This window comes from Janthinobacterium lyxosi (assembly GCF_051380665.1).
Lineage (GTDB): Bacteria > Pseudomonadota > Gammaproteobacteria > Burkholderiales > Burkholderiaceae_D > Janthinobacterium.
In genome coordinates this window covers 56,181-170,191 of the sequence record NZ_JBNYXM010000009.1, presented here as the reverse complement: position 1 = coordinate 170,191, position 114,011 = coordinate 56,181, and the positions used below count along the sequence as shown (strand labels likewise).

Here is a 114,011-nt window from a genome sequence, read left to right as displayed (position 1 = left end):
GCCAGGCTTTTGCGCGCCGGGCGGAAGGCGTCCAGCAGACCCAGCGACAGGCCCAGCAAGCCTTGCGTGGGAGCGCTACCCGTGAAAATGCGCGCCATGGTGTCGGTGACGCGCACGGTCAGCCCCCGGTCTGCCTGGCGCAGGCTGGCGTAGCGTTCCAGCGCTGCGGGGCTGCAGTCCTGCGCCAGTACGCGGGCCAGCACGGCGGCATCGCGCAAACCCAGGTTCAGGCCTTGCCCTGCCACCGGGTGCAGGGTTTGCGCCGCATTGCCGATGGCGACCGTGCGCGCCGTGCCGCCCGCCTGTGCGTTCAGGCCCAGCGGATAGGCCAGGCGCGCCGTCGTGTGGGTAAAACGTCCCAGGCGGCTGCCGAAGGCGGCGCCCAGGCGCGCCAGGAAGGCTGCGTCGTCCAGGGCCAGCAACTGTTCGGCGCGCATCGGCGGCACGCACCACACCAGCGCGTAGCCGTCGTCCTGCGGCAGCAGGGCCAGCGGGCCTTCGTCGGTGAAGCGCTCATACGCGCGATGGGCGATGGGGGTGCTGCTGCGCACATGGGCAATGATGGCGCTTTGAGCATAATCGCGGCTGACGGCACGCTCTGGCTGCTGGCCGAACAGGCCGCCCTCGGCCTGCACCAGCAGGCTGGCGCGCAAGCTCGACGCGGCGCCGGCCTGTTCGATCTGCACGCTGACGCCATCGGCGTCCTCCGCACTGCCGGTGACCAGCGCCGGGCGCAAGCTGGCCACGCCCAGGCGCTCGCACACGTCGGCCAGCGCGCTGACGACGGCGCCGTAACGCGCCACATAGCCGAGCGCCTCGACGCCATGTTCGCTGCGGTCCATCAGGCTGCGCCCGAAGTGGCCGCGGCGCGAGACGTGAATCTGATGAATTGGTGTCGCTGCCACGGGCCAGGCGCCCGCTTCCTCGAGAATCTGGCGGCTGCCGTGCGACAGGGCGATGGTGCGCGGGTCGCGCCTGGCTTGTTCTATGGATTTGGCGTCGAGCAGGGCGATGCCGGCGGCACGTGTGCCCCGCTGCACCAGCAGGGCGGCCAGCGCCATGCCGACGGGGCCGGCGCCACAGATGGCGAGATCGAAAGTGGACGGTGTATGCATGCGGCGGCGTTAATCCTGTGACATCAGTTGTTCGATTTCAGCGACGCTTTTGGGCGCCGTGCTGAAGACTTCATGGCCTTGCGGCGTGACCAGCACATCGTCTTCGATGCGGATGCCGGTATGCCAGAACTGCTCCGGCACGCCCGCGCCGGGGCGCACATAAATGCCCGGTTCCACCGTCAGCACCATGCCCGGTGCCAAAGCGCGCCATGGCTTGCCGGGTACGGCGGTGTCGCGGTAGGCGCCCACGTCGTGCACGTCCATGCCCAGCCAGTGGCTGGTGCCGTGCATGTAGAAGGGCATATACGCCTTGTCGGCGATGACGTCCTGCACGCTGCCGCTTTTTTGCCGCTCCAGCAAGTTCAAATCCAGCATGCCCTGCGCCAGCACCTGCACGGCCGCCTCGTGGATGGCGCTGTGCGGCAAGCCGGGGCGCACCATGTCCAGCGCCGCCTGCTGCGCCGCCAGCACCAGTTCATACAGCGCCCGCTGCGGGCCGCTGAAGCGGCCGTTGACGGGCCAGGTGCGTGTAATGTCGGAGGCGTAGCCATCGAGTTCGCAGCCGGCGTCGATCAGCACCAGCTGGCCGTCTTGCAGGGCGGCGTTGTTGGCGCTGTAATGCAGGATGCAGGCGTTGTCGCCACTGGCCACGATGGAGGAATACGCGGGAAACTGCGCACCGCTGCGGCGAAATTCGTACAGCAGTTCCGCTTCCAGCGCGTATTCGTGCATGCCGGGCCGCGTGGCGCGCATGGCGCGCACGTGGGCCGCGCTGGAAATGGCGGCCGCACGGCGCATCAGGTCTTGTTCTTGCGGGTCTTTCAGCAGGCGCATGGCGTCGAGCATGCCGTTGATGTCGTGCGCGCTCGCGGGGGCCGTGACGCCGCTGCGGGCCTTTTGCCGCACATTGTGCAGCCAGACCTTCACTTGCGCATCGAGGCTGCCGCCCAGCGCATAGTAAATGGCGGGGACATCGGCCAGCAGGCGCGTCATTTCCACGTCAAGTTCCTCGATGGGGAAGGCGCTGTCAAAGCCGAACGTGGCGCGCGCCGCCTCGGGGCCATGGCGGAAACCGTCCCAGATTTCGCGCTCCGTGTTCTTGGCGCGGCAAAACAGGATGGCGCGCGCGGGCGCCGTGGCGCTGGCGGCCACCAGGGCCACGGCGCTGTCGGGTTCCGTGAAACCACTGAGGTAGTAAAAATAGCTGTCGTGGCGATACGGATAATCGCAATCGCTGTTGCGCGGCACTTCGGGCGCCGTGGCGAGGATGGCCACGCTGCCCGGCAGCATCTGCGCCAGCAGCGCCGCGCGCCGTGCCGCGTAATTGGCCATCATGTTGTGCTGGCCTTGGCTGTCACGCCATTGAGCGCGTCGAGCTGCGCCGGCGTGCCTACATTCGTCCACTCGCCCGGATAGACTTCGCCGCCCACGCGGCCCTGGTCTGCGTACTGGCGCAGTAAATCGCCCAGTTTGGCGTGGCTGCCGGGCGCGATGCCGTCGAACATCTCGGGACGGTACACGCCGATATTGGCGAAAGTCCACTTGGTTTCGTCCGTATTGTTGATCGCGAACAAGGTCAGGCCGAAGTCGCCTTTTGGATGGAATTCGGGATTGGGCGCCAGGTAAGCCCAGGCGATGTCGCGCTGGTCGGCCGGATACGGCGTGCCCAGCACGTCCTTGTCGGCCAGCACGTCGAGTACCTGCCTGAAGTCGAAATACGGGCAATAGATGTCGCCGGAAATGGCGAGAAATGGTTCCTCGCCCAGCAAGTGGCGTGCCTGGGCGATGCCGCCCGCCGTTTCCAGCGGCGTGGTCTCGGGCGAATACGCGATGCGCGCGCCATACGCGCTGCCATCGCCCAGGGTTTCCTCGATCTGCTGGCCCAGGTGGGAATGGTTGATGACGATGTCCGTGATGCCGGCGCGCACCAGGTTCAGCACATGCCAGACGATCAGTGGACGGCCGCGCACTTTCAGCAGCGGTTTGGGACAGGTATCGGTAAGCGGACGCATCCGTTCACCGCGGCCTGCGGCAAAGATCATGGCTTTCATGGTGGAACTCGTTTTCTGTGCAATAAGTGAAAGGCGGGGCCATGGCCCCGCTGCGGACGGGTCAGGTGCGCTGATTAAAAGGTATAGCCGACTTGCGGCGTTTTATTTTCCAGCGCATCGAGCAGACGCACCAGCGGCTTGAGTTCTGTATAGCGGTTGGCCGTCTTGCGCACATAGTCGAGCACGGTTGACAGGTCGCCCATGTACAGATCCTTGCCATCGCGGTAATTCAGGCGCGCGAACAGGCCGAGAATTTTCAGGTGGCGCTGCAGGGCCGTGAATTCGAAATCGCGGTAGAAGGCGTCGATGTCGGGATTGACTGGCAAGCCCAGTTGCTTGGCGCGCTGCCAGTAGCGGATCACCCAGTCGAGCACCAGTTCTTCATCCCATTGAATATACGCGTCGCGCAGCAGCGAAGCGATGTCGTAGGTGACGGGACCGAAGACGGCGTCCTGGAAGTCGAGGATGCCGGGATTCGGAATCGAACCATCGTTGATGTGCATCAAATTGCGCGAATGGTAGTCACGGTGCATGAAAACTTGCTGCTGCGATAAGATATTCGCCGTGATGGCTTCGAAGACCTTGTCCAGCTGGGTTTGTTGCACATCCGTCAAGGTGGCACCCAGATGCTTGCCAATAAACCATTCCGGGAACAGATTCATTTCGCGCAGGATGAAGGCGCGGTCGAATTCGGGTAGCACGTCGGGCTGGCTGGCCAGCTGGATTTTCATCAGCGATTCGAGCGCTTCGGCGTACAGCACACTGGCGTTGTCGTGGTTCAGGGCGTCAAGATACGTGGTCGTGCCCAGGTCGGAGAGCAGCAGGAAGCCGTTGTCCAGGTCCTGCGCGATGATCTCGGGCACGGACACGCCCGCGCCTTTCAGCAAGCCGGCCACCTTGACAAAGGCGGGCACGTTTTCGCGCTCAGGCGGCGCATCCATGGCAATCAGTGTACTCCCTGGCAATGTTGTATTGCCTGGCAGCATATCGAGACGGTAGTAGCGGCGGAAGCTGGCATCGCTGGAAGCGGGGCGGGCGGAATCGGGCGCGACGAGGTTAAGCGAGGTCAACCAGGCTTTCAACAGGGGCAGGCGAGCGTCGGCCGGGGCCGGCGCGGTGGAGGAATTGGAAGAGAATGACATTAAGCGGCCTGTGGAATCGGGTTGATGATGCAGATTCCCATATAATAAGGGATTCAAATTAAAAAATCGCCTCTCAATGGTGCTTGCCCCTTCCAATTCATGAGCTGGTTTTCGGCCTCCCCCCCTTCGCAGCGCTGGGCTTTCGCCATCAGCGCGCTCGTTGCCGCCACGACGGTGCCTGTCCACGCCCAGAAAGCACCGCGTCCGGTTCATGTGGAAGATCCCGACGCGCCCACCGTCATGACGGCAAACAGCATGAACGGACGGCCCGAAAGGAAGATCAATCTCGATCAAAATGTCGTGATTGAGCGCGGGAAAACCACAAAAATGACGGCCGATACAGCTTGTTACAAACAAGTTGAAGATCAGTTCGACGCCGAGGGCCATATCAAGATGTGGCGTTTCGGCGATTACTACACGGGTGACGTCTTGAAGCTGAACATGGAAACCGGCAAGGGTTTCCTGCTCAACCCGACGTATCGCTTCGAAGTGGGCGGCGGCCGGGGCAAGGCCGAGCGCGTCGACTTCATCAACCCCGACGAAGCCACTGTCATCGACGGCACGTACAGTACCTGCGAAGGACCGAATCCGGACTGGTACCTGAAATCGAGTACCTTGAACCTCGATACGGGCCGCGACGTGGGCACCGGTAGCAAGACCATCATCTATTTCAAGGACGTGCCGATCCTGGGCACGCCGGGCATCTCGTTTTCGCTGTCGGGCGCGCGCCGCTCGGGCTGGCTGGCGCCCACGCCGGGCTTTGCCTCAAAGAACGGTTTCGAGCTGCTGATGCCGTATTACGTGAACATCGCGCCGAACCGCGACTTGACACTGTTCCCGCGCTACATACAGCGGCGCGGCATCCAGCTCGGTGCGACGGGTCGCTACATGGGCGAGACGGATGCCGGCCTGTACCAGGGCGAAACGTCGTTTGAGTTCTTGCCTAACGACAAGCAGACCAAGACCAACCGCTACATGATCAAGTCCAAGCACGAGCAGGCGCTGGCCAAGGACTGGAGTTACAGCTGGGATCTGCGCGAGGCGTCCGACAATAATTACCCGAACGATTTTTCGAAAACCGTCGCCACCGCCACCGAGCGCCAGTTGCTGCGCGAATTGCGCACCGATTACCGCACCGAGGACTGGAGTCTGACGGCGCGCGTGCAGAATTACCAGGTGCTGCAGGATCCCGATCCCACGGTGACAGTACCGCGCCCGTATGACCGCTTGCCGGCGGTGAACTTCCACGCTGGCAAATACGACGTCTGGGGCGGCTTCGACTGGACCTTCGACGCGGAAGCGACGCGCTTCGCCCACCCGACCGAGGTGCAAGGGTCGCGCCTCGTGGCCGTGCCGCAGGTGAGTTTCCCCATTGTGCGTCCTGGCTACTTCGTCACGCCCAAGCTGACGCTCAATGCCAGCGCGTATCAGCTTGATAACGACGCCAGGACCAAGGCGCAGTTTCCGGATACCTCGTTTACGCGCGCCGTGCCGACTTTCTCGGTCGACAGCGGCCTGGTGTTTGAACGCGACACGAATCTGTTTGGCGCCAAGGGCGGCACGCAAACCCTGGAGCCGCGCCTGTTCTATGTCTACACGCCGTACCGCGACCAGTCGCAGTTTCCGAAATTCGATACGGCCGCCGGCACGTTCAACCTGACACAGATCTTCACGGAAAACCGTTTTGTCGGCAGCGACCGCATCGGCGATGCCAACCAGGTCACGGCCGCCCTGGTATCGCGTTTCCTGCAGTCCGATGGCACGGAACGCATGCGCCTGACCTTCGGCCAGCGTTTCTACTTTGCCGACCAGCGCGTGCAACTCGATTCGAGCACGCCTGTCAACCAGTCGCGTTCGGATATCCTGCTGGCAGCAACGGGCCGCGTGTCCGAGACTTGGACCGTCGACAGCCTGGTGCAGTACAATCCCAGCGACCGCCAGCTGATGAACTACAACTACACCTTGCAATATCAGCCCGGTGCCAAGAAAGTATTGAATTTTGGCAATCGTTTCCAGCGTGGAGATGCTGGTTGGCGCAATGTTGAAGTGTCGACCCAATGGCCGTTGACGGACCGCCTGTATGGCGTGGGACGCATCAGTTACTCCGTGAAGGATCGCAGCATGCTGGAAAGCCTGGTCGGCCTGGAATACAAAGGCGACTGCTGGGTGTTCCGCATGGGGGCGCAGCGTTTCGTGACGACGAACAAGACTGTCTCGACACCGATTTTCTTCCAGCTGGAATTGACTGGGCTGTCGAATGGCCTGGGGCTGGGCGCGAATGGGCTGGAAACATTTACCAAAACCATCCCTGGCTACCAGGCACTGAGCCAGCCACTCCGTTAAGATAGGCACCGTTGCCGCCGCCGGTGTTCCCGGCGCTGGCACAACCGGTTTTTTTATTCACCTGAACTCATGAGCGCTCTACACATTATGCGTAATGCCAGTATGCACCAACTCAAAATTGCAACGGTTTTGTTGTGCGCCATTTCCGGCGCCACGACCAGTAGTGTCTGGGCGCAACAGGCTGCGCCAGCGCCTGCGGCCAAGCCCGCTGCCGCTGCACCCGCACCGGTCAAGGGCTTCACGCCGCCGGCCTCGAGCAGTGGCCAGACCATCGACTCCATCGCCGTCGTCGTCAATGACGATGTGATTACGCGCAATGAAGTGGCGGCCCGCATCAAGAGCGTGGAGCAGCGCATGAAGGCGCAGAACGTGCCTTTGCCCGATCCTGCCGACCTGCGTCGTCAATTGCTGGAGCGCATGATTGTTGAACGCGCACAGATGCAGCTGGCCAAGGAAATGGGCGTGCGCGTGGATGACCTGACCCTGGACCGCGCGATTGGCCGTATTGCTGAACAGCAAAAAATGACGGTGCAAGAGCTGCGCAACCAGATGGAAAAAGAAGGCACGCCGTTTGCGACCTTCCGCGAAGAAATCCGCGATGAAATCATCATGCAGCGCCTGCGCGAGCATGAAGTCGACGCCAAGATCCAGATTTCCGATTCCGAAGTGGATAACTTCCTGGAAGCGGAAAAAGCGGCGGCCAGCGAGCAAGTCGAGCTGAACCTGGCGCAGATTCTCGTGCGCATTCCGGAAAACTCCAGCCCTGAACAGATCGCCGCACGCCGCGCGCGCGCCGAAGAAGTCAGCCGCCAGCTGCGCACGGGCGCTGATTTCGCCAAGATGGCTGCCACCTATTCCGACGCCAGCGATGCACTGAGCGGCGGCGATATCGGCTGGCGCCATAGCGACCGTTTGCCGCCCCTGTTCACGGAACAGTTGGTGAAATTGAAGCCGGGCCAGATCACGCCCATCATCAAGAGCAACACCGGTTTCCACATCCTGAAGCTGGTGGACCGCCGCAGCGCGGCCGAAGCGCAAGCCGTCGCTGCTGTGCAGCAAACGCATGCCCGCCATATCTTGCTGAAAATTACGCCGACCTTGTCGGCGGCCGAAGCCAAGCGCAAATTGTCGGAATTAAAAGAGCGTCTCGATAACAAGGCCGCCAAGTTCGAAGACCTGGCCCGTTTGTTCTCGAACGACGGTTCGGCGGCCAAGGGCGGCGACCTGGGCTGGCTGTATCCGGGCGACACCGTACCGGAATTTGAAACGGCGATGAATGCGCTGAAACCGGGCGAAGTGAGCGAGCCGATCGAATCGAGCTTTGGCTTCCACCTGATCGAAGTGCTGGAACGCAAGAGCGACGACGTCTCGAAAGAGAAGCAGCGCAGCGCCGCGCGCAACGCCTTGCGCGAACGCAAGCTGGAAGAAGCGACGGAAAACTGGGCGCGCGAAGTACGCGACCGTGCCTACGTCGAATTCCGCGCGGACGACCAGTAATGCTGCCGACTATTTGTGCATGAGTAACTTGCCTGTATCACGCCGCCCGGCCATCGCCATTACCTGTGGCGAACCGGCCGGTGTCGGCCCGGAAATTTCGATCCGCGCCGCCTGGGCCATGCGGCATGAAGTCAACTGCATCCTGCTGGGCGACGCCGCCTTCCTGGCGCTGACGGCCAGCCTGATCGACCCGGACATCCGCCTGGCGGCGCTATCGCTGCAAGCCGTGCGCAACAGCGGCCTGCCCCAGTTCGGCCCCGGCCGCCTGGCCGTGATCGATATTCCGACTGTCAATAATGTCATTCCTGGCGTACTCGACAAGGAAAACGGGCGCTCCGTGCTCGCTACCCTGGACGCGGCCGTGGAAGGTGTCCAGGCCGGCTGGTTTGGCGCCATGGTCACGGCGCCCTTGCAAAAGAGCACGATCAACGACGCCGGCGTGGCCTTTTCCGGCCATACGGAATACCTGGCAGAAAAAACCAATACACCGCAGGTGGTGATGATGCTGGCCGGCGAACCCGGCCAAGGCGAACCGACCCTGCGCGTGGCGCTGGCCACCACGCACTTGCCATTGAAGGACGTGTCCGCTGCCATCAGCATGGACAGTCTGGCCGTCACCCTGGATATTCTCCAGCTTGATTTGCAACAGAAATTCGGCATCGCCGCGCCGCGCATCCTGGTGACCGGCCTGAACCCGCATGCGGGCGAGGGCGGCTACCTGGGGCGCGAGGAAATCGATGTCATCACCCCGGCGATCGCCGCGGCGCAAGCGCGCGGCATCGATGCGCGCGGGCCGTACCCGGCCGACACCTTGTTCCAGCACAAGTATCTGGCCGACGCCGATTGCGTGCTGGCCATGTACCACGACCAGGGATTGCCCGTGCTGAAGTATGCCACCTTCGGGCGCGGCATCAATATCACCTTGGGCTTGCCGCTGATACGCACCTCGGTCGACCACGGCACGGCGCTGGACCTGGCCGCGCAAGGGCTGGGGCTGGCCGATTGCCACAGCATGGAGCAGGCCCTGCAAACGGCGCTCGACATGCTGCGCGCCAGCAGCCGCGCCTGATACCCACCGGTTTTACCCCGCTACACCGCCTCTAGAATAGAAAACAGAATATGAAACACGTTGCCCGCAAACGCTTTGGCCAGAACTTCCTGCATGACCGCTTCGTCCTGGACGACATCACGGCCGCCATCGCGCCGCAGGCGGACGATGCCATGGTCGAGATCGGCCCCGGCCTGGGCGCCATGACGGAGCAGTTGCTGCGCCACCTGAAGCAGATGCATGTGGTTGAACTGGACCGCGACCTGATCGTGCGCCTGGAAAAGACTTTCAATCCTGCCAAATTGACAATCCACTCGGGCGACGCGCTGAAGTTTGATTTTGCGCAAATTCCCGTGCCGGCCGGCCAGAAGTTGCGCATCGTGGGCAACTTGCCGTACAACATTTCGAGCCCCCTGCTGTTCCACCTGGCGGACTTCGCGCCACTGGTGAAAGACCAGCATTTCATGCTGCAAAAGGAAGTCGTCGAACGCATGGTGGCCGAGCCGGGCAGCAAAGCGTATGGCCGCCTGTCCGTGATGCTGCAATGGCGCTATACCATGTCGCTGCTGTTCATCGTGCCGCCGACGGCGTTTGATCCGCCGCCGAAAGTGGAATCGGCCATCGTGCGCATGATCCCCGTGGCCGAGCGCCTGGCCTGCGACCAGGCTACCCTGGAAGCGGTGGTCATGAAGGCCTTCTCGCAGCGCCGCAAGGTGATTCGCAACTGCCTGGCCGGCATGTTTACCGAAGAGCAGATCAAGGCGGCCGGCATCGACCCGACCAAGCGGCCGGAAACCGTGGGCCTGGAGCAGTATGTTGCCTTGTCGAACTTGTTGAAGGCCCCGGCTTAACTTAAAACCATTGGTCGACCTGCTGCAGATCCTGTCTCAGGGCTGAAAAGCAGTCGTCCACATGGTGGTTGCGGCTGATTTCATTGCGCCGCATCAAGGCGATCTTGCGCTTGCAGGTGGGCTGGCGCAGCGGTGCCACGTGCAGATCCTCGTCGTTGAGGAAAGTCGTGTACAGGCTGGGCATGATGCCCACTGCGATGCCGGCGCGCACCACGCCATACAGTGACTCGCTGTGTATCATCTGGTACAGGCTCGACGGGCTCAAGCCATGCTGGCGCAGCGCGCTCGAGGCGAACTCCCAGATGCTGCCCTTGGTAAACACGACGATTTCCTGCCCCGCCAGTTGCTCCCAGCGCACTTCTTTCAGCGGCGCCAGCGCATGGCGTCCGGCCGTCACCAGCACCAGCTCGTCTTCGAACAGGCCCACGCTTTCCAGCGACACGGAACCTGGCACTTCGATGCCCACGCAAAAGTCCAGCTGGCCTGAATGCAGGGCGTGCAGCAAGCCATCGTTGGGCATGTCGGACAGGACGATTTCCACTTCATCGCCATGTTGCTCGCTGTAGCGCGCCACCACGACGGCCGTCATCGCCATGGCCGACGGGATCGCGCCGATGCGGATGCGGTGCCGGCCGCTGCCGATGGCGCGCTGGATATCGGCAAAGGTATTGCTTGCCGTATTCAATAAATGCGTGGCGTAATCGAGCGCCAGCTTGCCTTCGCGCGTCAATTCCAGCTGGTGGGTTGTGCGGTTAAACAACTTTTTCCCCAGCTGATTTTCCAGCAGCTTGATCGACGCGCTGAGCGCCGGCTGGGTCACGCACAATTCCTGTGCAGCCTTGCTGAAGCTGTTTACCCGGGCTAAGGTGGAAAACGCTTGTAAATGTCGTAAGGAAATCTTCTTGCTCAGTTCATGCATGGACGTTGCTTATTAGAAAAAGTAATGGATTTATAAAAATAAACAAATTTTCTTATCCCGCAATTTACCATATTCTGGACTGGTCTTTACTTGCCTTGAAAGCAATAATATTCAGGAGAAGAGCCTGGAATGCGGCGTCGCCAGTCGCGGCTGCGCGCCATGCAAGGGACGCATCAATAAAATAATTCCAAAAAAACTCAGGGTTTATTCTTTTTAGGGTGGCGGCGATGAACAAATGGATGACGGGAACGATGGTAGTGGGTGGCTTGCTGGCGGCGCAGGGCGCCGCGCAGGCGCAAAGCAGCGTGCAAGTGTATGGCTTGCTGTCGGCCGGTATCGGCTATGTGTCAGATGAAGGTAACGGCAGCCGCACGCATGCGCTGAGCGGCACGAATCAGAATCCCCGCATCGGTTTCCGCGGCCAGGAAGACTTGGGCGACGGCACCAAGGCCATCTTCGTGCTGGAAAACGGTTTTAACGTCATGACGGGCACGGCCGCGCAAAGCGGCCGCCTGTTCGGCCGCCAGTCGTACGTGGGTTTGTCCAGCAATGACAAGGGCACCCTGACCCTGGGCCGCCAGTATGAAGCCGTGAAGGACCTGCTGGGTCCGGTGGTCATCGCCAGTAACGGCGTGCATATCGGCGATAATGACAATGGCTACAACAACTTGCGCGTGCAAAATGCCGTCAAGTACGTCAGCCCGAACATCAGCAATCTGTCATTCACGGGCTTGTACGGTTTCAGCGAGAATCCGCAAGACTCCAACCGCAACCGCGTCTACAGCATGGGTGCCGGCTACAAAGTCGATGCCTTCAGCTGGGCCGTCGCCTATACCAAGATGGACCACCCGAACAGCCCGGACGCGCCGAATGGCGCCATCGGCAACGACTACAACAGTTCCTTGTTGATCTTCAACAAAAGCGCCGTCAAGGGCGCTGGCGTGAACAGCCAGGCCATTGCCGGCACGGGAGGCTTTTATAATGTGGGCAGGACCAAGTTTGGTGCGCTGTACACCAACGTGCGCTACCACTATCTGGATCAAAGCAGTCTGACCTTGCAAAACGTGGATCTGAACGTGAACCACAAGCTGACGGAAGCGCTGAACCTGGGCGCGTCGTATTTCTTTACTATCGGAAAATATGACGTGATCAACAAGACGCCGAAATGGCATCAGGTCAACTTCCAGGCCGATTACTTCCTGTCCAAGCGCACCGATGTCGCCATCACCTGGAGCTACCAGAAAGCGGCCGGCGATGCGACGTTCGCCCGCGTGTTCGGCTTTGGCGCCTCGGGCGGCAAGACGCAAAGCGTGCTGATCGTCGGCATGCGACATTATTTCTGAGTCTGATTCATCTTTACAGGCGCTGTCCTGCAGCGCCGCCCCCTGAAAGGAAGCATCTTGAAAAAGCACCTCATGTTGGCGTTGAGCCTAGGCTTGCTGGCCAACGCCGCCCACGCGGAAAAACGCGAGCTGGTCATTTCGGCCTATCCGATTGCCCAGCCCTTGTTCATGAAGTATGTGTACGAGCCGTTCAAGGCCAAATGCGCTTGCGATATCAAGGTGGAAACGGGGAATAACGCGGACCGCATCGCCAAGCTGGTGGTGCACAGCAAGAACCCGGTGATCGACTTGGTGCTGCTGTCCGATTCCGGCATGCTGGAAGCGGCGCAAAAGGGCGTGATCCAGCCCATGGATTACTCCAGGCTGAGCAATTACAAGGCCCTGTACGACGTGGCGAAAAACCCCATCGGCGGCAACTACGCCGTCGGCTACACCCTGTATTCGGTGGGCCTGGTGTACCGCAGCGACAAGATTGCCCCGCTGACGTCCTGGAAGGACCTGTGGCGCCCCGAACTGAAAGGCCGCGTGGCCTTCCCCGACGTGAGTACCACGCAGGGCCCGCTGATGTTGCGCATGGCCGATGCGGCCTGGGGCGGCAAGACGGACGACTATGCCACCGGCTTTGCCAAGATCGTCGGCATGAAGGGCAACGTCGTCACGTTCTCGAAAAACAGCGCGCAGCTGGCTGCCCTGTTCGCGCAAGATGAAATCTGGGCCGCGCCCGTGGCGCGTTTTACGTGGTCGCAAATGCTCAAGACGGGCCTGCCACTGAAGTGGAGCATCCCGGCCGAAGGCCAGGCGGCCGGCATGAACGTGATGGGCATCGTTGCCGGTTCGAAGAATGCGGACCTGGCGTACCAGCTGATGGATTTCTGGCTGTCCAAGGAAGTGCAGACGCAACTGGCGACCAACCTGGTCGACTCGCCCGTCAACAAGGATGTGCGCCTGTCGGTGGCAGCCGCGCAATTCAATACCTATGGCGCGGACCAGATCAGTTCGCTCAAGTTCGTCAAGCCGGAAACCATCCTCAAGCAGCGCAGTAACTGGATGACGCAGTGGAACAAGGCCATGAGCAAATAGTGGTGACGAGGAGAAAACACCATGTTTGCTGATCCAAAAAAGCGCCTGGGACTGCTGCTGGTCCTGCCGGCGCTGATCTTTATCGTCGTCTGCTTCCTGCTGCCCGTGCTGGCCTTGCTGGTCGACGCCTTCCGCGTCGGCGACGGCATGCAGTGGGGCGTCGACCGTTTCATTGAATTCTTCTCGCAGGAATTCAACCGCACCATCTTTTGGCGCACCCTGCGCATCGCCGCACTGGTGACTCTGGCGGCCATCATTCTCGGCTACCCGGCCGCGCAAGCCGTGGCGCGCGTGTCGCCAAAGTGGCGCGGGCTGGTGGTGGGCATGATGATCTTGCCGCTGATGGTCTCGCCGATTGCGCGTACCTACGCCTGGATCGTGTTGCTGGGCCGCAATGGTGCCCTCAACGCGGCGCTGGTCAACATGGGTTTCACGGACGAGCCGCTGCGCCTGCTGTTCAGCGAGTTCGCCGTGTTTGTCGGCCTGCTGCAATTGCTGCTGCCGCTGATGCTGATGTCGCTGGCGGGCGCGCTGGAAAACCTGCCGCGCGACGTGGAACCGGCCGCCGCCACCCTGGGCGCCAATCCATGGCAAGTGTTTTGCAAGGTCACCCTGCCGCTGACGCAGGAAGGCCTGGTGGTCGGCGGCACGCTGGTGTTTACGGGTTGCGTGACGGCCTATGTGACGCCGGCCCTCTTGGGTGGCACCAAGGTGCTGATGCTGGAAACCCTGCTGTACCAGAAGGTCAGCGTGGAGAGCGATTTTGGCGCGGCCAATGTCATCGCCGTCATCCTCGTCTGCATGACCCTGCTGGTCAACGCCGGCCTTAAACGTATTTCCTCGAGCCGGAGCTCCGTATGAAAGAAAGCCTGTTTTCACGTGCCGTTTTATGGCTGGTATTCCTGTTCCTGCTGGGGCCTTTCGCCATCGTCGTGCTGGCCGGTTTTAGCGGCGGCGAAACCCTGGCGTTCCCGCCCGAGTCGTACTCGCTGCGCTGGATCCTCGAAGTATGGGCGGCACCCGAGTTCCGCCGCGCCTTCCAGACCAGCCTGGAGATCGGCCTGATCGCCACCGTCATCGCGCTGTTGCTGGGCATTCCCGTCGCGTACGCGTTTTCGCGCATGCCGCCGCCCGGCATCGGCGTTATCCGCCAGATCCTGACGTCGCCGCTGATCATTCCCGCCATCCTGGTCGGCCTGGGCTTGCTGCACCACCTGGTCCTGACCATCAACGCGCCCGTGTACGTGGGCCTGTTGATCGGCCATATCGCGCTGCTGATCCCGTACTCGGTGCGCGTGGTGTACGCCAGCCTGGTGAATTTGCGCGTGGATATCGAGGATGCCGCCATCACGCTGGGCGCGTCGCGCCTGCGCGCATTCTTCATGATCGTGCTGCCGAATATCCGCAACGCCGTGATCGCCGCCTTCTTCCTCGCCTTCGTCACCTCGTTCAACCAGGTGCCCGTGTCGCTGTTCCTGACGGGACCGGGCATCAGCACCTTGCCCATCGAGATGCTGGGGCATATGGAAAACAGTTTCGATCCGTCGATCGCTGCCCTGTCGACCTTGCTGGTCTTGTTCACCATGGCCTTCGTGATGGTGACCGAGAAGGTGCTGGGCATTTCTAAATACATGTAAGAGGCAACATACGATGAGTTATCTGGAATTGCACAAGCTGAACCTCGGCTACGCCAAGAATACGACGTCCGTGAAAGACCTGGACTTGCACGTCGAGCAGGGCGAACTGATTTCCCTGCTGGGCCCCAGCGGCTGCGGCAAGACCACCACCATGCGCGCGATCGCCGGCCTGATGCCGCTGCAGTCGGGCCGCATCGTGCTCGACGGCCGCGAAATCGGCAAGCTGGCGCCGAACAAGCGCAATATCGGCATGGTGTTCCAGTCGTATGCGCTGTTCCCGCACCTGAACGTGTACGACAACATCGCCTTCGGCCTGCGCCTGCGCAAGGTCGCGCCGGCCCTGTTGAAAACCAAGGTGGAAGCCGTGATCGCGGCCGTGGGACTGACGGGGTTCGAGACGCGCTTGCCGGCCCAGATGTCGGGTGGCCAGCAGCAACGCGTGGCGCTGGCGCGCGCCATCGTCGTCGAACCGGCCCTGCTGCTGCTGGACGAACCGCTGTCGAACCTGGATGCCAAGCTGCGCGTGCAGATGCGCGCCGAGCTGCGCCGCATCCAGCGCGAACTGGGCATCACCATGCTGTACGTGACGCATGACCAGGAAGAAGCGCTGGCTTTGTCCGACCGTATCGTCGTCATGAACGGCGGCCGCATCGAGCAATTGGCCGCGCCGGAAGCCGTCTTCAATACGCCGTCGACGCGTTTTGTCGCCAACTTCATGGGCTTCGAGAACCTGTTCGATTACCGCGAAGGCGCGCTGCACCACGCGGGCGCCAGCCTGCCGTACACGTCCCCCGTCGCTGCCGGCACCACGCTGCTGGGCTGGCGTCCGGACAAGGTGCGCGTCTGCGCGCCGGACGACGCAGCTGGCCAATACCCGGGCAGCGTGCTGGCACGGGGCTTCCTGGGCGACACCGTCGAATACCTGCTGCAAACGCCGCTGGGCCAGGTCAAGGGCATTTGCGCGGCCGGTGGCGCCGCCTGGCGCGAAGGCTCGGCCGTGTCCTTCGTGCTGCCATCCGACAGCGCCCTGTGTTTGGCTGCTTGATGTTTTAACGTGAGAGCATCATGGACAAAACCTTGAAAAAAATCTGGCTCGATACCGATCCCGGTTTCGACGACTGGCTGACGATGTTGCTGCTGGATAGCAATCCCGACATCGAGTGGCTGGGCGTGAGCGTGGTGGCGGGCAATGCGCCTGTCGATATCACCTACGACAACGCCTTGCGCATCAAGGCCCATGATGGCTTGACGGTGCCCATTTATCGGGGTTGCGAAGAACCGCTGGCCGGCGTCATCGAGACGGCGCAACGCATCCTCGGCGACAGCGGCATGCCGACGACAGGCGAAATTTTGCCGCCTGGCGCCGCCAGCGACGCGGCAGGCCATGCCGTCGACGCGCTGATCGCCGCCGTGCGCGCCCACGCTGGCCAGATCACCATCATGGCCATCGCGCCGATGACCAACCTGGCGACCGCACTGACCCGTGCCCCCGATATCGCCGGCAAGATCGTCGAAATCATCCTGATGGGCGGCTCGACCGACCAGGGCAACCACACGGCGGCGGCCGAATTCAATATCTACGCCGACCCGGAAGCGGCCGCCCAGGTCTTCAAGTCCGGCATTGCGCTGCGCATGTTCGGTTTGAACCTGTGCCGCCAATTGCTGGTGACGAATGCGGAAGTGGAACGCCTGCGCGCCATCGGCACGCCGCGCGCGCAGCGTCTGGCCGGCTACCTGGAAGCGTATGTGCGCATCCGCAGCAGCGACGGTTCCGTGCCCATGCCCATGTACGACCCGGTGGTGGCCCTGTACCTGGAAGCGCCGCAGCTGTTCCAGTTCCAGCCGGCCCACGTGGCCATCGAATTGACGGGCGAACTGACGCGTGGCATGACGGTGTGCGAATTCCGCGTACCGCGCCGCGCCGCCATCAACACGCAGGTGGCGATGCTGGCCGATGGCCCGGCCGCCATCGAGCGCCTGATGCGCCGCCTGGCCGCCATTCTGGTCTGACCCACTTCACTACGAAACGAGCTTCATGTCTAATTCCCCCCTGAGCATCGAACAGTTTTTACGCTCCATGCCGAAAGTGGAGCTGCATTGCCACCTGTTTGGCACGGTGCGCCAGGCAACTTTCCGTGCGCTGGCGGCCAAGACGGGCAATGTCGTCACTCCCGAGGAAATCGACGCGTTCTATACGCGCGGCGACAAGCCCGTCGGCGTGCTGCGCGTGCTGCGCGCGCTCGATGCGCACCTGATCGTCTCGCCGACTGACCTGTACTGCCTCGCCTACGAATACCTGGAAGACGTGCATGGCCACGGCGTGCGCTATGCGGAGTTCTTCTGGAACCCGACCGGCACCGTGCGCGTCTCGGGCATCCGCTATGACGCGGCGCAAGACGCCATCGTGGCCGCCATCCGCGACGCGCAGCGCGACTTTGGCGTGATCGGCCGCCTGATCCCCAGCATCGACCGCGAAGCCGCTCCCGCGGAAGCCGTGCAGATGGTGGAATGGATGAAGGCGCACCGCGCGCCGGAAGTGATCGGCATCGGCATCGACTACCGCGAAAACGACCGTCCGCCGGAACTCTTCATCGAAGCCTACCGCGCCGCCCGTGAGGCAGGTTTCAAGTGCACGGCGCACGCGGGTGAATTCGGCATGCCGTGGATGAACGTGGCGACGGCGATTGACGAATTGCAGGTGGACCGCGTCGACCATGGCTACACGATCGTCGATAATCCTCAACTGGCGCAGCGCTGCGTGGAGCGGGGACTGGTGTTTACCGTGGTGCCGACCAATTCGTATTATCTGCGCACCCTGGCGCCCGAACGCTGGGCCCTCGATCACCCGATCCGCGCCATGGCCAAGCTGGGCTTGAAACTGCATCCGAACACGGACGACCCGACCCTGCACCACGTGACGCCGACAGGCGCCTGGATGATGATGCGCGAATTCGGTTTCGGCCTGGACGACATGCGCGGCTTCATGTTGAATGGCCTCGATGCGGCCTGGATAGCCGAGTCCACGCGGCGCGATTGGCGCGTGGAGTTTACGCGCGAGTTCGATGCGCTGCGTGCCAGGATCGCCGACGCGTCCTAAGCCGAGACGGGCGGCGGCAGTAGCAGAGAAGGAAACGCCCGCTGCGGACACGCCTGCCGCTCGCACACCTTGCAACCCGTGCCGATGGGCGTGGCGCTGCTGGGATCATGCAAATCGAGTCCCTTTGAGTAAATCAGCCGGTGCGCCTGCGAGATGTCGCAGCCCAGCGCCACGGCAAAGGTCTTGCCGGGCGCCCGGAAGCCGGGCGAGGCCGTGCTGACCTGGCGCGCGATCCACAGATAGGTGCAGCCGTCTGGCATGCTGGCCACTTGCGTCAGCACCTGGCCCGGATGGCTGAAGGCGTCGTACACGATCCACAGGGGGCAGGTGCCGCCCACCCTTGAAAAGTGAAAGTCCGTGGCCGACTGGCGCTTTGAGACATTGCCCGCGCGGTCGACGCGTACAAAGAAAAATGGCAATCCCGCAGCCTCGGGGCGCTGCATGGTGCTCAGGCGGTGGCACACGGCTTCGAAACCCACGCCGAACTGGTGCGCCAGGCGCTCGATATCGTAGGCGCGCGTTTCCGCCGCCTGCAGGAAGCGTTGATACGGCATCAACAGGGCGCCCGCGAAATAATTGGAAAACGCCAGGCGCGCGCTCGTTTGCGCGGCCGCGCCGGAGAGTCCCGCCGCCAGCACCAGGGCGTCGATCAGGTCGCTGTGCTCGAGCAGGCTGATTTGCGCCGCCATCTGGAAGGCGCGCTGACCGCCCGTCAGGGTGTCGGGCAGCCACAGGATGTGTTGCTGGGCGTCAAAGCGGTGCTTGCGCACCATGCCCGCGTCGCCATCGGACAGTTGCACCTGGATGCCGTGGCGCGCCAGCAAGCGGCTTTGCAGCGCGTCGAGCGTACGCAGGGCGGGATCGAATTCACCGGCCACGAGCTCTGCGGCCCGGTCCAGTTCATCGATATAGTTTTGCCGCCGGTTCAGGTATTCGCGCACTTCCTCGTCCGTGGAGGGCGCGGCCGAGCTGGCGCCGCGGCTGCCGTCATCGAGGCGCGCGGCCAGGGTATCGGCCCGCTCCGCCATCACCCGGTAACGCCGCTGCAGCAGCAGGATGGAGCGCGCCAGTTCCGGCATGTTTTCCACCAGCATCTTGAGCTCGGCCATCGAGGTGGGCGGCGCGTCGGGCAATTCGCCGAACACGTCGCGCACGTCGGCCACCAGGCTGGCGCTGTCGTGTTCGGAGAAAATTTGGGGATCCACTCCCAGCACTGTGCCGATGCGCAACAGAATCGGCACCGTCAGCGGACGCTGGTTGCGCTCCATCTGGTTCAGGTAGCTGGGCGAGATGCCCAGGGCCTTGGCCAGCGCCACCTGCGTCATGCGCCGTTCCTCGCGCAGGCGCTGCAGGCGCACGCCCATGAAAACCTTCGCCATCGCGTTTCCTCTTCCCCAGTTTGTGGAATCTGCAAATTTACAATATTTGCAGATTAACAGATTCAGCTTTGCATTATCTCGCATTTTCACGCCTTGTTTGCGGCGGAGATTGTGCGAATAATGCAAACAGACCACTACCCACACCAGGAGACACCGAGTGACCACGCAAAACGCTGCTACTATTAATGTTCCGACTGTTCCACTGCTGATCAATGGCGAGTGGGTTGAATCCCAAACCACCGTCTGGCGCGATGTCGTCAACCCTGCCACGCAGGAAGTATTGGCGCGTGTGCCGTTCGCCACGCCGGACGAAGTCAATGCCGCCATCGCCTCCGCCCAGCGCGCCTTCAAGACCTGGCGCAAGACGCCCATCGGCGCGCGCGCACGCATTTTCCTGAAATTGCAGCAGCTGATCCGCGAAAATATGGCCGATCTGGCCGCCACGCTCACCATGGAACAGGGCAAGACCCTGCTCGACGCGGAAGGCGACGTCTTCCGCGGCCTGGAAGTGGTGGAGCACGCCGCCAACATCGGCACCCTGCAGATGGGCGAATATGCGCAAAATGTGGCCGGCGGCGTCGATACCTACAGCGTGATGCAGCCGTTGGGCGTGTGCGCCGGCATTACTCCATTCAACTTCCCCGCCATGATCCCCCTGTGGATGTTCCCGATGGCAATTGCCTGCGGCAATACCTTCGTGCTGAAACCATCGGAGCAAGATCCGCTCGTGACGGAGAAGCTCGTGCGCCTGGCCTTGCAGGCAGGCATTCCTGCTGGCGTGCTGAACGTCATTCACGGCGGCGAAGACGTGGTCAATGCCCTGTGCGACCACCCGGACATCAAGGCCATCTCGTTTGTCGGTTCCAGCAAGGTGGGCACGCATGTGTATCAACGTGCCAGCCTGAACGGCAAGCGCGCGCAATGCATGATGGGCGCCAAGAACCATGCCGTCGTCTTGCCAGACGCCAATAAAGAACAGACCCTGAACCAGTTGCTGGGTGCGGGCTTCGGCGCGGCCGGCCAGCGCTGCATGGCCGCATCGGTGGCCGTGCTGGTGGGCGAGGCGCGCGAGTGGCTGCCGGAACTGGCCGCCAAGGCGCAGACCCTGACGGTCGGCGCGGGCAAGGACAATCCCGACCTGGGTCCTGTCATTTCCTGTGCGGCGAAAGAGCGCGTCTTCAGCCTGGTCGCCAAGGGCATCGAGCAGGGCGCCGTGCTGACCCTGGATGGCCGCGACGTCAAGGTCGATGGCTATCCGAACGGCAACTTCGTCGGTCCGACGATCTTGTCCGGCGTGAAACCCGGCATGGTCGTGTATGACCAGGAAATCTTTGGCCCCGTCTTGATCGTCGTCGAAGTCGATACCCTGGACGAAGCCATCGCCCTGGTGAACGCGAATCCGAACGGCAACGGCACGGCGCTGTTCACGCAAAGCGGCGCGGCCGCACGCTATTTCCAGGAAGAAATCGACGTGGGCCAGGTCGGCATCAACGTGCCCATTCCCGTGCCCGTCCCGCTGTTCAGCTTCACGGGTTCGCGCGGCTCGAAACTGGGCGATCTGGGTCCGTTCGGCAAGCAGGTCGTGCTGTTCTACACGCAGACGCAAACCATCACCCAGCGCTGGTTCACGGATGCGGCCTCGGTGGGCAAGGTCAACACCACCATCAGCCTCAAATAAGGAGCCGGCATGGACTTTGAACTGAGCGACGAGCAGCGCGAGTTCCAGCAGGCGGCGCGCGCGTTTGCCGAAGGCGAACTGGCGCCGCACGCGGCGCACTGGGATGCGGAATCGATTTTCCCAGTGGAAACCATCGCCAAGGCGGGCGAGATGGGCTTTTGCGGCCTGTACACGCCGCAGCGCTGGGGCGGCCTGGGCTTGAGCCGCCAGGATGCGGCCATCGTCTTCGAGGAGCTGGCCGGCGGTTGCACCTCGACCACGGCCTACATCACCATCCACAACATGGCCACCTGGATGCTGTCGCGCTGGGGTCAGGAAGCCCTGTGCGACGAGTGGGTGCCGGCCCTGGCAGCCGGCCAGAAGCTGGCCAGCTATTGCCTGACGGAACCGCAGTCCGGTTCCGACGCAGCGTCCTTGCGCACCAAAGCCGTCAGGGATGGCGATTTCTACGTGCTCGACGGTACGAAAGCGTTTATCTCCGGCGCGGGCCAGACGGACATGCTGATCGTCATGGCGCGCACGGGCGGCGAGGGTGCTGCCGGGATTTCTGCCTTTGCCGTGCCGGCGAATCTGCCCGGCATCGTGTATGGCAAGAAAGAGGAAAAGATGGGCTGGAACAGCCAGCCCACGCGCATCATCAGCTTTGACCAGGTGAAAGTGCCTGTCGGCAACTTGCTGGGCGCGGAAGGCGAAGGCTTTGCCATCGCCATGAAGGGCATCGATGGCGGGCGCATCAACATTGCCGTGTGCTCGGTGGGCACGGCGCAAGCGGCCCTCACGCGGGCGCAGGCGTACATGAAGGAGCGCACGCAGTTCGGCCGCGAGCTGGCGCAATTCCAGGCCTTGCAATTCAAGCTGGCCGACATGCTGACGGAACTGGTGGCGGCGCGCCAGATGGTGCGCCTGGCGGCCTGGAAACTGGATCAGGAAAGCCCGGACGCCACGGCGTATTGCGCCATGGCCAAACGTTTCGCTACGGATGTGGGCTTCAATGTGGCCAACGATGCGCTGCAGCTGCACGGCGGCTACGGCTACATCCGCGAGTATCCGCTCGAGCGCCACGTGCGCGACACGCGGGTGCACCAGATCCTGGAAGGGACGAATGAAATCATGCGCCTGATCGTCGCGCGAGCGATTTTGAAAGACGGCGCCACGGAGACCTTACGATGAGCAAAGTGTATACCAACCTGCTGCTGGAACGCCGTGGCCATACGGCCCTGGTGACCCTCGACAACCCGCCCGCCCACACGTGGACCCTGGCCAGCCTGAACGCGCTGACGCAACTGGTGGCCGACCTGAATGCCGACCCGGACGTGTATGCGCTGGTGATCACGGGCGGTGGCGCCAAGTTCTTCTCGGCCGGCGCCGACCTGAAAGTGTTTGCCGATGGTAACAAGGACACGGCGTTTGCCATGGCCGCCGCTTTTGGCGAGGCCTTCGAAGCGCTGTCTGCGTTTCGCGGCGTCAGCATCGCCGCCATCAATGGCTATGCCATGGGCGGCGGGCTCGAATGCGCGCTCGCTTGCGACATCCGCATTGCCGAGGAGCATGCGCAGATGGCCTTGCCGGAAGCGTCCGTCGGCTTGTTGCCGTGCGCGGGCGGCACGCAGCACTTGCCGTGGCTGGTGGGCGAAGGCTGGGCCAAGCGCATGATTTTATGTGGCGAGCGCGTCGATGCGGCCAAGGCCCTGGCCATCGGCTTGGTCGAGGAAGTCGTGCCAACGGGCAAGGCCGCCGCCACGGCGCTGGCCCTGGCCGCCAAGGTGGCGCGCCAGAGCCCCAGCAGCGTGACGGCGTGCAAGACCCTGATCCAGGGTGCGCGCAGCCATCCATTGGTCAATTCCTTGCCCGATGAACGCACCCTGTTCCTGGGCTTGTTCGATACGCAAGACCAGAAAGAGGGCGTGCAAGCGTTCCTGGAAAAACGTCCGGCGGAGTGGCGCAATGGCTGAAACCTTGGGTGAAATCGTGGCTGAAACCTTGCTTGAAACCGTGAAAATCGAGGAACGCGACTGTCCCGGCGGCATGAAGCTGGGTGTCATCACCCTCGACGCGCCGAAATCGCTGCATGCCTTGACCCTGGACATGATCCGCGCCATCGATGGGGCCTTGGTGCGCTGGGCCGGTGACGACGCCATCGCCTGCGTGGTGCTGCAATCGTCGACCGACAAGGCCTTTTGCGCAGGCGGCGATGTGCGCAGCCTGCGTTCGGCCGTGGCCGAGCAGCCGGGCATCGTGCCGAACCCGCAGGCGCTGGCTTTCTTTGCCGAGGAATACCGGCTCGACCACCGCATCCATACCTATGCAAAGCCGCTGCTGGTGTGGGGCGGCGGCATCGTCATGGGCGGCGGCCTGGGCTTGATGGCGGGCGCCAGCCATCGCGTGGTGACGGAAAGCACGCGCATCGCCATGCCGGAAATTACGATTGGCCTGTTCCCCGACGTGGGCGGCAGCTGGTTCCTGGGCCGCATGCCGGGGCGCTGCGGCCTGTTCCTGGGCTTGACGGGCGCGCCGATGAACGCGGCCGATGCCCTGTTCACGGGCTTGGGCGACTATTTTCTGCACCAGGAGGAGCGCGCCATGGTGCTCGATGCGCTGGCGCTGGCACAATGGCAAGCCAGCCCGCAGGCCAATCACCAGCAGTTGACCCGCTTGCTGCGCGGCTTCTCGGCGCCCACGTCCATGCTGCCCGTCTCCGAAGTGCGCGCCAACTTCGACGCCATCGCCGCGCTGACGCAAGCGCCCACCTTGCCTGAAGTGGTGGTGGCCATCGCCGCGTATGACGGTGATTCGGCCTGGCTGCAAAAGGCTGCCCACTCGCTGGACAAGGGCGCACCCAGCTCGGCCGCCCTGGTATGGGCCATGCGCGAGCGCACTCTTCACATGAGTTTGGCGCAAGTGTTTCAGCTGGAATTGATTGTCGCCGTGCAATGTTGCGCCCATGCGGACTTCAGCGAAGGCGTACGCGCCTTGCTGATCGACAAGGACAACGCGCCGCAATGGCAGCCGGCCAGCCTGGCCGACGTCAGCGCAACGTATCTCAATGAATATTTTGCCGCGCCGTGGAGCACGCATCCGCTGGCCGACCTACCCATTTAAACATTTAAGTAGTGCATAAAAATGCTCAGGGCTAGGCGCCTTGCCGAAGGCAGTACGACCAGTACGACTAGGCAAGGCAACAACGCCATGGGATTTTTTAGGCGCTACAGGAGACATTGTATGCAACATATCGCTTTCATCGGCCTGGGCAACATGGGCGCGCCGATGGCCCGCAACCTGGTGGCCGCCGGCTTCCATGTGTCCGTATTCGACCTGGCGCCGGCGGCCGTGGCCTCGCTGGTTGAGGCGGGCGCCACGGCGGCCGCATCGGCCAGCGCGGCCGTGCAGACGGCAGACGCCGTCATCACCATGTTGCCTGCCAACAAGCACGTGCAGGAACTGTACCTGGCGGCTGGCGGCGTGCTGGACTCGGCCAAGCCTGGCGCCCTGTTCATCGATTGCAGCACCATCGCTGCCGATGTGGCGCGCCAGGTGGCGCAGGCAGCCAGCGAGCGGGGTTTTGCTATGCTCGATGCGCCCGTCTCGGGCGGCACGGCGGGCGCGGCGGCCGGCACCTTGACCTTCATCGTCGGTGGCAGCGAAGCGGCCTTGCAGCAGGCGCGGCCCCTGCTGGAAAAGATGGGCAAGAACATCTTCCATGCGGGCGAGGCGGGCGCGGGGCAGGTAGCGAAAATTTGCAACAACATGCTGCTGGGCATCTTGATGGCCGGTACGGCCGAGGCGCTGAACCTGGGCGTGGCGCATGGCCTGGACCCGAAAGTGTTGTCCGACATCATGGCCAAGAGTTCGGGCCGCAACTGGACCCTGGAAGTGTACAACCCGTGGCCCGGCGTCATGGAGGGCACGCCCGCGTCGCGCAATTACACTGGCGGCTTCGGCACCGCGCTGATGCTGAAAGACCTGGGCCTGGCGCAGCAGTCGGCCTTGTCAGCAAACGCGCCCACGCCACTGGGCGGCCTGGTGCGCCAGCTGTACCAGATGCATGCGCAAGCCGGTTATGCGCAGCAGGATTTCTCCAGCATCGTGCAAATGCTGCAGCCCGGGTTGAGCAAACCCGTTTGAGAAATTTTGGGCAAAAAAAAGCCCGCTGGTAAAAGCGGGCTAAATCCAATTCTTGGAAGAGTTGGAGGAGACAGATGCATTATGCTGCATCGCCACATATAACTCCAATTTATATTTTGAATATCAATTATTGATTTCAGTGATATCTCTTCCCGGTAGCCGCATGGCGGCTACCGTTCCTGCAACTCAGACCGGATTACAGGCGATCTTCACCGACGTCACATTCGCTTCGCCCATGGTGCCGCCGCCGGTGCCCGGCTGTACCTTGCACTCCAGACCCTTAGGCTGGGCGGAGACGCTGATGGCATAGGTGCTGCCATAGTCGACAGAGCCGGCCATGGTAAAGGTCGTGGCGTCCTTGGCCACCGTTGTTATTGCACTACCGTTAATCAGCACCAGGCCGTCCACCGTCAGGCCGGAAACCGTGCCGCCCACTGTATATCTGTTTTGCGAGCAAGTAACAGCGGCACTGATGTTGATGTAATGGCCAGCCGAACCGGAGCCGCCACTGATGCCGCAAGTCATGTGGGCAGGCTGGGTTTGCACGGTGATGTTGTAGTCGGTGCCATAGTCGATGCGTTTGATAAATGTGAACGCGGTCTTTCCGGATGGAACCGGGAGGGTGTCGCCGCCGTTGGCCAGGACCAGGCCGTCGGTGTTCAAGTTGCTGATGGTGCCACTGACATCATACGAGGCCTTGCCGCCGCAAGCGGCCAGTCCCAGGGTCAGCAGCAGCGCGGCGAGTGGGCGCAGGCAGGATAACTTCATGTATTTCTCCAAAAAATAGGTGACGGATCGCAAGGATTACTGCGGTGTGCAGTCAAGTGTGGCCGCGGTCGTAGCGGCAGAGCCCATCGTGCCGACCGTATCGCTGCCGTCGGCACTCTTTGAACCCTGGAAGCGGCACGTCAGGCCCGTTGGCTGAGTCAGTATGGAAATGCCGTATGCGGCGCCGTCAGCTACCTTTTCGAATGTGTAGGAGGTGACGCCAGCCAGTGGGCTGGTGCCGTTAGGGCCCATCACCAGGCGCAAGCCGCCAGCGGTCAGGCCCGTGATCGTGCCGCTCAGCGGGTAGGTATTGGTCTGGCAGCTCACTAAGGCAGTGCTCACGGAATAGCTCGATGCCTTGCCGCTGCCGTTGGTAATACTGCAAACGGCGCCCTTTGGTTGCTGCACAATGGTGATGTCGTAGCGGTCATCGGTCTTGATCAGTTTGGTGAAAACAAACTGGCCCTGGCCCGCAGGAACCGGCAAGCGTTCCCCATCATTCAAGAGAATCAGGCCATCCTTGGCCAGGCCGCTGACTGTGCCTTGCAGATACAGGTTGCCGCCGCTGCCGCCGCAGGCTGCCAGTGTGACGGCGCAAGCCGCCGCCAGCATCGAGCGCAGGTACAAATTTTTCATACATTCTCCAAAACGAATTAGGTTGGGTAGCGCAACGCGGACGCTGGCGCCGCATTGGAATGGCGCCTATTTTAGTCTATCTGGCAAGCTGGATGATCTTGCCTTGTATCACCCTGTAACAATTTTTCGCCGGGAAGCGCTGGCCCGGCCCCATTTCATAGGGGCGCAGCCATGCCGGCGGCGGCGATCAGTGCGACAATAGATGCAGGCTGCGCATCGTGGCGCGGCATCCACCGTGAGTCCCATGTCCCTTGCCCCTGTAAAACCCGCCGTGCCGCCCAAGGCCATCCTGTTCGACCTCGACGATACCTTGTGGCCCATCGCGCCCGTGATTGCCGCCGCCGAAACCCTGCTGCACGACTGGCTGGCCACGCATGCGCCCAAGGTCGCGCAGCAGTTTTCCATCGAGGTGCTGCGCCAGCACCGTCTGGCCATGCTCAAGGAACAACCGCATTTCCATGGCAACCTGATCGAGTTGCGCCGCGCCGGTTTGCTGGCCGCCTTCGAGGCTGCCGGCGAGGATGCCTCCCTGGTCGAGCAGGCCATCGTGCAATTCCTGGCCGCGCGCAACCGCGTCCAGCCGTATGACGACGTCTTGCCTGGCCTGGCCTGGATGCGCCAGCGCATGCTGGTCGGCTCCATCTCGAATGGCAATGCGGACCTTGACATTATCGGCCTGGCGCAGCATTTCAAGGTGTCCATCGCCGCCAGCGAGTTTGGCGTGGCCAAGCCCGATGCCAGCATCTTCCTGGCCGCTTGCGCCGCGCTGGACGTGGCGCCCCATGAAGCCGTGTATGTGGGGGACGACCTGTATTTCGACGTGACGGGAGCGCAAGGGGCGGGCATGCGCGCCGTCTGGATGAACCGCAAGGGCAGCGACGCCCACCTGGCCGCCGGCGTGCAGCCCGACGCCATCTGCGCCAACTTTGACGAGTTGCTGCTGTGGCTGCAGCAGCAACTGGAAGATTGATCGCCGCCGGACGGGCGAACGTGCATAATGGGTGCTTCGGTCGCTTTCGTTGCCGCGTGCCTAAAGAATACTTGCTTAAAAAATACTTGCTTAAATAAAACACCATGCAACTCGATACACGTGCCCAAACACTGCTGAAAGCCCTGGTCGAGCGATATATCGCCGACGGCCTGCCGGTCGGTTCGCGCGCCTTGTCGAAAATCTCCGGCCTGGAGCTGTCGCCGGCCACGATCCGCAACATCATGGCTGACCTGGAAGAACTCGGTTATGTCTCCAGTCCGCATACCTCGGCCGGACGCATTCCCACGCCGCGCGGCTACCGCATTTTTGTCGACACCTTGCTGACCGTCCGGCATCTGGATGAGCACATGGTGGAGTCGCGCATGCGCCTGCAGACGCCGCAGCCGCAGAAAACCATCGCCAACGCGGCGCAGATGCTGTCGTCGCTGTCGCAGTTTGCCGGCGTTGTGCTCAGTCCGCGCCGGGAATCCGTGTTCCAGCAAATTGAATTCCTGCGCCTGTCCGAAAAGCGCATCCTGCTCGTCATCGTTGCCCCGGGCGGCGACGTGCAGAACCGCCTGCTGTTGACGGAGGCCGACTACACGCCGGCGCAACTGGTGCAATCGGCCAATTACATCAACCAGAATTATGGCGGTCTGTCGTTCGATGCCGTGCGCGTGCGCCTGCAGGGCGAATTGCGCCAGCTGCGCGACGACATGGGCAGCCTGATGCAGGCGGCCGTGGAAGCGGGCAGCGAAGCGATGGCCGATCATAGCGATGACATGGTGATTTCCGGCGAACGCAACTTGCTCAGCGTGAGTGATCTGTCATCGAACATGCATTCACTGCGCCAGATGTTTGACATGTTCGAGCAAAAAACGGGCTTGATGCAGCTGCTCGACGTGTCGAGCAAGGCGACGGGCGTGCAGATTTTCATCGGCGGTGAATCGAACCTGGTGCCGATGGATGAGATGAGCGTGGTGACGGCGCCGTATGAGGTCAACGGCAAGATCGTGGGAACGTTGGGGGTGATCGGACCGACGCGCATGGCGTACGAGCGCGTCATTCCGATCGTCGATATCACGGCCAAGTTGCTGTCAAGCGCGCTCAGCCATCATTGATGCTGCTCAATGCTGCGCCAGCCGCCCCATGGGAGCGGCCGGCAAGCGTCAGGCGGTTTTGTGCGGGCAAGCCGTCTTGATGCAGTTGCCGTAGATGGCCAAGGCGTGTTCGGCAATTTTGAAGCCACGCTCTTCAGCCACTTTTTGCTGGCGGATTTCGATCTCTTCGTCGAAGAATTCTTCGACCCGGCCACAGTCGAGGCACACCAGGTGATCGTGGTGGGAACCTTCGTTGAGCTCGAAAATAGCCTTGCCGGTTTCAAAATGGTTGCGGTTGAGCAAACCTGCTTGTTCAAATTGCGTCAGGACACGGTAGACAGTTGCCAAACCGACATCCATATTGTCGGCCAGCAGAATTTTATAGACGTCTTCTGCTGTCAGGTGGCGTACCGGGCTACTCTGGAAGATATCGAGTATCTTCAGGCGTGGCAGGGTGGCTTTCAGGCCGCTTGCCTTGAGATCACTAGGATTGTTACTCATGTTTGTTGCTCGTATGTGGGTCAGGTGCTTTATCATATAGCGTTTTGTCGGGGAGTGCCAAAATATGCATTTTTTGGCAGGCCGGTCACTCCTGGCGTTTTGTTCATCCAATTGAGGTCATTTATGCGCGTAACACCGGCTGTATTGCCATCTCTCTGGCACCGTATTTCATTTCGAGCACCAGTCGTGGCAGGCATGGTCTGTGTCGCGCTCGCCATGTCCGGCTGCGCCAGCCGTGGCATCCTTGGCGAAAAGCCGGCCGCCAGCCAAAAAGAAGGCAAGGAGCTGGTCCCCGAGCTGGGCGCACAAACGACCACCGTTACGCCGCTGCAAAAATTCATGTGGTTTTTCTCGCCGTATCGTCCTGACATTCAACAAGGCAACTTTGTCTCCGAAGAGATGCTGGCCCAGTTGAAAGTGGGCATGACGCGCGACCAGGTGCGTTTCGTCCTCGGCACCTCCCTGCTGACCGATATCTTCCATGCCGACCGCTGGGATTACCCATTCCGCCTGGCACGGGGCAGTGGCGAAACCACCAGCAGCCGCGTGGTCGTGTACTTTGGCAAGGATGGCAAAGTTGAACGTTTCGAAGGCGGCAACTTGCCGACGGAGAAAGAATACATCGACCGTATCGCCGGTCCGTCGCCGTTCGTCAAGGTCGCCAAGGCCGATGTGCCTGCCGCCGTCGTGCCATCGCCCGTGGCGCCGAGCGCCGTGCCCGTGCCAGCCGATGCCGCCCCCGCTATTCCTGTGAGCAAGCCTGACGTTGCACCGGCACCTGCAACGATCCCTGCCGCCGAAGCTGCACCGACTGCCGAACCCACCAAATAAGTTGCTGTAAGAGAATAAAATGACTGAACTGAAAATTGCCATCGCTGGCGCCAGCGGCCGCATGGGCCATATCCTGATCGAAGCGGTCAGCAATGCGCCTGACGCCGTGCTCGCTGGCGCGCTCGACCGTGTAGGTTCGCCCTCCATCGGCCAGGATGCTGCCGCCTTTCTCGGCAAGCCTGCCGGCGTCCTGATCGAGTCAAGCCTGGCCACCGGCCTGGCCGGCGCCGATTACCTGATCGACTTCACGCGTCCCGAAGGCACCTTGCAGCACTTGGCGTATTGCGCCGAGCACGGCATCAAGATGATCATCGGCACCACCGGTTTCGATGATGCGGGCAAGGCTGCCATTGCCGCCGCCGCCGAAAAGACGGCCATCATGTTCGCGCCGAACATGAGCGTGGGCGTGAATGTCACCATGAAGTTGCTGGAACTGGCCGCGAAAAGCCTGTCCGAAGGCTACGACATTGAAATTATCGAAGCGCATCACCGCCACAAGGTCGACGCGCCATCGGGCACCGCCCTGCAAATGGGTGAAGTGGTGGCCGGCGCCCTGGGCCGCGACCTGAAGGAATGCGCCGTGTACGGCCGCGAAGGCGTGACGGGCGAACGCGATCCGTCGACCATCGGCTTTGCCACCATCCGCGGCGGCGATATCGTGGGCGACCATACGGTGCTGTTTGCCGGCATCGGCGAGCGTATCGAGATCAGCCACAAGTCGAGCAGCCGCGTCACCTATGCCCACGGCGCCCTGCGCGCTGCGCGTTTCCTGGCCGACAAGCCGACCGGCCTGTTCGACATGCAGGATGTGCTGTCGCTGAAGAACTGAGGAACACTATGGCCACTGCCATCCTGAATGGAAAAGACATCACCGACGCAGCGAGCTTTCACGCGCAATGCGTGCCAGCCTTCGGTTTCCCTGAATTCTACGGCAACAGCATGGATGCCTGGGTCGATTGCCTCAGCTACCTGCGCGACGAAGACGGCATGAGCAAGTTTCGTTTGAAGCCGAACGAAGTGCTGGAAATCGTCGTGCAAGACGCGGAGGCAATGAAGGCGCAGGCGCCGGACTTGCTGGAAGAAATCACGTTCTGTATCGCCGGCATCAATGAGCGTTACGAAGACTATGGCGAAAAGCCGGCGCTGAAACTGGTGCTGAAATAACGCTGAAGACATAAAAAACGCCGGACAGTTTTGCAACTGCCCGGCGTTTTTCTTTAGACGACCTTGCGTTCGCGCAAGCCGTCGATCTGGCCGCTATCGAGCCCCAACCACTGCTGCAGCACTTCCTGCGTATGCTGGCCCAGCAACGGTGGCGGCAAGCGGTATTGCACCGGCGAGCCGGACAGGCGCACGGGATTGGCCACCAGCGCCACCGTGCCTGCCGTCGGATGCGGCATTTCCACTTTCAAGCCACGCGCCACTACTTGCGGGTCGGCAAAGACCTGGTCGATGCGGTTGACGGGGCCGCACGGCACGGCTTGCGCCTCGAAGGCGCTGATCCACTCGGCCGTTGTGCGCATGACCGTGGTCTGGCGCATCAAGGGAATCAAGATCGCCCGGTGCGCCACGCGCTGCGGATTGGTCATGAAACGCTCGTCCTGCGCCCATTCCGGGTGGCCGGCGACGGCGCAAAAGCGCGAAAACTGCCCGTCGTTGCCGATCGCCAAAATCATGTCGCCATCGGCCGTGGGAAAGTCTTGATATGGAACAATGTTCGGATGTGCATTGCCCATGCGCTGGGGCACCTTGCCGCCGCACAGGTAATTGGCTGCCTGGTTGCCCAGCGCCGCTACTTGCACGTCCAGCAAGGCCAGGTCGATATGCTGGCCCAGGCCCGAGCGCTCGCGTTCGGCCAGCGCCGCCTGCACGGCGATGGTGGCGTACAGGCCCGTCATGATGTCCGTTTGCGCCACGCCCACTTTTTGCGGCCCGGCGCCCGGCTGGCCATCGGGCACGCCCGTGATGCTCATCAAGCCGCCCATGCCCTGGATCAAAAAGTCATAGCCGGCGCGCGCCGCATACGGCCCGTCCTGGCCGAAGCCCGTGATGGAGCAGTAGACGAGGCGCGGGTTGAGCGCCAAGAGGCTGGCCGCATCGAGGCCATATTGCTTCAAGCCGCCCAGCTTGAAATTTTCCAGCAGCACGTCCGCCTCTTGCGCCAGCTGGCGCACGAGGGCTTGCCCTTCAGGGGCGGCCAGGTCGATGCACAGCGAGCGCTTGTTGCGGTTGGCGCACTGGAAGTAGGCGGCCTCGGCGGTATCGCGGCCGTCTTCATCTTTCAGATAGGGAGGACCCCAGGAGCGCGTATCGTCGCCGCGGCCCGGTTGTTCAACCTTGACCACGTCGGCGCCCAGGTCGGCCAGCAATTGCCCGGCCCACGGACCAGCCAGCACGCGCGACAGGTCCAGCACGCGCAAGCCGACCAATGGCGCGGGCCGCAGGGTGGCGGCGAAGGTGGAAGCCAAGGCGTCCATTAGTTGAAGGCGGCGATGCCGGTGATGGCGCGGCCGATGATCAGCGCGTGCACGTCGTGCGTGCCTTCATAGGTGTTGACCACTTCCAGGTTGACCAGGTGGCGGATGACGCCGAACTCGTCGGAAATGCCGTTGCCGCCCATCATGTCGCGCGCCACGCGGGCAATATCGAGCGCCTTGCCGCAGCTGTTGCGTTTCATGATCGAGGTGATTTCCACGGCAGGCGAACCCTCATCCTTCATGCGGCCCAGGCGCAAGCAGCCTTGCAAGCCCATGGTGATTTCCGTCAGCATGTCCGCCAGTTTCTTTTGCACTAGCTGGTTCGCAGCCAATGGGCGGCCGAATTGCTGGCGGTCCATGGTGTACTGGCGTGCCTTCAGGTAGCAGTCTTCCGCCGCGCCCAGCGCGCCCCAGGCGATGCCGTAGCGGGCGCTGTTCAGGCATGTAAATGGACCCTTCAAGCCGCGCACGTCGGGGAAGGCATTTTCTTCCGGGCAAAATACTTCATCCATGACGATTTCACCGGTGATGCTGGTGCGTAAGCCCACCTTGCCGTGGATTTCCGGCGCCGACAGGCCTTTCCAGCCTTTTTCCAGCACGAAACCGCGGATCGCGCCTTCATCATCCTTGGCCCAGACGACGAACACGTCGGCGATAGGGCTGTTGGTGATCCACATCTTGGCGCCCGACAGGCTGTAGCCGCCTGGCACCTTGCGCGCGCGCGTGACCATGCTGCCCGGGTCGGAGCCGTGGTTTGGTTCCGTCAGGCCGAAGCAGCCGATGAATTCGCCCGTCGCCAGTTTCGGCAGGTATTTCTGTTTGGTTTCTTCGTTGCCGAAGGCATTGATCGGCACCATCACCAGCGACGATTGCACGCTCATCATCGAGCGGTAACCCGAATCGACGCGCTCGACTTCGCGCGCGGCCAAGCCGTAGCAAACGTAGTTCAGGCCGGCGCCGCCGTATTCTTCGGGTATCGTCGTGCCCAGCAAGCCCAGCTCGCCCATTTCGCGGAAGATGGCGGCGTCCGTGCGGCCATGGCGGAACGATTCGAGCACGCGTGGCACCAGGCTGCCTTGGCAATAGTCGCGGGCCGCTTCCAGCACGGCGCGTTCGTCGCCCGTCAGTTGTTCTTCCAGCAGCAGGGGGGAATTCCAGTCGAATACGGTTTTGCTCATCACAGGCCTCGCAGGTGAGCGCCGGTGATCGGCGCAAGATTGAATATGGCTCATGGTAGGTTTTTGCCTAGCCTTGCGCAAACGATTTTTTCGCACCCAGACATGCGCGTTACGCATATCTTGCGGCATACTAGGGTCTTTAACCGGCCGGCTACCCCCATGTCACGCAAAATTCCCATGCTGCAAGCTTTAAATTGTTTCGAGGCGGCCGCGCGCCACCAGAGCTACACACATGCAGCGCTTGAATTGTCGTTGACGCAAAGCGCCGTGTCGCGGCAGATATCTTCCTTGGAAACCTTTCTTGGTGTGCAACTATTCCAGCGCACGCGCCATGGCGTATTGCTGACCAGCGCCGGCGCCGCGTATGCGCGGCAGATCGCGGCGCGCCTCGATGGCCTGGAGCGCGACACGCTCGACACCATGGCGCGCCAGGGCGGTGGCGGCGCCCTGCAGCTCGCGTCCGTGCCCACCTTTGCCACGCGCTGGCTGATGCCGCGGCTGGCCAGTTTTGCCAGAGAACAGCCGGACATCGTCGTGCATATCGATGCGTATACAAAGCCGTTCATGTTTGCCGATACGGAATATGACTGCGCCCTGTATGCGGGTACGCCCGAGCAATTGGCACGCTGGCCCGGCACGCGCGCCACCTTGCTGATGCATGAAGAAATCGTGCCCGTCGCCAGCCCGCGCCTGCTGGCGGCGCGCAGCCATTGGCGGCCGCAGGATTTGCTGGAACTGACCTTGTTGCAACAAAGTACGCGCCCGGGCGCCTGGCGCCAGTGGTTTGACGCCATGCAGGTCGAGGGGGAGGGGCGCGATGGAGCGCACTACGGCGCCCGCTACGAACTGTTTTCCATGCTGGCCATGGCGGCCGTGCAAGGGCAAGGCGCGGTCTTGCTGCCGCGCATGCTGGTCGAAGCGGAACTGGCGCGTGGCGAACTGCGCATCGTATGTGAACGCCCACTGCGCGGGCAGCGTGCGTATTACCTGATTACGCCCGAAACGGCGCATGAAAAGACGGCCTTGCAACAATTCCGTGCATGGCTGCAAGGCGAGGCTGCCGCTTAAAGCAACTTAACGTACCTTGGCCGTATCGAAATGGGGATTGTCGATGAAGCCGATCTGGTTGCCGAACGGGTCGAGCAATTCCACAGTGCGGATGCCGTCGCCCACATCCGTGATCGGATGGTGCAGGCTGCCCCCCAGCGCGATGACGCGCTCGACTTCTTGTTCGATGCCGTCCACGCCCCAGTACGTCACGCTGCCCTGCGTGCCCGGTTCACCGCCCGGCATCAGCCCAAGCTCGAAGCCGCCGATGGCAAAACCCACATAAAACGGCTGGTCGAAATACGGCGCCGTGTTGAATACCTGGCTGTACCAGGCCTTGGCCTTGTCCAGGTCGGGGACGGGATAGGTGACGGTGCGCAAGCCCTTGATCATGTTCTGCTCCTGATGAATGAAGAATGACGCCATCATGCCACCGGCGCGCGGCGCGCGATTGGAAAAATGGAAGGTGCTCAAGCGCGCCGGCCCGTCAGCCACGCCTCGGGCGAACTGCGGGCGAAATCCTGGAAGTCGTGGATCAAGTGCGACTGGTCGAAATAGCCGTATTGCAAGGCGACTTGCGCCCAGTCCGGCTGTCCCGCCAGGCTTTGCATGCCGGCGCTGGCAGCGCGAAAACGGCAGATACGGGCAAATAATTTCGGGCTGATGCCGACTTGCTGGCGAAATTGCAGCGCCAGGTGCTGGCGCGACACGCCCAGTTGCTGCGCCAGGCCATCCACGCGCACCTGGCCGGATGCTGCTTCGATGGCCGCGATGGCGTATTCGGCCGCGCCGGCCTGGCGCAGTGGCGGCGCGGTGCGCAGGCGCAACAGCAGATAATCCTGCAAGATGGCGATGCGTTGCAGGTTGGACAAGGGCGCGCTCCACAGGGCGTCGCCCAGGCGCGCCGCCAGTTCGCGGCCCCACAATTGCTGCAATCCCGTGCGGCCATCGCTGAGTTCGCACAAGGGCAGCTGGAAGAAACGGGCCGCCTTGCCCGGCTTGAAGCGGGCCGCCACCGTCTGCACTAGCCCCTGGCTGACGACGGCAACCGGCACCGTCATCATGCCGACGGCAAAGCTGGCATCTTGCTGGTCCTGGCACAGGATGTCGATGCAATTGTCGGGCAAGACCTGGTGCGTCAGGGGCGTGGCGCCCGTTTGCACGCGGCACGTCCAGACGCAGTCCAGCCAGGGCCGCAGGGCGGGGATGGGCATATATTCCTGGTAGACGATCATGGCCGGACTTGAAGTAAAGAACAAGATTGCGTATATATTACACAGCATAATTGCGCGCCTGCCAAAATATGCCAGCCCGGGCCGCCAGCGCGCCGCGCTATCGGGTGGCGACAACCAGTATAATGCTCGGTTCATATCCACTATTGGCCGCACATCATGCAAGATAAATATAGTCCCGCCGACGTCGAACAAGCCGCCCAATCGCACTGGAAGGCGATCGACGCCTACAAAGCCGTCGAACACGACCCGCGTTTCCCAAAAGGCAAGTATTTTGCCTGCTCGATGCTGCCTTACCCTTCGGGCAAGCTGCACATGGGTCACGTGCGCAACTATACGATCAATGACGTGATGTACCGCTACCTGCGCATGAACGGCTATAACGTGCTCATGCCGATGGGCTGGGATGCGTTCGGCATGCCGGCGGAAAACGCGGCCATGGCCAATAATGTGCCGCCCGCGCAATGGACGTATTCGAATATCGCCCACATGAAGCAGCAGATGGAATCGATGGGCCTGGCCATCGACTGGTCGCGCGAAATGACCGCCTGCAAGCCCGAATACTACAAGTGGAACCAGTGGATGTTCCTGAAGATGCTGGAAAAAGGCATCATCTACAAGAAGACCGGTAGCGTGAACTGGGACCCGATCGACCAGACCGTGCTGGCCAACGAGCAAGTCGTCGACGGCCGCGGCTGGCGTTCCGGCGCGCTGATCGAAAAGCGCGAAATCCCCATGTACTACGCGCGCATCACCGATTACGCGGAAGAATTGCTGGCCTATGTGGACGACAAGCTGCCGGGCTGGCCCGAGCGCGTGCGCACCATGCAGACCAACTGGATCGGCAAGTCGACGGGCGTGCGCTTCGCTTTCCCGCATGAAATCAAGGACGCGAATGGCGCCCTGATCGGCGACGGCAAGCTGTATGTGTTTACCACGCGCCCGGACACCGTCATGGGCGTGACCTTCTGCGCCGTGGCCTCCGAGCACCCGCTGGCCATCCACGCCGCGCAAACGAATTCTGCATTGGCCGCTTTTAATGCCGAGTGCAAGCTGGGCTCCGTGATCGAAGCGGACATGGCAACGATGGAGAAGAAGGGCATGCCGACGGGCCTGTTCGTCACCCATCCATTGACGGGCGCGCAAGTGGAAGTGTGGGTCGGCAACTACGTGCTGATCACTTACGGCGATGGCGCCGTGATGGGCGTGCCGGCGCACGACGAGCGCGATTTTGGCTTTGCCAAGAAATACAATCTGCCGATCAAGCAAGTGATCGACGTCAAGGGCCAGGAATTTTCGACGGACGCCTGGCAGGAATCGTACGGCAGCAAGGACGGCGTCTGTGTCGCCTCCGGCAAATACGACGGCCTGCATTTCGCTTCCGCCGTCGATGCGGTGGCGGCCGACCTGGCGGAGCTGGGCCTGGGCGAGAAGAAAACCACCTTCCGCCTGCGCGACTGGGGCATCTCGCGCCAGCGCTACTGGGGCACGCCGATCCCGATGATCCATTGCGCCGATTGCGGCGTGGTGCCGGTGCCGGAAAAAGACTTGCCGGTGGTGTTGCCGGAAGACTGCGTGCCGGATGGCACGGGCAATCCGCTGAACAAATATGAAGCCTTTTTGCAGTGCGATTGCCCGCAGTGCGGCAAGCCGGCGCGCCGCGAGACGGACACCATGGACACCTTCGTCGATTCGTCGTGGTACTACATGCGCTATACCTCGCCAGGCTCGAACGACGCCATGGTCGACGCGCGCAACGATTACTGGATGCCGATGGACCAGTACATCGGCGGCATCGAACACGCCGTCATGCACTTGCTGTACGCGCGCTTCTGGACCAAGATCATGCGCGATTTCGGCCTGGTCAAGTTCGACGAGCCTTTTGTGAACCTGCTGACGCAAGGCATGGTGCTCAACGAAACCTACTTCCGCAAGGATGCCGTGGGCAAAACCACCTGGTTCAATCCGGACGACGTGCGCCTGTCCCTGGATGACAAGGGCCGTCCGCAAAGCGCCATCCTGGTGGCCGACGGCCAGCCGGTGGAAATCGGCGGCACGGAAAAAATGTCGAAGTCGAAGAACAACGGCATCGATCCGCAAGCGCAGATCGAGCAGTACGGTGCCGATACGGCCCGTTTGTTCACCATGTTCGCCTCGCCGCCGGAACAGACGCTGGAATGGTCGGGCAGCGGCGTCGAAGGCGCGAACCGCTTCCTGCGCCGCGTGTGGAACTTTGGCTACGCCCAGTCGGCCACGATTCAAGCCGCGCTGGCTGGCGGCGCGGTAACGGCCACGGGCGATGCGCAGAAAAACCTGCGCCGCGAATTGCACAAGCTGCTGCAGCAAGCTGATTACGACTTGAAGCGCGTCCAGTACAACACCGTGGTGTCGGCCTGCATGAAGATGCTCAACACCCTGGAATCGGCCAAGCTCGATGACAGCGCGCAGTCGAAAGCGCTGATCGCCGAAGGTTTTTCCATCTTCCTGCGCCTGCTCAATCCTGTCGCGCCGCACATCACCCACGTGCTGTGGCAGGAACTGGGCTACGCCGGTGCGCATGGCGACCTGCTCAACGCACCGTGGCCGCAAGTCGACCCGCAAGCGCTGGAGCAGTCCGAGATCGAGATGATGATCCAGGTGAACGGCAAGCTGCGCGGCTCGATCACGGTGTCCAAGGATGCGGACAAGGCCAGTATCGAAGCGGCCGCGCTGGCGTGCGAAAGTGTGCAGAAGTACGTCGAGACCACGCCGAAGAAGATCATCGTCGTGCCAGGCAAGTTAATCAGCATCGTGGTGTAATCATGACGACTTCCTCTTCCGTATCGCTGTTGGGCCGCCGTGCCGTGCTGGCTTTGGGCCTGACTGTCCTGCTGTCGGCCTGCGGCTTTCATTTGCGCGGTTCGAACGGCAGTTTCATGCTGCCGTTCGCGACGATGTACATCGGCTTGCCCGACACGTCGCCGCTGGCGATTGGCCTGAAGCGCTATATCCGCGCCATTGGCAGCACGGAGGTGGTCAACACCAAGGATGGCGCCGACGCTGTCCTTGAGGTGCTCACCGACCCGGAGAGGAATCGTACCAAGACCATTTTGTCGCTGAACAAAAATGGCCGCGTGCAAGAGTACCAACTCGGCTATTCGATCAATTTCCGCGTGGTGGACAAGGCCGGCAACCAGTTGCTGGCACCGACAACCATCAGCCTGGTGCGTCCGATTACCTTCGACGAATCGCAGGTGCTGGCCAAGGAAACCGAGGAAGCTGCGCTGTACCGCGACATGCGCAACGACCTGGTGCAGCAGATCATGCGTCGCCTGGCCGCCATCAAGCCGGTGCTGCCGGCCATGTCGGTGGCGCCCGTGACGCCGGTCGCGCCGGCAGCCCCGCAGCAGTAACGGGGACGCCATGCAATTGCGGATAGACGCGCTCGATGGGCATGTGGCCAAGCCGCTGGCGCAGCTGTATGTGATCACCAGCGATGAACACTTGCTGGCGCTGGAAGCGGCCGACAAGATCCGCCGCGCGGCGCGCGCGCAGGGTTACTCCGAGCGCGACGTGCTGACGGTGGAGCGCAGCTTCAAATGGGGCGAACTGCTGGCGGCGAACCAGGAGCTGTCGCTGTTCGGCGATAAAAAACTGATCGAGCTGCGCATCCCTACCGGCAAGCCGGGCAAGGATGGCGGCGCGGCGCTGCAAAGCTATGCGAAGAACCTCAGCCCCGACAACCTGACCTTGATCACCTTGCCCAAGCTGGATTGGGCCACGCAAAAGGCGGCCTGGGTCGCCAGCTTGCAGCAGGCGGCCGTGTATATCGAGATTCCGAATGTGGAGCGGGCGCAGTTGCCGGCCTGGATATCCCAGCGCCTGGCCGCGCAGGGGCAAAGTGCCGAACGGGCCAGCATCGACTTCATCGCCGAACGGGTGGAAGGTAACTTGCTGGCGGCGCACCAGGAAATCCAGAAACTGGGCTTGCTGCATGCAGCGGGCAAGCTGACGTACGAACAAGTGCAGGACGCGGTGCTGAATGTGGCCCGCTACGATGTCTTCAAGCTGTCCGAAGCCATGCTGGCCGGCGACCCGGCGCGCCTGGTGCGCATGCTCGAAGGCTTGAAAGGCGAGGGCGAGGCGCTGCCGCTGGTCTTGTGGGCCGTCTCCGAAGAAATCCGCACGCTGTTAAAATTGAAGGCCGGCATGGCGCAAGGGCGTCCATTGGGTGCGCTGCTGAAGGAATACCGTATCTGGGGACCGCGCGAGCGGATGATGGAACCGGCCCTGCGGCGCATTTCGCTACCCGTGCTGGAAGCGGCGCTGCAGCAGGCGGCGCAGGTGGACAAGATGATCAAGGGCTTGCGCGCCAGGGGCTACGCGGGCGATGCCTGGGATGCCATGCTGCAGCTGGGCCTGAAGATAGCCCGAGGCTAGTTTTTTACTATATGGATACGAGCATGGACATCACAGAATATATGCAGGACGTGGGCACGCGCGCACGCGCCGCTTCGCGCGCCATGGCGCGTGCCGACAGCGCCACGCGCAACCGCGCCTTGAGCCTGATCGCCGCCGCCATCGTGCGCGATGCCGATCTGTTGCGCGCGGCCAACCAGCGCGACCTCGATGCGGCAGCTGCCGCCGGCCTGGCACCGGCCATGCTGGACCGTCTGACCCTGTCCGACGCCGCCATTGCCACCATGGTCGAAGGCTTGACGCAGATCGTCGCGCTGGCCGACCCGATCGGCGAAATCTCGAACATGAAGTTCCGTCCGACGGGCATCCAGGTGGGACAGATGCGCGTGCCGCTGGGCGTCATCGGCATCATCTATGAAGCGCGCCCGAACGTGACGGTGGACGCGGCCGGCCTGTGCATCAAGAGCGGCAACGCGACGATTTTGCGCGGCGGCTCGGAAGCCATCCATTGCAACCGCGCGCTGGCCAAGCTGGTGGCGGAGGGTTTGCTGGGAGCAGGCCTGCCAGCTGATGCCGTGCAAGTCATCGACACCACCGACCGCGCCGCCGTCGGCGCCCTCATCACCATGCCACAGTACGTGGACGTTATCGTGCCGCGCGGCGGCAAGGGCCTGATCGCGCGCCTGATGGACGAGGCCACCGTGCCGATGATCAAGCACCTCGATGGCATCTGCCATGTCTACATCGACGCCAAGGCCGATATCAGGAAGGCGATCGAGATCGGCTTCAACGCGAAGTGCCACCGCTACGGCACCTGCAACACCATGGAAACCTTGCTGGTGTCGCGCGCCATCGCCGCTACCGTGCTGCCGCAGCTGGCCGAACTGTACCTGACCAAGCAGGTGGAATTGCGCGCCGATCCGGAAAGCCATGCGATCCTGGCCGCTGCTGCGTATCCGCATCTGGTGCCCGCGACCGAGGAAGACTGGCGCACCGAATACCTGGCGGCCATCCTGTCGGTGAAGGTGGTTGACGGCATCGACGAAGCGATGGACCACATCAACCAGTATTCGTCGAAGCACACGGAAGCTATCATCACGGAAGACTACAGCGATGCGCTGCGCTTCCTGCGCGAAGTCGATTCCGCCTCGGTGATGGTGAACGCATCGACGCGTTTTGCCGATGGTTTTGAATATGGCCTGGGTGCCGAGATCGGCATCTCGAACGACAAGCTGCATGCGCGCGGCCCGGTGGGACTGGAAGGCTTGACCTCGCTCAAGTACGTGGTCTTTGGCCACGGTGAAGTACGTAAATAGTCTCTTTCGCGGGCTGCCCACAAGGCGGCCCGTGCTCTCATTTTTCTCCACCTCTGACACTGGGAACCCCATGCTCTTTCTCTGGACCAAAGCCTTCCACATTATCTTCGTCATGTCCTGGTTTGCCGGCCTGTTTTATTTGCCGCGCATCTTCGTGAACCTGGCGATGGAGACGGAAACGGTGGCCACCGAGCGACTCTTGCTGATGGCGCGCAAGCTGTACCGCTTCATGTCCCTGCTGGCGCTGCCGGCGATGGTGCTGGGGCTGGCGTTGATGTGGATGCTGTACGGTGGAGGTGAAGGCCGCATGAAGATACCGGGTTGGATGCACGCCAAGCTGACGTTCGTGGTGCTGCTGCTCGGCTACCACCACGCCTGCGGTGCCCTCCTGCGCAAGTTTGAAAAAGGTCTCAACAAGCGTAGCCACACCTGGTTCCGCTGGTTTAATGAAGTGCCGGTGGTGATGCTGCTGGCCGTCGTCGTGCTGGTCGTGGTCAAGCCTTTCTAAGGGAGTCGAGATGAGTGCAAGTCAGAGCAAAGTCGTGCAGTATTTCTTCGCGCCCCACTCGCCATGGACTTACCTGGGGCACGCGCGCCTGATGGCCATCGCCGCGAAGACGGGCGCACAGATCGACATTCGCCCCTTTGACCTGGGCAAGGTCTTCAGTGTCTCGGGCGGCCTGCCGCTGGCCAAGCGCGCACCGCAGCGCCAGGCGTATCGCCTGGCCGAACTGGCGCGCTGGTCGGCCTTTTTGCAAGTGCCATTGACCTTGCAGCCAAAGTTCTTCCCCGTGTCGCCGGAAGCCTCGGCCAAGCTGATTATCGCCACACGCCTGGCGCACGGAGTGGAGGCGTCGCTGAACCTGGCGCACGCCATCATGCGCGGCCTGTGGGCCGAAGAGCGCAACATCGGCGACGAGGAAACCCTGGTGCAGATCGCGCTCGATGCCGGTTTCGATGGCCGCCAGTTGCTGAAGACGTCGGAAACGGCCAGCGTGCAGGCCGAATACGACGCCAACACGGAGGCGGCTACAGCCGCCAGCGTCTTCGGCTCGCCGTGGTACATCGTCGATGGCGAAGGATACTGGGGCCAGGACCGCCTCGATTTTGTCGAGCGCGCGCTGGCAGGGTAGTCAAGCAAAAGCAGTTTTTTTGAATGTAGTATTTTTTAAACGTAGTAAAACAGCGTCTGTAATTTAGCGGGCGTTCAACACAATGGAATAAGGGTACACCAACCATGGCTTCATATTTTTGCCCCTGCCCGCGCGGCATGGAAGCGGCGCTGGCCGAGGAACTGGGCGAGATCGCCCAGGATAGTTCGACCATGAAGGTCCACAACCAGGTGCCGGGCGGCGTACACTGCTCGGGCGACCTGCTGGACTCCTACCGCATCAACCTGCATTCGCGCATTGCTTCGCGCGTGCTGATGCGCATGGCCCATTCCGGCTACAAGACGGAAAACGATATTTATGACCTGACCCTGGCGCAATCCTGGGAAGACTGGTTCGGCGTGCACCACACGATCCGTGTCGACGTTACGGCCGTGAAGTCGCCGCTGCGTAGCCTGGAATTTACCACCCTGAAGATCAAGGATGCGATCTGCGACCGCTTCCGCGACCAGTTCAACGAGCGTCCATCGGTCAATACCAAGACGCCGGACATGCGCATCGTCGGCTTCCTCGACGCGAACACGTTTACCGTCTACCTCGATACTTCGGGCGAAGCCCTGTTCAAGCGCGGCTGGCGCGAAGAGACGGGCGACGCGCCGCTGCGCGAAAACCTGGCCGCGGGTCTGCTGCGCGTGTCGGGCTGGAAGCCGGGCATGGTGCTGTTCGATCCGATGTGTGGTTCTGGTACCATCCTGGCCGAAGCGGCGCAGATGCTGCAAGGCATTCCGCCGGGTGCTACGCGCCAGTTCGCCTTTGAAAACTTCCACGACTTCGATCCGGCGCCGTGGAATGCCATGAAAAACGCCATCAAGGTCAATCCGCTGCCTGCCGAGCCGACTATTTTCGGCAGCGACATCTCGGGCGACATGGTGGCCATGACGCGCCATAACCTGCGTTGCGCCGGCGTGCGCTTCGAGGTGCCCTTGAAACAGATCGAGGCGCAGGAAGTCAAGCCGCCAAGCGACGTGCCGGGCATCATGCTGACCAATCCGCCGTACGGCGAGCGTATCGGCGTGCGCGGCGACAGCACCATCCCGGAAGATGAATTGTCGACGTCCTTCTATTCTGCCATGGGCACGACCCTGAAGCAGCGTTTCGCCGGCTGGACCGTGTTCCTCTTCACGGCCGACCTGGGCCTGCCGAAGCTGCTGCGTCTGAAGGAAGCGCGCAAGACCCCTTTCTTCAACGGCGCGCTGGAATGCCGTTTGTTCCGCTTCGATATGGTGGCGGGCTACAACCGCCGTGAAGAAGCCAAGCCAAAGCCACAGCAGTAAGCGTTCACCGCAAGACACCCGCAGTAACCCCGCGCGCGGATCAATGCCGGTCCGCGCGCCACTTTGGATCCACCATGTTTCCCACCCCTCCGGCCAATGTGCCGCCCGACCCGGTCACGCCCGTTCCGCCTCCTACGCCGAGCCACATGGCACCGTTGAGTCGCGGTGCGCTGGCCATGATGCTGGCCGGGCTGTCGATGCTGGGGCCTTTGTCGATCGACACCTATCTGCCTGCGTTTGGCGCGATCCAGGGTTCGCTGCAGGCGTCGCCGCTGGAAGTGCAGCAGTCGCTGACGTTCTACATGCTGGCCTTTGCCGGCATGGTGTTGTGGCATGGCGCTATCTCGGATACCTTCGGCCGGCGCAACGTTATTCTCGTATCCTTGCTGATGTTTGCCATCGGCTCGCTCGGCTGCGCTTCGGCGCACACGGTGCACTATCTGTGGTTCTTCCGCATCATGCAGGGTGTTTCGGCCGGCGCCGGCGTGGTGATCAGCCGCGCCATCATCCGTGACCTGTATGCCGATGCGGCGGCGGCGCGGCTGCTGTCGCTGGTGACGATGATCTTTTCCATCGCCCCGGCCGTGGCGCCGATTCTGGGTGGCTGGATCGTCATCTGGTTCGACTGGCGCTCGATTTTCCTGTTCCTCGCCTTTTACACGGTGATCCTGCTGGCCTTCTGCTACTGGCGCTTGCCCGAAACCCTGCCGATGGAAAAGCGCCAGCCTTTCAATCCCCGTTTCCTGGCCTCGAGCTATGGCCAGATCCTGCGCTCGCCCCTGTTCCACATCAAGGCCGGCATCGTCGCCCTCAATTTCGCGGGCCTGTTCCTGTTCATCACGGCCGCGCCGGAAATGCTACCCAAGCAGCTGGGCCTGGGGCCATCGCAATTTGCCTGGCTGTTCATCCCGTGCGTGAGCGGGATTTTCATGGGCGCCCTGGCGGCCAACCGCATCGCCGGCAAGGTCACGTTCGCGCGCCAGATCGGCATCGGCTTTGCTTTTCTGCTGTGCGCCGCCAGCGTCAATGTCGTGTATCACCTGTTCCTGCCGCCATCCTTGCCATGGTCGGTGCTGCCCCTGTTCTTCTACACCTTCGGCATGTCGCTGGTGGGGCCGGGCGCGACCCTGCTGGCGCTCGATCTGTTCCCGCATATCCGCGGCACTGTCGCCTCGTGCCAGTCGTTTGCCAGCACCATGCTCGGTGCCGTGGTGGCCGGCGTAATCTCGCCGCTGCTGTCCGGTTCCGTGCTGTGGCTGGCATCGGGCCAGCTGGCGTTTACGGCCCTGGCGCTGGCGCTGTGGCTGATATCGCGGCGCTTCCGCCACCGTTTGCTGGGTTCCTTCAAGGCATAAGTTTCCATGACAGAACGCTAGATTTATTTCAACTTAATTTTCTATATTGCAAGTAATATCCGGCGCTTATGATAAGATGACTTCTTTCCCGGCATCCTCTCAGGCAATAGATTTTTTGGTTACAGGAGTGGAGGATTCCTCTGAACGTGGCCGCGCTTCGCTGCTGAGCGCTCATCCTTTTCGAACCGGCAATGCCTGATACGATGCATCAATCTGATCAAGATATTCGCAATCGCCTGCTGATTGCCCGCCTGCCGGCCATGCCGCAGATTCTCATCAAGCTGATCGCCCACCTGCAGGCCGACGATGCCGGCATGCCGGAGCTGGCCGCCCTGATCGCCAAGGATGCCGGCATGACCAGCAAGATTCTCGGCGTGGCCAACAGCTCGGCTTACCATCGCCAGAGCAAGGTCGTCAGCCTGGAGCAATCGCTCGTGTCGCTGGGCACGGACATGATCAAGACCCTGGTCATCAGCGAATCCGTCTTCCAGACCTTCAACAGCTTTCCCCATTCCGGCAGCACGGATTTGCGCGCTTTCTGGAAAAGCTCGCTGTCGGCCGCCGTCATGGCGCGCGCGCTGGCCAAGGCCATGGCCTATCCGCACGTCGAGGAAGCGTATCTGGCAGGCTTGCTGCACAACGTGGGCCGTCTGGCCTTGCTGGCCACGGCGCCGAAGGAATACGCGTTCAATTTCACGGCGCGCGACGATGCCGCCCTGTGCGCGGTGGAGCAGCGCACCTTGCAGATCACGCATGCCGAAGCGGGCGCCTGGCTGATCGAACGCTGGCATCTCGATTCCTTCCTGGCCGACAGCGTGCTGTATCACCACGAACCGCTGGCGCGCCTGGAGGCCAGCCATCCTTTGATCCGCATCGTGCGTCTGGCGCACCTGCTGTGCTGCCATGCCGACGATGCGGAATCGATCACGCAGGCGGCAAGCCTGTGCGCGCTGGATGTCGAGGTACTGGAAGACCTGGCCGGCAGCGTCGCGCGCCAGGTGGAGCAGGCCGCGCAGCACCTGGGCATCGACCTGGCTGGGGCGGACGATATCGTCACCCCGCCCGCGTATGCTCCGCCATCCGTCGATCCGGTGCAGCAGCGCCTGTCCGACGAAGTGCGTAACATGGTGCTGGTATCCGAAGTGGGCCAGACCTTTGCCCGGCAGCAGGGCGAGAGCAGCCTGCTCGAAGCCATCACGCGCTCGGCGCGCATCCTGTTCGACTTTGACACCGCCGTCATCCTGCTGCAAAACCCCACCGGCCATGCGTTGATCGGCGTGGCGGCGGGAGAACATCAGCAACGCCTGGCCGGTTTCTCGATCCCGCTGGCCAAGGGCGGCCCGCTGGCCGCCTCGGCGCTGGAGTGCAAGCAGGCGTTCTTAAAGCGCGACATGCCGGCGCTGGGCATCGTCGAGGAGCAGCTGTTCCGCATTCTCGGCACAGACAGCCTGGTCTGCATACCGCTGGTGGCGGGCCAGCGCAGCCTTGGGGTACTGATCGGCGGCGTGGCGGCGTGGCAAATTGCCGCCTGCCAGAAGCGCGAGGGTTTTCTGCGCGCGTATGCCAACCAGGCCGCTACGGCGCTGGAAACGGCCATCAGTGCGCGCGGCCTGGCTCGACGCCAGCTCGATCACGTGGCCGAGGAATACCGCGCCGCGTCGCGCCGCGTCGTGCATGAAGTGAATAACCCGCTGTCCATCATCAAAAACTATCTGAGCGTACTCGATCACAAGCTGGAGAAACAGGAGCCGGTCAGCGGCGAGATGGCTATCCTGAACGAGGAAATCGACCGTGTCGGGCAGTTGATCGGCGGCCTGGCCGATTTGCAGCCCGTGGACGCGGGCGGCGTCACCGATTGCGCGCGCGTGGTCGACGATGTGCTGCGATTGTTCCGCGCCACCGACTTCCTGCCGCCGAAGATCGAGGTGGTCACGCGCATGCAGGACGCGCCATGCGAGGTGGAGGCCGATGCCGACATGCTCAAGCAAATCCTGCTCAACCTGCTGAAAAACGCCGTCGAAGCGCTGCCCGATGGCGGACGCATCGAAGTGGCGAACCGGGGCCACGTCAACCGCGACCGTCGCCTGTATCTGGAGCTGTGCGTCAGCGATAATGGCGCCGGCCTGGCGCCGGAGGTGCTGGCCAATCTGTTTTCTCCCGTGCGCAGCAACAAGGACGGGGCGCATCACGGCCTGGGCTTGTCCATCGTGCATGACCTGGTTACCCGCCTGCATGGCGTGATTGGCTGCCGCAGCAGCAAGTCCGGCACGTCGTTTGAAATTTTACTGCCCATTCCCGTGCCGACGAGCGCTGCAGCCGCGCTGCCCGCACTTGGCAATACCGCCTTGTCTTCGTAACGACCATGAACTCCTCCGCCATTCCATTTGACCTGGAAAACAGCCCGCGCATCCTGCTCGTCGATGACGAGCCCCGCCTGCTCGCCTCCCTCCACGAATTGCTGAAGGACCGCGGCTACCAGCTGTACACGGCTACCTGCGGCAGCGAGGCGCTGGCGCAGTTGTCGAAACTGCGCTTCGACCTGATCCTGCTCGATTTGCGCCTGCCCGACATGAGCGGCCATGAAATCATGGACCATATCAACCGGCGCGGCATCGAGGGCGACGTGATCGTCATGAGCGGCGACGTCGGCATTGAGGCTGCCATCGGCGCCCTGAAACGTGGCGCCTACGATTATTTGCGCAAGCCCTACAGCCGCGAGGAGCTGCTCAAGACGGTGGAGAACGCGCTGCAAAAGTGCAAGCTGGCGCTGGAGAACGAGCGCATCGCGCTGCAGCTGGAAAACTCGGAAAAGATGTACCGCTACCTGGTCGACAGCTCGCCCGACATCATCTACACCTTGAACCACGAAGGCCGTATTACCTTCATCAACGACAGGGTGCACCAGTTGCTGGGCTTCAGCCGCGAAGAGCTGATCGGCAGTCATTACTCGATCCTCGTGCACGATGAAGACCAGGAACGGGCGCGCTATGCCTTCAATGAGCGCCGCCTCGACGAGCGCGCCTCGCGCAATGTGGAACTGCGCCTGAAGTGCCATAGCGGCAGCGGCAGCGACCGTACCTTCAACAACACGCTGATGACGATTCCGCTCAATTCGATCGGCATGCACAGCCACGATCAGGAAGCGAAAAAGCAGGAATACTTCGGCACCTATGGCGTGGCGCGCGACATCACCGACCGCAAGCGCGCCGAGGAAGTCATTTCTTACCAGGCTTATCACGACATCCTGACGGACCTGCCGAACCGCATGCTGTTCAAGGATCGCCTGGGGCTGGCCGTGATTCAGGCGCGGCGCAAGCTGACGGAACTGGCCGTGATGTTCATCGATCTCGATCGCTTCAAGCTGGTCAACGACACCCTGGGCCACGTCAAGGGCGACGAGTTGCTGCAGCAGGTGGCGCTGCGCCTGAAGGATTGTCTGCGCCGCGGCGATACGCTGGCGCGCCAAGGCGGCGACGAATTCACCATCGTGCTGCCGGAGCTGCGCGACCGCCAGGATGCGCGCCTGATCGCCGACAAATTCCTCGAATGCCTGCACCAGCCCTTCGATCTCGATGGCAACCAGGTGCATATTTCGGCCTCCATCGGCATCGCCATCTACCCGGGCGACGGCGAGACCATCGACGAGCTGCTGCGCCATGCCGACATCGCCATGTACCAGGTCAAGGCGCTGGGCAAGAATGGCCACAGTTTTTATCACGAGTCCATGCTCGATGTGTCGCACCAGAAGATCGCGCTCGAGCAAAGCCTGCGCAAGGCGCTGGAGCTGAACCAGCTGGAGATGTATTACCAGCCGCAGGTGGATGTGATGACTGGCCGCATCGTTGGCGCCGAAGGCCTGATGCGCTGGAACCACCCGCAGCGCGGCTTGCTGACGGCCGGCGAATTCCTGCCGTTTGCCGAGGAAAACGGCTTGATGCTGCCGATCTCGGACTGGATGCTGGGCGCCCTGTGTCGCGACCTGGTGCAGTGGGACGCGGCCGGCGGCGAAGCCGTGCGCCTGTCGCTGAATCTGTCGCCGCAATACCTGGACCGGGGCGACTTTTTCGAGAAGATGCGCGGTGCGCTGACGCGCTATGGCATCGCGCCGGAAAAGATCGAAGTGGAAATCACGGAAAACATCTGCATCCGCAATCCGCAATATGCGATTGAGCAGTTGAACAAGCTGTGCCAGCTGGGCGTGTCGGTCGCCATCGACGATTTCGGCACCGGCTATTCTTCGCTTTCATATCTGCACCGCTTCCCCATCCACACCATCAAGATCGACCAGTCGTTCGTGAAGGAAATCCACGACGAGCACGGACACTATCCCGTCATCCTGGCCATCATCTCGATCGCGCGCGGACTGGGCCTGCACCTGATCGCCGAGGGCGTGGAAACGGAAGGCCAGGCGCGCTATCTGCAGGACAAAGGCTGCACCACGATGCAGGGCTATCTGTACCACCGGCCCATTTCGCTGGGCAGCTTCATCGGCGTGCTGCAGGAGCAGAATCGCCTGCTCGCCGATGTCGCACCGGGGGCACCGCTGCCGCTGGCCATCGAGGCCTGATCCATGCCGCTTGCCGATCCCCGCTACACGGCCGACTACCTGCGCCTGAAAGGACTGGCCGAGAAGGGCAATGCGAATGCCCAGCACAGCCTGGGTTTCATGTATTTCAATGGCCAGGGTATCGAGCAAAGCTATGCGCTGGCATTGCACTGGTATGGCCTGGCTGCCGCGCAGGGACTCGAGCACGCGCAATACAACCTGGGTGTCATGTGCCAGAAGGGGCAGGGCGTGGCGCAGGATTTTGTGCAGGCCGCGCACTGGTACCAGCAGGCGGCCGAGCAAGGTTACGCGGCGGCGCAGTACAACCTGGGCTGGCTGTATGCCAAGGGCCAGGGACTCGCGCAAGATAGCGGGCTAGCCATGCTGTGGTTCAGCCGCGCGGCCGAGCAGGGCGACGCGGGCGCGCAAAACAATCTGGGCATGATGTATGACAATGGCAAGGGCGTGCCGCAGGATTTCGTGCAAGCCATCGCCTGGTATCGCAAGGCGGCCGAACAGGGCTATGCGCGCGCCCAGTTCAACCTGGGCCTGCGCTACGACAATGGCCAGGGCGTGCGGCAGGACCGTCAGCAGGCGACCGCCTGGATGCGCAAGGCGGCCGAGCAAGGCTATGCGCCGGCCCAGTTCAACCTGGCGCTGCGCTATGAAAACGGCGACGTGCTGCCGCAGGATAGCGGGCAGGCGATCACCTGGTACCGGCGCGCGGCCGAGCAGGGCCACGCCAGTTCGCAGTTCAATCTGGGTCTGATCTATGACAATGGCCAGGGCGTGCCCTGCGATAAGCAGGCGGCACTTGACTGGTATGTCAGGGCGGCAGGGCAGGGGCACGCGGCGGCCCAGCACAACCTGGGCCTGCACCATGAACATGGCGCGCAGGACTATACCCAGGCGCAGGTGTTCTATCGCCAGGCGGCCGGGCAAGGCTTTCCCGCCGCGCAATATCAGCTGGGACACCTGCATGAGCATGGACAGGGCACGCCAGTCGATGCGCAGGAAGCCATCTTCTGGTACCGCAAGGCGGCCGACCAGGGACATGTGCGGGCGCAGTTCGACCTGGGCCTGCGCTACGAACATGGCCAGGGCGTGCCGCAGGATCTGTCGCTGGCGCTGGAGTGGTACCGCCGCGCTGCCGAGCAGGATTACGCACCAGCGCAATACATGCAGGGCGTTTTGCACGACCGCGATGATGGCCCGGCGCCCGACAGCCAGCTGGCCTGCACCTGTTATTGCCGTGCCGCCGCGCAGGGGCACAGCCTGGCCCAGTTTGCGCTGGGGCTGCGGCATGACAATGGCCAGGACGTGCCGCAGGACTATGCTGCCGCCTGGGACTGGTATGCGCTGGCCGCGCGCCAGGGCCATGCACGGGCACAAATGAATCTGGGCTTGATGGCGGCCAGCGGCCAGGGTGGCCCGCTCGATTTGCAGCAGGCCTACATCTGGCTGTCAATGGCGGCGGCGGCCGGCGTGGCCGGCGCGGAAAAATCCTTGCGCCAGACAGCGGCGCGCATGCGCGAGACAGATCTGGCGCGGGTGCGCGAACATCTGGCGGCGATAGCAGGCTAAGCCATACCGTCCGCGTTAGCGTGCGCGGATACAACAGCAGGTGCTGTATAGTCCTTTCCCTTCGCCATCTGTGGCGCCCCTTGTTTCCTCCGGACGCAAAAAATTGCTGCAGTATTTGCAGTTTTGATGTGCTAAGGTTCCAGAAGAAGGTGGTCTGTCTATTCTTTAGAAAAGGAAAACCATGCGCCTGAACCCTTTCCCTGGCCGTCTGTCCGCCATCCTGTGTGCCTTGGCGTTGCTGTCGTCCGGCGCAGGCACCGCCGGTCCCCTGGATGCCCTCAGCAACCAGGATACCAGCAATGGCTTGAAAGCCGCGCTGGAAGCCGGCTCGGCCGCCGCCGTTGCCAAGTTGGGCATCGAAAATGGCTTCCTGAACAACGACAAGGTCAAGATCAAGTTGCCCGGCATCCTGGAGCAAGCCAAGCCTTTGTTGAAAATGACGGGGCGCGGCCAGCAATTGGACGATCTGGTGGTGGCGATGAACCGTGCCGCCGAGTCTGCCGTACCCATGGCCAAGCCTTTGCTGCTCGGTGCGGTGAAGTCGATGAGCGTGACCGATGCGAAAAATATCCTGTCCGGTGGCGACACGTCGGTGACGGACTTTTTCCGCCAGAAAACATCAGCGCCGCTGGCCGTCAAATTCCTGCCCATCGTGAAATCCGTCACCGACCGTTCCGGCCTGGCCAGCAAATACAATAGCACCATGAGCCAGATCGGCAAGACGGGACTGGTGCCGCAGCAACAATCGACGGTGGAAGGCTATGTTACGGACCGGGCGCTTGACGGCCTGTACCTGATGATAGGCGAGGAAGAAAAAGCCATCCGCAGTAATCCGCTCGCTTACGGCAGCAAGATTATCGGCAAAGTATTTGGCAGTTTGAAGTGAGTATTGAAGCGCGCTGCGAAACCGCAGGCAGCGTTTGCGCCGCACTGACAGGTGTAGCGCTAGGGAAACAAGTTAAGCATTTGCTACAAGAAAACAATGTTAAAATTCTGCGACATACATTCCTGGGGCATGGTTAAGCAACGATCAATTGCCCGGAAGTGCCGAGTTTTAGTGGCGAACTGATGCGTGGCATTGCGAGATGCCCGTCGGTTGGCCTTTTTTCGTTTTATTCACGTTTCCCCAAGCTCATTGATTTTCTGAAGATATAGTCAGAAATTCCAGGTGCAGGATATTTTAGGTAGCCGGATTTGTTAAGCGTACTCAGAAAATCAATCAAATATACCTGGTGTGGCTGCTTGGTGCTTGGCGCGCCTTCGGCGATTGCCGCGACGCCGAATCATGGCGGTCAATCCGGGTATATCAATATGCCCAGCGCCGTGGTGGAAACAGACGGTACCTTCAGCGTCGGCTACAGCTACGACAGCCCGTATGGCCAGTTATGGGCCACGGCGAATATCCTGCCTTTCCTGCAAATGACGGGACGTTATGTGTCGATAACGGGCATTGCTGGTTTTACCAACGTGCCAGGGGATTATGGCAGTGGCTATGGCCGTTACAAGGATAAAGTCGTCGACGGTAAATTGCGCCTGTGGACGGAAACGCAGTGGATGCCATCTGTCGCAGTCGGCATGACGGATCTGTTCGGTACCGAGCTGTTCAAGGGGCAATATGTTGTTGCCACCAAGACTTTTGGCGCCAGCAAGAATATCGAAGCGAGCCTGGGCTATGCGCACAAGCGTCCGGACGGCGTGTTTGCCGGCGCGCGCTGGACCCCGACCGCACTGCCGCGCTGGTCGGTGGTGGCTGAGTACGATAGCACCAACTATCTGCGCGACTTCCGTGCCAGCGAAACGACTGCCGGCAAGCGCCGCAAGGGCGCCTCCGTGGGCCTGGAATACCGCTGGGGCTGGCTTGCCCTGCAAGCGGCACGCAACCGCGACCAGTTCAGTGTGAATGCTTTTGTCAGCATTCCGTTTGGCGAGCGCGAGTTTGTTCCCAAGGTGTATGAACCAGCGTATTTCGTGGACGACAAGAACCCTCCGCCGTTGCCGAGCAAGGAAGAATGGCACCGCGACGCCGTGTACGGCGCCGATCTGGTGAAGGCGCTGGTGAAGCAGGACTACAAGAATATCCGTGTCGAGCAAGAGGGCAATGTCCTCAGCCTGAGCCTGACCAACAGCCGTATTTCGAACATGGGCCGCGCTGTTGGCCGTGCCGCGCGCACTGCCGTCGCCTTCACGCCGAAGGGCGTGACGACCCTGCGCATCACGTACACCAAGCTGGACCAGCCAATCGCCACCTACGAATTCTTTGATTTGCCAAAACTGAACGACTATTTGGCAGGCAAGATCGATCGCAAGGCTTTTCTCGACGTCGTGCTGCTGCGCTATCCTGAAAAAAGCGATGTCATCCGGGACGATCAGCAAGGCTGGCTGCAGGAATTCCTCGACAAGCCGGCGCCCGTCGTGGCCGCTGCACCGGCTGCCGCGCCGGTACCTGCCATTGCGTCAACTGCGCCTGCCGTGTCCGCGCCAGCTCCCGCCAAGGCTGTCAACGTCCTCAAGGACGATGGCAAGCTGGCCGTCGGTATCGGCGTCGATGGCGACGTGGTGCAGATCAAATCGCTGGACCGGGAGGCGAACCGCTTCAAGGTCGCCCCCAAGGTGGGCTTCTTCTTCAATGATCCGAGCGGCGCCTTCCGCTATTCGATCTCGGCCGTGGCCAACTATGATCGCCGCCTGGGCGACGGCCTGTACCTGAATAGCGCCGCCAGCCTGCAGTTGCTGGAAACGGTATCGGGCGTCAAGCAGCCATCGAACAGCAACTTGCCACACGTGCGTACCGATATCGCGGAATATTTGCGCGGCGGGCGTTTCTCGCTGAGCCGTGTCTTGCTGAACAAATACAACAATCCTGCCGAGCGCGTATATACCCGCATGTCGGCCGGCCTGTATGAAGACATGTTCCGCGGTGTGGGCGGCCAGGTGCTGTACCTGCCGAAGGATAGCCGCTGGGCGGCCGACGTGGCTGTCGATGCCTTGCAACAGCGTGGCTACAAGGGCTTGCTCGACTCGCGCGATTACAAGACGGTGACGGCGATCGGCTCCCTGCATTACCGCTTGCCGCACGACATTACCGTCACGGCGCGCGCTGGCCGCTTCCTGGCCAAAGACACGGGCGTGCGCATGGAATTCAAGCGCCGCTTCCAGTCCGGTATCGAAGTCGGCGCCTGGTACACGCATACGAACGGCAACGATATCACCAGTCCTGGCACGCCATCGAAGCCGTACCAGGACCGTGGCATCTTCCTGTCCGTGCCGCTGAACAGTATGTTGCCAATGGACACGCAATCGACGGCCGGCTTTGCCATTGCGCCATGGACGCGCGACGTGGGCCAGATGGTGGCTTCGCCTGGCGACCTGTACGACATGTTCGAGCGCCCGCGCGCTGACATGCACAGCTACGATGGCCTGGGTAACTTTGCCGAGCGCCCGGACGAACGGCACCTGCCTGCCGTCAATCCGCCAGACCGGCCGTTTGTCAGCCCATGGCCCGCCATGCGCGCGCGCCTGGAACAATCCGCATCTGCTACGCCTAGCGCCCCTGAATGGCTCAAGGCGACGGCGGTAGTCGGGGGCGTGGTGCTGGCATCAGCCCTCAGCGACAAGCCTGTCGACCGTTTCGTGAAGAAACATGAAGATTCCAAGGTCTACCGCAACTGGGACAAGCTGGGCAAAGCCATGCCATACGCGGCAGTGGGAGCGGCTGCGGCCGCCTTCGCCCTGGGCGATGAGCGCATGCAAAATACGGGACTCATTTCCCTGCAATCGGTTGCCGCGGCCACGGGCGTGGCGGTGGCTGGCAAATATGCGTTTGGCCGCGCCCGTCCAGAGGAAGACCTTGGAGCGTGGAGCCGTGTCGGCAGCGGCAGTTCCCGTTCGAATTCATCCTTCCCTTCCGCGCATGCCGCCATCGGCTTTGCCGCCGTGACGCCATTTGCCAAGGAATACGATGCGCCCTGGTTGTATAGCGTGGCCGCCGTGGGTTCCGCCGGCCGCGTATTTGGCCGCAAGCACTGGGTGTCCGACACGGTCGCCGGCGGCATCGTCGGCTACGCCATGGGCAGCTGGCTGTGGCACGCGCAGCGCGACCAGAGCAAATCGGGTTTGTCGATCAATCCCGGCCCGAAAGAAATCAGCGTGACCTGGCAGGGCAAGTATTAAGCGCGCATGGCGCCCCCTTTACTCATACAACATCATTCATCCAGACAAAGACCAGCATGAAAAAGCAACTTCGTACTTCCTCGCCGTTCGTGAAACACATGATTTTCTCGGCTTGCCTGATGGGAATGGGTTCCGCCTTTGCACAAGACCTTGGGACAAGTGACACGCCCAAAATGCAATCGATGGAGACTGGCAGCGGCCTGCCGGCCATACGTAGTGGCCGCAGTGAACAGCGGCAGGCGCAGAACCCGCCCGCCAGCCGTCCGGCCAAACGCTCTGTTGCCGAAGCCGGTGCATTTGAGGTCTATGCGGAAGGCGTGACCGGACAAAAATTGAATATGTTTGGCAAGGATTTGTTCAGCGACGTGCCATCCACCTTCGCTCCCTTCGATGGCGCGCAAGTGAACCAGGATTATGTCATTGGCACGGGTGACGAGTTGCAGGTGCGTGGCTGGGGCATGGTCGATATCGACGTCAGCGCCACGGTCGACCGCAGCGGCGCGATCTTCATTCCCCGCGTCGGCTCCGTCAAGGTCAGCGGCGTGCAGTACAAGGATTTGCAGGGCTACCTGAAGAAAGCTGTCGGCAAGATTTACACCAACTTTGAATTGACGGCCAGCATCGCCCAGACGCGCGCCGTGCAAGTGTATGTGGTCGGCCACGCCGTGCGTCCCGGCACCTATACCCTGAGCGCCATGAGCACGCTGTTGAACGCCCTGTTCACCTCGGGTGGCCCGGACGCCACGGGTAGCATGCGCAACATCCAATTGAAGCGTGGCGCACAAACCGTCAGCACCTTCGACTTGTACGACATGCTGGCCAAGGGCGACAAGAGCCGCGATGTAACCCTGCGCGATGGCGATGTCATCTATATTCCGGAAGTCGGTCCCTTGGTGGCCTTGACCGGGAACGTAAAACAGCCCGCTATTTTCGAATTGAAAGGCAATGCCAGCCTGGCCGATGTATTGAGCTGGGCCGGCGGCTTTGATTCGGCAGCGGAAACGAAGCAAGTGATCGTTGAAAAGAACGTCGACAATCAATACAAGACGGTGGTGGAACTGATCGCCGACAAAACCGTCACCAGCACCCAGCTGGCGAATATCCCGGTGAAACCGACCGATGTGCTGCGCGTGTTTGCGCCGGGCGCCGTGCCGGTGCAGGCACAAATCCAGAACGAGTACGTGCGCGTGGCCGGCGAAGCCAGACAAAGCGGCATCTTTCTGCTGAAGAAAGGCGAGACCTTGCGCGAGTTGATCGCCCGTGTCGGCGGCGCCAATGAAAATGGCTATCTGTACGCCACCCAATTGAATCGCGAATCGGTACGCCGTGCCCAGCAAGCCAAGTTGAATGAAGTGGCGGACCGTTTCGAACGCGACCTGGAGTCGAATGCTACCCAGCGCATGGCCGCCTCTGGCGACAAGGAAAATGCGGCAAAAACCGCCGCCGAGGTGGAGCAGCAGCGCCGTATCGTGCAGAAACTGCGCACCATCAAGGCTGAGGGCCGCATCGTCCTCGATTTGCCTGGTGTTGAGACGCAAATCAAGAACTTACCCGACTTGCCCTTGCAGGATGGCGATACCATTCTGATCCCGCGCCGTCCAGGCACGGTGGATGTGCTTGGCTCGGTATTCCAGCAAAACGCCTTTGTCTACCGCCCACAACGCACGGTGAACGATTATGTCCAGCAAGCTGGCGGCATCACCGTCACGGCGGATAAATCGGAAATGTATGTGATACGCGCGGACGGTACTGCACAGAGTGGGCAAAGTGCTGGCTGGTTCAGCGGCCTTGGCGGCACGGCATTGAATCCGGGTGATACCGTGGTGGTGCCGGAAAAAATCGACCGCAGCACGTTTATGCAGAGTTTGAAGGAATGGACCACGATCTTTTATCAGTTTGGTCTGGGCGCTGCGGGGTTGAAGGTGTTGAAGAATTAAGTGCTTTTTAAAAAGAACAATCAACCCATCATAAGAGAGAAAGTAATGCAGAGCAATTTGAAAAGGGATGTTGATAATTCGCCTTTGTCGCTAGGAAAATCCGATGCGATACATTTTCTTGATTTACTAATTATTGCAGCGCGTTACAAATATTTAATTATTTTATGTCCGTTATTTTTTGCTGCAATCTTCTTTACTGCAGGATTTCTATTGCCTGCAAAATATACATCCAAGGCAATGGTTATGCTACCTCAACAGCAAAGCTCTGGAGCTGCGGCCCTTCTGGGGCAAATTAGTGGTATGGGTGCTGTTGCTAGTAACTTGAGTGGTTTAAAAAATCCAAATGATTTATATGTCGGATTATTACAGAGCCAGACGATTGCAGATAAATTAATCGAACGATTCGATTTGAAAGCGCGTTATAACGTTAGAACTTTTGACGATGCCAGAAAAAAACTCGAGAAGAAAAGCGATATCAATAATGGCAAGGGGGGATTGATAACAGTTCTCACACAAGACACGGATCCAAAATTTTCTGCTCAGTTGGCAAATGCATATGTGGAAGAGCTAATTCGTTTGACGAGCACATTGAATTTTTCAGAAGCATCTCAACGCCGGGCTTTCCTTGAGAAAGAGTTGACTGATGCAAAGATCAAGTTGGCTGATGCTGAGCAAAGGCTAAAAAACAGTCAGGAAAAAAGTGGAATGATACAACTCGGTGCGCAAGTCCAGGGTTTACTTACTGGTGTTGCTCAGTTGAAAGGAATGATTGCAGCAAAAGAGGTCCAGTTAAATACCATGCGTAGCTTCGCCACAGCGCAAAATCCAGAGTCGCGCCGGATGGAAGAGGAAATTCGTGGCCTTAAGAACCAACTCAGCAAGTTGGAACAGGGATCATCACGTAATGGCAACGGTGTTTCTGTCGTAACGGAAAAAATTCCTGAAGTCGGGTTGGAATACATCAGACATGTTCGGGATGTTAAGTATTACGAATCAATATTTGAAATACTGGCAAAGCAATTTGAAATTGCAAAGCTGGATGAAGCCAGAGATTCTGTTGCAGTGCAGGTAGTCGATGTTGCTGTCGCAGCGGAAAAAAAGAATGGTATGTCTCTGGCATTGTTAATTTTGGCAGGCATATTTTCCGGTTTCCTCTTCGCTGTATTTTTCATATTTGCCAAGGAAAGCATTGCGGAATCGCGGACTAAAAATTTGGCGAAGTGGCTAGAGTTGAAAAGTAAATTATCTTGATTTTCATTTTTCTGAGTATAATCGTACTCAAAAAATAATATCTTTCGCTATGCTAAAAACTGGAGCATAAACTACCTTGTTTTTTATATGTGCATTAATTGTCGGAATACTGGACATGGCTATCGTCGGATATGCTGGATCACGCCTTGGTGAAATAGCTATCATGGTCTGCTTATTTCCGGCGGTCTTTCAAAGTTTGCTGGTAAAAAAGAATTTTATTTATTTTATTTTAATTATTTTGTTGCTTTTGACTTCCGCATCTATAGGGAAAGAAAATATATTTTGGACCTTTAAGATATGCATTTTCCTGGCTTATGCGTCGGCGATGCGGTTTATTATTACTAGAAATATCCTGGCCGGTATGTTTGGTATGTTGTGCGGATGGAACTTGTATGCCTTTTTCATGGTATTGACGGGTTCTTCATTTCTGGCAAAATATGTCTTGCCTCATCTATGTCTTTTTATAATAGCCGCTTTTTTTTATGATGCGATAAAGAGCGTATTGTATAGAAATATAGCATGTCTTTTTTCCGTTATGGCATTTTTTGTTGCCATTAGTTCCAATAGTAGGGGCCAAATACTATTGACAATAGTTGCCGGAATATTTTGTTTCTTATATTTTATGCGAGTAAGAATTAAATATTTAATATTTGGAATATTTATGTTCCCATTGATTTATATAGCAGTGGGACTTTATAATTACTTGCATCTTGCATCATTATTGCAAGGTGCGGATGGATTGGCTCAGGTAAATGCCGGAGATCTGGAGCGATCTACAACTATTTTCTATTCTATTTCAATGCTGCCACAAAACTTATTTGGGCAAAATATTGATAATATAAAAATTGGCATGGGATCATATTTGAACTTGCTTATAGATGCCGAGATTCAAACAATTTCGGCGCACAATATTTTAAGCGACTCTTTATTATATATAGGTATAGTAGGTGGTGCGTTGATGCTTTTTATCTATAAGAGATTTTTGCAATTAGCAAATCGTGCTCTGAGCCAGATAAAAAGAACAAAACTGGCTGCTACAGGACTGTCGGCCCTGGTTGCCGTTGGCTATATAATATCTACGTCACCTGTTGCCGGTTTGGAACGCGTGGAAATATTGTATTGTATAACATTATTTTGGTATGCTTTTTTTGAAGTTAAAAATAATATTTCCGAAAAATAAAAATGAAGATTTTATATTTAATCAATTCACTTAATATAGGTGGCGCTGAAGTTTTACTTCTTAATATTACAGAGAATTTGAAGCTAAAAGGCCATGAGGTTACGATTTTATGTCTTGAAGATGGCCATGATCATATAAAAGAAAAAGCAAAAGAAAAAAATATAACGTGGATAACTTTAGAGGGGAAAAGGTACTTTTCTCTCTTTGAAATGCTGGCATATGTAAGAGCGAATGGGCCGTATGACATATGTCATACTCATTTGTATCCTGCATTTTTATATGGCGTAATTTTAAAGCTTTTTTCGTCAGTAAAGGTGCTATTGCACTCTGAACATAATACGACAAATAATCGTCGTAAATGGTGGTTCAAGCCAATTGATCGTTTCTTATATCGCTGCGTTAATTCTGTAGTATCAATCAGCGAGGGTGTTTCAAAAGAACTTGTCAAGTGGCTACCTGAATTAGATTCTAGGATAACGGTTATTTTTAATTGTATAAATTTTTCGGAAAAAAAAGAAGTTTATTCTTTAGATGAAAATTTAAAACTGTTGTGTGTTGGACGTCTAGTAGAAGATAAAAATATTTTCTTACAATTGAATGCTTTGAAATATGCTGAAAAAACATGTATAGATTATGTTGGGAATGGCCACTTATTGCAGGAGCTGAACGACTATGCATACAAGCAAAACGTAAATCACAAAGTTCGTTTTTTAGGCCCTATAAAGAATTTAGAAACCATCTATAAAAATTACGATGCGCTGGTACACTCCTCAAAAATTGAAGGCTTTGGCCTTGTTGTCGCAGAGGCAATTTCTGCAGGATTACCTGTCATCGTAGGAAATATATCTGGCGTACGAGAGGTTGCGGGAGACCTTGGGATATACTTTGACGTGAATGATGAGAAATCATTGGTCGATAAAATTAATATATTTAAAGAGATGTCTGCCGAACAAAGAGCCGCTCTTGGTGCACTTTTGATCGAACGATCTCAGCTTTTTTCTATTGATAGTTATGTGAACCAGTTGACTACTTTATATCAGGAGTTGATCGAAGCAAAATGAAAGGATAAACTTGGTTTATACTAAGTCCGCATTTTTTGCCTTGGCAGGAAGAGTTATTTCAGCCGGGGCACAATTTCTTCTAACTGTCATCATTACCCGTTTTTCTGGTACAGAAGAAGCTGGAATATTTTTTTCCATCTATGTATGGATACTTCTGGCTTCTGCCATGGGACAGTGTGGTTTATCCATGGTGGCCTTGCGGTTGAGTGAGGTAGCAAGAGAAAATCAGGGACTAAAAATAAGAAGCATTCTGATAGTGACGATCGTTTCCGCTTTTATTCTGGGTGGAGGAAGTTTATTTTTCGCAAATTTCTTTATTGATATATTTTCTAAATCCAATGTTTCAATTGTTTTTTTGATGTTATGGGTTGCAGGATTCTCCATAAATCAAATTAATGCAGATATTTACAGAGGTCTAAATAATCAGATTGCTGCTGCTCTGCTGGGATCCATAGGCCTTATTGCCATGTTGTTAGCCGTAACAATAGTCCTTTTAAGTGGCGGTGCTTTTAATAATATTTTTATTGCCATCTCCATTTGCTGGTCCGTCATAGGAGTGGGAGGTATTTTCTTTACACTCAGAACTATCAAGGATCATAATATATTTAATCCTGGGAGAAATACGGTCTCGGCGAGCAGGGTTTATGAGGTGATGAGAGAGGCAGCCAAGTCCATGCTTGCTTCTATTTTTGCATTCATAGCTACACAAGCTGATCAATTAATTCTATCGAGTTTGTATAGCGCTCCTACTTATGCCATATATGCTGCCGGAGTAAAATGTGCACAAGTTTTTGGAATTGTTGCGAATATGCTTAATTCCTATATTGGGCCAATACTTCTTGCATCAATAAAATCAGGGAAAGATAATATTCAGGAAGTAATTCAAAAAAATAATAGACACGTATCTCTATTAATTATTCCCTTGGTAATGTTATTTGTTTTTTTATCAAAAATAATTGTCGAATTTTTATTCGGTAAAAATTACACAGATGCTTCCGTTATATTTTCGTTTTTCATCGTAGCCAGCGCATTCAATATTTGTACCGGACCTAAAGGCTTCTTATTATGGCTGCTTGGTCATGAGCGTACAGTTATAAAAATAATGACGTTTTTTGCCGCTCTTATTTCTATATTCTGTTGTATCGCGGTAGGTAACGTATCTATGACAATGATTGCATTGATTATTTCTATTTTTCAGATTTTTCAATATATTGTTGAAGGTTATTTTCTTAAGACAATAACAAAATTGAATATATTTAAATTTTAAAAGGATTTTTATGCGTGTTTCAGTAATCATCGCTACATATAATGCGGAGTCAACCGTTAAAAAATGTATAGAGAGTATTTTTTCTCAAAGTTATAGCGATATTGAAGTAGTAGTAATGGATGGCGGTTCTTCGGACCGAACAGTGGAATATGTGAATTCTTTTCAGTCACCGAAAGTTATCATTCGTTCTGAACGTGACAAAGGAATATATGATGCATGGAATAAAGGTATCGAGGGAGCGACAGGTGATTGGCTTGTATTTATCGGGGCGGACGATTATCTCGCTTCTTCTGAAGCCATTAAAAACGCACTTGAATTAATTTCGGCTGATAAATCTGACCAGCAACAAGCTATCTATTATGGCCGTCTGCTGGTTCTAGATGAGGCAGGCGTGGCGTTCGATGGCATTGGCTCAGAGTGGCGGGACCCATGGTCATTTGCTGGGCGTCATAAGTGGTGTCAATTTCCTATTCCAATCATGGCTGCGTTCTATCATAAATCCTGTTTCTTAAAGAATAGATTTGATATAAATTATAAAATCATGGCGGATATCAATTTTGTGTTGTCCGTCGCACGGAAACGTGCTCCTAAGTATATTGGCGACATTAATATTACGGAAATGGGATTCGGCGGAATTAGCACCAATCCAAAACGTAGTTTGTTGTTGTTACGTGAGGCGATTGCCGTTCGAAAATATCATGGTTTAAGTATTTTTAATGCTCAGTTCGCAATATTGAGTGTAAAGCTATTTTTGAAGTATGCGATCACAACTGTTTTTGGACCGAAAACGGGTATAAGACTAGTTGGGTTGATGCATAAAATAAAAAGAATGAAGCTGAAAAGTATCGATGCGAATAAAAATCATCCGGTAGCAAAGGAATTAAAATGAAGATTGGGTTGTTTCTTCAGCTTTTTCGTGCAATAAAAGTTATAACTTTAAATGAAGAAGATTTCAGAAAAGCCTGCCGTAGTCTCGCAAGACAAATAAAAATATCATTCAAGCCTGATTTGATCGTAGCAATACCGCGAGGGGGGTTGGATGTATATCTGAATATGAAAGATGATTTTTCTATCGTTCCTTACATTGAGTGTGCAATTTCACGTCCTTCAACAGACGTGAAAAAGAAAATTAATCTCAAGAGATTATTTAAGTATATTCCTTATTTTTTTCTGAATTTTATGCGTCGTATTGAAGCATTTATACGCGAAGGCCAGAGCTTGGGAAGGAAAGAAAAAAATAAGAAAAATATAAAATTAACGTGCCAAGGAAATGAAAATATAAAAAATATTTTGATTATTGACGATGCGGTAGACAGTGGCAGCACAATGAAATTGGTCCGGGATGCTGTAGCCGCTAAATTTCCAAATGCAGAAATTAGGACAGCGGCGCTGGTTGTTACGTTTGTTAAACCTATTATTTATCCTGATTATTATGCACATAAAAGTTGTCTGTTGAGATTTCCTTGGTCGGAAGATTTTAAATGAAAAAAGTAGCGGTTTTTGATTTTGATGGAACTTTAATACCATTTAATTCATTTAAGTTTTTTTGTATATTTTTCATGTTTACCTGTGTTTTTACACTCAGTTTTGGTTCTTTATGGCAAACATTAAAATTGTTTTATTCAAGAAAATTTAGAAATATTTCACATGTTGATTTTAAGGAAAAACTATGTGAATTGTATATGAAAATGGGTAATCCATTTTGTTCATTTTTTTCGAAATCATTAATACTATTTTTGCGAAAAGATATATTAGCAGAATTGAGAAAATGGCAATCTAACACCGAAGTAATTACTATTCTTAGTACGGCCGCCCCTAGCGCTTATGCTTTGAAGGTAGGCGACTTACTGAAGTGTGATATGACGATAGGAGCTTTTGGATACTCTTCAAATAATTTCCTTATTCATGAAAATATTGGATTCTTTAAAGCAGATAATTTGAGAAAACATTTTCATGGAGTGGAAAATGTACGATTTATTGTCGCATATAGTGATAGTCGTGATGATCTTCCATTATTTGAAATGTCAGAAATAAAAATATTGGTTTATCCTGGTAAAAAGGATATCGTGGCATTGGATGAAAAAAAAATTGAATATAAAATTTTTCTGTAGGGAGTCTGAATTAAAAAATTTAAATTCTTTGCAGTGAATTTTAATTTCGTTGAATATTTTTTATTGAGTTGATTAGGGAAATTTATGAAAAAAGTTGCATTAATTACAGGAATTACTGGGCAAGATGGCGCATACCTCGCTGAATTCTTGTTGAAAAAAGACTATATTGTGCACGGTATTAAACGTCGTACTTCACTCTTTAATACCGACCGAATCGATCATCTTTTTGAAGACATTCATGTCGACAATCCGCGCCTGGTTTTGCACCATGGTGATCTCACCGACTCGACAAGTCTGATCCGTATCATCCAGTTGGTTCAGCCAGATGAAATTTATAACCTTGCCGCACAGAGTCATGTGGCAGTTTCTTTCGAAGAGCCGGAATATACGGCTAACTCCGATGGCCTGGGTCCATTGCGTATTTTGGAAGCAATTCGTATCTTGGGTTTGGAGAAAAAAACCCGCTTCTATCAGGCATCCACATCTGAACTTTATGGTTTGGTGCAAGAAACGCCCCAAAAGGAAACCACGCCGTTTTATCCTCGTAGTCCCTATGCTGTGGCAAAAATGTATGCATACTGGATTACGGTTAATTATCGCGAGGCTTATGGAATCTATGCCTGCAATGGTATCTTGTTCAATCATGAGTCGCCAATCCGTGGCGAAACATTCGTCACCCGAAAAATTACCCGTGCATTGGCACGCATCAAATTGAATATGCAAGAGTGTTTGTATCTTGGTAATATCGATTCGCTGCGTGATTGGGGCCATGCACGAGACTATGTCGAAATGCAATGGTTGATGCTGCAGCAAGATAAAGCAGAAGACTTTGTTATCGCCACTGGAGAGCAGCATAGCGTTCGCGAATTTGTTACCTTGACTGCCAAGGAATATGGCATCGTAATGCGCTGGGAAGGTAGTGGCGTGGATGAGGTCGGTGTCATTGATGGTTTCCTGCCAGATGCGGAGGCGATGCCTCATCTGTCGATTGGCCAAGTCCTCATGCGCGTTGACCCACGTTACTTCCGTCCGACGGAAGTAGAGACGCTGTTGGGCGACCCAACAAATGCAAAACAAAAACTGGGCTGGTCGCCAACGACTTCGTTTGCCTCTCTGGTGACGGAAATGGCACAGGCCGATCTGGACCTGGCTCGTCGGGAACAGTTGATGCATGCTAGTGGATTCAAGGTCTATCCACGCGTCGGCACGTAATTCAGGAGAATGCCATGCGGATACTAATAACCGGCGGTAGTGGTATGGTCGGCAGCAATTTTCGTGAGCATGTGGCAGTAAAAAGCCATGAGTTACTGTTCCCATCCAGTCAAGATTTGAATCTTTTCTCGTATGAACAGACTGAAAAATTCATTCGTGAGGCGCAACCTGATCTGATCATTCATGCCGCCGGCCGGGTTGGTGGCATTCAGGCAAATATGCGAGAGCCAGTTCGGTTCTTGACGGAGAATCTGGATATGGGGCGGAATGTCATTCTTGCTGCCCGCGCTGCAGGAGTGAAGCGCCTGATCAATATCGGCAGCTCCTGCATGTATCCACGTAATCTGGATGTTCCGCTCAGCGAAGATATGATATTGACTGGTGAACTGGAACCAACGAATGAAGGCTATGCGATAGCTAAAATTACGGTTTCGCGCCTGTGTGATTACATTACGCGGGAAAATCCTGAATATCAGTACAAAACGGTCATCCCATGCAACTTATATGGACGCCATGACAAGTTTGATCCGCGCTGGTCTCATCTGATCCCAGCCATCTTGCATAAAGTGCATGCGGCAAAGCTGTTGGGACAGACGATGGTCGAGATTTGGGGCGATGGCACCGCGCGGCGGGAGTTCATGTATGCGGGCGACCTGGCTGACGCACTTTATAATGCTGCGGACAACTTTGACACCTTGCCAGGCACAGTAAACATTGGCCTTGGAACTGATTATTCAGTTAACGACTATTATGCAATTGCTGCTGAAGTGGTTGGCTATGAAGGTGAATTTGTTTACGATCTGAGCAAGCCTGTAGGAATGAAGCGTAAACTTACATCGATAGCACTTGCAAATACATGGGGTTGGAGTGCCAAGACATCGTTACGAGAAGGTTTGGCACTCACCTATGAATTCTATTTAAATACGGAGAAAAAATAATGTCCTATCCATTGGCAAGTACGACATGGGATCAAGCGGAATATACCGCCATACAAAAAGTTGTTGATTCTGGCATGTTTACGATGGGAAAACATGTTGTCGAATTTGAAAAAGACTTTGCCACTTACACCGGTAGCAAATATTGTGTCATGGTTAACTCCGGTTCATCGGCAAATCTGGCGATGGTCGCTGGGCTGATTTATCGTAAGGAAGGCGCCCTGCAACGAGGTGATGAGGTGATCGTGCCCGCGGTATCGTGGAGCACTACTTATTATCCTTTGTACCAGTATGGCCTGAAGATCAAGTTCGTCGACATTAATCTGGATACCTTGAACTACGATCTGGAGCAACTGGCTGCGGCAGTCACCGATAAGACACGCGCAATCATGACGGTCAATTTGCTTGGCAATCCCAATGATTTTGATGCAATCCAGAAAATCGTTGCTGGCCGCGACATCATTGTTCTTGAAGATAACTGCGAGTCGATGGGCGCAGAGTTCAACGGCCGCCAGGCTGGTACCCATGGCTTGATGGGCAGTTATAGCACATTTTTCAGCCATCATATTGCCACAATGGAAGGTGGCATGGTGGTAACCGATGACGAAGAGTTGTATCACATTCTGCTGTCCGTGCGCGCGCATGGCTGGACTCGTAATTTGCCAAAAGAGAATCTGGTATGTGGTACGAAGAGCGACGATCCGTTTGTCGAATCCTTCCGCTTCGTTCTTCCAGGTTATAACTTGCGTCCATTGGAAATGAGCGGTGCGATTGGCATTGAGCAAGTTAAAAAATTGCCAGGAATCATACAAGAGCGTCGTGCTAATGCGGCCAAATTCCTGGAATTGATGAAAGCTTATCCGGCCTTCCGGGTACAGGCGGAAATTGGTAAAAGCAGCTGGTTCGGTTTCAGCCTAGTCATCAATGCGGATGCGCCATTCACCCGAGCCGATGCAGTCGCAACTTTTGGAAAATTCCAGATCGATTGCCGTCCTATCGTTGCCGGCAATTTTGCAAAAAATGAAGTGGTCAAATGGTTTGACAGCTCGGTGCACGGAGAGCTGGTGAATGCAAACTACATCGATACCCACGGTCTTTTCATCGGTAACCACCACTACGGTCTTGACGAACAATTCAGTCTATTGAAAGAAGCTTTGGACTCGCTTCCAGCCTAAGAGTTTACATGCATCATTCAGCAGCGGTTAGTACTATGGTCGACTTCAATTGATTTCCGTCCTTATTGGCCGACTAATACAGTTTGTAATTGCATTAGTCGGTACTCGTCTCTTTGCCAGAATGTAGGAATGCTGATATTTTTCGAGAGTATGCTTATGGATGGTTATATGTATCTTTAATTTTGTTGATTGCTGGTGCCGATCAAAAACTCACCCACCTATCTCGTTATCGTGAAAGTTCCGTAGAGTAAGCGCGTACGTACTCGACTGGCTTAAAAACAAGTGCAGTGGATAGCTGTCGGTAGTTGTCAACAAAGATGTCGCGTCAAGTCATGCCGCTTGCTTTAGTGCTTCTGGCTGGCTCCGTTCCGGATTCAGCCAGACCTCCTCCTTTAATTATCAATCCCTAGTCGCCCGCCATCGTTCCGGACGCAACGGTTTCGCGGCCTCATAGACGGGTTTTCGGTGCCGCCAATGATTGAAAAAGAAATGTTAAGGGTGTAAGTAAATTTTTTGAAATGTCGGCAGGCCGGAGTAAATGACATGAAAAATCAATACAGATAGTGCCAGGATGCTACGTAGCCATTGAATATATAAATTTATTCTCATTCAATTTGTATCTCTGGTAGGTAGTGACTATTAATCTAATGTTGCACTTGGAGTTTGATACCGCTCACCATCATCAATCAAATTTGCTATTAGTTCAAGACGGCGGTGGACGGTTGTCTATTTGGGATCAAACTGATATAACAGATCGAATACAGCTGTATTATTTTCGATCTTTAGTGGCACCTTGTTGTTCACATTAAAAGTAGCAATGATAAGCGGCACTTGATTCGATATCTGTGACGAGTCAGGTTTGCACTTGAGTGCCATGTAGGTTTTGTCGGCACACCAAAATTCTGGCCGCAAGGGGTGATCAGAAAACACAATAATTTTAAAATTGTCCCCAAACACCGATTTGGCTCTTTGCACCGCCAGTCCAACTACCGAAGCACCGTATGCAATGTTGTCAGAATATTCTACACTCAAGGTCTTCAAATGAATTCCCATTAGCGGATGTGGCACCAGAAGGTGTGCAAATAGAATTCCTCCTTTTTGCCAGAAAGGCGCTTCCATCAGCGCTTTGTTCATGTTGTCACGTAAGGCTACTAATGATTTTCTGTCTGACGCGGACGCTTCGCAGCCCAAAAAATCAAGACTGTTGACCCCAGGGAAGCTGCAGGCCAATTCTGTGCCAGCTGACTTTATTGGAAAGGGAGAAAAAGAGCAGGAACGAAGGCCTTGAATGGAACAATAGCGGTGATAAAAACCCACGATGTCAATATTCTCCGAACTAGCCTTTACTTTGGAAAAATCCAATACTTTGCTTGTACTGCAGAGTTGCGTGGGCCCACAGGCCATTGATTGGTCAAAACTTGTCCTCATCCAAATGGCGGGAATGACGTTGATCGTGTTCTTGCCCGCCGGATCTATATTGCTTACTGTGACATGTAATCCAGCCTCCTGTAGTTGCTTGACAACAGGCCCGGCTGCGCTGGCACTGAGCTCATCTAATAACAAAACGATAGTGTTTTGCGATGGCATATTTGGAGCCGTTACTGTCGGTGGTTGATAACTTGGGCTTGGCCAGTAGACCGTGGAGGCATTCGTGTTTGCAAGCACCACGGGGAAAAAGATGAAAATCATTCCTCCGACGATTCCGGCCAAGTAAAGACGTTTCCAAGTGTCAATACTGATTTTGAGAGTTAATAGACTTGCGGTGATAGGCAATGCAATTGCGAGCGTTTTGTGCAAGGCATTGCTTTGCGTCGGAATCAATTCCAACTGCTTAAGGTAAGTGAATCCGACAAAGGACAACAACAGGGCTATGCCGACGTTTATCAGTTTTATTGTTGTGGCTTGCCCCAGTCCACAGCTTAGCAGTGCAACACAAACGATAACAAAGACAGCCAGCAGCCCAAAAGCGAGAGTGATTTCGCTCGCCGTGTGATACTGAAAGTACAGGCTGCTCCAGATCCAGTTAGTCTGCCTAAGCAACAGTACCGTGAGCAACGCCAGGGTCGCCGCATAAAGCGGCTGCCCTGCCCGCATTTCGCTTACATTTTCTTGAGTAGACATAGCGTGCGCAGTGTATTGGGTACGGAATAGGTAGCAACCGTATTGAAATATTGACTAAAGGCCGCCATTTGTACAGCCATAGAAAACTCTTTGGGCTCGCGCTTGCGCTGGCTGCACAGGTGCAAGACCATCGGATCAGTTTCATCGAGTAATTCAACGATCAGGAACTCGCGCGTAATGTGTGCTGCCATCTGCGCAACTTTCCCCATATGAATACCTTCAGATATCGCCAAGTGATGAATGAGCGCCAGCATCAACAGCATGTCGGCGCGCTGGTGCAGACGAGTCATGAGCGAAGGAAACTCATCGCCACACCAACCACGCCCGCCAACCATATCGCCCAAATTGGTGACGAGAGGGTGGATATTGGTGGCGTTGCTTTGCGAAAGCACAAGCTTTTGAATGGCGTCATGGTCCAGATCGACGGCGATCACGTCGGCACCGGTTCCGGCCGACAGAACCGTAAATTCTCCGGTGTTACAGCCGAGGTCCACCACCCAAGCTGGCGCGGTGTTTTCCAGCCATTCGCCTACCTTTTGAAATTTTGCAGTGGAAGCTTCGTCGGTATAGTGATGTCGCGTGTCGGTATAGTCAGCCCAATGGCTACGCGCCTGGTTGGGTTTTCCACCATTGAGCATGGATTGGCAGAAACCGTAGAGACTGCCATGTAGATGTTTCCCATCTTTTGCCGGTACTTGAGTGCGAGGTTGGGATTTGTTGTTACTTGCCACCATGAGTGGCCAGTATCGCGTCATGTATCGTTTGAGACCTAGCAAAGTACGAGCAACATCTGGTGGAATGCCATCGCGATAGGTGCTGTAACTTTGGTGCGGCTTCAGGCCACGTTGCTGCGACACTGCAAGTGGCAGCAGAAAATGACGAGTGAACTGGCCAAACGCCCACCACTGCGGCGTAGCAATCGGCTGGAACGAAAGGTGATCACAGAACATGGGCTGATTGCCCTGAAAAATTACGTTCCATGCCGAAGCGTCTTTCAGTTCATGCCCAGCACCGAGAATTTCACGCGAGATATCTAACGTGAGTTGTGCCGCCAAATAAAGTTGTGCGTCACACCACTCAAAAGGATAACTGACGAAAGGCAACTTAGGCGACTCGACTGTTTCGGGAGCAGTGAACTCGAACGGAATCAGCCTACCGGCTTCTACGAGCGTCGCAGCAGCTTTCGATCGAAGAAATTGCTTGGCGGTGGCGGTGGGGTGGATGCGACGAATGACTGTTTGTCCCTGAAATTCAATCGTACCTTCAGGATCACGCATCGTTATTTTTCTTCCGACTAAACAGCTTGGCGATCATTTGTCGAGGCTTCTTGAGAAATGTTAATGCTGCACCAATGATGGCAAAAATACTCTGTAGCAGCAGGAGGGCTGAGCCGGGATCGACATAGGCATAAGCCGGGGAAGAAAAAGCTACACAGAGCAGTACCGCCCGCAAGACGATCTTTAATTCGATGTTAATAAATTTCATTACTTCTGTACCTTTTCAATGCATTTATCAGGACGGATACCATTGGTGGCGTTCTCAAAGACCAAGTGCAACACCTTCTGCTGTAAGGTGCCGCCAGCGAAAATCTACCAACATCTCGCCACCCAGGAGCGCACAGTCGTTACGACCATGCGCGACGACCTGTGCTCCATCCGGACCATTGCTCAACGTCTTTGCTGCTCAGGCAGCACGATTGGCTGCGAAATCGCCGAGGGCAGATCCTGGACATGCAGAGCATTCGTATTCGCCCTCCCGAGATTGAGGACCGCCTCGTCCTCGGTCAATGGAAGGGCGACCTGATCAAGGGCGCTGGCAAGTGTTCGTCGGCGGACACGCTGGTCGAACGCACGACCGGCTTCGCGGCGCTGGCGGCCACCACCAGGACCGTCGTCGACAGCATCGCCGCTGTCCTCAACGGCGAACCAGCGGCGATGCGCAAAATGATGGCCTGCGACCAAGGCAGCGAGATGCACGGGCACAAAATCTTCATCGAGCGCACCGGCCTGCGGATTGACTCCGTCGATCCGCACGGCCCTTAGCAACGGGGGCAACTAGAACGCCAACAGTCTGCTGCACCAGTACCCCTCCTAAAGCATCGACTTATCGATTTGCTCCCAGGACGAGTTGAATGTCATTGCGCTGTCGCTCAATATGCGTCTACGGACCAGGATTGAATGTTTATACACAACACATAGCATTGCTATAACACCCAACGAACACTGTTCATTGACCCAGTGCGGCACTTGGAGTTTGAAATCGCCGGGCGTCAAATATATACCATCTGCCATACTGCCATACTATAGCGGATAGATGATTTGAGACAGAAGTTTAAGCCATATCGTGATACATGTCGGGACTCGTTGGCCGCGATGTGGCGCCGGTGCAACCGGCTGGCCACGCGAAGGCCCGATTCGTCGGCATGATTGAGGTCGTCCTTGTCCGTTTCGGATAGTTTCGAGAGATAGCGACGTTTTTGGTTTCGGTGGCATGCCGGAGTGAAGCGTTAAAACAGCTTCGTTTACAACTGCCATTTGTGGCGCCTACTAAGGTTGAACAATTACCATTTTTCATTCCTGTCTATAGGATCATATTTAACTTTGACACAACCTTAATGCGTCCCGCCAATCCGGAATGCGACAAAAAGTATCCATCAAGCGCTGTGATGACAGTACTGAATTGATCGGACGCTTCGCCGGTATAGGATAGTCTTGCGCTAATATCGGCTTTAGTTGTGGTTTTTTCGTAATTGAAGGATGGGCCATGATCGCTTCGGTAAAACCGAACCAGCTGGTCCTTCCTTGTGCCGTCAAATGATACAGACCGGAGCGTGCCTGCCACCATGCTTGCTGGTCGCTTGCCGCCAGGCTTTGCGCCACGATATGGGCGGTGGTGTCGGCGATAGTACGGCTCCATGTCGGTGCGCCGAACTGATCCGAAACGATGCTCAGCTCTTCGCGTTCCTGCGCCAAACGACGCATGGTCAGCAGGAAATTCTTGCCATGCGTGCTATAGACCCAGCTGGTGCGCAAGATCAGGTGGGGGATGCCGGTGGCATGGATCGCCTGTTCGCCGGCCAGCTTGCTGCTGCCGTACACATTGATCGGGCAGGTCGGATCGGTTTCGACGTAGGGCCCGTCTTTCGAGCCATCGAACACGTAATCGGTGCTGTAATGGATCATTGCAGCACCCAGTTTTTTTGCTTCTTCCGCCATCACGCCCGGTGCTTCGCCGTTGATGCGCAGTGCCAGTTCAGGCTCGCTCTCGGCCTTGTCAACAGCGGTGTAAGCGGCCGGATTGACGATCAGGGTCGGCTTGATGCGGCGGATCACGTCGCGCACCTGGTCCAGGTCGGCCAGGTCCATCTGGCTGCGGTCTAGCGCGATGATCTCTCCCAGACCTTGCAGGCTACGTTCCAGTTCGTAGCCGACCTGGCCGGTTTTTCCTGTAATTAAGATACGGCTCATATTTGTTTCCATGAAGGGTGGAGCGGCGGTGTTGCAGTGCTCAGGCGAAGAGGTCGGCATTGGCCAGCAATGTGCCGGCTTTGTCCTTGCCCGACAGTAACGGTTCGCCGTCCAGCGGCCAGTCGATGCCGATCGCCGGGTCATTCCACAGGATGCTGCGCTCGAATTCCGGCGCCCAATAGTCGGTGGTCTTGTACAGGAACTCTGCGCTGTCGCTGGTCACCACGAAACCGTGGGCGAAACCTTCAGGTATCCATAACTGGCGTTTGTTGGCCGCCGACAGGACTACGCCAACCCACTGGCCGAAGGTTGGCGAGCTTTTGCGCAGGTCAACGACGACGTCGAAGACTTCACCGGCCGTCACACGCACCAGTTTGCCTTGTGGCTGCTGGATCTGATAATGCAGACCGCGCAATACACCCTTGGCGGACTTGGAGTGGTTGTCCTGCACGAAATCGTGCGTGACGTCGGTCAGTTCGGCAAAGCGCTTCTGGTTGAAGCTTTCATAGAAAAAGCCCCGGTCATCGCCGAACACGGTGGGTTCGATGACCAATACGTCAGGTATGGCTGTGGTTTGAATTTGCATGGTATGGATGAACCGTTCAGGCCTTAATATATTTTTTCTTCGAGCAGGCGCAGCAGGTATTGGCCATACGCGTTCTTTTTCAATGGTTGCGCCAATGCCTCGAGCTTGGCCGCGTCGATATAGCCGCGACGGTAGGCGATTTCTTCTGGGCAGGCAACCTTCAAGCCCTGGCGATTTTCGATGGTGGCGATGAATTGGCCCGCCTCCAGCAAGGACTCATGCGTGCCGGTATCGAGCCAGGCCATGCCGCGGCCCATCAGTTCGACGTTCAGCTGGCCCCGCTCCAGATAAGTGCGGTTGACATCCGTGATTTCCAGCTCGCCACGTGATGACGGAGCGATGCCGGCGGCGATATCGCACACCTGGCTGTCGTAGAAATACAGGCCGGTGACGGCGTAGTTCGATTTTGGCTTGAGCGGTTTTTCTTCGATGCTGACGGCGCGCCGTTGCGCGTCGAAGTCGACGACGCCATAACGTTCCGGATCGTGCACGTGATAGGCGAATACGGTGGAGCCACTGGTGCGTGCGGATGCTTCCCGCAATTGCGATTCGAAGTCGTGGCCATAATAGATGTTGTCACCCAGGATCAGGGCCGATGGCGCGTCGCCGACGAATTCGCGGCCGATGATGAAGGCCTGCGCCAGGCCGTCGGGCGTGGGCTGCACGGCGTAGCTGAGCTTGATGCCCCATTGGCTGCCATCACCGAGCAACTCCTGGAAGCGCGGCGTATCTTGTGGCGTGGAAATGATCAGGATGTCGCGTATGCCGGCCAGCATCAGGGTGGTCAGCGGATAGTAAATCATCGGCTTGTCATATACCGGGAGCAGCTGCTTCGATACGGCCATGGTGACGGGATACAATCGCGTGCCTGAACCGCCGGCCAGGATGATGCCCTTGCGTTCAATAGTGGTGCTCATCAGAGTGCTTCCTTTGCCGCATCGCGTGCCGTGTAGTTTTTTTCTACCCACTTCAAGTAGTCGCCCGATTGCACGTCGCGTACCCAGGCCTGGTTGTCCAGGTACCACTGCACCGTTTTGCGTATGCCCGTGGCGAAGGTTTCTGCCGGCTTCCAGCCCAGTTCACGCTCGATCTTGCGGGCGTCGATGGCATAGCGGCGGTCGTGGCCAGGGCGATCCTGCACATAGGTGATTTGTTCGCGATAGCTACCGGACGCTTTCGGGTCCAGCGTATCGAGGATGTCGCACAGGGTATGCACGACTTCCAGATTGGCCATTTCATTCCAGCCGCCCACGTTGTACACCTCGCCCAGGCGTCCCGCTTCCAGCACGCGGCGTATCGCCGAGCAATGGTCGCCTACATACAGCCAGTCGCGCACTTGCATGCCGTCGCCATAGATAGGTAAAGGCTTGCCGGCACGGGCATTGCTGATGATGAGGGGAATCAGTTTTTCCGGGAAATGGAAAGAGCCATAGTTGTTCGAGCAGTTTGTCGTCAGCACCGGCATGCCATACGTATGGAAATAGGCGCGTACCAGATGGTCGGAGGCTGCTTTCGATGCCGAATAGGGGCTGTTCGGCGCATACGGCGTCGTTTCCGTGAATGGCGGATCAATCGGTCCCAGGGTGCCATACACCTCATCGGTCGAGACGTGCAGGAAACGGAAATCATCCTTGGCCTCGCCCGTCAGACCGGACCAGTAAGCGCGCGCGGCTTCGAGCAAGCTGAAAGTGCCGTTGACGTTGGTCGAAATGAATTCACCGGGGCTATGGATCGAGCGGTCGACATGGCTTTCTGCGGCAAAATGCACGATGGCGCGTGGCTGGTGTTCTGCCAACAGGCGGGAGACGTGGGCGGTATCGCAAATATCGCCGCGTACAAAGATATGCCGCGGGTCTTGTTCCAGGCTGGCTAAATTGCTGAGATTGCCAGCGTAGGTCAGTTTGTCAAAATTGACCACGGGCTCATCGTTGAGCGCCAGCCAGTCACGTACAAAATTGGAACCGATGAAGCCGGCGCCGCCAGTCACTAAAATCATGTTGTTATCCTTTGTTTACTTGAGCATGTAACGTTACTTTGTTCTTTGCCATTGCCGGGTTAGGACGATAGAGTGAGATAATGCAATTATTATAATGTTTTGTCCGGCCAGTGCAGCCGTTCTGGCCTATTATTTACTGCTAATACGCACTAATGCTGTTCAGTTAGCGGCAATTTTTAGCCCAAAAGCAAGTTCTGGGGTCGGACCCGGCGGGTCCGACCCCGGCTCTTTGCCTCTGGGTTCAATGAATTTGTTGGTGTTTATAGTTACCCCAAAAGCTTAACTGAACGGCATTCGCTAATAAGCGCCATCTTTCTTGAAGATGACTTTGACCGTTTTCAGCAAAATGACGATGTCATTGAACAGGGACCAATTCTTGACATACCAGGCGTCGAGGTAGACGCGGGTATCGTAGCTGACATCGTTCCTGCCGCTGACTTGCCACAGGCCAGTGACCCCGGGTTTCGCCTCAAGATAATAGTCGATCTGGTTGCCATATCGCTCCAGTTCGGCATCGACCACGGGACGCGGCCCGACCAGGCTCATTTCGCCTTTCAGCACGTTCCACAGTTGCGGCAATTCATCCAGGCTGGTACGGCGCAGGAAGTGGCCTATCGCGGTGATGCGCGGGTCGTTTTTCAGTTTGAAATCGCGGTCCCATTCAGCGCGGGCGACCGGGTCGCGTTCCAGTAACTCTTTCAGCAGCACATCAGCATTCACGGCCATGGTGCGGAATTTGTAGCAGAGAAAATGCTTTCCATTCTGGCCGACGCGTTTGTGGCCATAGAAGATGGGGCGGCCAGAGGCCATCACCTTGGCGGCGATCCACAGCAGGATGGGAGAGCCGACGATCATCACGGCGATCGACGTCGTTAGGTCAAAGCAGCGCTTGATCAGTTGCAAGCCTGGCCGTGCCAGGTTGTTGCGCATGGTCAGCAGGAGTACTTCATGCGTGAAGAAATGATTGACCTCCATGCCATACAGGGGCAGGCCGCGTACGGCAGGTACCACTTGCATATTGGCAACGCAACGGCTGACTTGCTGGATCATGCCCTGATATGCGTCAATGCCGCCCTGCTCCAGGGCGACGACCGCATGCGGGTCGCCCAGCAGCTTGAGCGTTTGTCCCGGGTTATCGCCCAACGGGATGCAGGGCACCGCTTGTTTTCTGCGGTTCACATAATGCTGTTCCAGGCGGTCCTGGCCCTCAGGTATCAGGAAGGCAATCAGGCGATAGCCCATCAACGCTTCCTCATCAAAGGCACGCGCTGTTTGCAAGGCATTGTCGCCCCATCCGATGATGACCATGGGGCGTATCCAGCCGCCCGCTTTCATCAACAGGTACTTGACGATGCCGCGCAGCAGCAAGACAAAGCATGGCACCAGCAGCCAGGTGGCCAATAGTGCCTCGCGCGAGGAGTCGCGCCTGTCGAGGAAGACCAGGGCTGCGTCGATCAAGCCCATGACCATGGCGACTTTCAGGAGATCCTTGATTTCATTCGAGTACGGACGACGTTTGGCATGATGACCCTTCAGCTTGAAGATCGCCAGAGTGACCAGGGATAGCAGGCTATAGCTGAGCAGGCGCGAACTATCCAGCCCGAAGCTGTTCAAGTCGCTGGAATCGAGGGTCCATTTCCCAGCGAGCCAGAATGCCATGAACATGGCAAGTGCATCGGCAAAGGTGAGAAAATATTTTTCTGCCCTGCTGCTGCAATACCATTTCACTTCTTGTACAAAGATGCCTTCGATTGGTTTCATGATGACTGGCTAAACCTTATAAACTTCAGTGTGAATTCTTGCGATGCCGCATGCGTTGTGATTGTGTATCTGTTCGGTCAGGCGCGGCCGTAGCGGTCTTCAAAGCGGACAATATCGTCTTCCCCGAGATAGCTACCTGATTGAATTTCAATCAATTCCAGCGGTAGCTTGCCCGGGTTGGCCAGAGAATGGACGACGCCGAGGGGGATATAGGTGGACTGGTTTTCGGTCAGCAAATATTCCTTGTCGCCATTGGTGATCTGCGCAGTGCCGGATACCACAATCCAGTGCTCGGCGCGGTGGTGATGCATTTGCAACGACAGCTTGGCGCCCGGTTTGACGGTGATCCGCTTGACCTGGAAGCGCTCGCCGTTGCCGATGGAATCATAGGAGCCCCACGGACGGAAGACTTCACGGTGCATGGTGGCTTCACTCCGTTCTTTATGAATCAACTGCGCTACCAGGGTCTTGGTATGTTGCGCCTGATCCGCATCCATGACCAATACGGCGTCGGCCGTTTCCACGATGACGGTATTGCGCATGCCGATGGCGGTCACCAGGCGGCTATTCCCATGCACTAGGCAATCATTGCAATCCTGCATCAACACATCGCCTTGGGCGCTATTGTTGTTGGCGTCTTTTTTTGCCACGTCGAAGACGGCGGCCCATGAGCCGATATCGTTCCAGCCGGCGTCGAGCGCGATGGTGGCCGCATGGCTGGTGCGCTCCATGACGGCGTAATCGACGGCGATATCGGGACTGGCGGCGTAGGCGTCCTTGTCCAGGCGTATGAAGTCGAGATCGCTCTTTGCATCGGCAACGGCGGCGCGGCATGCTACCAGGACGGCCGGCTGGAAACGTTCGAGTTCTTCCAGATAGCGGCTGGCGCGGAACAGGAACATGCCGCTGTTCCAGAAATAGTCACCGCTGGCGATATATTTCTCAGCTTGCGCCAATGCGGGCTTTTCGACGAATTCAAGAATGCGCTGGACCTGGCCAGCTGCGCCACCCTCGGCGCGGATATAGCCGTAACCTGTCTCCGGTCCGGTAGGGGTAATGCCGAAGGTGAGCAAGTTGCCTTGTTCTGCAGCATCGCGCGCCAGGTTGATGGCGCGGTGGAACGCCGGGGTATCCAGGATGACATGGTCGGAAGGCAATACGAGCAGGATGGGGTCGTCGCCGTTTTCCATGGCTTGCAGCGCCGCAGTGGCAATCGCCGGCGCCGTATTGCGGCGCATCGGTTCGAGCACCATGCGGGCGTTGTTCAGGCCTATCTCACGCAACTGTTCCGCGACAATGAAACGCGACGATTCATTACACACCAGCAAAGCCGGCGCCAAGGCCTCAATACCAGCCAGCCGTTGCAGCGTTTGCTGCAACATGCTGGTCTCGCCGGACAAACGCAAGAACTGTTTAGGGTAGCCTTCGCGCGAAAGGGGCCACAAGCGAGTGCCGGATCCACCACAAAGAATTACTGGTACAAGGGGAGTATTCATCTACGCGTCAATTCAAAATTAAAACAGCATCGCCAAATGGGAACTGAGTCGTTAGTCGCTCGCAAAAAGCGATTATTGTTTTACGCAATTGTCATGCATGCGCAAGGCGTGCAGAAATCAGTATTGGTAAAGATAAAATATTTCAAAAAGGTACTATTTTAATGAATTATAGGAATCTACGTGTTTCTTCTCGCCGTCTCGAATGTTGACGTGGACAGCGAGGTGTCTTGGCGACCCATGCATTGTAATTTGCTTGGCAGCTATAACTGCTCAACTGGAAAGCGTTTCCAGCAAAAAAGCAACAAAAATGCAGGCGGCACTCATGCTGAGAATGAGTACAGCCCCTGCCGCACAGTCCTTGGCGATCTTGATGCTGGGGTGCAGGCCAGGATGCAGGTGGTCAATCAAGTGTTCAAGCGCGGTATTGAACAGTTCAGCTGCCAGCACCAGGCCACAGTTGAGTAGCAGCAGCGCCCACCAGATCATTGCCGGCTTGCTCCAGGCGAGCACGATCACGACCGTGAGGGCGGCAAGGCATTGCAAGCGAAAGCTCGATTCCAGACGCAGGGCGGCGGCAATGCCGCTCAAGGCAAATCCCATGCGCGTGAAAAAGGGCTGGTTCTTCATGGTGAGCGAGGCGATTGAATAGGGTATCTCACGAACCTGGCAGCTGGATTTCTTAATGGATAAATGAATACCGCATGTATGTCAGCGCAATATTGCATCGTCCGTCAAAATAGAAAAGCTGACGCCAGCCTCTTCGTTATTTTCTAAAAAGTAAAAAAGCCCGTTTTCAAATGAAAAGGGCTTTTATTGCAATAGTCGACATATTTGATGTATATCAGCTATTGCGGCACCAGGCCTTCACCTTTTGACTCGATATCAAGCTGCAGGATGGACCTACCTGTCGCTGCCTGGGCAGCCAGGTATTAATGGTGGGTTGGGGTGGTGTGTGCGGTGGTCGAATCCGAGCTTGCTGCACCGGCCACAACGGCAACTGCTGCGCCGATAGCGATCAAGGTGCTGACGCTCAGGCCGGCAACAGTGGTGCCGGCAGCGGCGCCAGCAGCTGGTGCTGCCGATGCTGCTGGTGCAGGAGTTGGAGCCGATTGAGCCATGGCTTGTGCGGAAGCGAAGCACAGGATTGCCGAAGCGATCAGAATTTTCTTCATGGGATATCCTTTTAGGTTGAACAGCGGGAATGCTAAACTGTCACGCGATTGTAGCAACATTTCTCTGGCCAGTCTGCGCTGCACAGTTCAAACCGATAATAATTTGTTCTATTTTAGCTGCATACCAGACCATTCATGGTGTCTCGTTGCCCGAAATATTGCTGTGTACCAATAAAAACGGCACCGTGCAGACACGGCAGTCTATGTTTTTTGTGAAATATTGCGAGAATTTCTGATGAATTCGAAAGCGATCCACAAGTTTGCCAAGTCCTTGCCATCCCGCGTAAAATGCAGGCTTCGCGGGTGTAGCTCAATGGTAGAGCAGAAGCTTCCCAAGCTTACGACGAGGGTTCGATTCCCTTCACCCGCTCCAATGAGAAACGGCAAGAAACTGTTTTCGCCGCTCCACAAAGCAAAAATTGCTCCACAAAAGGCGCTCAGGCGAGCTTTTCAGGGCTACGGTTGGATTGCCATTTGTGCAATAAATTCTACTCATTTCAATTGTTGTATCAGCAAATTTTTCCGGAAAAAGCCCCCCGCTTTTGTCTGCCCGTTCATGAAAAATTTGCATGAAAAGCTACAATCCTTCCCTAAAATTTTAGATGTGTTGACTTGTGATTTTGGATTATTACACATGTAATAATCTGAGATGGCGCGTAAGTGTATGATTTTTAGGTGTATTATCTTGAAAATTCAACTTAATCCTTGTCGCCATTTAAGAAAAACAGGATCGCTATGCCAGACTTCCACCACTTTGACCTGAAGCTTTTAAATCCCTCGTTCGACTCGCCGCTTGTCGATGTTCTAACGGAACTGGAACACTTGCGGCGATTGCAACTTGGGGGCACCACGCCCGCGTCAACCTTTTTCCAGCTCAAGCATATTTTCCACATGCTGGAAAGCCTCGGGTCTGCGCGAATCGAGGGCAACCATACGACTCTTGCAGACTACGTCGAGACTTCGGTGGAAGGGGGCACGAACGATAGCGACCAGGTGCGCGAGATCTCCAACATCGAAAAGGCGATGCAATATATCGAGGATGTGGTGACGCCGAATTCTGCGGTCTCGGAACACTTCATCCGGGAGCTGCACGCGCTGGCAGTGCATGACCTGGAGCGAGAGGGCGACCGCACGCCTGGCGCATATCGAACGGGAGCGGTCCGCATTGCGAAGTCTGAGCACCTTCCGCCAGATCCTGTCCTTGTACCTGGTTACATGGAAGAGTTGATGGGGTTCATCAATCGAGATGATCCTCCCAAGTATGCCTTGATCAAGGTTGCGTTGGCACATCATCGTTTTGGCTGGATTCACCCGTTTAGTAACGGCAATGGGCGCGTCGTGCGTTTGATGACCTATGCCCTTCTGATCAAGTATGGTTTCAATGTCAAGACAGGCGGACGGGTGTTGAACCCGACTGCTGTTTTTTGCAATGACCGCGAGCGCTACTATGCGATGCTGTCTTGCGCCGACAAGGGGACGGATGAAAGTCTGGATCGCTGGTGCACCTACGTTTTGCAAGGCATCCTGGATGAATTGCAAAAAGTGGACCGGCTGACCGACTACACTTTCTTGAAGGAAAAAATCCTGATCCCCGCGCTTGCTTACTCGGTTCAGCGGCAATTGATCACGCACGAAGAGCAGGCGATTTTGCTTGAGGTGGTAAAGCTGGGCATCGCAAAATCTGGTGACCTGGCCAAGGTGATGCCAGACCTAAATCCAGCTCAGCGCACCTACCAGATCAAGCGCCTGGTGGAAGGTAAGATGCTGCAGCCCATTAAGCCTGGCGCACGCCAGTACACGATGTGCTTTACGAATAACTACCTGCTTCGCGGGGCCATCAACGCGCTATCCAATGAAGGATTCATATCTGCGTCCTTGCTTGGTCCTGCGTAAGTAGGCTGGTAGGGTAATCCCCGCATGGATGCTAACTTACGCCACTGCTATAATGTCACTTTTGCGGATTGAGAACGGGCCGCAAGCCCGCATGGTTGTTGAGTTCCTTGTCGAGCTTCCCAAGCTTACGACGAGGGTTCGATTCCCTTCACCCGCTCCATTTTTCGCTGGCGCCTGACTGTATGCGGCGCGGCCACTTATTTCTCCATTTCCATGTCTTCTGATACCCCAGCAAACGGCCCGGCGCGGCCGATGATGTACGATCCGACCGAACACCGCATCCGCAGCTTCGTGACCCGCGCGGGACGGTTGTCTGTCGCGCAGGCGCGCGCGCTTGAGACCCTGGGGCCACAGTTTTTGTTGCCTTTCGCCAAGGAACCGATGGACTTTGAGCAGGTGTTCGGCCGCAAGGCGCCGGTCATCCTGGAAATCGGTTTTGGCATGGGGGCGACGACTGCGCATATCGCCAAGGCCATGCCGGAGAATGATTTTATCGGCGTCGAAGTGCATACGCCGGGTGTCGGCAGCCTGTTGAAACTGATCGGCGAAGAGTCGCTGACGAATTTGCGCCTGCTGCAGCACGATGCGGTGGAAGTGCTGACGCACATGATTCCCGCCAATTCGCTGGCCGGTATCCACGTTTTCTTCCCCGATCCATGGCACAAGGCGCGCCATAACAAGCGCCGCCTGATCCAGTCGCCGTTCGTCAAGCAATTGACCGATCGCCTGGCGCCGGGCGGTTATCTGCATTGCGCCACCGATTGGGAAGATTACGCGGTGCAAATGCTGGAAGTGCTGGGCGCCGAGCCGCAGTTGCACAATAGCGCCGACGGTTATGCGCCGCAACCGGCGTATCGTCCGCTGACCAAATTTGAAAATCGCGGCTTGAAGCTGGGTCATGGCGTGTGGGATCTGCTGTTCATCAAGAAATAACCTGGCGGTTTGCTCATCCGTGCCGTTTACGCGAGAACAAGCCTGCCGTGGCGACGCCGCAGGCTTTTTTAATGCGCGCGCTATCGTGCGCTGGCTAGGCAAGGTGGGTGAATTACGGTAGTCTTATCTTTTTTGCATTGATTGATATTATGTCCAAGAAAATACTCGTGACCGGCGCATCCGGTTTCATCGGCTCGCATACGTGTGTCGAATTGCTGGCTGCCGGCTTTGATGTGGTCGCGGTGGACAATCTGTGCAATAGCGCGCACGAAGCAATGGCGCGCGTGGAGCGCATTTCCGGAAAAAGCGTGCCTTTCTACGAGGCTGACGTGCGCGACCGTGTGGCCATGGCCACCGTCCTGCGCGAGCATGCCATCGATGCCGTGATCCATTTCGCGGGCTTGAAAGCGGTGGGCGAATCCGTGGCCCAGCCGCTGATGTACATGGACAATAATGTGACGGGCACCGTGGCGTTGCTGGAAGTGCTGGCGGCGGCAAATGTGAAGCGTTTTGTGTTCAGCTCGTCGGCCACCGTATATGGCGATCCGGAAGCCTTGCCGATCCTGGAATCGTCGCGCCTGTCCGTGACCAACCCCTACGGCCGCTCGAAGCTGATGGTCGAGCAGATCCTGGCCGATCTCGTGCATGCTGATGCTCAATGGCAAGTCGGCGTGCTGCGCTACTTTAATCCGGTCGGCGCGCATGCCAGCGGCTTGATCGGTGAAGATCCGGCCGGCATCCCGAACAACCTGATGCCCTTCATCGCCCAGGTGGCCGTGGGTCGCCGCGAGCGCCTGGCCGTCTTTGGCAACGACTACGCTACGCCGGATGGCACGGGCGTGCGCGACTACATCCACGTGGTCGACCTGGCGCTGGGCCACGTGGCCGCGTTGAACCGTCTGTTTTCCACCGAGGGCGGCTTTACCGTCAACCTGGGTACGGGCCACGGCTACAGCGTGCTCGATACCGTGCGCGCCTTCGAGGCCGCCAGCGGCCGCACCGTGCCATACGACATCGTGCCGCGCCGCCCCGGCGACATCGCCAGTTGTTACGCCTCGGCCGACAAGGCGAAGGAATTGCTGGGCTGGCAAGCGCAGAAAAACATCGACGACATGTGCCGCGACCACTGGCGCTGGCAGTACCAGAACCCGCAAGGCTACGCGGCGTAAAAAGGTCCGCCAGATACAAAAAATCCCGCTTACACGCAAGTGTGGCGGGATTTTTTTAACAGCGCCATCAAACCAATGGTGCCTGAAAAATGCCCAGAGCTAGGCACGGCAACAACGCCGTGGGCTTTTTATCAGGCAGCCATTATGGGTAGAGACCGCGCACTTCGCGAGCTTGCAGTACGCGCGTGCATGCCAGGATGAAGGTGGCGGTACGCATCGACACTTTCTTCTCTTGCGACACTTGCCATACGGCGTCGAACGCTTCGCGCATGATGCGGGTCAGGCGGCTGTTGATTTCTTCTTCTGTCCAGAAGAAGCTCGAGAAGTTCTGTGCCCACTCGAAGTAGCTGACGGTCACGCCGCCGGCGTTGGCCAGCACGTCCGGCACGATCAGCACGCCGCGGTCGGTCAGGATGTCGTCCGCTGCCGGCAGGGTCGGGCCATTGGCGCCTTCCAGGATGATCTTGGCGCGGATGACTTGTGCGCGTTCGGCCGTGATTTGCTGTTCCAGTGCGGCCGGGATCAGGATGTCGCAATCGATGCCCCAGAAATCTTCGCGCGGCACGAATGCCTCGGCGCCCGGGAAGCCTTCGACGCTGCCCACTTCGGCCACGTGTGCCAGCAATTGCGGGATGTTCAAGCCGCCGGCATGCACCACGGTGGTCTTGTGGTCTTGTACCGCGACGATTTTCGAACCGGCTTCAGCGAACATGCGTGCAGCGACGCCGCCCACGTTGCCGAAACCTTGCACGATGACTTTCGCGCCTTCGAGCGACATGCCGACCTTGGCGGCCGCATCGCAACCGACGACGAACACGCCGCGGCCCGTCGCATCGCGGCGACCCAGGCTGCCGCCCAGCGAGATCGGTTTACCCGTCACCACGCCGGTCGACATATTGCCGCCGATCATGGCGTAGCTGTCCATCATCCACGCCATGACTTGTTCATTCGTGTTGACGTCCGGTGCCGGGATATCCTTGTTCGGTCCGATGATCATGCTGATCTCGCTCGTGTAGCGGCGGGTCAGGCGTTGCAGTTCGTTGCGCGACAGAGTCTTCGGATCGACGCGGATACCACCCTTGGCGCCGCCATATGGCACGTTGACCGCTGCATTCTTGACCGTCATCCAGGCCGACAGGGCCATCACTTCCGACAGGGTCACGTCCTGGTGGAAGCGCACGCCGCCTTTGCCCGGGCCGCGCGACAGATTGTGCTGCACGCGGTAGCCTTCGTAGTGGGCAATGGTGCCGTCATCGCGCTCGATAGGCACGTCGACCGTCAGGATGCGCTTTGGACGCTTCAGCGTTTCCACCCAGCGCGACAGGTTACCCAGGTAAGGCGTAACGCGGTCGATCTGCTCGAGGTAGACGCCCCATGGGCCAAGGTCTTCAGGATTGAGGTAGGAAGGAAGTGCGTGCTTGCTGGTCATGCTTGATAAGCTCCTGACAATACGAATACGTTAGAGGCGCAGCCGAGATGCAGCTGCGCGCAGCGGAACCGCATCGTAGGCGATAGCCTCATGCCCCGGCCAATGCTTTGTCGGCATCCGGTTATGCATTTATTGCATAGATAGGAGGTCAGGATGGAATTGTGGTGACGGCTGCGCGCCGGCGCTTTTTTCCGCCGCGCGCGGCGCTTTCCTGCACCTGCACCAGGTATTGCCACAGGCTTTCGACGATCTGCTTGCCGGGACGCAGGCCCGATGGGCGTTCCCGATACAGGCGGATTTCCAGCTCGATTTCCCAGCCTGGCGCACCGCCGTCGGCGCGCGCCAGGTGCTTGTACTTGACGTCGCGCATAACGGCCGATTCGGGCAGGAAGGCGATGCCGCGCCCTTCCAGCGCCATCATTTTCAAGCCTTCGGCCATGTCCGTTTCGTAGCATGTCTCCAGGAACAGCGGCGCCTTGGCATCGGCCACCAGCAATTCCACCATGCGTCCCAGGTAGGCATTGCTGGTGTAGGAGAGGAAGGGCAGCGGCTCCTTGGCGCTGCCCGGCAGGACGAAATCCGGTACCTTGTCCTGGCCGCAGCGCGCATACGCGCGCAGGGTTTCGCGGCCCATCACCAGCATGTCGTAGCGGCCCGGGTCCAGCTGCACCGGCTGGCGCGGATGGTGGTAGCACAGCAGCAGATCGCAGCCGCCGTCGACCAGCTGCAGCACGGCGTCGTGCACGTTCAGTGCCATCAGGCGGCTGTTGATCGGCGCGAAACCTTCTTCCAGCGCCGTCAGCCACTTCGGCATGAAGGTCAGCGACAGGGTGTGCGGCACGGCAAAGTCGACGCTCGTTTGCGTGGCTGCCCGCTTGCCGCGCAACAGGGCGCGCACGCCGTTGATTTGCCCCAGCATTTCCAGTGCCTGCTCATAGAACACGGCGCCGGCCGGCGTCAGGCGCGTAGGGTACGAGGTACGGTCGACCAGGTCGATGCCGAGCCAGTTTTCCAGCGATTGGATGCGCCGCGAGAATGCCGGCTGGGTCACGTGGCGCAGCGCCGCGGAACGGCTGAAATTATGCGTTTCAGCGAGCGAGATGAAGTCTTCCAGCCATTTGGTTTCCATCGCAGGATCGTTCTCTTATCAAGGGCAGAGGCAATGTGGTCAGGGCGTGTCAGGCGATGCCACGGGCCGGTACAGGGCGGCGGGCAGGCCGAAGAAGGACGGCGGGCCCAAAGTCGTGCCATCGAGCGAGCCGCCCGCGTTCAGGGCCTTGCTGATGGCCGACAGCAGGGAGCTGCGGTCGGCCAGGTTCTTCATCAGCGCGCGCGGGCCGTTGTGGAAGGTGTGCTGGGCGATGTCCAAGGCGACGACAAAGATCGGTTCGCGGCGCATGGGGAACGCCCCCCAGTCGCCATCCTCGTCCTGGGCGCGGAAGGTGTCGGGCAAGGTCATGTTTTCGGCGTCGGGAAGGTGCGACGCCAGTACCAGGCCGAAGGCTTCCGGAATCACGTCGGCCAGGCGGCGCACGGTGAGGTCGTCGCCGACCAGGGCACGGACTTGCGCTTCCACCGCGTCGTCGGCGTCGGGCTGGGCGCCGAGAATTTTCACTGCCTGATAGATCAGGTCGGACGAGAGTGCTTCCATCACATCATCTCCAGGATCATGGCGACGATTTCGTCGCCGTACGAGGCCAGTTTTTTCTCGCCCACGCCGCTCACGCCGCGCATCTGCTCCAGCGAGGTGGGCTTGGCCTTGGCGATTTCGCGCAGGGTGGCGTCGACAAAAATCACGTAGGCCGGCACATTGTGCGTGCGCGCCGTCTCCACGCGCCACCAGCGCAGCTTGTCGAAGATCGCCTGTTCGCTGGTCGACAAATCCGTCTCGACATAGCCTTTCGCCACGCTGGTGCTGCGCTTGCTGGTTTTGACGGGTTTCTGGTACTGGCGCAGCTGCACCTTCTGGCCGCCCTTGAGCACGGGGCGCGAGGCGTCCGTCAATTTCAGCGAGCTGTATTGTTCATGGTCGACCGAGACGAGGCCCAGCGCGATGGCCTGGCGCAGGATAGCTTTCCACTCCGCTTCGCCCAGGTCCGAGCCGATGCCGAAGACGGACAGCGAATCGTGGTGCCAGGTCTTGATGCGTTCCGATTCCACGCCGCGCAGCACGTCGATCACGTGGCCGCCGGCGAAGCGCTGGTCGACGCGGTAGATGGCCGACAGCAGTTTTTGCACGGGCACCGTGCCGTCGAAGGACACGGGCGGCACCAGGCAGGTGTCGCAATTGCCGCACGGCGAAGCCGGTTCGCCGAAGTATTCGAGCAATCGCATGCGGCGGCAGCTGAGCGTTTCGCACAGGCCCAGCATGGCGTCGAGTTTCACGCCCAGCACGCGCTTGAAGGTGTCCTCCGCTTCCGATTCATCGATCATGCGCCGCTGCAGCACCACGTCCTGCAAGCCATACGCCATCCAGGCGTTGGCGGCCATGCCGTCGCGGCCCGCGCGGCCCGTTTCCTGGTAATAGCCCTCGATGCTTTTCGGCAGATCCAGATGCGCCACGAAGCGCACGTCGGGCTTGTCGATGCCCATGCCGAAGGCGATGGTGGCGACCATGACGATGTTTTCTTCGCGCAGGAAGCGCGCCTGGTTGGCGCTGCGCTTGGCGTACTCCATGCCGGCGTGATACGGCAGGGCGCGGATGCCGCTCTGATTCAAAAATTCCGCCGTCTCTTCGACTTTTTTACGCGACAGGCAGTAGACGATGCCGCAGTCGCCCGCGTGTTCCGTGTTGATGAAGTCGAGCAGCTGCTTGCGTCCATTCGCCTTTTCCACGATCTGGTAGCGGATGTTCGGGCGGTCGAAGGACGAGACGAACTGGCGCGCGTCTTCCAGCTGCAGGCGCAGCGCGATTTCGGCGCGCGTCTGCGGGTCGGCGGTGGCCGTGAGCGCGATGCGCGGCACGTCGGGGAACTGCTCGTGCAGCACTGACAGCTTGATGTATTCGGGGCGGAAGTCGTGGCCCCACTGGGCCACGCAATGTGCCTCGTCGATGGCGAACAGGGAGATCTTCGAGGCCTGGAACAGGTCCAGGCAACGTTGCGTCATCAGGCGCTCGGGCGCCACGTAGACGACGTCGATCCCGCCCGTGCGCACCAGGCGCTCGATGCGGCTCGCCTCTTCATAGGTTTGCGTGGAGTTGAGGAAGGCGGCGCGCACGCCGACTTCCTCCAGCGCATCCACCTGGTCCTGCATCAGCGCGATCAGTGGCGAGACGACGACGCCCACGCCATCGCGCAGCAGCGCGGGAATCTGATAGCACAGCGACTTGCCGCCGCCCGTGGGCATCAGCACCAGCGCGTCGCCGCCATGGCTGACGTGGTCGACGATATCGGCTTGCTGGCCGCGGAAGGCCGGGTAGCCGAAAACGGTTTGCAGCAGGTGCAGCGCGCGCTGGTTAAGATCTTGATTCATAGTGCCTTATTCTGCCCAAACAACCCAGCCGTAGTGGGCGCTGGCCAACACCAGCAAGCCAAACACAATGCGGTACCAGGCAAAAAACGTGAAGTCGTGCGAGCTGATGTAACGCAGCAGCCAGCGCACGCACAGGAAGGCGGAGATGAAGGCGGCCACGGTGCCCAGGCCGAACAGGGGCACGTCGGTAGCCGACAGGATGTCGCGCGCTTTGTACAGCGAGTAGAAGGTGGCCGCCAGCAGGGTGGGGATGGCCAGGAAGAATGAGAATTCGGTGGCCGTCTTGCGCGACAGGCCCAGCAGCATGCCGCCGATGATGGTCGAGCCGGAACGGCTGGTGCCGGGAATCAGCGCAAACGCCTGCGCGCAGCCCACTTTCAAGGCGTCGAGCGGCGTCATTTCATCGACCGAGTTGACGCGCACGGTGACGGGATTGGTGCGCGCGCGGCGCTCCACCAGCAAAATCACGATGCCGCCGATGATGAAGGCCATGGCCACGGGCACGGGCTTGAACAGCGCATGCTTGATCATCTTGCCCACGCCTAAGCCGATGATGGCCAGGGGCAGAAAGGCGATGACCACGTTCAGCACGAACTTGCGCGACTTGACCTCGGTGCTGAAGGTGGACAGCACGTTGCCGATGCGCTGGCGGTATTCCCAGCACACGGCCAGGATGGCGCCGGCCTGGATGGCGATCTCGAAGACATCCATGACTTCTTTCGAGACATCCTTGGTAAAGTCGAGCAGGCTGCCGGCCAGGATCAAATGTCCCGTGGACGAAATCGGCAAGAATTCGGTAAAACCTTCGACCAGCCCCATGATGATGGCTTTTAACGCAAGAATGAGATCCATAGATGTATAAACGGGTATAAGTGACAGGATGGGGTGAGTGCGTGGCGCCAGCAATGTGCGCGGGGTCGAAGCTTACCACGACAGAGGCTTGCCGACCTTATTTGGGCGCTGGCGGGCGGCGCTTTTTTAGCGCCGTCCGCCAGGCAGGAGGGGGGATCAGGATACCTGTTTTGCCGGCGCCACCAGGCGCGCGCTGGCCGCCACCAGCAGCAGGGCGGCGCCAAGCATGGCGAAGGCGATATTCAGGCTGGTGGCGTGGGCGATGAAGCCGATCACGGCCGGGCCGGCCAGGATGCCCGCGTAGCCGATGGTGGTGATGGCCGCCACCGCCAGGCTGGCCGGCATGGCATGTTGCTGGCCGGCCGCCGTGAACAGGATGGGCACGATATTCGCCGCGCCCAGGCCGATCAGCACGAAGCCTAGCATTGCCAGGCTGGCGTGCGGCGCCAGCACTGCCAGGAAGAAGCCTGCTGCCGCAAACAATCCGCCGAAAGTGAGCACGCGCTTTCCACCAAAGCGGCTGACCACCTTGTCACCCGTGAAGCGGCCGAGCGTCATGGCAATGGCGAAGGCGGCGTAGCCGAGGCCGCCCTTGGCTTCTTCCACACCGCGCGTGGTAGTGAGGAACAGGGCGCTCCAGTCGAGAATCGCGCCTTCGGCCAGGAAGACGATAAAACACAACAGGCCGATGAAAATGACGGCGCCATGCGGCATGACGAACAGCGGCGTCTTGTCGCCGGAGGCGGACGCTGTCGGCAACAGATGACCTTGCGCCGCGCCCAGCACGCCGCACAGCAACAGCATCACCACCACGCAGGACCAGGCTGGTGTCAGGCCCAGCCACAGCAGCAGGGCCATGCAAGCCGCGCCGGCAAAGCCGCCCACGCTGAACAGCGCATGAAAACCCGACATCATGGCGCCGCCGTTGGCCTTTTCGATGATCACGGCCTGGATGTTGATGGCCACGTCGAACGTGCCCATGGCCGCGCCGAACACCAGCAGCACCAGGCCCAGTTGCAGCGGTGTGGCGGCCAGCGCCAGGCCGGGCAGGATGGCGGTCAGCAGCAGGCCGGCGCCGACGATGACCTTGCGGCAGCCGAAGCGGGCGGAGAGCATGCCCGTAAACGGCATCGCGCACAGCGAGCCGGCGCCCAGGCACAGCAGCAAAATGCCGAGGGTGGCTTCATCAAGGCCCAGGCGCGACTTGGCGTAGGGAACCAGCGGCGCCCAGGCGGCCATGCCGAGGCCTGCGGCGAAAAAGACCAGGCGCGTGGCGCGTTGTTGCAGGGTGCCGGTGAGATGCATGGGAGTGCTTTTCAAGAGTCGGGGTGGATAAAATCAGGCGCGGGCGCGCAATACCTGCACGCCCAGCCGTTCAAAGGCGGCAATGTGGGTCGCGTCGGCATCGGCTTCCAGCACCAGATGCTGCAGCAAGCCTGTGGCCAGCACGCCGAAGGGCGCGGCCGTGCCCAGCTTGTTACTGGTGACGGCCACGACCACGGCCTTGCTGGCGCCGGCGATGCTGCGCTTGAACTCGGCCTCGTCGTAATTGAACGCCGTCACGCCCGCGTCCGCGTCGGCGCCGCAGGCACCGAGGAAGCACAGGTCGGGATGCATGCGTTCGACGGTGCGCAGCGCCTGCGGGCCCAGGCTGGCGCCGGCCCGGCGGTCGACCCTGCCGCCCGCCATGATCAGTTCGATTTCCGGGCGTTCCATGAGCGCCAAGGCAATCGTGGGCGCATTCGTGATGACAGTGAGCGCCAACTCTGGCAGGGCGCTGGCGATGGCGAGATTGGTCGATCCCGCATCGAGAAACAGCACCTGGCCCGCGCGCACGAGGGAAACGGCAGCCTGCGCCAGGCGCGCCTTGCGTTCCGGCGCTTCCTGCTTGCGTTGCGTCAAGCTGCCGCCGTCGGGCGCCAGCGGCAGGGCGCCGCCATACACGCGCTGGCACAGGCCGGCTGCCGCCATCTCGCGCAGGTCGCGCCGTATCGTATCTTCGGAAACATCCAGCTGGCGCGCCAGGTCCAGCGCCAGCACGCGGCCGTCGGCGTGCAATTGTTGCTGGATCAGCGCGTGGCGTTGTTTGAGGAGCAGGGTGGCAGACATGTCAGCTTATAAACGTGCAGGAATGTGCATAAATATACGCAAACGTGCAATCAGAGTCAAGCCGGATGTCTTATCTGAGCGGGCATTGCCGGAAAGACATAATTTCTGTTAGTGTTGCAAAAAAAAGAATGAATAAAGGAACATCATGCTGTCACGTACATCGTTGCTTCCGACCCTGTTGGGCCGGGCCATGCGCCGCCATGGATGGGGAATGCTGGGTGCGGTATTGTTTTTAAATGTCATGCACTGGATGCGCCACAGTACGCTGGACTGGCGTGACGCGCGCGATTCCCTGTTCCTGCTGCTGATCTATTTGGGCCTTGTCATGCTGTTGGAATACAAGCGCCTGCGCGACGCGGAGGAAGCATCGGCAGCAGCCGAAGATGGCCGCTAAGCGGTAAAGGTGGCAGGGGTAACTGCTCTGGGCGCCGTCAGCCGTTCCAGCTCGGCCAGCCAGCGCACCGCATGTTCGCGGCTGTCGCCGCACATCTCCTCGGATGGCTGCAAACCGCCGCAAAACGCGGGTCGCTCCGGCTGGCCAAAGATCTTGCAGCGGTTGTCGTCGGCCAGTTGCACGCAGCGCACGCCTGCTGGCTTTCCATTGGGCATGCCAGGAATCGGGCTGGTGATGGACGGTGCGGTGCAGCAGGCGCCGCAGGATGGGCGGCATGCCAGGGAAACGGCGGGGGACGGCATGGCGATGAGTGAAAAGGGGACAGGGTCCGACAGTATAGCAAGCCGGCCCGCGTGCTTCGCCAGAGGCACGTCTAGCGCACGATGCTGACGCGCTTGCCCGACAGGGTGCGGCGGGCCGGATCGCCATGCACGGTGATGCGGCCGGAACCGCTGGCGCGGGCATTGACTTCATTCTGGACGGTGACGTCGATGTCGCCGGAACCGTTGCTCGCCAGATAAGCAACGTCGCTGCGCAGCGCCGCCAGGTTGATATCGCCCGAGCCATTCACGTTGGCGTCGAGGCGCTGTACGGCGCCGCTGGCGCTGATGCTGCCCGAGCCGTTGACGGCCACGTTGATGCGTTCGCCGCGCAGGCTGCCCAGCTGGATATTACCCGAACCGTTCTGCACCGCGTCCGTGTTGCCGCTGGCGAGGGCCGCCGCGTTGATGCTGCCCGAACCATTGTTGGCCACATCGAAGCGCCCCACCGTGCCTGACAGTTCGCTCTTCATCGAACCGCGCTGCTCCAGGCTGAAATCTTCGCCATTGAAACCACTGGCTACCAGGCGGCCCGAGCCGGAAATATTGATCTTCTTCAATTGCGGCGTCGTATAAATGACGTGAATGCCATTGCTGCTGCGAATGTTCGTATCGCTCCAGATGCGCAGGGTGTTACCGCTCACTTCGCTATGGATGCGCGGCTGCAGATTGCTGTCCGCTTCGATCACCAGCGATGTTGCCGGGCCGACGCGCACGTCGATCTTCATATCGATGCGCTTCATGCTGTCGATGTCGAGCGTGTTGATATTGCTGACCTGGCGCACGTCGCGGCTCACTTGCTCGTTGCCCTGGATGGCATTGCCACCCGAGTCGGCATAGCGCACTTCGCCATCGTTGGGGTTGATGACGATGGCGCAACCGCCAAGGGCAACGGCACAGCACAGAGCCAGCAAGGTACGCATGGTGTTTCCTTTATGATTGTTGTAGTTCGGGACAAGAAAAAAGCCGGCTGCCGCGCCGCGGCTGCCGTGCTGTCGATGTCAAGATAACAAAGCGGCGTGCTGCCTTGGAGAGAAATGCGATGAACTGCGTAAAACGTGGGTTGAACTGCAAGCGCGTGCACTTGATGCAGTGCCGTCCGCTTTAAAAGCTGAGCAGGAAACAGGCGCCGGCGCCGACCGGGCGCGCATGGCGCAAGGTGCCGCCGTTGGCATGGGCCAGGTGGCGCACCAGCGTCAGGCCGATGCCGCGCCCCTGCTTCCGGGTCGAGAAAAACGGCATGAAAATGTGCGCGGCCAGCGTGTCGGGCACGCCATGGCCATTGTCGCGTACTTCGATGCGTAGCCGCGCGCCCCGGCTCAGGCGGGCGCTGACCGTCACGCGCGGCGCGGCAATATCGTGCGTGGCTTCGGCGGCGTTCTTGAGCAGGTTGATCAGCGCCTGTTCCAGCTGGCCTGCATCGATCCGCACTTCCAGCGATGCCGGTTCGACGGAAAATTGCGCGATGCCGCCGCGCGCCTGCCAGGCCGGCGCCAGCAGCGCTTCCAGGCGTTGGAACAGCTGTTCGAGGCACACCGTTTCGGGCTGCGGTGCGGGCACGCTGGACAGGCTGCGGTAGCTTGCCACGAAGTCGGCCAGGCTGGCGGCACGGCGCGCGATGGCGTCGAGCGCCGTCGCCAGGTCGGCATGAGTGTCTTGCGGCAGCAGGGGGCGCACGTCCGCCAGCAGGTCGCAGGCCGTGCGCGACAGCGAGGCGACGGGCGTCAGCGAATTCATGATTTCATGCGTCAGCACTTGTACCAGTTCGCGCCAGGCATTGAGCGCCTCGGCTTCCAGTTCGCTTTCCACCGGCATCAGCGCCGCCAGGTGCTGCGGCGCGCCGTGCAGCGTCAGCGCCGCCACGGCCACGAGTGCCCGCTCCACGCCCCGTTCCGTGTCAAAACTGAGCAGGCGGCGCTGGCCGGGCGGCTGCGCGGCCAGCAGTTGCTGCCACCGCTGCGGCACGCTCGCATGCCCAGGCGCGAGCTGGCGCCTGGCGCTCGCATTGAGCGGCGTCACGCTGCGTTCCACGGCGCCGTTCTGGATGCGGAACAGGGCGATGGGCGCATGTTCGAGACAGGCTTCGAGCGCCCTCAGCGATTCTTCATCGGGCGTTGGCGGCGGTGCCGCCGCCATGGCCGCTGTCATTGTCGACTCCTGGCGCGACAAGCGCGGCGCGAGGCATTTCATGCAGCGGTACAGCAGCCACGCCGGCGCTATGGCCAGCAGCAGGCACAGCACGCTCAGGCGCGGCGATGCGAGCGCGAAAAAATACCCGGCGGCGGCGGCCGGCACCAGCATGGCGGCGATGCTGGCGCTGGCCGCCGTCTTGAGGCCGCGCTCAGATGCCATGTTTGTTCAGCTTGCGGTACAGGGCGGCGCGACTGATGCCCAGGGCCTTGGCCGCATGGCTGATATTGCCGTCGACCTGTTCCAGCGTGCGGTGAATGGCGTCGCGTTCCAGCGCGCCGAGCGTCTGGCGTGCATAGGCCGGTGTCGCGGGTGCCGCAGGCGCCTGGCCGGGGCTGTCGAACAGGCCGAAGTCGCTGCGCGTGTAGTGCGCTTCGCGCCCCAGGATGACGGCACGTTCGCAGGCATGGCGCAGCGCGCGCACATTGCCAGGCCAGTCATGCCGCTGCAGGTAGTCGAGCGCCTCCGGTCCAGGTGCGCGTGGGGGGCGTTGATACTGGCTTTCGTAGTGCGCCAGGTAGTGCCGCAGCAGCATGGCGATATCGTCGCGGCGCGCACGCAGCGGCGGCACGCGCAGTACGATGGTATTGAGGCGGAACAGCAGGTCGGGCCGGAACACGGCCGGATCGAACAGGCGCGCTTCATCGACATTGGTGGCGCTGAGAATGCGCACGTCGATCGCTTCCGGACGGTCGGCGCCGAGCGGCGTCACTTCGCGCCGTTCCAGCGCCGTCAACAGTTTGGCTTGCGCCGCCAGCGGCAGATTGCCGATTTCATCGAGAAAGAGCGAGCCGCCGCGCGCCGCCTGGAAGCGCCCCGCGCGTTCATTTTTGGCATCGGTGAATGCGCCTTTGCGGTGGCCGAACAATTCGCTTTCGAAGGTTGCCTCCGGCACGGCGCCCATGTCCACCGACAGCATCGGACCGGCGGTGCGGCGCGAGGCCTGGTGCAGGGCGCGCGCCACGAGTTCCTTGCCGACGCCATTTTCACCCAGCACCATCACATTGGCCTCGGTGGGGCCGACACTGGCGACCATCGCGCGCAGCTCGCGCATGGCGTGGGAGTCACCCATCAGGTCCGGTGCGGCATTGGCTGTGGCGGCCGTGCCTGCGCGGCGCGCCAGCGCATGTTCGACGGCGGCGGCCAGGCGCGCATTGTCCCAGGGCTTGGTGATGAAATCGCCGGCGCCGCGCTGCAGTGCTGCCACGGCCAGCGGCACGTCGGCATACGCCGTCATGGCGATCACGCAAGGCGGCTGTGGCAGCGCGCGCAGCAGGTCGAGCAAGGCCAGGCCTTGTGCGCCATTGGTCTGGCCGGGCTGGAAATTGAGGTCGAGCAGCACCACATCGGGCACCGCCTGGGCCAGCAGCGCGGGCAGGCCTGCAGGGTCGCACAGCGTATCGACTTTGCCGTCGCGATAGCGCCGCCGCAGCAGCAGCTGTGCGGCGCAGGCGACATCGATGTCGTCGTCGAGGATCAGGACGTGGGCTGCGGTGTGGGCCATGGAGAGCATAGTGAGCGTCGGTCGGTGGCGCATTCTAGCAGCCGCGCTGGCGTCGTGGCGGCCGCTGCGGGCATGCCTGTTTGCCGGCGCTGTGCGCTTGCGAACAGCCGCTGTCCGGAAATGGACACTGCGGGACACCGCACCGCACCGCCAGCGCCGGAGAACGGCTGCGGGGCGCATGTCCGCGTGGCGCCCGCTGCTGGCACGCTGCTTGCTGATATGCGAAGAAACCTTGTGCGAAAGACGTGAAAAAAAATATGCATGCTCCTCAATCTGCTATGCCCCATTTGCCGTCCAGCGGCGCGGCCATGGATACGCGCGTGCCGCGCAGCCGGCGCAAACTTGTCATTGCCGGCTTGGCGGGCATGCTGTTGGCCGCGCTTGCCGCGGCCGGATGGTGGGCCATGCCACGCGGCTTGCAGGTGCCTGCCGCCGAATTGCGCATCGGCGTCGTGGCGCGTGGTATTTTCCTCGATGAAGTGGTGGTGCGCGCCAGCGCCGAGCCGCTCCATTCCGTGCTGCTCGATTCGGTCGAGTCGGGTCGCATCGAGGAGGTGTATGCCAGCGATGGCGCACTGGTCAAGAAGGGCCAGCTGCTGTTCCGCATCTCCAATCCGCAGCGTAACCTGGAACTGCTGGCCCGCAAGGCCGAACATGCGCAGCAGATTTTCAACTTGTCCAATTTGCGCGTGGCGCAGCAGGCCAGCGCCAGCGAGCATCAGCGCCGCCTGGATGACCTGGCGTTCGCGCTGCAGCAGGGCGGCAAGCAGCATGCGCGCAATGTCAGGCTGGCGGCGCAGGGCTTCATTTCCAGCGTGGCACTGGAGGAATCGGCCGACAGGCTGCTGCAGCAGCAGCGCGCGCTGGCGCAGGAACAGCAGGCGGCGCAGACGGAATCGGTGGTGCGCCACGATGCGGCCGGCCAGCTTGGAGCATCCATCGCGGGCCTCAGTTCGGGCTTGCTCCTGGTCGGCGCCACGGTCGACGCCCTGGCCGTGCGCGCGCCGTCCGCCGGCCGGCTGACGGACTTCCGGCTGCAGGTGGGCGAGTCTATCGCGACGGGCAAAAATGTGGGCCGCATCGACGACCCTGTGCGCTACAAGCTGTCGGCCAGGGTGGATGAGTTTTACCTGAACCGCATGGCGGCGGGACGGCACGCCAGCATCGTCCAGGCTGGCCGCGATTACGCGCTGAGCGTGCAGACGATTTATCCGCAAATCAAGGAGGGCCGCTTCACGGTGGAACTGGTGTTCCTGCACGGCCAGCCGCCCGTGCTCAACCCGGGACAAAGCCTCGATGCGCAGATCACCCTGGGCGAGCCGGCCGCCGCGTTGCTGCTGCCGAACGGTGCCTTCATCAACGACAGCGGCGGCGCCTGGGTCTTCGTGCTCGATGCGTCAGGCGGGCAGGCGCAGCGGCGCGCAGTGCGTATCGGCCGGCGCAACAACAGCCAGCTCGAAGTGTTGCAAGGGCTGCAGGCAGGTGAGCGCGTGATCCTGTCGGCCTACGCGGCATATGGAAATTCCCCCAGATTGCACATTAGCCGGTAAATTCCCACCATCCTCAATAAAGGTCCCACCATGCTCAAACTAGTCGGCGTCAGCAAGATGCATCAGTCAGGCGATATCCAGACCAAGGCCCTGGATCGCATCGACCTCGAGATCGAGGCGGGCGAATATGTCGCCATCACCGGCCCGTCCGGCTGCGGCAAATCGACCCTGCTGGGTCTTCTGGGTTTGCTCGATATTCCCAGCCATGGCGAATACTGGTTCGAGGGCCAGAATGTGGCAGGATGGAGCGAGGCAAAGCTCAATGCGCTGCGCCGCGGGCGCATCGGCTTCATCTTCCAGAGCTTCAACCTGATCGAGGAACTGAGCGTGTTCGAGAACGTGGAGCTGGCGCTGGAGTACAACGGCACGCCAGCGCGCGAACGGCGCCAGCGCGTGGCCGCCATGCTCGACAAGCTGGGCGTGGCGCACCGCGCCGGACACCGGCCGTCACAACTGTCGGGCGGCCAGCAGCAGCGCGTGGCGATCGCGCGCGCGCTGGTGGCCGGGCCGGCCGTCTTGCTGGCCGATGAACCCACGGGCAACCTCGATACGGCGCACGGCAATGAAGTCATGCGCCTGCTGCGCAGCATCAATGCGGAGGGCACGACGGTGGTGATGGTGACCCACTCGCCCGACCATGCGGCGCAGGCGTCGCGCACCCTGCATTTGCTGGATGGCCGCGTCATGGTCGACGCCTTGCAGGCGGCATGAAGGCGGCCGATTTTCGCATCGGCTGGCGCCTGCTGGCGCAGCAGCGGGGCGCCTCGGCGGCCGTCATCCTGGGTCTGGCGGTGGGTTTCGCAGCCTGCTTCCTGCTGCTGGGCTTTGTCGGCTACAGCCTGGGCTACGATAGCCAGGTGCCGCAGCGCGAGCGCGTGCTGCTGGTCAAGCAGCGCATCAATCTGTTCATCCGCCCCGAGTGGCAGAACTTTGCCTATCTGTCGCTGCGCGATGTGGCGCAGCGCAGCGGCGCGGTCGGCATGGCGAGCATCGTCAAGGAACTTGACTTGCCCGTGCAGCGCGGCGAGCGCCCGTATGCGCTGAACGTGCAAGCGGTCGATGCGGATTTCGCCAGCCTGTTTGGCGTGACGGCGCTGCAGGGCGACCTGCGTTCGACGCTGGCGCAGCCCGATGCCGTGGCGTTGACGCAAACGGCGGCGCGCAAGCTGTTTGCCGACGCATCCGCGCTGGGACAGCTGTTGCAGATCGGCGGCGTCACGCTGAAAGTGCGCGCCATCCTGCCTGACCATCAGCGCAACACCACCGTGCCGTATGAAGTGCTGGTGGGCACGCTCAGCAGTGCCTGGCCGGCAGCGCAGCGCGAGGCCGCTTTTGCCGGCAGGGGGCGCGGCGCCATTTACCTGCAGATGCGCCCCGGCGCAGACCCCGACGCGCTGGCGGCGCTGCTGCAGCAGGCCGTCAACGACTCGCCGCAAGACCGGCAGGTGCGCGGGGCATCCATGGGACGCGCGCTTAACGGGCGCAACGTCACCGACATCGCGCTGCTGCCGCTGGCACAGGCTTACTTCGATGCGGACCTGTACAACAGCCGCGCGGCGGCGCGCCATGGGCAGCGCGCCAGCGTGGCGGGACTGGCCGTGCTGGCGCTGCTGATACTGGCCCTGGCCGTCATCAATTACGTGAATCTGGCCACCGTGCGCACCTTGCGCCGCCAGCGCGAAATCGGCGTGCGCAAGCTGCTTGGCGCCGGTGCGGCGCGCCTGGTGCAGCAGTTCCTGGCCGAGTCGGTACTGACGGCGCTGCTGGCGGCCGCCGCCGGCTTGCTGCTGGCCTGGCTGGCGCTGCCGCTCTTTGCCGAGCTGGTGCAGCGGCCGCTGGACGATATCTTCACCGCCTGGCGCTGCGCCGGCGCCTTGCTGTTCGGCGTGCTCACGGGCTTGTGTGCGGGCGCCTATCCTGCCTGGTGTGCGCTGCGCGTGCGACCCGGCCCCGCGCTGGCGGGCCGCGGCAACAGCGAAACAGCGGCTGGTCTGTGGTTGCGCCGGGTGCTGACGGTATTGCAGTTCGGCGCTGCCATGGCGCTGTGCGCGGCGACCCTGGCGGTCGGCTGGCAATCCTGGTATGGCAGCCACGCCTCGCCGGGTTTCACGCCGGATGGCTTGCTGGTGTTGGATTTGCCGCCGGGGAGCGAAGAGAGCCCGCAGGCGCGCGCCTTCGAAGAGGCGCTGGCGCGCCTGCCCGGCATCGCTGGCGTGGCGGGCATCGCGGAAGCGGTCGGGCGCGATAGCAGTAAGGTCGTCGGCAGCGTCAGAACGCGCGACGGGCGCGACGTGCGCCTGGAATACAAACCCATGACGCCAGGCTGGTTTGCCCTGCACCGCATCGTGCCCTTGCACGGGCGGTTGTTCGATGCGGCGCAGGACCGGATCGGCAGCCAGGTGGTGGTGCTGAATGCGGCGGCGGCGTTGGCGCTGGGTTATCCCACGCCGCAGGCCGCCGTGGGACAAGCGATGCCGGACGGGCAGGTGATTATCGGCATTGCGCCGCCGATCCGTTTCCAGGACATGCGCCAGGCTGCCCAGCCGATGCTGTTCGATCTGCGCCATGGCGGCGCGCTGTCCTTGCGCAGCAAGGATGATGTGGCAGCGGCCCACGCGCGCATCGAGCCGCTGTGGCGGCGCTATTTTCCGGAGCGGATGCTGGAACTGCGCACGGCGCAAAGCCTGTTGACGGGGATGTATGCCGAGGATCTGCGCCTGGCGCGCATGCTTGGCCTGGCCAGCCTGATCGCCATGCTGCTCGCCGCCTTCGGCATCTATGTGCTGTCGGCCTACAGCGTGCAGCGCCGCAGCCGTGAAATTGTGCTGCGCAAGTTGCATGGCGCAGGCCGTGCCGCCATCGCCCGCCTGGTGGGGCGCGAATTCATGCTGCTGCTCGCCGCTGGCGCCGTACTGGGCCTGCCGCTGGCGAACCTGGGCATCGCGCGCTACCTGGCCGGCTTTGTCGAACGCGCGCCGGTGGGCGCCTGGCCCCTGGCGGCGGCATTGCTGCTGGCCATGCTGGTGGCCTTGCTGGCTACCGTGCGGCACACCTGGTCGGCCATGCGCATGGCGCCGGCGCAAGCCTTGCGCGCTGACTGACACTTCAAGGGATACCATGATGTCTGCACGAGATTTTCGCATCGGCTGGCGCTTGCTGGCGCAGCAACCGGCGTATTCCGCCGCCGCGCTGGGCGGGCTGGCGACGGGTTTTGCGCTGTGCCTGCTGCTGCTTTGCCTGGTCCGCTATTCCTTCAGCTTCGATGCTGCCGTGCCGCAAGCCGAGCGCGTGTATGTGCTCAAGCACAGGCTCAACTTCGTTCCGCAGCCGCAGTGGCTGGAGTACACGCCATTTGCCCTGCGCGAGGTGGCCCTGCGCAGCGGTTTTCCCTTGCAAGCCAGCGTGTTCTGGCCGCGCAAGGCGACCTTCGAGCAGAATGGCCGCCAGCAGGAGCTTGAGATCACGGCCGTCGATCCCGCCTTTGCCGCCATCTTCCAGCCGCGCGTGCTGGCCGGCGACCTGTCGGCGGCGCTGAGCCGGCCCGATGGCCTGGCCCTGACGGAGTCGATGGCGCGCCGCCTGTTCGGCCGCAGCGACGTGCTGGGGCGTGACATTGCGCTGGACCGGCAACGCCTGCGCGTGCGCGCCGTGCTGGCCGATCCGCCACTGGCCAGCACGGTGCCCTATGCGGTGCTGGCGGGTACGGGCAGCGTGCTGTGGCCTGCACGCCAGCGTGACGCGGCCCTGGCCAACTGGATGGGCATCGCCGGCAAAATTTATGTCAAGACGGGAGCGGGAGTGAGCGCCGAAGCCTTGCGCGGCGTGCTGCAGGCTGCCACGGACCGGGGGCCATGGAACAGCCTGGTTCCGCCGCAGCAGCGCGCCACGCTGGGCGAGCGCAAGCCGGTCGAGATCGCGCTGGGTCCCCTGCGCGACGCCTATTTCGATACCACGGTGGCCAATACCATCGGCAGCGGTCCGCGCGCCGACCGACGGCTGGTGCTGGGACTGGGCGCCATCGGCCTGCTGATCCTGCTGCTGGCCGTGTTCAACTACATCAGCCTGGCGGCCGTGCGCACCTTGCAGCGCCAGCGTGAAATCGCCGTGCGGCGCGTGCTGGGCGCCTCCTCGGGGCAGTTGCTGGCCCAGTTCATGGCCGAATCCCTGTTGCTGTCGCTGGGAGCCACGGCGCTGGGCGTGCTGCTGGCCTGGCTGCTGCTGCCCCTGTTCGCTACGTTGGTGGCGCGGCCGCTGGATGACATCTTTGCGCCGTGGCCCCTGCTGCTGTGCGTGCTGGCCGGCGCGGCGGCGGGCGCCTATCCGGGTTGGCTGGCCTGTCGTGTCGACATGCGCCAGGCGCTGGCGCAGCGTAGCGGCGACACCCGCGGCAGCGCCGGCCTGCGCCGCGTGCTGACGGTGCTGCAACTGGCCCTGGCGATGGGCTTGGGCAGCGTGGCGCTGGCGGTGGGCTGGCAGACGCATTTTGCCAGCGAGGCTGCACACGGCTTCGATGCGGCGCCGTTGCTGGTGCTGGAACTGCCGCAGGAACAGGATATGCGCCAGCCGGCCAGCGCCGCCTTCCGCGACGCCGTGGTGCGCTTGCCCGGCGTGGCGGCGGTGGCGGACAGCCGCGACGTGCCCGGCCGCGACGGGGGCGGCGGCACGCGTTCAAGCGATATCGTGCAGCGCGGGGACGGCGGCAGCATCTCGCTGGAGATCCGCGAAGTCAGCGCCACGTTTTTTGATGTGTATGGCGTTTCCGCGCTGGCCGGGCGCGCGTTTGATCCCGCCATCGAACGTGAGCCGGGGACCAGCGCCATCGTCATCAACATGGCGGCTGTGCGCGCGCTGGGCATGGCCACGGCGCAGCAGGCGCCGGGACGCTGGCTGAATGGCAAGGCGCTGCAGATCGTCGGCGTCGTGCCGGACATCCGCTGGCAAAGCTTGCGTGAACCGCTGCTGCCGGTGATGTACCGGCTCGACGCCGCCAATGCGATGCTGACGCTGCGCCTGGCGGCGGGGGCGGACGGCACCGCCGTGGCGCAGGCCATCGCGCCCCTGTGGCAGCGCTATTTCCCGGGGCAAGTGTATGCGCCCAAGCCGCTGGCGGCGTATGCTGCCAGCGCGTATGCCGACGATCGCCGCATGGCCAGCCTGCTGGCCTGGGCCAGCGCCGCCATCTTCGTGCTGGCGGCCTTTGGCGTGTATGTGCTGGTGGCGCACAACGTGCAGCGGCGCGCGCGCGAGATCGTGTTGCGCAAGCTGCATGGCGCCGGGCGCCTGGCCATCGGGGCGCTGGTGGTGCGCGAATTTCTGTGGCTGGTCGCCATCGCCGGCGTGACCGCCTTGCCGCCTGCAGCGTTGGCGATCGCGCGCTACCTGGCGGCCTTCAGCGCGCATCCGCCCATCGGTGTCTGGCCCCTGGTGCTGGCGCTGCTGGCGGCCTCGCTGGTGGTGGCCCTGGCGAGCGCGCGCCACGCCTGGCTGGCCATGCGCATGGCGCCAGCGCAAGCCTTGCGCGATTGAGACGGGCTTGCTGCAAGCGTCAGCCCCAGGCACTCCCGGCCGATGGGCGCTCTGCAACTGCGACGCGTTACAATGGCGAGCGTACGGATCAGCCAGCAGGCGAGGTACGCCTACTTATATGTATACGTATCAGTGTACTTTTGCGTCCCTTTCGTGGGATCGGGATGGACCTGGCGGCCGCGCTTGACCTTGACCGTAGACCGGTCTACCATTAATGACTTAAAAGTAAGTTACTTGGAAAGACACATGCAAGCCCCGATTGATACCAAGCCCCGCTGGGAGCGGCGCAAGGATGCCCGCCCGCAGGAGTTGCTCGCCGCCGCCCTCGACCTGTTTGTCGAACGGGGGTTCGCATCGACGCGCCTGGAGGATGTGGCCAAGCGGGCCGGCGTGTCGAAAGGCACGCTGTACCTGTACTTTGAGAACAAGCAAGAGCTGTTCAAGGCCGTCGTGCGCGACAATATCGTGCAGTCGATCGGCGAGGCGGAAGACAGCATGGCCGCCTCGGACAGCAGCAGCGCCGAGCTGTTGCGCAAGGTGATGATGCAGTGGTGGGAAGAATTCGGCGCCACCAAGCTGGCCGGTTTGACCAAGCTGATGCTGGCCGAAGCGAACAATTTCCCGGAACTGGCGCAGTTTTACAACGAAGAAGTCGTCACGCGCGGCAATGGGCTGATCGTCAGCCTGCTGGAACGGGGCATGCAGCGGGGCGAATTTCGCCAGGTCGATCCCGTGCTGGTCAGCACCATCCTCAGCGCACCCGTCACCATGCTGATGATGTGGACGCACTCCTTCCTGCCATGCGAGGTCAAGAATATCGATCCGCTCGCCTACATGGATGCCTTTATCGACATGAGCTTGCGCAGCCTGCAGGTGGAGGCGCCCGGAAAAAGCTGATGCGCCGGGCCTGGCTACAACCGTTCAGTTGCCCCTTTTCCAAGGTTCGCCCCCTCAAATCTGCAGATCGTCGCAAATTTCCTCCATTCCCCGCCTTTATGGTTAACATGTGCTTTCAGCCAGTTCAACGATAAAATGGCGGATTATTACTTCACTTACCGAGTCCAAAGATGAATATCGAACAAGCCCGCTTCAATATGATCGAACAGCAGATCCGTCCATGGGACGTACTGGATCTCGACGTGCTGGAGCTGTTGAACGTGGTCAAACGTGAAGATTTCGTGCCGGCCGCTTATAAAAATCTGGCCTTCGTCGATACCGAAATTCCACTGGGCGGCGGCGAATGCATGCTCACGCCAAAGCTGGAAGCGCGCATTTTGCAAGACGTAGCCGTTAAAAAACATGAAAATGTGCTGGAGATCGGCACCGGTAGCGGCTACATGGCCGCTTTGCTGGCGCACAAGGCGCGTCATGTGACGAGCGTGGAAATCGTTCCCCAATTGAAAACCCTGGCCGAGCAGAACCTGGCCGCCAATGGCGTGACGAACGTGACTGTGGAACTGGGCGACGGCGCCCAGGGCTGGAGCAAGGGCGCACCGTACGACGTGATCGTCGTCTCCGGCGCCCTGGCCGTGTTGCCGGAAACACTATTGCAACAAGTCAAAGTCGGCGGCCGCATCCTGGCCATCATCGGCGAAGCGCCGATCATGTCGGCGCATTTGATCACGCGCAGCTCGGACAAGGCTTACGACACGCGCAAGCTGTTTGAAACCAATGTCACGCCGCTGCAAGCCGTGGCACCGTCGCATTTCCAGTTCTGAGGCGACCGATTCGATGGAGCATTTGAGTGCACCGCAGCTGGCCGCCTGGCTGGCTGATCCTTCCCGCGCGCGTCCCCTGTTGCTGGACGTGCGGGAACAGTGGGAGTTCGACCTGTGCCACCTCGACGGTGCCACCCTGATGCAGATGAACTCGATTCCTGCGCGCATCGATGACCTCGATGAAGACGCCGAGATCGTCTGCATCTGCCATCACGGCATGCGCAGCATGCAAGTGGCGGCCTTCCTGGAGCGCAATGGTTTTGGCAAGATCAGTAATTTGACGGGCGGCGTGCATGCCTGGGCGCTGCAAGTCGACAGCGCAATGCCTAAATACTAAGTTATGTTGCAGTAGATGCACCCAGGCATGTTTTCCTGCATGCCTGCGGAGGCCTGTACCCCGCTCACCCGGCGGGCGCAAGGCAAGCGGTAGCAGATTTTTGATTCCATCAACTTTTGACGACTCCAACGGAGAAATGCAATGCGGAAACCCCTTATCGCCGTGCTGATGACCAGCGCCTTTGTCTCGATGACATGCTCGCTGCAAGCGCAGGCGGCCGATCTCATCCAGGTGTACCAGCAGGCGCTGGCCAATGACGCACAGTATGCCAGCGCGCGCGCGGCCCTGTCGGCCGGGATGGAGCGGGTTCCGCAGGGGCTGGCAGGCTTGCTGCCGCAAGTGTCCGCCTCGGGCAGCAATACGCGCGGCAATACCGAGCAGATCGTCCAGAACAATGGGGGCAACAAGATCACCTCGCCGTCCGTGAACGTGCGTACGAACAGCTACAACCTGACCCTGGCGCAACCGCTGTTTCGTTGGGACCGTTGGGAAACCTATCAGCAAAGCAAGCTGGCGCAAGCGATCGCTGAAGCGCAATTTGCGCAAGTCCAGCAAGACTTGATCACCCGCGTGGCGCAGGCGTATTTCGACGTGCTGAGCGCGCAGGACAACCTGGGCGCCACCCAGGCGCAAAAAGTCGCCACGACGGAGCAACTGGCATCGGCCAAGCGCAATTTCGAAGTCGGCACGCAAACGATTACCGACACGCACGAAGCGCAAGCGGCCTACGACCTGGTGGTGGCGCAGGAATTTGCCGCCATCAATGACCTGGCCAACAAGCGCAGTGCCCTGCAAACCATCATCGGCGAGGCGCCGACGAATCTGGCGCCGATGCGCATGGGCGTGGTCATCAGCGCGCCCGAACCGGCTGCCGTCGAGCCGTGGGTGTCGTCCGCCGAAGAGCAGAACTATGGCGTCGTCACGGCCCAGTTCAATGTGGAATCGGCCAAGCGCGACATCGGCCGCAACCGCGCCGGCCACTACCCGACCCTGGACCTGATCGCCAACACGGGCCATAGCTACACCTCCGGTGGCGGCAATGGCAACGGCAATAACAACAATGCCATCGGCGTGCAGTGGAGCATCCCGATCTTCAGCGGCTTTGCCGTCACCAGCAAGGTGCGCGAATCGATCGCGCTGGAAAACAAGGCCCGCAACGACCTGGAAACGGCACGCCGCACGGCGTCGCAAGGCGCGCGCCAGGCTTTCCTCGGCGTCAACAGCGGCCTGGCGCAAGTCAAGGCGCTGGAAGCGGCGGAAGTGTCGAGCAAATCGGCGCTGGAGTCGAACCAGCTCGGCTATCAAGTGGGCGTGCGCATCAATATCGACGTCTTGAATGCGCAGAAACAGTTGTTCTCGACGCAAAAAGACCTGTCGAAGGCCCGTTACGACACCATCATGAACGGCTTGCGCCTGAAGGCAGCGGCCGGCACCTTGAAGGAAACGGATCTGGTGCCAGTCAACGCCTTGCTGGACAAGTAATCCAGCGTTTGCGCGGGATCAAAGCCAGCACCGGCAACGGCGCTGGTTTTTTTTCGTCCCGCGCCCGGCGTCACATGGAGCGGCTGTTGGCGACTTGGGTGAGGACGACGCCCGCCACCACCAAGGCCGCACCGGTCCAGTGCAGCGGAGAAATATGCTTGACGGCAAAGCCCAGCAAGCCGTAGCGGTCGATGGCCAGCGCGGCCAGCATCTGTCCGCCGATGACGGCCGCCATGAAGGGACCGGAACCCATGCGCGGCGCCAGCATCAGTGCCGCCGTAATATAAAACACGCCGGCCGCGCCACCCAACCAGGACCAGCCCGGCCCGCGCACGGCGAGGTGGAAATCGGGTGCAGGCACGCGCCAGATCAGCATCACCAGCGACGCGAGCACGGCGCTGACGGCCAGCGAAGCGATCGCGGCCCACAGCGGGTGGCCCAGGTTGCGGCCCAGTGCGGCATTCGCGCCCGCCTGGAAAGGGACGACGGCGCCGGCCAGCATGGCCAGCGGGGCAAATACGGTAATCCATCCTTGCATGTGTGACTCCATCACTTTGAGTTGATGGCGTCATCGTATTATGCTGTCATGATTAAATCCAATTCGTAATTTGTCATTCAATTATGCACCAAATGAATAATCTACGCGCCGTCGATTTGAACCTGCTGGTGATCCTGGAAGCGCTGCTCAGCGAACGCCATCTGTCGCGCGCGGCGCAGCGCTTGCACATGAGCCAGCCTGCCGTCAGCCATGCGCTGGCACGCTTGCGCCACTTGCTCGACGACCCGCTGCTGTTGCGCGGCAAGGGCGGCTTCCAGCCCACGGCGCGCGCGCTGGCGCTGGCGCGGCCGCTGGCCGAGGCCCTGCAAAGCGTGCGCTCCGTGCTCGGCGGTGCCGTCTTCGAGGCGGCCACGGCGCAACGCGTGTTTCGCCTGGCCATGTCCGATTATGGCGCAGCGTTGATCTTGCCTGCCTTGCTGCGCCGCTTGCGCGTGGAAGCGCCCGGCATCGACCTGGCCATCAGCTATGCCAGCCGTCCGGCCGTGGTGGCCGGCGTGCAGGATGGCGAGATCGACCTGGCGCTGGGCGTGTTCCCGCAATTGCCCGAGCAGTTACACAGGGAAACCTTATTTGAGGAAACGTTCGTGTGCGCGCTCGATCCGGCCAGCCTGGCGCCCGGTGAAACATTGAGTTTGGAGACCTATCTGGCGCGCCCCCATGTGCTGGTGGCGTCCAGCGAGGGCGGCATGGCAGCCGAAGTCGACGCGGCCCTGGCCCAGTTGGGCCAGACGCGCCGCGTCGCCGTGCGCGTGCCGTATTGGACGGTGGCACCGGATGTCGTGCTGGGGACGGATCTGATCCTGACGGTGGCGCAGCGCGCCTTGCGCGGCAGCGCGGCGCAGGGGCTGGCACAGCATTCTGCGCCATTTGCCATCGCGCCATTTGCGTTTGAAGTGATACGGCACCGCCGCACGGACGGCGATGCGGGCATCGCCTGGCTGCGCGCCGCGATTGCAACGGCCGCAGGGCCAGGCTGATGTGTTACAGCCCGCCGCCCTGGCCGTCGAACTTGCGTTCGATCAATTCGATCTTGTAGCCATCCGGATCGGTGATGAAGGCGATGACCGTGTGGCCACCCTTGACGGGGCCCGGTTCGCGCGTGACGTTGCCGCCATTCGCCCGTGCCGCGTCGCAGGCGGCGACGATATCGTCGGCCGAGATGGCGATGTGGCCATACGCCGTGCCCAGCTCGTAGCTGGTGGTGCCATAGTTATACGTCAGTTCCAGTTCCGCGTGGTCGGGATTCGCGCCGTAGCCGACGAAGGCCAGCGTGTACTGGTATTCGGGATTGTCGCTGGTGCGCAGCAATTTCATGCCCAGGACCTTGGTGTAAAAATCGATGGAGCGCTGCAGGTCGCCGACCCGTAACATGGTGTGCAAAATACGCATCGTAAATCCTTGAGGGTGAGGGGAGTGGCAGGATTTTATGCGTTTTATGGCTTTCTTGCCGAGACCGCCCGGCTGCCCTGGTGCAGGACAGCAGCGGACGGTGACGTTAGTGCCTCTGGATTTACTCCAGATGGGCGTCCAGGGTGATTTCCGTGGCCAGCAACTTCGACACGGGGCAGCCCAGCTTGGCGCGCAGGGCCGCATCCTGGAACGCTTCCTCGGTGGCGCCGGGAATGCTGGCCACCAAGGTCAGGTGCACGGCCGTGATGGCATAGCTGCCATCGATTTTTTCCAGGCTGACATCGGCCGTGGTTTTCAGGGCCGTGGCGCGCAAGCCCGCTTCTCCCAGCTGGCCGGACAGGGCCATGGTGAAGCAGGCGGCATGGGCGGCGCCGATCAGTTCTTCCGGGTTGCTGCCGGGACCGTCTTCGAAGCGCGTGTTGAAGCCATATGCCACATTGTCGAGCGCGCCGCTTTGGGTGGAAATAAACCCTTTGCCATCTTTAAGGCCGCCACTCCAGACGGCTGATCCTGTTTTTTTCATGATGTGCTCCTTGCGTGGTTCGAGCGTTCATCATGCGCGCCCCACCTATGCCCTTCCGTTCGTTGCGTCACACAGGGGGCGCATGCGCGGCGCATCGGCGCTCACTGCGCCGGCGTCACGCGCCAGATGGCATTGCCCACGTCGTCCGCCACCAGCAACGCGCCCGCCTTGTCGACGGCCACGCCCACGGGGCGCCCCTGCGCCTTGCCATTCTCGTCCAGGAAGCCGCTGACGACATCCTGTGGCGGGCCGTTGGGCACGCCATTGGCGAAGGGCACATGGATGACTTTATAGCCGCTGAAGGGCTTGCGGTTCCACGAGCCGTGCTGGCCGACGAAGGCGCCGCCCCGGTAGCGTTCGGGCAGCAAGGTGTCGTCATAAAACGCCAGTCCCAGCGAGGCCGTGTGCGCGCCCAGCGCGTAGTCGGGCGCGATGGCGGCGGCCACCAGTTCGGGGCGCGGCGGCTTGACCCGCGCATCGACGTGCTGGCCGAAATAACTGTAGGGCCAGCCATAGAAGGCGCCGTCCTTGACGGAGGTCATGTAGTCCGGCACCAGATCGTTGCCCAGCTCGTCGCGCTCATTGACGGCCGTCCACAGCGCCCCCGTCCCGGGTTGCCAGGCCATGCCGTTCGGATTGCGCAAGCCCGTGGCGTACACGCGTGCCTTGCCCGTCGCCCGCGTGACTTGCCAGATGGCGGCGCGGCCATCTTCGGCCGCCATGCCATTCTCGCCCACATTGCTGTTCGAGCCGACGGAAACATAGAGAAATTTGCCGTCGGCGCTGGCGACGACGTTCTTGGTCCAGTGATGATTGATGGGCCCGCCCGGCAAATCCATCACCTTCACGCCCGGCGCCGTGATGACCGTTTGTCCGGTGACGTAAGGAAAACGCAGCAGGGCGTCGGTATTGGCGATGTACAGCTCGTTGCCGACCAGGGCCATGCCGAACGGCGAGTTCAGTCCTTGCAGGAACGCACTGCGCGTCTGCGCCACGCCATTTGCATCGATGCCGCGCAGCAGGGTAATCCGGTTGGCGCTGGGCGTGGCGGCACCCGCCTTCTTCATCTGCATCTGCATGATGGCGCCCTTGATGCCCTTGCCGTCGTCCGGTTTCGGCGGGGCATTCGTTTCCGCCACCAGCACGTCGCCATTCGGCAGCACGTACAGCCAGCGTGGATGATCGAGGTCGCGCGCATACGCATGGATGGCCAGGCCGGGCGCGACCACGGGGCGCTGCGCGCCTGTCCAGCGCTGCACGGGCGCCACCTTGACGGTGGGAATGAATCGCTTGTCCGGTGCTGGCAGGGCGGGTTGCGGGCCGAAGCCCACGGGCATGGCGGGCGCCTGGGCGTGGGCGACAGTGGTGCCGCAGGCAGCGGCCAGCAGGAATGAACAGACGTAGCGGTGCATGGCGTACTCCATAACGCTACCAGTGCGAGTAGCAGTGCGTGAAAGTTCGATTCAGCGCGCCTTCTTTGGTTCCAGCTGCGCGTCAGGGCGGGCCTGTTGCGGCGCGGCCGGCTTGACCTTTTCCACGCCGGGCTGGGCGCGTCGGTCCGTATCGACCAGGCCGCGTTCCAGGTCGCTGGCCGCCTGCTGCATGATTTTGCGCGGGCGCACGTCTTGCGCGTCGGGAGATTCATCACGCTCGTGCGGCAGACGGTCGACACCGTCATTTTTGACCTTTTCATCGGTATTGATCTTGCGTTCACTTGGTGGGGTAAGCATACGGCCTCCTGACAGTAAAGTTGACGTGAGTTCAGTGTCCTGCCGCGACAGGCCGCCTGCAAGCGGATTTGTCCGTGCTGGGGGCGCTGGCGCACGCATGGACGATTCTTTTTCTGCGCTACACTGCGTGCAACACCAAGAACGCCCCTTGCAGGCACACGGCCGCCGCACTATACTGTGCATATATACAGTATCATGCGATGGCGGCGTGCGACGCGACAGCCTGGGGCGGCTTGCCACCGAATTCACTTCCGAGACTCTTATGCCCGTCGATACACACGCCGAACAGCGCGCCGAACAGCCAGCCGCGACCTTGCCAGCCCCGGGCGAGCGCTTCAACCTGGGCGCCAAGACCATCGCCCTGGTCGTGCGCCAGAATACGGATGGCATTGCCGAGCCCGTGAAAAGCATCGTCGATTTCCTGCAAGTGCTGGGCCACACGGTAGTCTTTGAGGCGGAGACGGCCGCGCATCTGAACCTGGCGTTTCCCGGCGTGCGCGCCATGTCGCCGGCCGAGATCGGCGCCGCCGCCGATTGCGCCATCGTCATGGGCGGCGACGGCACCATGCTGGGCATTGCGCGCCAGCTGGCGCCATTCGATGTCCCCTTGATCGGTATCAATCAAGGGCGCTTGGGCTTCATGACGGATATCCCGCTCGAGCGCATGCTGCCCGTGCTGGCGCAAATTCTCGGTGGCCGCTTCAAGGCAGAACGCCGCACCTTGCTCGAAGGCAGTGTGCTGCGCGACGGCGAGTCGATTCACGTGGGCATGGCCGTCAACGATGTCGTCGTCTCGCGCGGCGGCGGCGCCGGCATGGCCGAATTGCGCGTCGAGGTCGATGGACACTTCATGTACAACCAGCGTTCGGATGGCTTGATCATTTCCACGCCCACGGGCTCGACCGCGTACTCGCTGTCGGCTGGCGGCCCCTTGCTGCACCCGACCCTGGGCGGCATCGTGCTCGTGCCGATCGCCCCGCATGCGCTGTCGAACCGCCCCATCGTCCTGCCCGACTCCAGCCAGATCGTCGTGGAAATCGTGCGCGGGCGCGATATCAGCGTCAATTTCGACATGCAGACCTTTGCCAGCCTGGTGCAGCAAGATCGCATCCTTATCCGCCGTTCGCCGCACACGATTACCTTCCTGCATCCGGAAGGGTGGAGTTACTACAACACCCTGCGTGAAAAATTGCACTGGAATGAGTATCCGTCGGGCGAGGGCAAGCTCAGCTAACATTTTCCCCACGTCAACCCGCGGTGCGCCGCCTAACCACAGAAGCCATGCTCCATACACTGTCCATTCGCGATTTTGTCATTGTCGATACCATTGAACTGGAATTTTCCGCCGGCTTCAGCGTGCTGACGGGTGAGACGGGCGCCGGCAAGTCCATCCTCATCGATGCGCTCACCCTGGCGCTGGGCGGACGCGGCGACGCCAGCGTGGTGCGCGAAGGCGCGGCCAAGGCCGATATCACGGCCGATTTTTCCGTCAGCGAGGTGGCGCAGGCCTGGCTGGTGGCGCATGAATTCGCCAACGACGATGGCGGCGCCCTGCTGCGCCGCGTGATCGACAATGCGGGCCGCTCGAAAGCGTATATCAACGGCATCCCCGCCACGGCCGCGCAGTTGCGCGAACTGGGCGACATGCTGGTCGATATCCACGGCCAGCACGCGCACCAGTCCTTGCTGAAAAGCGAGGCGCAGCGCGCCCTGCTCGATGGTCAGGCGACGGCGCGCGAAGCGGGCGTGGAGCAGGATGCGCGGCAGGTGGCGGCGCTGCACAAGCGCTGGCGCGCCCTCGTGCGCCAGCGCGAAGAATTCGAAACGAATGCCGCCAACGTGCTGTACGAGCGCGAACGGCTGGAATGGCAAGTGGGCGAACTGGAAAAACTGGCTGCCAAGCCGGGCGAGTGGACGGAGATCACGAACGAGCACAGCCGCCTGTCGCACGCGGCCAGCTTGCTGGAAGGGGCGCAGGAAGCCCTGTCCCTCATTTCCGAGTCGGAAGACCACCCCATCGTGTCGCAACTGTCGGCCTTGAACCAGAAGCTGGGCAAGCTGGTGTCCGTGGACGCGGAATTGCAGCCGATCGTCGACCTGATCGAATCGTCGCGCATCCAGCTGCAGGAATCCGTGTACGCGCTGAACAACTACCTGGACCGGGTCGAACTGGACCCGGAGCGACTGCACCAGCTCGACGCGCGCATGGAAGCCATGCACAGCACGGCCCGCAAATTCCGCGTCACACCAGAAGAGCTACCGGAGGAACACGCCAAGCTGTCGGAAAAGCTGCAGCACCTGGCCGACGCTTCCGACATCGAAGGCTT

104 protein-coding genes and 1 tRNA gene (2 of these 105 cut by a window edge) are annotated in these 114,011 nt (G+C 59.5%); 64 read left to right on the top strand and 41 right to left on the bottom strand.

What is annotated here, in order from left to right; all coding sequences use genetic code 11:
• The 4 genes from ACQ4WP_RS11915 to ACQ4WP_RS11900 all read right to left on the bottom strand — a co-directional run.
• On the bottom strand, positions 1-1,115 hold the 5' portion of the coding sequence (locus ACQ4WP_RS11915; protein WP_436520797.1) for a UbiH/UbiF/VisC/COQ6 family ubiquinone biosynthesis hydroxylase. It extends 28 nt beyond the left edge of the window; the window shows 1,115 of its 1,143 coding nt (coding positions 1-1,115); the start codon lies at positions 1,113-1,115; the stop codon falls past the left edge of the window.
• Positions 1,116-1,124: 9 nt separating this feature from the next.
• On the bottom strand, positions 1,125-2,447 hold the full coding sequence (gene pepP, locus ACQ4WP_RS11910) for a Xaa-Pro aminopeptidase (protein ID WP_436520954.1): 1,323 nt from the start codon (positions 2,445-2,447) through the stop codon (positions 1,125-1,127).
• Positions 2,447-3,166: an N-acetylmuramate alpha-1-phosphate uridylyltransferase MurU gene (gene murU / locus ACQ4WP_RS11905; protein WP_436520795.1), complete on the bottom strand. Its 720-nt coding sequence runs from the start codon at positions 3,164-3,166 to the stop codon at positions 2,447-2,449. Before murU ends, pepP begins: the two co-directional genes overlap by 1 nt.
• Before the next feature lie 74 nt (positions 3,167-3,240).
• Positions 3,241-4,308 (bottom strand): aminoglycoside phosphotransferase family protein, encoded by a 1,068-nt coding sequence (locus tag ACQ4WP_RS11900; RefSeq protein ID WP_436520793.1) that lies wholly within the window; start codon positions 4,306-4,308, stop codon positions 3,241-3,243.
• 99 nt (positions 4,309-4,407) lie between these two features.
• Here ACQ4WP_RS11900 and ACQ4WP_RS11895 point away from each other — a divergent pair, with 99 nt between their 5' ends.
• The 4 genes from ACQ4WP_RS11895 to rsmA all read left to right on the top strand — a co-directional run bounded on the left by ACQ4WP_RS11895 (position 4,408) and on the right by rsmA (position 10,047).
• Positions 4,408-6,651 carry an LPS-assembly protein LptD gene (locus tag ACQ4WP_RS11895; protein WP_436520791.1) on the top strand — a complete coding sequence of 748 codons (2,244 nt, stop codon included), beginning with the start codon at positions 4,408-4,410 and terminating at the stop codon, positions 6,649-6,651.
• 102 nt (positions 6,652-6,753) lie between these two features.
• Complete coding sequence (locus ACQ4WP_RS11890; RefSeq protein ID WP_436520789.1) at positions 6,754-8,148, top strand: peptidylprolyl isomerase; 1,395 nt, start codon at positions 6,754-6,756, stop codon at positions 8,146-8,148.
• A gap of 19 nt (positions 8,149-8,167) precedes the next feature.
• Positions 8,168-9,217: a 4-hydroxythreonine-4-phosphate dehydrogenase PdxA gene (pdxA, locus tag ACQ4WP_RS11885; protein ID WP_436520787.1), complete on the top strand. Its 1,050-nt coding sequence runs from the start codon at positions 8,168-8,170 to the stop codon at positions 9,215-9,217.
• A 50-nt stretch (positions 9,218-9,267) separates the two neighbouring features.
• The gene (rsmA, locus tag ACQ4WP_RS11880; RefSeq protein WP_436520785.1) at positions 9,268-10,047 is read left to right on the top strand and encodes a 16S rRNA (adenine(1518)-N(6)/adenine(1519)-N(6))-dimethyltransferase RsmA; all 780 of its coding nucleotides are present in this window, start codon (positions 9,268-9,270) and stop codon (positions 10,045-10,047) included.
• 1 nt (position 10,048) lies between these two features.
• Here the strand turns inward: rsmA and ACQ4WP_RS11875 are convergent, their stop codons facing one another.
• Positions 10,049-10,966: a LysR family transcriptional regulator gene (locus tag ACQ4WP_RS11875; RefSeq protein ID WP_436520783.1), complete on the bottom strand. Its 918-nt coding sequence runs from the start codon at positions 10,964-10,966 to the stop codon at positions 10,049-10,051.
• Positions 10,967-11,193: 227 nt separating this feature from the next.
• Between ACQ4WP_RS11875 and ACQ4WP_RS11870 the strand changes: the two genes are divergently transcribed.
• The 7 genes from ACQ4WP_RS11870 to ACQ4WP_RS11840 are packed head-to-tail and all read left to right on the top strand — an operon-like array spanning position 11,194 to position 18,123.
• Positions 11,194-12,309: a porin gene (locus ACQ4WP_RS11870; protein ID WP_436520781.1), complete on the top strand. Its 1,116-nt coding sequence runs from the start codon at positions 11,194-11,196 to the stop codon at positions 12,307-12,309.
• 57 nt (positions 12,310-12,366) lie between these two features.
• Positions 12,367-13,389, top strand: a complete 1,023-nt coding sequence (locus tag ACQ4WP_RS11865) for an ABC transporter substrate-binding protein (protein ID WP_436520779.1) — start codon at positions 12,367-12,369, stop codon at positions 13,387-13,389.
• A 21-nt stretch (positions 13,390-13,410) separates the two neighbouring features.
• Complete coding sequence (locus ACQ4WP_RS11860; protein ID WP_071075234.1) at positions 13,411-14,250, top strand: ABC transporter permease; 840 nt, start codon at positions 13,411-13,413, stop codon at positions 14,248-14,250.
• Positions 14,247-15,026, top strand: coding sequence for an ABC transporter permease (locus tag ACQ4WP_RS11855; protein WP_071075235.1), 780 nt, complete (start codon positions 14,247-14,249; stop codon positions 15,024-15,026). The genes ACQ4WP_RS11860 and ACQ4WP_RS11855 overlap by 4 nt, the downstream gene beginning before the upstream one ends.
• A gap of 13 nt (positions 15,027-15,039) precedes the next feature.
• On the top strand, positions 15,040-16,071 hold the full coding sequence (locus ACQ4WP_RS11850; RefSeq protein ID WP_436520776.1) for an ABC transporter ATP-binding protein: 1,032 nt from the start codon (positions 15,040-15,042) through the stop codon (positions 16,069-16,071).
• Positions 16,072-16,091: 20 nt separating this feature from the next.
• Positions 16,092-17,036, top strand: coding sequence for a nucleoside hydrolase (locus ACQ4WP_RS11845; protein WP_436520774.1), 945 nt, complete (start codon positions 16,092-16,094; stop codon positions 17,034-17,036).
• 25 nt (positions 17,037-17,061) lie between these two features.
• Positions 17,062-18,123, top strand: a complete 1,062-nt coding sequence (locus tag ACQ4WP_RS11840) for an adenosine deaminase family protein (protein WP_436520772.1) — start codon at positions 17,062-17,064, stop codon at positions 18,121-18,123.
• Here the strand turns inward: ACQ4WP_RS11840 and ACQ4WP_RS11835 are convergent.
• The gene (locus ACQ4WP_RS11835; protein ID WP_436520770.1) at positions 18,120-19,502 is read right to left on the bottom strand and encodes a short-chain fatty acyl-CoA regulator family protein; all 1,383 of its coding nucleotides are present in this window, start codon (positions 19,500-19,502) and stop codon (positions 18,120-18,122) included. The genes ACQ4WP_RS11840 and ACQ4WP_RS11835 overlap by 4 nt on opposite strands.
• 157 nt (positions 19,503-19,659) lie before the next feature.
• Between ACQ4WP_RS11835 and ACQ4WP_RS11830 the strand changes: the two genes are divergently transcribed.
• Genes ACQ4WP_RS11830 through mmsB form a run of 5 tightly spaced genes read left to right on the top strand, consistent with a single transcriptional unit; the run spans position 19,660 to position 25,302 of the window.
• Positions 19,660-21,180 carry a CoA-acylating methylmalonate-semialdehyde dehydrogenase gene (locus ACQ4WP_RS11830; protein WP_436520768.1) on the top strand — a complete coding sequence of 507 codons (1,521 nt, stop codon included), beginning with the start codon at positions 19,660-19,662 and terminating at the stop codon, positions 21,178-21,180.
• A gap of 9 nt (positions 21,181-21,189) precedes the next feature.
• Entirely contained in the window at positions 21,190-22,350 is a 1,161-nt protein-coding gene (locus ACQ4WP_RS11825; RefSeq protein ID WP_071075240.1) for an acyl-CoA dehydrogenase family protein, read from the top strand.
• Complete coding sequence (locus ACQ4WP_RS11820; RefSeq protein ID WP_099403951.1) at positions 22,347-23,132, top strand: enoyl-CoA hydratase; 786 nt, start codon at positions 22,347-22,349, stop codon at positions 23,130-23,132. The genes ACQ4WP_RS11825 and ACQ4WP_RS11820 overlap by 4 nt, the downstream gene beginning before the upstream one ends.
• A complete protein-coding gene (locus ACQ4WP_RS11815; RefSeq protein WP_436520766.1) occupies positions 23,125-24,279 on the top strand; it encodes an enoyl-CoA hydratase/isomerase family protein in 1,155 nt (384 codons plus the stop codon). Before ACQ4WP_RS11820 ends, ACQ4WP_RS11815 begins: the two co-directional genes overlap by 8 nt.
• A 21-nt stretch (positions 24,280-24,300) precedes the next feature.
• A complete protein-coding gene (gene mmsB, locus ACQ4WP_RS11810) occupies positions 24,301-25,302 on the top strand; it encodes a 3-hydroxyisobutyrate dehydrogenase (RefSeq protein ID WP_436520764.1) in 1,002 nt (333 codons plus the stop codon).
• 186 nt (positions 25,303-25,488) lie between these two features.
• Here mmsB and ACQ4WP_RS11805 read toward each other — a convergent pair whose 3' ends face one another.
• Positions 25,489-26,070: a hypothetical protein gene (locus ACQ4WP_RS11805; RefSeq protein ID WP_436520762.1), complete on the bottom strand. Its 582-nt coding sequence runs from the start codon at positions 26,068-26,070 to the stop codon at positions 25,489-25,491.
• Positions 26,071-26,106: 36 nt separating this feature from the next.
• Positions 26,107-26,706, bottom strand: coding sequence for a hypothetical protein (locus ACQ4WP_RS11800; protein ID WP_436520760.1), 600 nt, complete (start codon positions 26,704-26,706; stop codon positions 26,107-26,109).
• 244 nt (positions 26,707-26,950) lie between these two features.
• Here ACQ4WP_RS11800 and ACQ4WP_RS11795 point away from each other — a divergent pair, with 244 nt between their 5' ends.
• Positions 26,951-27,676 (top strand): HAD family hydrolase, encoded by a 726-nt coding sequence (locus tag ACQ4WP_RS11795; RefSeq protein WP_436520758.1) that lies wholly within the window; start codon positions 26,951-26,953, stop codon positions 27,674-27,676.
• Between the two features lie 104 nt (positions 27,677-27,780).
• The gene (gene hrcA, locus ACQ4WP_RS11790; protein WP_436520756.1) at positions 27,781-28,797 is read left to right on the top strand and encodes a heat-inducible transcriptional repressor HrcA; all 1,017 of its coding nucleotides are present in this window, start codon (positions 27,781-27,783) and stop codon (positions 28,795-28,797) included.
• Between the two features lie 48 nt (positions 28,798-28,845).
• On the opposite strand, the gene fur is transcribed toward hrcA, so the two are convergent.
• Complete coding sequence (fur, locus tag ACQ4WP_RS11785) at positions 28,846-29,277, bottom strand: ferric iron uptake transcriptional regulator (protein WP_099761922.1); 432 nt, start codon at positions 29,275-29,277, stop codon at positions 28,846-28,848.
• Positions 29,278-29,472: 195 nt separating this feature from the next.
• Between fur and ACQ4WP_RS11780 the strand changes: the two genes are divergently transcribed.
• From ACQ4WP_RS11780 to ACQ4WP_RS11770, 3 genes are read left to right on the top strand one after another with little or no spacing between them, the layout of a single operon-like run.
• On the top strand, positions 29,473-30,108 hold the full coding sequence (locus ACQ4WP_RS11780) for an outer membrane protein assembly factor BamE (RefSeq protein ID WP_436520952.1): 636 nt from the start codon (positions 29,473-29,475) through the stop codon (positions 30,106-30,108).
• Positions 30,109-30,127: 19 nt separating this feature from the next.
• Positions 30,128-30,937, top strand: coding sequence for a 4-hydroxy-tetrahydrodipicolinate reductase (gene dapB / locus ACQ4WP_RS11775; RefSeq protein ID WP_436520754.1), 810 nt, complete (start codon positions 30,128-30,130; stop codon positions 30,935-30,937).
• 8 nt (positions 30,938-30,945) lie between these two features.
• A complete protein-coding gene (locus tag ACQ4WP_RS11770; RefSeq protein ID WP_436520752.1) occupies positions 30,946-31,272 on the top strand; it encodes a barstar family protein in 327 nt (108 codons plus the stop codon).
• Between the two features lie 53 nt (positions 31,273-31,325).
• Here ACQ4WP_RS11770 and ACQ4WP_RS11765 read toward each other — a convergent pair whose 3' ends face one another.
• Entirely contained in the window at positions 31,326-32,585 is a 1,260-nt protein-coding gene (locus tag ACQ4WP_RS11765; RefSeq protein WP_436520750.1) for a CaiB/BaiF CoA transferase family protein, read from the bottom strand.
• Positions 32,585-33,763, bottom strand: a complete 1,179-nt coding sequence (locus ACQ4WP_RS11760) for an acyl-CoA dehydrogenase (protein WP_035822683.1) — start codon at positions 33,761-33,763, stop codon at positions 32,585-32,587. The genes ACQ4WP_RS11765 and ACQ4WP_RS11760 overlap by 1 nt, the downstream gene beginning before the upstream one ends.
• Positions 33,764-33,922: 159 nt before the next feature.
• On the opposite strand from ACQ4WP_RS11760, the gene ACQ4WP_RS11755 reads away from it, so the two are divergent.
• Positions 33,923-34,831 carry a LysR substrate-binding domain-containing protein gene (locus ACQ4WP_RS11755; protein ID WP_436520748.1) on the top strand — a complete coding sequence of 303 codons (909 nt, stop codon included), beginning with the start codon at positions 33,923-33,925 and terminating at the stop codon, positions 34,829-34,831.
• A gap of 6 nt (positions 34,832-34,837) precedes the next feature.
• Here the strand turns inward: ACQ4WP_RS11755 and ACQ4WP_RS11750 are convergent, their stop codons facing one another.
• Both ACQ4WP_RS11750 and ACQ4WP_RS11745 read right to left on the bottom strand, forming a co-directional pair.
• Positions 34,838-35,284, bottom strand: a complete 447-nt coding sequence (locus ACQ4WP_RS11750) for a VOC family protein (protein ID WP_436520746.1) — start codon at positions 35,282-35,284, stop codon at positions 34,838-34,840.
• Entirely contained in the window at positions 35,281-36,024 is a 744-nt protein-coding gene (locus tag ACQ4WP_RS11745) for a DUF6597 domain-containing transcriptional factor (RefSeq protein ID WP_436520744.1), read from the bottom strand. The genes ACQ4WP_RS11750 and ACQ4WP_RS11745 overlap by 4 nt, the downstream gene beginning before the upstream one ends.
• 177 nt (positions 36,025-36,201) lie before the next feature.
• Here ACQ4WP_RS11745 and leuS point away from each other — a divergent pair, with 177 nt between their 5' ends.
• From leuS to ACQ4WP_RS11625, 24 genes are all read left to right on the top strand, one after another.
• Positions 36,202-38,841: a leucine--tRNA ligase gene (gene leuS / locus ACQ4WP_RS11740; protein WP_436520742.1), complete on the top strand. Its 2,640-nt coding sequence runs from the start codon at positions 36,202-36,204 to the stop codon at positions 38,839-38,841.
• 2 nt (positions 38,842-38,843) lie between these two features.
• Complete coding sequence (locus ACQ4WP_RS11735) at positions 38,844-39,434, top strand: LPS-assembly lipoprotein LptE (RefSeq protein ID WP_436520740.1); 591 nt, start codon at positions 38,844-38,846, stop codon at positions 39,432-39,434.
• Between the two features lie 10 nt (positions 39,435-39,444).
• On the top strand, positions 39,445-40,461 hold the full coding sequence (gene holA, locus ACQ4WP_RS11730; protein ID WP_436520738.1) for a DNA polymerase III subunit delta: 1,017 nt from the start codon (positions 39,445-39,447) through the stop codon (positions 40,459-40,461).
• Positions 40,462-40,484: 23 nt separating this feature from the next.
• Entirely contained in the window at positions 40,485-41,756 is a 1,272-nt protein-coding gene (locus ACQ4WP_RS11725; protein ID WP_436520736.1) for a glutamate-5-semialdehyde dehydrogenase, read from the top strand.
• A gap of 70 nt (positions 41,757-41,826) precedes the next feature.
• Positions 41,827-42,264: a CopD family protein gene (locus ACQ4WP_RS11720; protein ID WP_436520734.1), complete on the top strand. Its 438-nt coding sequence runs from the start codon at positions 41,827-41,829 to the stop codon at positions 42,262-42,264.
• Positions 42,265-42,274: 10 nt separating this feature from the next.
• Positions 42,275-42,889 carry a 2-hydroxychromene-2-carboxylate isomerase gene (locus ACQ4WP_RS11715; RefSeq protein ID WP_436520732.1) on the top strand — a complete coding sequence of 205 codons (615 nt, stop codon included), beginning with the start codon at positions 42,275-42,277 and terminating at the stop codon, positions 42,887-42,889.
• 104 nt (positions 42,890-42,993) lie between these two features.
• Positions 42,994-44,199, top strand: coding sequence for a THUMP domain-containing class I SAM-dependent RNA methyltransferase (locus ACQ4WP_RS11710; protein ID WP_436520730.1), 1,206 nt, complete (start codon positions 42,994-42,996; stop codon positions 44,197-44,199).
• A gap of 74 nt (positions 44,200-44,273) precedes the next feature.
• A complete protein-coding gene (locus ACQ4WP_RS11705) occupies positions 44,274-45,554 on the top strand; it encodes a multidrug effflux MFS transporter (RefSeq protein WP_436520728.1) in 1,281 nt (426 codons plus the stop codon).
• A gap of 203 nt (positions 45,555-45,757) precedes the next feature.
• A complete protein-coding gene (locus ACQ4WP_RS11700; protein ID WP_436520726.1) occupies positions 45,758-47,911 on the top strand; it encodes an HDOD domain-containing protein in 2,154 nt (717 codons plus the stop codon).
• Between the two features lie 5 nt (positions 47,912-47,916).
• Positions 47,917-50,121, top strand: a complete 2,205-nt coding sequence (locus ACQ4WP_RS11695; protein ID WP_436520724.1) for an EAL domain-containing response regulator — start codon at positions 47,917-47,919, stop codon at positions 50,119-50,121.
• 3 nt (positions 50,122-50,124) lie between these two features.
• Positions 50,125-51,684, top strand: coding sequence for an SEL1-like repeat protein (locus ACQ4WP_RS11690; protein ID WP_436520722.1), 1,560 nt, complete (start codon positions 50,125-50,127; stop codon positions 51,682-51,684).
• A gap of 181 nt (positions 51,685-51,865) precedes the next feature.
• Positions 51,866-52,570: a DUF4197 domain-containing protein gene (locus ACQ4WP_RS11685; RefSeq protein WP_436520720.1), complete on the top strand. Its 705-nt coding sequence runs from the start codon at positions 51,866-51,868 to the stop codon at positions 52,568-52,570.
• A gap of 425 nt (positions 52,571-52,995) precedes the next feature.
• Positions 52,996-55,854: a YjbH domain-containing protein gene (locus tag ACQ4WP_RS11680; RefSeq protein WP_436520718.1), complete on the top strand. Its 2,859-nt coding sequence runs from the start codon at positions 52,996-52,998 to the stop codon at positions 55,852-55,854.
• Positions 55,855-55,910: 56 nt separating this feature from the next.
• Entirely contained in the window at positions 55,911-57,791 is a 1,881-nt protein-coding gene (locus ACQ4WP_RS11675; protein WP_436520716.1) for an SLBB domain-containing protein, read from the top strand.
• Positions 57,792-57,836: 45 nt separating this feature from the next.
• Complete coding sequence (locus tag ACQ4WP_RS11670; protein ID WP_436520714.1) at positions 57,837-59,042, top strand: GumC family protein; 1,206 nt, start codon at positions 57,837-57,839, stop codon at positions 59,040-59,042.
• A gap of 115 nt (positions 59,043-59,157) precedes the next feature.
• On the top strand, positions 59,158-60,222 hold the full coding sequence (locus ACQ4WP_RS11665) for an O-antigen ligase family protein (protein WP_436520712.1): 1,065 nt from the start codon (positions 59,158-59,160) through the stop codon (positions 60,220-60,222).
• Positions 60,223-60,224: 2 nt separating this feature from the next.
• Positions 60,225-61,283: a glycosyltransferase family 4 protein gene (locus ACQ4WP_RS11660; protein WP_436520710.1), complete on the top strand. Its 1,059-nt coding sequence runs from the start codon at positions 60,225-60,227 to the stop codon at positions 61,281-61,283.
• Positions 61,284-61,293: 10 nt separating this feature from the next.
• Complete coding sequence (locus ACQ4WP_RS11655) at positions 61,294-62,550, top strand: oligosaccharide flippase family protein (RefSeq protein ID WP_436520708.1); 1,257 nt, start codon at positions 61,294-61,296, stop codon at positions 62,548-62,550.
• Between the two features lie 10 nt (positions 62,551-62,560).
• A complete protein-coding gene (locus ACQ4WP_RS11650; RefSeq protein ID WP_436520706.1) occupies positions 62,561-63,439 on the top strand; it encodes a glycosyltransferase family 2 protein in 879 nt (292 codons plus the stop codon).
• On the top strand, positions 63,436-64,035 hold the full coding sequence (locus ACQ4WP_RS11645; RefSeq protein ID WP_436520704.1) for a phosphoribosyltransferase: 600 nt from the start codon (positions 63,436-63,438) through the stop codon (positions 64,033-64,035). The genes ACQ4WP_RS11650 and ACQ4WP_RS11645 overlap by 4 nt, the downstream gene beginning before the upstream one ends.
• Positions 64,032-64,661, top strand: a complete 630-nt coding sequence (locus ACQ4WP_RS11640; RefSeq protein WP_436520702.1) for an HAD family hydrolase — start codon at positions 64,032-64,034, stop codon at positions 64,659-64,661. Before ACQ4WP_RS11645 ends, ACQ4WP_RS11640 begins: the two co-directional genes overlap by 4 nt.
• Positions 64,662-64,745: 84 nt before the next feature.
• A complete protein-coding gene (gmd, locus tag ACQ4WP_RS11635) occupies positions 64,746-65,873 on the top strand; it encodes a GDP-mannose 4,6-dehydratase (RefSeq protein ID WP_436520700.1) in 1,128 nt (375 codons plus the stop codon).
• Between the two features lie 14 nt (positions 65,874-65,887).
• Positions 65,888-66,811 (top strand): GDP-L-fucose synthase family protein, encoded by a 924-nt coding sequence (locus ACQ4WP_RS11630; RefSeq protein ID WP_436520698.1) that lies wholly within the window; start codon positions 65,888-65,890, stop codon positions 66,809-66,811.
• Positions 66,811-67,983 (top strand): DegT/DnrJ/EryC1/StrS family aminotransferase, encoded by a 1,173-nt coding sequence (locus tag ACQ4WP_RS11625; RefSeq protein WP_436520696.1) that lies wholly within the window; start codon positions 66,811-66,813, stop codon positions 67,981-67,983. Before ACQ4WP_RS11630 ends, ACQ4WP_RS11625 begins: the two co-directional genes overlap by 1 nt.
• Before the next feature lie 726 nt (positions 67,984-68,709).
• Here the strand turns inward: ACQ4WP_RS11625 and ACQ4WP_RS11620 are convergent.
• From ACQ4WP_RS11620 to ACQ4WP_RS11610, 3 genes are read right to left on the bottom strand one after another with little or no spacing between them, the layout of a single operon-like run.
• The gene (locus ACQ4WP_RS11620) at positions 68,710-70,104 is read right to left on the bottom strand and encodes a hypothetical protein (RefSeq protein ID WP_436520694.1); all 1,395 of its coding nucleotides are present in this window, start codon (positions 70,102-70,104) and stop codon (positions 68,710-68,712) included.
• Entirely contained in the window at positions 70,083-71,381 is a 1,299-nt protein-coding gene (locus ACQ4WP_RS11615; RefSeq protein WP_436520692.1) for a class I SAM-dependent methyltransferase, read from the bottom strand. The genes ACQ4WP_RS11620 and ACQ4WP_RS11615 overlap by 22 nt, the downstream gene beginning before the upstream one ends.
• Positions 71,374-71,589, bottom strand: a complete 216-nt coding sequence (locus ACQ4WP_RS11610) for a hypothetical protein (protein ID WP_436520690.1) — start codon at positions 71,587-71,589, stop codon at positions 71,374-71,376. The genes ACQ4WP_RS11615 and ACQ4WP_RS11610 overlap by 8 nt, the downstream gene beginning before the upstream one ends.
• Before the next feature lie 18 nt (positions 71,590-71,607).
• On the opposite strand from ACQ4WP_RS11610, the gene ACQ4WP_RS11605 reads away from it, so the two are divergent.
• Positions 71,608-71,907, top strand: a complete 300-nt coding sequence (locus ACQ4WP_RS11605; RefSeq protein WP_436520688.1) for a helix-turn-helix domain-containing protein — start codon at positions 71,608-71,610, stop codon at positions 71,905-71,907.
• Entirely contained in the window at positions 71,835-72,146 is a 312-nt protein-coding gene (locus ACQ4WP_RS11600; protein WP_436520686.1) for a hypothetical protein, read from the top strand. The genes ACQ4WP_RS11605 and ACQ4WP_RS11600 overlap by 73 nt, the downstream gene beginning before the upstream one ends.
• Positions 72,147-72,698: 552 nt before the next feature.
• On the opposite strand, the gene rfbD is transcribed toward ACQ4WP_RS11600, so the two are convergent.
• The 8 genes from rfbD to ACQ4WP_RS11560 all read right to left on the bottom strand — a co-directional run bounded on the left by rfbD (position 72,699) and on the right by ACQ4WP_RS11560 (position 80,582).
• A complete protein-coding gene (rfbD, locus tag ACQ4WP_RS11595) occupies positions 72,699-73,571 on the bottom strand; it encodes a dTDP-4-dehydrorhamnose reductase (RefSeq protein WP_436520684.1) in 873 nt (290 codons plus the stop codon).
• 40 nt (positions 73,572-73,611) lie between these two features.
• Positions 73,612-74,157: a dTDP-4-dehydrorhamnose 3,5-epimerase gene (gene rfbC / locus ACQ4WP_RS11590; protein ID WP_436520682.1), complete on the bottom strand. Its 546-nt coding sequence runs from the start codon at positions 74,155-74,157 to the stop codon at positions 73,612-73,614.
• Positions 74,158-74,180: 23 nt separating this feature from the next.
• A complete protein-coding gene (rfbA, locus tag ACQ4WP_RS11585; RefSeq protein WP_436520680.1) occupies positions 74,181-75,074 on the bottom strand; it encodes a glucose-1-phosphate thymidylyltransferase RfbA in 894 nt (297 codons plus the stop codon).
• Positions 75,074-76,153, bottom strand: a complete 1,080-nt coding sequence (gene rfbB / locus ACQ4WP_RS11580; RefSeq protein WP_436520678.1) for a dTDP-glucose 4,6-dehydratase — start codon at positions 76,151-76,153, stop codon at positions 75,074-75,076. The genes rfbA and rfbB overlap by 1 nt, the downstream gene beginning before the upstream one ends.
• Positions 76,154-76,450: 297 nt before the next feature.
• Positions 76,451-77,914, bottom strand: coding sequence for an undecaprenyl-phosphate galactose phosphotransferase WbaP (wbaP, locus tag ACQ4WP_RS11575; RefSeq protein WP_436520676.1), 1,464 nt, complete (start codon positions 77,912-77,914; stop codon positions 76,451-76,453).
• 77 nt (positions 77,915-77,991) lie between these two features.
• A complete protein-coding gene (locus ACQ4WP_RS11570; protein WP_436520674.1) occupies positions 77,992-79,410 on the bottom strand; it encodes a mannose-1-phosphate guanylyltransferase/mannose-6-phosphate isomerase in 1,419 nt (472 codons plus the stop codon).
• 270 nt (positions 79,411-79,680) lie between these two features.
• Positions 79,681-80,037, bottom strand: coding sequence for a diacylglycerol kinase (locus ACQ4WP_RS11565; RefSeq protein WP_436520672.1), 357 nt, complete (start codon positions 80,035-80,037; stop codon positions 79,681-79,683).
• 302 nt (positions 80,038-80,339) lie between these two features.
• Positions 80,340-80,582, bottom strand: coding sequence for a hypothetical protein (locus ACQ4WP_RS11560; RefSeq protein WP_436520670.1), 243 nt, complete (start codon positions 80,580-80,582; stop codon positions 80,340-80,342).
• A 299-nt stretch (positions 80,583-80,881) separates the two neighbouring features.
• On the opposite strand from ACQ4WP_RS11560, the gene ACQ4WP_RS11555 reads away from it, so the two are divergent.
• Positions 80,882-80,955, top strand: a tRNA-Gly gene (locus tag ACQ4WP_RS11555).
• Here the strand turns inward: ACQ4WP_RS11555 and ACQ4WP_RS11550 are convergent.
• Positions 80,944-81,153 carry a hypothetical protein gene (locus ACQ4WP_RS11550; RefSeq protein WP_436520668.1) on the bottom strand — a complete coding sequence of 70 codons (210 nt, stop codon included), beginning with the start codon at positions 81,151-81,153 and terminating at the stop codon, positions 80,944-80,946. The two genes, ACQ4WP_RS11555 and ACQ4WP_RS11550, sit on opposite strands and share 12 nt — an antisense overlap.
• A 164-nt stretch (positions 81,154-81,317) precedes the next feature.
• Between ACQ4WP_RS11550 and ACQ4WP_RS11545 the strand changes: the two genes are divergently transcribed.
• The 3 genes from ACQ4WP_RS11545 (at position 81,318) to galE (ending at position 84,577) form a co-directional block, all read left to right on the top strand.
• On the top strand, positions 81,318-82,475 hold the full coding sequence (locus ACQ4WP_RS11545) for a Fic family protein (RefSeq protein ID WP_436520666.1): 1,158 nt from the start codon (positions 81,318-81,320) through the stop codon (positions 82,473-82,475).
• A 252-nt stretch (positions 82,476-82,727) separates the two neighbouring features.
• Positions 82,728-83,408, top strand: a complete 681-nt coding sequence (gene trmB / locus ACQ4WP_RS11540) for a tRNA (guanosine(46)-N7)-methyltransferase TrmB (RefSeq protein ID WP_436520950.1) — start codon at positions 82,728-82,730, stop codon at positions 83,406-83,408.
• A gap of 149 nt (positions 83,409-83,557) precedes the next feature.
• Entirely contained in the window at positions 83,558-84,577 is a 1,020-nt protein-coding gene (gene galE / locus ACQ4WP_RS11535) for a UDP-glucose 4-epimerase GalE (RefSeq protein WP_436520664.1), read from the top strand.
• 142 nt (positions 84,578-84,719) lie between these two features.
• Here the strand turns inward: galE and ACQ4WP_RS11530 are convergent, their stop codons facing one another.
• From ACQ4WP_RS11530 to ACQ4WP_RS11500, 7 genes are all read right to left on the bottom strand, one after another.
• On the bottom strand, positions 84,720-86,006 hold the full coding sequence (locus ACQ4WP_RS11530; RefSeq protein ID WP_219308343.1) for a Glu/Leu/Phe/Val family dehydrogenase: 1,287 nt from the start codon (positions 86,004-86,006) through the stop codon (positions 84,720-84,722).
• A 148-nt stretch (positions 86,007-86,154) separates the two neighbouring features.
• Positions 86,155-87,135 carry a LysR family transcriptional regulator gene (locus ACQ4WP_RS11525; protein ID WP_436520662.1) on the bottom strand — a complete coding sequence of 327 codons (981 nt, stop codon included), beginning with the start codon at positions 87,133-87,135 and terminating at the stop codon, positions 86,155-86,157.
• Positions 87,136-87,174: 39 nt separating this feature from the next.
• The gene (locus ACQ4WP_RS11520) at positions 87,175-87,660 is read right to left on the bottom strand and encodes a hypothetical protein (protein ID WP_436520660.1); all 486 of its coding nucleotides are present in this window, start codon (positions 87,658-87,660) and stop codon (positions 87,175-87,177) included.
• A complete protein-coding gene (gene recQ / locus ACQ4WP_RS11515; protein ID WP_436520658.1) occupies positions 87,657-89,480 on the bottom strand; it encodes a DNA helicase RecQ in 1,824 nt (607 codons plus the stop codon). The genes ACQ4WP_RS11520 and recQ overlap by 4 nt, the downstream gene beginning before the upstream one ends.
• Positions 89,481-89,486: 6 nt before the next feature.
• Positions 89,487-90,332, bottom strand: coding sequence for an undecaprenyl-diphosphate phosphatase (locus ACQ4WP_RS11510; RefSeq protein WP_436520656.1), 846 nt, complete (start codon positions 90,330-90,332; stop codon positions 89,487-89,489).
• Positions 90,333-90,488: 156 nt separating this feature from the next.
• A complete protein-coding gene (locus ACQ4WP_RS11505) occupies positions 90,489-91,637 on the bottom strand; it encodes an MFS transporter (RefSeq protein WP_436520654.1) in 1,149 nt (382 codons plus the stop codon).
• Between the two features lie 33 nt (positions 91,638-91,670).
• Positions 91,671-92,441 carry a DeoR/GlpR family DNA-binding transcription regulator gene (locus tag ACQ4WP_RS11500; RefSeq protein ID WP_436520652.1) on the bottom strand — a complete coding sequence of 257 codons (771 nt, stop codon included), beginning with the start codon at positions 92,439-92,441 and terminating at the stop codon, positions 91,671-91,673.
• Positions 92,442-92,586: 145 nt separating this feature from the next.
• Between ACQ4WP_RS11500 and ACQ4WP_RS11495 the strand changes: the two genes are divergently transcribed.
• Complete coding sequence (locus ACQ4WP_RS11495) at positions 92,587-92,835, top strand: hypothetical protein (protein WP_436520650.1); 249 nt, start codon at positions 92,587-92,589, stop codon at positions 92,833-92,835.
• On the opposite strand, the gene ACQ4WP_RS11490 is transcribed toward ACQ4WP_RS11495, so the two are convergent.
• The 4 genes from ACQ4WP_RS11490 to ACQ4WP_RS11475 form a co-directional block, all read right to left on the bottom strand.
• On the bottom strand, positions 92,832-93,137 hold the full coding sequence (locus ACQ4WP_RS11490) for a YkgJ family cysteine cluster protein (protein WP_436520648.1): 306 nt from the start codon (positions 93,135-93,137) through the stop codon (positions 92,832-92,834). The two genes, ACQ4WP_RS11495 and ACQ4WP_RS11490, sit on opposite strands and share 4 nt — an antisense overlap.
• Positions 93,138-93,208: 71 nt before the next feature.
• Positions 93,209-94,078 carry a head GIN domain-containing protein gene (locus ACQ4WP_RS11485; protein WP_436520646.1) on the bottom strand — a complete coding sequence of 290 codons (870 nt, stop codon included), beginning with the start codon at positions 94,076-94,078 and terminating at the stop codon, positions 93,209-93,211.
• 181 nt (positions 94,079-94,259) lie between these two features.
• Entirely contained in the window at positions 94,260-95,507 is a 1,248-nt protein-coding gene (locus tag ACQ4WP_RS11480; protein WP_436520644.1) for a sensor histidine kinase, read from the bottom strand.
• Entirely contained in the window at positions 95,497-96,849 is a 1,353-nt protein-coding gene (locus ACQ4WP_RS11475; protein WP_436520642.1) for a sigma-54-dependent transcriptional regulator, read from the bottom strand. Before ACQ4WP_RS11475 ends, ACQ4WP_RS11480 begins: the two co-directional genes overlap by 11 nt.
• Positions 96,850-97,106: 257 nt before the next feature.
• Here ACQ4WP_RS11475 and ACQ4WP_RS11470 point away from each other — a divergent pair, with 257 nt between their 5' ends.
• The 8 genes from ACQ4WP_RS11470 to ACQ4WP_RS11435 all read left to right on the top strand — a co-directional run bounded on the left by ACQ4WP_RS11470 (position 97,107) and on the right by ACQ4WP_RS11435 (position 107,462).
• A complete protein-coding gene (locus ACQ4WP_RS11470) occupies positions 97,107-98,399 on the top strand; it encodes an efflux RND transporter periplasmic adaptor subunit (RefSeq protein ID WP_436520640.1) in 1,293 nt (430 codons plus the stop codon).
• 30 nt (positions 98,400-98,429) lie between these two features.
• Positions 98,430-99,110 (top strand): ABC transporter ATP-binding protein, encoded by a 681-nt coding sequence (locus ACQ4WP_RS11465; protein WP_141170895.1) that lies wholly within the window; start codon positions 98,430-98,432, stop codon positions 99,108-99,110.
• Complete coding sequence (locus tag ACQ4WP_RS11460; protein ID WP_436520638.1) at positions 99,107-101,500, top strand: ABC transporter permease; 2,394 nt, start codon at positions 99,107-99,109, stop codon at positions 101,498-101,500. The genes ACQ4WP_RS11465 and ACQ4WP_RS11460 overlap by 4 nt, the downstream gene beginning before the upstream one ends.
• Positions 101,501-101,516: 16 nt before the next feature.
• Positions 101,517-103,925 carry an ABC transporter permease gene (locus tag ACQ4WP_RS11455; protein ID WP_436520636.1) on the top strand — a complete coding sequence of 803 codons (2,409 nt, stop codon included), beginning with the start codon at positions 101,517-101,519 and terminating at the stop codon, positions 103,923-103,925.
• A gap of 246 nt (positions 103,926-104,171) precedes the next feature.
• Positions 104,172-104,822 carry a TetR/AcrR family transcriptional regulator gene (locus ACQ4WP_RS11450; protein ID WP_353659779.1) on the top strand — a complete coding sequence of 217 codons (651 nt, stop codon included), beginning with the start codon at positions 104,172-104,174 and terminating at the stop codon, positions 104,820-104,822.
• A 170-nt stretch (positions 104,823-104,992) separates the two neighbouring features.
• Positions 104,993-105,643 carry a protein-L-isoaspartate O-methyltransferase family protein gene (locus tag ACQ4WP_RS11445; RefSeq protein WP_436520634.1) on the top strand — a complete coding sequence of 217 codons (651 nt, stop codon included), beginning with the start codon at positions 104,993-104,995 and terminating at the stop codon, positions 105,641-105,643.
• 13 nt (positions 105,644-105,656) lie between these two features.
• Entirely contained in the window at positions 105,657-105,980 is a 324-nt protein-coding gene (locus tag ACQ4WP_RS11440; RefSeq protein ID WP_426071805.1) for a rhodanese-like domain-containing protein, read from the top strand.
• A 141-nt stretch (positions 105,981-106,121) separates the two neighbouring features.
• On the top strand, positions 106,122-107,462 hold the full coding sequence (locus ACQ4WP_RS11435) for a TolC family outer membrane protein (RefSeq protein ID WP_436520632.1): 1,341 nt from the start codon (positions 106,122-106,124) through the stop codon (positions 107,460-107,462).
• A gap of 70 nt (positions 107,463-107,532) precedes the next feature.
• Here the strand turns inward: ACQ4WP_RS11435 and ACQ4WP_RS11430 are convergent, their stop codons facing one another.
• On the bottom strand, positions 107,533-108,000 hold the full coding sequence (locus ACQ4WP_RS11430; RefSeq protein ID WP_436520630.1) for a DMT family transporter: 468 nt from the start codon (positions 107,998-108,000) through the stop codon (positions 107,533-107,535).
• A gap of 92 nt (positions 108,001-108,092) precedes the next feature.
• Here ACQ4WP_RS11430 and ACQ4WP_RS11425 point away from each other — a divergent pair, with 92 nt between their 5' ends.
• Positions 108,093-108,998: a LysR substrate-binding domain-containing protein gene (locus tag ACQ4WP_RS11425; protein WP_436520628.1), complete on the top strand. Its 906-nt coding sequence runs from the start codon at positions 108,093-108,095 to the stop codon at positions 108,996-108,998.
• Between the two features lie 4 nt (positions 108,999-109,002).
• On the opposite strand, the gene gloA is transcribed toward ACQ4WP_RS11425, so the two are convergent.
• The 4 genes from gloA to ACQ4WP_RS11405 all read right to left on the bottom strand — a co-directional run bounded on the left by gloA (position 109,003) and on the right by ACQ4WP_RS11405 (position 111,684).
• Positions 109,003-109,410, bottom strand: coding sequence for a lactoylglutathione lyase (gloA, locus tag ACQ4WP_RS11420; RefSeq protein ID WP_436520626.1), 408 nt, complete (start codon positions 109,408-109,410; stop codon positions 109,003-109,005).
• A gap of 121 nt (positions 109,411-109,531) precedes the next feature.
• Entirely contained in the window at positions 109,532-109,954 is a 423-nt protein-coding gene (locus tag ACQ4WP_RS11415) for an OsmC family protein (RefSeq protein ID WP_034788746.1), read from the bottom strand.
• A gap of 101 nt (positions 109,955-110,055) precedes the next feature.
• A complete protein-coding gene (locus ACQ4WP_RS11410; RefSeq protein ID WP_436520624.1) occupies positions 110,056-111,366 on the bottom strand; it encodes a PQQ-dependent sugar dehydrogenase in 1,311 nt (436 codons plus the stop codon).
• 51 nt (positions 111,367-111,417) lie between these two features.
• Positions 111,418-111,684: a hypothetical protein gene (locus ACQ4WP_RS11405; protein ID WP_436520622.1), complete on the bottom strand. Its 267-nt coding sequence runs from the start codon at positions 111,682-111,684 to the stop codon at positions 111,418-111,420.
• A gap of 262 nt (positions 111,685-111,946) precedes the next feature.
• Between ACQ4WP_RS11405 and ACQ4WP_RS11400 the strand changes: the two genes are divergently transcribed.
• Positions 111,947-112,918 (top strand): NAD kinase, encoded by a 972-nt coding sequence (locus tag ACQ4WP_RS11400; RefSeq protein ID WP_232730743.1) that lies wholly within the window; start codon positions 111,947-111,949, stop codon positions 112,916-112,918.
• Positions 112,919-112,965: 47 nt separating this feature from the next.
• Positions 112,966-114,011, top strand: partial view of a DNA repair protein RecN gene (recN, locus tag ACQ4WP_RS11395; RefSeq protein ID WP_436520620.1) — the 5' portion only. 622 nt of this gene lie beyond the right edge of the window; only the first 1,046 of its 1,668 coding nucleotides appear in the window; it begins with the start codon at positions 112,966-112,968; the stop codon falls past the right edge of the window.

Coding starts and splice junctions, on each gene's coding strand:
- pepP (WP_436520954.1), bottom strand. CDS start 2,447: ATGGCCAATTACGCGGCACGGCGCGCGGCGCTGCTGGCGCAGATGCTG.
- murU (WP_436520795.1), bottom strand. CDS start 3,166: ATGAAAGCCATGATCTTTGCCGCAGGCCGCGGTGAACGGATGCGTCCG.
- ACQ4WP_RS11900 (WP_436520793.1), bottom strand. CDS start 4,308: ATGTCATTCTCTTCCAATTCCTCCACCGCGCCGGCCCCGGCCGACGCT.
- ACQ4WP_RS11895 (WP_436520791.1), top strand. CDS start 4,408: ATGAGCTGGTTTTCGGCCTCCCCCCCTTCGCAGCGCTGGGCTTTCGCC.
- ACQ4WP_RS11890 (WP_436520789.1), top strand. CDS start 6,754: ATGCACCAACTCAAAATTGCAACGGTTTTGTTGTGCGCCATTTCCGGC.
- pdxA (WP_436520787.1), top strand. CDS start 8,168: ATGAGTAACTTGCCTGTATCACGCCGCCCGGCCATCGCCATTACCTGT.
- rsmA (WP_436520785.1), top strand. CDS start 9,268: ATGAAACACGTTGCCCGCAAACGCTTTGGCCAGAACTTCCTGCATGAC.
- ACQ4WP_RS11875 (WP_436520783.1), bottom strand. CDS start 10,966: ATGCATGAACTGAGCAAGAAGATTTCCTTACGACATTTACAAGCGTTT.
- ACQ4WP_RS11870 (WP_436520781.1), top strand. CDS start 11,194: ATGAACAAATGGATGACGGGAACGATGGTAGTGGGTGGCTTGCTGGCG.
- ACQ4WP_RS11860 (WP_071075234.1), top strand. CDS start 13,411: ATGTTTGCTGATCCAAAAAAGCGCCTGGGACTGCTGCTGGTCCTGCCG.
- ACQ4WP_RS11855 (WP_071075235.1), top strand. CDS start 14,247: ATGAAAGAAAGCCTGTTTTCACGTGCCGTTTTATGGCTGGTATTCCTG.
- ACQ4WP_RS11850 (WP_436520776.1), top strand. CDS start 15,040: ATGAGTTATCTGGAATTGCACAAGCTGAACCTCGGCTACGCCAAGAAT.
- ACQ4WP_RS11845 (WP_436520774.1), top strand. CDS start 16,092: ATGGACAAAACCTTGAAAAAAATCTGGCTCGATACCGATCCCGGTTTC.
- ACQ4WP_RS11840 (WP_436520772.1), top strand. CDS start 17,062: ATGTCTAATTCCCCCCTGAGCATCGAACAGTTTTTACGCTCCATGCCG.
- ACQ4WP_RS11835 (WP_436520770.1), bottom strand. CDS start 19,502: ATGGCGAAGGTTTTCATGGGCGTGCGCCTGCAGCGCCTGCGCGAGGAA.
- ACQ4WP_RS11825 (WP_071075240.1), top strand. CDS start 21,190: ATGGACTTTGAACTGAGCGACGAGCAGCGCGAGTTCCAGCAGGCGGCG.
- ACQ4WP_RS11820 (WP_099403951.1), top strand. CDS start 22,347: ATGAGCAAAGTGTATACCAACCTGCTGCTGGAACGCCGTGGCCATACG.
- ACQ4WP_RS11815 (WP_436520766.1), top strand. CDS start 23,125: ATGGCTGAAACCTTGGGTGAAATCGTGGCTGAAACCTTGCTTGAAACC.
- mmsB (WP_436520764.1), top strand. CDS start 24,301: ATGCTCAGGGCTAGGCGCCTTGCCGAAGGCAGTACGACCAGTACGACT.
- ACQ4WP_RS11805 (WP_436520762.1), bottom strand. CDS start 26,070: ATGAAGTTATCCTGCCTGCGCCCACTCGCCGCGCTGCTGCTGACCCTG.
- ACQ4WP_RS11800 (WP_436520760.1), bottom strand. CDS start 26,706: ATGAAAAATTTGTACCTGCGCTCGATGCTGGCGGCGGCTTGCGCCGTC.
- ACQ4WP_RS11795 (WP_436520758.1), top strand. CDS start 26,951: ATGTCCCTTGCCCCTGTAAAACCCGCCGTGCCGCCCAAGGCCATCCTG.
- hrcA (WP_436520756.1), top strand. CDS start 27,781: ATGCAACTCGATACACGTGCCCAAACACTGCTGAAAGCCCTGGTCGAG.
- fur (WP_099761922.1), bottom strand. CDS start 29,277: ATGAGTAACAATCCTAGTGATCTCAAGGCAAGCGGCCTGAAAGCCACC.
- ACQ4WP_RS11780 (WP_436520952.1), top strand. CDS start 29,473: ATGGTCTGTGTCGCGCTCGCCATGTCCGGCTGCGCCAGCCGTGGCATC.
- dapB (WP_436520754.1), top strand. CDS start 30,128: ATGACTGAACTGAAAATTGCCATCGCTGGCGCCAGCGGCCGCATGGGC.
- ACQ4WP_RS11770 (WP_436520752.1), top strand. CDS start 30,946: ATGGCCACTGCCATCCTGAATGGAAAAGACATCACCGACGCAGCGAGC.
- ACQ4WP_RS11765 (WP_436520750.1), bottom strand. CDS start 32,585: ATGGACGCCTTGGCTTCCACCTTCGCCGCCACCCTGCGGCCCGCGCCA.
- ACQ4WP_RS11760 (WP_035822683.1), bottom strand. CDS start 33,763: ATGAGCAAAACCGTATTCGACTGGAATTCCCCCCTGCTGCTGGAAGAA.
- ACQ4WP_RS11755 (WP_436520748.1), top strand. CDS start 33,923: ATGTCACGCAAAATTCCCATGCTGCAAGCTTTAAATTGTTTCGAGGCG.
- ACQ4WP_RS11745 (WP_436520744.1), bottom strand. CDS start 36,024: ATGCCCATCCCCGCCCTGCGGCCCTGGCTGGACTGCGTCTGGACGTGC.
- leuS (WP_436520742.1), top strand. CDS start 36,202: ATGCAAGATAAATATAGTCCCGCCGACGTCGAACAAGCCGCCCAATCG.
- ACQ4WP_RS11735 (WP_436520740.1), top strand. CDS start 38,844: ATGACGACTTCCTCTTCCGTATCGCTGTTGGGCCGCCGTGCCGTGCTG.
- holA (WP_436520738.1), top strand. CDS start 39,445: ATGCAATTGCGGATAGACGCGCTCGATGGGCATGTGGCCAAGCCGCTG.
- ACQ4WP_RS11725 (WP_436520736.1), top strand. CDS start 40,485: ATGGACATCACAGAATATATGCAGGACGTGGGCACGCGCGCACGCGCC.
- ACQ4WP_RS11720 (WP_436520734.1), top strand. CDS start 41,827: ATGCTCTTTCTCTGGACCAAAGCCTTCCACATTATCTTCGTCATGTCC.
- ACQ4WP_RS11715 (WP_436520732.1), top strand. CDS start 42,275: ATGAGTGCAAGTCAGAGCAAAGTCGTGCAGTATTTCTTCGCGCCCCAC.
- ACQ4WP_RS11710 (WP_436520730.1), top strand. CDS start 42,994: ATGGCTTCATATTTTTGCCCCTGCCCGCGCGGCATGGAAGCGGCGCTG.
- ACQ4WP_RS11705 (WP_436520728.1), top strand. CDS start 44,274: ATGTTTCCCACCCCTCCGGCCAATGTGCCGCCCGACCCGGTCACGCCC.
- ACQ4WP_RS11700 (WP_436520726.1), top strand. CDS start 45,758: ATGCATCAATCTGATCAAGATATTCGCAATCGCCTGCTGATTGCCCGC.
- ACQ4WP_RS11695 (WP_436520724.1), top strand. CDS start 47,917: ATGAACTCCTCCGCCATTCCATTTGACCTGGAAAACAGCCCGCGCATC.
- ACQ4WP_RS11690 (WP_436520722.1), top strand. CDS start 50,125: ATGCCGCTTGCCGATCCCCGCTACACGGCCGACTACCTGCGCCTGAAA.
- ACQ4WP_RS11685 (WP_436520720.1), top strand. CDS start 51,866: ATGCGCCTGAACCCTTTCCCTGGCCGTCTGTCCGCCATCCTGTGTGCC.
- ACQ4WP_RS11680 (WP_436520718.1), top strand. CDS start 52,996: ATGCCCAGCGCCGTGGTGGAAACAGACGGTACCTTCAGCGTCGGCTAC.
- ACQ4WP_RS11675 (WP_436520716.1), top strand. CDS start 55,911: ATGAAAAAGCAACTTCGTACTTCCTCGCCGTTCGTGAAACACATGATT.
- ACQ4WP_RS11670 (WP_436520714.1), top strand. CDS start 57,837: ATGCAGAGCAATTTGAAAAGGGATGTTGATAATTCGCCTTTGTCGCTA.
- ACQ4WP_RS11665 (WP_436520712.1), top strand. CDS start 59,158: ATGGCTATCGTCGGATATGCTGGATCACGCCTTGGTGAAATAGCTATC.
- ACQ4WP_RS11660 (WP_436520710.1), top strand. CDS start 60,225: ATGAAGATTTTATATTTAATCAATTCACTTAATATAGGTGGCGCTGAA.
- ACQ4WP_RS11650 (WP_436520706.1), top strand. CDS start 62,561: ATGCGTGTTTCAGTAATCATCGCTACATATAATGCGGAGTCAACCGTT.
- ACQ4WP_RS11645 (WP_436520704.1), top strand. CDS start 63,436: ATGAAGATTGGGTTGTTTCTTCAGCTTTTTCGTGCAATAAAAGTTATA.
- ACQ4WP_RS11640 (WP_436520702.1), top strand. CDS start 64,032: ATGAAAAAAGTAGCGGTTTTTGATTTTGATGGAACTTTAATACCATTT.
- gmd (WP_436520700.1), top strand. CDS start 64,746: ATGAAAAAAGTTGCATTAATTACAGGAATTACTGGGCAAGATGGCGCA.
- ACQ4WP_RS11630 (WP_436520698.1), top strand. CDS start 65,888: ATGCGGATACTAATAACCGGCGGTAGTGGTATGGTCGGCAGCAATTTT.
- ACQ4WP_RS11625 (WP_436520696.1), top strand. CDS start 66,811: ATGTCCTATCCATTGGCAAGTACGACATGGGATCAAGCGGAATATACC.
- ACQ4WP_RS11620 (WP_436520694.1), bottom strand. CDS start 70,104: ATGTCTACTCAAGAAAATGTAAGCGAAATGCGGGCAGGGCAGCCGCTT.
- ACQ4WP_RS11615 (WP_436520692.1), bottom strand. CDS start 71,381: ATGCGTGATCCTGAAGGTACGATTGAATTTCAGGGACAAACAGTCATT.
- ACQ4WP_RS11610 (WP_436520690.1), bottom strand. CDS start 71,589: ATGAAATTTATTAACATCGAATTAAAGATCGTCTTGCGGGCGGTACTG.
- ACQ4WP_RS11605 (WP_436520688.1), top strand. CDS start 71,608: ATGCATTTATCAGGACGGATACCATTGGTGGCGTTCTCAAAGACCAAG.
- ACQ4WP_RS11600 (WP_436520686.1), top strand. CDS start 71,835: ATGCAGAGCATTCGTATTCGCCCTCCCGAGATTGAGGACCGCCTCGTC.
- rfbD (WP_436520684.1), bottom strand. CDS start 73,571: ATGAGCCGTATCTTAATTACAGGAAAAACCGGCCAGGTCGGCTACGAA.
- rfbC (WP_436520682.1), bottom strand. CDS start 74,157: ATGCAAATTCAAACCACAGCCATACCTGACGTATTGGTCATCGAACCC.
- rfbA (WP_436520680.1), bottom strand. CDS start 75,074: ATGAGCACCACTATTGAACGCAAGGGCATCATCCTGGCCGGCGGTTCA.
- rfbB (WP_436520678.1), bottom strand. CDS start 76,153: ATGATTTTAGTGACTGGCGGCGCCGGCTTCATCGGTTCCAATTTTGTA.
- wbaP (WP_436520676.1), bottom strand. CDS start 77,914: ATGAAACCAATCGAAGGCATCTTTGTACAAGAAGTGAAATGGTATTGC.
- ACQ4WP_RS11570 (WP_436520674.1), bottom strand. CDS start 79,410: ATGAATACTCCCCTTGTACCAGTAATTCTTTGTGGTGGATCCGGCACT.
- ACQ4WP_RS11565 (WP_436520672.1), bottom strand. CDS start 80,037: ATGAAGAACCAGCCCTTTTTCACGCGCATGGGATTTGCCTTGAGCGGC.
- ACQ4WP_RS11560 (WP_436520670.1), bottom strand. CDS start 80,582: ATGAAGAAAATTCTGATCGCTTCGGCAATCCTGTGCTTCGCTTCCGCA.
- ACQ4WP_RS11550 (WP_436520668.1), bottom strand. CDS start 81,153: ATGCAAATTTTTCATGAACGGGCAGACAAAAGCGGGGGGCTTTTTCCG.
- ACQ4WP_RS11545 (WP_436520666.1), top strand. CDS start 81,318: ATGCCAGACTTCCACCACTTTGACCTGAAGCTTTTAAATCCCTCGTTC.
- trmB (WP_436520950.1), top strand. CDS start 82,728: ATGATGTACGATCCGACCGAACACCGCATCCGCAGCTTCGTGACCCGC.
- galE (WP_436520664.1), top strand. CDS start 83,558: ATGTCCAAGAAAATACTCGTGACCGGCGCATCCGGTTTCATCGGCTCG.
- ACQ4WP_RS11530 (WP_219308343.1), bottom strand. CDS start 86,006: ATGACCAGCAAGCACGCACTTCCTTCCTACCTCAATCCTGAAGACCTT.
- ACQ4WP_RS11525 (WP_436520662.1), bottom strand. CDS start 87,135: ATGGAAACCAAATGGCTGGAAGACTTCATCTCGCTCGCTGAAACGCAT.
- recQ (WP_436520658.1), bottom strand. CDS start 89,480: ATGAATCAAGATCTTAACCAGCGCGCGCTGCACCTGCTGCAAACCGTT.
- ACQ4WP_RS11510 (WP_436520656.1), bottom strand. CDS start 90,332: ATGGATCTCATTCTTGCGTTAAAAGCCATCATCATGGGGCTGGTCGAA.
- ACQ4WP_RS11505 (WP_436520654.1), bottom strand. CDS start 91,637: ATGCATCTCACCGGCACCCTGCAACAACGCGCCACGCGCCTGGTCTTT.
- ACQ4WP_RS11500 (WP_436520652.1), bottom strand. CDS start 92,441: ATGTCTGCCACCCTGCTCCTCAAACAACGCCACGCGCTGATCCAGCAA.
- ACQ4WP_RS11495 (WP_436520650.1), top strand. CDS start 92,587: ATGCTGTCACGTACATCGTTGCTTCCGACCCTGTTGGGCCGGGCCATG.
- ACQ4WP_RS11490 (WP_436520648.1), bottom strand. CDS start 93,137: ATGCCGTCCCCCGCCGTTTCCCTGGCATGCCGCCCATCCTGCGGCGCC.
- ACQ4WP_RS11485 (WP_436520646.1), bottom strand. CDS start 94,078: ATGCGTACCTTGCTGGCTCTGTGCTGTGCCGTTGCCCTTGGCGGTTGC.
- ACQ4WP_RS11480 (WP_436520644.1), bottom strand. CDS start 95,507: ATGGCATCTGAGCGCGGCCTCAAGACGGCGGCCAGCGCCAGCATCGCC.
- ACQ4WP_RS11475 (WP_436520642.1), bottom strand. CDS start 96,849: ATGGCCCACACCGCAGCCCACGTCCTGATCCTCGACGACGACATCGAT.
- ACQ4WP_RS11470 (WP_436520640.1), top strand. CDS start 97,107: ATGCATGCTCCTCAATCTGCTATGCCCCATTTGCCGTCCAGCGGCGCG.
- ACQ4WP_RS11465 (WP_141170895.1), top strand. CDS start 98,430: ATGCTCAAACTAGTCGGCGTCAGCAAGATGCATCAGTCAGGCGATATC.
- ACQ4WP_RS11460 (WP_436520638.1), top strand. CDS start 99,107: ATGAAGGCGGCCGATTTTCGCATCGGCTGGCGCCTGCTGGCGCAGCAG.
- ACQ4WP_RS11455 (WP_436520636.1), top strand. CDS start 101,517: ATGATGTCTGCACGAGATTTTCGCATCGGCTGGCGCTTGCTGGCGCAG.
- ACQ4WP_RS11450 (WP_353659779.1), top strand. CDS start 104,172: ATGCAAGCCCCGATTGATACCAAGCCCCGCTGGGAGCGGCGCAAGGAT.
- ACQ4WP_RS11445 (WP_436520634.1), top strand. CDS start 104,993: ATGAATATCGAACAAGCCCGCTTCAATATGATCGAACAGCAGATCCGT.
- ACQ4WP_RS11440 (WP_426071805.1), top strand. CDS start 105,657: ATGGAGCATTTGAGTGCACCGCAGCTGGCCGCCTGGCTGGCTGATCCT.
- ACQ4WP_RS11435 (WP_436520632.1), top strand. CDS start 106,122: ATGCGGAAACCCCTTATCGCCGTGCTGATGACCAGCGCCTTTGTCTCG.
- ACQ4WP_RS11430 (WP_436520630.1), bottom strand. CDS start 108,000: ATGCAAGGATGGATTACCGTATTTGCCCCGCTGGCCATGCTGGCCGGC.
- ACQ4WP_RS11425 (WP_436520628.1), top strand. CDS start 108,093: ATGAATAATCTACGCGCCGTCGATTTGAACCTGCTGGTGATCCTGGAA.
- gloA (WP_436520626.1), bottom strand. CDS start 109,410: ATGCGTATTTTGCACACCATGTTACGGGTCGGCGACCTGCAGCGCTCC.
- ACQ4WP_RS11415 (WP_034788746.1), bottom strand. CDS start 109,954: ATGAAAAAAACAGGATCAGCCGTCTGGAGTGGCGGCCTTAAAGATGGC.
- ACQ4WP_RS11410 (WP_436520624.1), bottom strand. CDS start 111,366: ATGCACCGCTACGTCTGTTCATTCCTGCTGGCCGCTGCCTGCGGCACC.
- ACQ4WP_RS11405 (WP_436520622.1), bottom strand. CDS start 111,684: ATGCTTACCCCACCAAGTGAACGCAAGATCAATACCGATGAAAAGGTC.
- ACQ4WP_RS11400 (WP_232730743.1), top strand. CDS start 111,947: ATGCCCGTCGATACACACGCCGAACAGCGCGCCGAACAGCCAGCCGCG.